General features: G+C 39.2%; 97 protein-coding genes, 1 riboswitch and 1 other annotated feature (2 of these 99 only partly in view). Of the genes, 87 read left to right on the top strand and 10 right to left on the bottom strand.

Features of this window, described 5'->3' with window-relative positions:
• The 22 genes from xylB to EM4838_RS13580 all read left to right on the top strand — a co-directional run.
• A protein-coding gene (gene xylB / locus EM4838_RS13685; protein WP_438745416.1) for a xylulokinase crosses the window boundary here: on the top strand, positions 1 to 652 show its 3' end. Its footprint begins 884 nt before the window's first position; the window shows 652 of its 1,536 coding nt (coding positions 885–1,536); the start codon falls outside the window, past its left edge; the stop codon is at positions 650 to 652.
• 44 nt (positions 653 to 696) lie between these two features.
• On the top strand, positions 697 to 1,311 hold the full coding sequence (locus EM4838_RS13680; protein ID WP_192923828.1) for a ThuA domain-containing protein: 615 nt from the start codon (positions 697 to 699) through the stop codon (positions 1,309 to 1,311).
• A gap of 94 nt (positions 1,312 to 1,405) precedes the next feature.
• Positions 1,406 to 3,055 (top strand): MutS-related protein, encoded by a 1,650-nt coding sequence (locus EM4838_RS13675; protein WP_071866501.1) that lies wholly within the window; start codon positions 1,406 to 1,408, stop codon positions 3,053 to 3,055.
• Positions 3,056 to 3,371: 316 nt separating this feature from the next.
• Positions 3,372 to 4,313 carry an ABC transporter ATP-binding protein gene (locus EM4838_RS13670; protein WP_034688663.1) on the top strand — a complete coding sequence of 314 codons (942 nt, stop codon included), beginning with the start codon at positions 3,372 to 3,374 and terminating at the stop codon, positions 4,311 to 4,313.
• Positions 4,306 to 5,076 carry an ABC transporter permease gene (locus EM4838_RS13665; protein WP_071866502.1) on the top strand — a complete coding sequence of 257 codons (771 nt, stop codon included), beginning with the start codon at positions 4,306 to 4,308 and terminating at the stop codon, positions 5,074 to 5,076. Before EM4838_RS13670 ends, EM4838_RS13665 begins: the two co-directional genes overlap by 8 nt.
• 677 nt (positions 5,077 to 5,753) lie before the next feature.
• On the top strand, positions 5,754 to 6,719 hold the full coding sequence (locus tag EM4838_RS13660) for a tRNA dihydrouridine synthase (RefSeq protein WP_071866503.1): 966 nt from the start codon (positions 5,754 to 5,756) through the stop codon (positions 6,717 to 6,719).
• A gap of 338 nt (positions 6,720 to 7,057) precedes the next feature.
• Complete coding sequence (locus tag EM4838_RS13655; RefSeq protein ID WP_071866504.1) at positions 7,058 to 8,548, top strand: phytoene desaturase family protein; 1,491 nt, start codon at positions 7,058 to 7,060, stop codon at positions 8,546 to 8,548.
• Positions 8,535 to 9,431, top strand: coding sequence for a phytoene/squalene synthase family protein (locus EM4838_RS13650; RefSeq protein WP_071866505.1), 897 nt, complete (start codon positions 8,535 to 8,537; stop codon positions 9,429 to 9,431). Before EM4838_RS13655 ends, EM4838_RS13650 begins: the two co-directional genes overlap by 14 nt.
• A gap of 364 nt (positions 9,432 to 9,795) precedes the next feature.
• Positions 9,796 to 10,686: an Rgg/GadR/MutR family transcriptional regulator gene (locus EM4838_RS13645; RefSeq protein ID WP_071866506.1), complete on the top strand. Its 891-nt coding sequence runs from the start codon at positions 9,796 to 9,798 to the stop codon at positions 10,684 to 10,686.
• Between the two features lie 141 nt (positions 10,687 to 10,827).
• Complete coding sequence (locus EM4838_RS13640; RefSeq protein ID WP_019722716.1) at positions 10,828 to 11,121, top strand: WXG100 family type VII secretion target; 294 nt, start codon at positions 10,828 to 10,830, stop codon at positions 11,119 to 11,121.
• A gap of 247 nt (positions 11,122 to 11,368) precedes the next feature.
• Complete coding sequence (gene esaA, locus EM4838_RS13635) at positions 11,369 to 14,767, top strand: type VII secretion protein EsaA (RefSeq protein WP_071866507.1); 3,399 nt, start codon at positions 11,369 to 11,371, stop codon at positions 14,765 to 14,767.
• A 13-nt stretch (positions 14,768 to 14,780) separates the two neighbouring features.
• A complete protein-coding gene (locus tag EM4838_RS13630; protein ID WP_071866508.1) occupies positions 14,781 to 15,266 on the top strand; it encodes a hypothetical protein in 486 nt (161 codons plus the stop codon).
• Positions 15,267 to 15,279: 13 nt separating this feature from the next.
• Positions 15,280 to 15,555, top strand: a complete 276-nt coding sequence (locus EM4838_RS13625; RefSeq protein ID WP_071866509.1) for a type VII secretion protein, YukD family — start codon at positions 15,280 to 15,282, stop codon at positions 15,553 to 15,555.
• Positions 15,552 to 16,724 (top strand): type VII secretion protein EssB, encoded by a 1,173-nt coding sequence (gene essB / locus EM4838_RS13620; RefSeq protein WP_071866510.1) that lies wholly within the window; start codon positions 15,552 to 15,554, stop codon positions 16,722 to 16,724. Before EM4838_RS13625 ends, essB begins: the two co-directional genes overlap by 4 nt.
• A complete protein-coding gene (gene essC, locus EM4838_RS13615; protein ID WP_071866511.1) occupies positions 16,711 to 21,123 on the top strand; it encodes a type VII secretion protein EssC in 4,413 nt (1,470 codons plus the stop codon). The genes essB and essC overlap by 14 nt, the downstream gene beginning before the upstream one ends.
• Complete coding sequence (locus EM4838_RS13610; protein ID WP_071866512.1) at positions 21,120 to 21,521, top strand: DUF4176 domain-containing protein; 402 nt, start codon at positions 21,120 to 21,122, stop codon at positions 21,519 to 21,521. The genes essC and EM4838_RS13610 overlap by 4 nt, the downstream gene beginning before the upstream one ends.
• Positions 21,522 to 21,532: 11 nt before the next feature.
• Positions 21,533 to 21,787: a hypothetical protein gene (locus EM4838_RS13605; protein ID WP_071866513.1), complete on the top strand. Its 255-nt coding sequence runs from the start codon at positions 21,533 to 21,535 to the stop codon at positions 21,785 to 21,787.
• A gap of 9 nt (positions 21,788 to 21,796) precedes the next feature.
• Entirely contained in the window at positions 21,797 to 22,147 is a 351-nt protein-coding gene (locus tag EM4838_RS13600) for a hypothetical protein (protein ID WP_071866514.1), read from the top strand.
• Positions 22,138 to 23,730 carry a hypothetical protein gene (locus tag EM4838_RS13595; protein WP_071866515.1) on the top strand — a complete coding sequence of 531 codons (1,593 nt, stop codon included), beginning with the start codon at positions 22,138 to 22,140 and terminating at the stop codon, positions 23,728 to 23,730. Before EM4838_RS13600 ends, EM4838_RS13595 begins: the two co-directional genes overlap by 10 nt.
• A 5-nt stretch (positions 23,731 to 23,735) precedes the next feature.
• Positions 23,736 to 24,644, top strand: coding sequence for a hypothetical protein (locus EM4838_RS13590; RefSeq protein ID WP_071866516.1), 909 nt, complete (start codon positions 23,736 to 23,738; stop codon positions 24,642 to 24,644).
• A 35-nt stretch (positions 24,645 to 24,679) separates the two neighbouring features.
• Positions 24,680 to 25,573 carry a hypothetical protein gene (locus EM4838_RS13585; protein ID WP_071866517.1) on the top strand — a complete coding sequence of 298 codons (894 nt, stop codon included), beginning with the start codon at positions 24,680 to 24,682 and terminating at the stop codon, positions 25,571 to 25,573.
• Positions 25,566 to 25,898 carry a DUF4176 domain-containing protein gene (locus tag EM4838_RS13580; protein WP_071866518.1) on the top strand — a complete coding sequence of 111 codons (333 nt, stop codon included), beginning with the start codon at positions 25,566 to 25,568 and terminating at the stop codon, positions 25,896 to 25,898. Before EM4838_RS13585 ends, EM4838_RS13580 begins: the two co-directional genes overlap by 8 nt.
• Before the next feature lie 174 nt (positions 25,899 to 26,072).
• Here the strand turns inward: EM4838_RS13580 and EM4838_RS13575 are convergent, their stop codons facing one another.
• A complete protein-coding gene (locus tag EM4838_RS13575) occupies positions 26,073 to 27,680 on the bottom strand; it encodes an SWIM zinc finger family protein (protein ID WP_071866519.1) in 1,608 nt (535 codons plus the stop codon).
• 172 nt (positions 27,681 to 27,852) lie between these two features.
• A complete protein-coding gene (locus EM4838_RS13570) occupies positions 27,853 to 28,320 on the bottom strand; it encodes an Rrf2 family transcriptional regulator (protein ID WP_066025859.1) in 468 nt (155 codons plus the stop codon).
• A gap of 121 nt (positions 28,321 to 28,441) precedes the next feature.
• Here EM4838_RS13570 and EM4838_RS13565 point away from each other — a divergent pair, with 121 nt between their 5' ends.
• From EM4838_RS13565 to EM4838_RS13550, 4 genes are all read left to right on the top strand, one after another.
• On the top strand, positions 28,442 to 29,287 hold the full coding sequence (locus EM4838_RS13565; RefSeq protein WP_071866520.1) for an SDR family oxidoreductase: 846 nt from the start codon (positions 28,442 to 28,444) through the stop codon (positions 29,285 to 29,287).
• Between the two features lie 449 nt (positions 29,288 to 29,736).
• Complete coding sequence (locus tag EM4838_RS13560) at positions 29,737 to 30,921, top strand: glycoside hydrolase family 73 protein (protein ID WP_071866521.1); 1,185 nt, start codon at positions 29,737 to 29,739, stop codon at positions 30,919 to 30,921.
• Between the two features lie 190 nt (positions 30,922 to 31,111).
• Entirely contained in the window at positions 31,112 to 31,552 is a 441-nt protein-coding gene (locus EM4838_RS13555) for a DUF2798 domain-containing protein (RefSeq protein WP_071866522.1), read from the top strand.
• Between the two features lie 84 nt (positions 31,553 to 31,636).
• Positions 31,637 to 31,945, top strand: coding sequence for a hypothetical protein (locus EM4838_RS13550; protein WP_071866561.1), 309 nt, complete (start codon positions 31,637 to 31,639; stop codon positions 31,943 to 31,945).
• 175 nt (positions 31,946 to 32,120) lie between these two features.
• Here the strand turns inward: EM4838_RS13550 and EM4838_RS13545 are convergent, their stop codons facing one another.
• Positions 32,121 to 33,368 (bottom strand): glutamate-5-semialdehyde dehydrogenase, encoded by a 1,248-nt coding sequence (locus EM4838_RS13545; protein ID WP_071866523.1) that lies wholly within the window; start codon positions 33,366 to 33,368, stop codon positions 32,121 to 32,123.
• The gene (gene proB / locus EM4838_RS13540) at positions 33,368 to 34,171 is read right to left on the bottom strand and encodes a glutamate 5-kinase (protein ID WP_071866524.1); all 804 of its coding nucleotides are present in this window, start codon (positions 34,169 to 34,171) and stop codon (positions 33,368 to 33,370) included. Before proB ends, EM4838_RS13545 begins: the two co-directional genes overlap by 1 nt.
• A 214-nt stretch (positions 34,172 to 34,385) precedes the next feature.
• Between proB and EM4838_RS13535 the strand changes: the two genes are divergently transcribed.
• The 12 genes from EM4838_RS13535 (at position 34,386) to EM4838_RS13480 (ending at position 44,894) form a co-directional block, all read left to right on the top strand.
• Positions 34,386 to 34,913 carry a dCTP deaminase/dUTPase family protein gene (locus tag EM4838_RS13535; protein ID WP_010734058.1) on the top strand — a complete coding sequence of 176 codons (528 nt, stop codon included), beginning with the start codon at positions 34,386 to 34,388 and terminating at the stop codon, positions 34,911 to 34,913.
• Between the two features lie 65 nt (positions 34,914 to 34,978).
• Positions 34,979 to 36,349, top strand: coding sequence for a DNA repair protein RadA (gene radA / locus EM4838_RS13530; protein ID WP_019723034.1), 1,371 nt, complete (start codon positions 34,979 to 34,981; stop codon positions 36,347 to 36,349).
• A 26-nt stretch (positions 36,350 to 36,375) separates the two neighbouring features.
• Complete coding sequence (locus EM4838_RS13525) at positions 36,376 to 37,524, top strand: PIN/TRAM domain-containing protein (protein ID WP_019723035.1); 1,149 nt, start codon at positions 36,376 to 36,378, stop codon at positions 37,522 to 37,524.
• Positions 37,525 to 37,849: 325 nt separating this feature from the next.
• Positions 37,850 to 39,310, top strand: a complete 1,461-nt coding sequence (gene gltX, locus EM4838_RS13520; RefSeq protein ID WP_010734061.1) for a glutamate--tRNA ligase — start codon at positions 37,850 to 37,852, stop codon at positions 39,308 to 39,310.
• Positions 39,307 to 39,539, top strand: a binding site (T-box leader). (Overlaps the previous gene by 4 nt.)
• Positions 39,540 to 39,621: 82 nt before the next feature.
• A complete protein-coding gene (epsC, locus tag EM4838_RS13515) occupies positions 39,622 to 40,170 on the top strand; it encodes a serine O-acetyltransferase EpsC (RefSeq protein WP_010734062.1) in 549 nt (182 codons plus the stop codon).
• Complete coding sequence (gene cysS / locus EM4838_RS13510; RefSeq protein ID WP_071866525.1) at positions 40,154 to 41,566, top strand: cysteine--tRNA ligase; 1,413 nt, start codon at positions 40,154 to 40,156, stop codon at positions 41,564 to 41,566. Before epsC ends, cysS begins: the two co-directional genes overlap by 17 nt.
• The gene (locus EM4838_RS13505) at positions 41,563 to 41,967 is read left to right on the top strand and encodes a Mini-ribonuclease 3 (RefSeq protein WP_010734064.1); all 405 of its coding nucleotides are present in this window, start codon (positions 41,563 to 41,565) and stop codon (positions 41,965 to 41,967) included. Before cysS ends, EM4838_RS13505 begins: the two co-directional genes overlap by 4 nt.
• Positions 41,951 to 42,814, top strand: a complete 864-nt coding sequence (rlmB, locus tag EM4838_RS13500; RefSeq protein WP_071866526.1) for a 23S rRNA (guanosine(2251)-2'-O)-methyltransferase RlmB — start codon at positions 41,951 to 41,953, stop codon at positions 42,812 to 42,814. The genes EM4838_RS13505 and rlmB overlap by 17 nt, the downstream gene beginning before the upstream one ends.
• A 3-nt stretch (positions 42,815 to 42,817) precedes the next feature.
• Positions 42,818 to 43,348: an NYN domain-containing protein gene (locus EM4838_RS13495; RefSeq protein ID WP_010734066.1), complete on the top strand. Its 531-nt coding sequence runs from the start codon at positions 42,818 to 42,820 to the stop codon at positions 43,346 to 43,348.
• Positions 43,349 to 43,425: 77 nt separating this feature from the next.
• Positions 43,426 to 44,001, top strand: a complete 576-nt coding sequence (locus EM4838_RS13490) for a sigma-70 family RNA polymerase sigma factor (protein ID WP_071866527.1) — start codon at positions 43,426 to 43,428, stop codon at positions 43,999 to 44,001.
• A gap of 116 nt (positions 44,002 to 44,117) precedes the next feature.
• Positions 44,118 to 44,363, top strand: coding sequence for a Veg family protein (locus EM4838_RS13485; protein ID WP_010734068.1), 246 nt, complete (start codon positions 44,118 to 44,120; stop codon positions 44,361 to 44,363).
• A gap of 93 nt (positions 44,364 to 44,456) precedes the next feature.
• On the top strand, positions 44,457 to 44,894 hold the full coding sequence (locus tag EM4838_RS13480; protein WP_023520523.1) for a GNAT family N-acetyltransferase: 438 nt from the start codon (positions 44,457 to 44,459) through the stop codon (positions 44,892 to 44,894).
• Positions 44,895 to 44,929: 35 nt separating this feature from the next.
• Here the strand turns inward: EM4838_RS13480 and mscL are convergent, their stop codons facing one another.
• Complete coding sequence (mscL, locus tag EM4838_RS13475; RefSeq protein ID WP_010734070.1) at positions 44,930 to 45,394, bottom strand: large conductance mechanosensitive channel protein MscL; 465 nt, start codon at positions 45,392 to 45,394, stop codon at positions 44,930 to 44,932.
• A gap of 222 nt (positions 45,395 to 45,616) precedes the next feature.
• On the opposite strand from mscL, the gene yfmF reads away from it, so the two are divergent.
• The 10 genes from yfmF (at position 45,617) to EM4838_RS13425 (ending at position 64,146) form a co-directional block, all read left to right on the top strand.
• Complete coding sequence (yfmF, locus tag EM4838_RS13470) at positions 45,617 to 46,885, top strand: EF-P 5-aminopentanol modification-associated protein YfmF (protein WP_071866528.1); 1,269 nt, start codon at positions 45,617 to 45,619, stop codon at positions 46,883 to 46,885.
• Positions 46,878 to 48,167 carry an EF-P 5-aminopentanol modification-associated protein YfmH gene (gene yfmH / locus EM4838_RS13465; RefSeq protein ID WP_071866529.1) on the top strand — a complete coding sequence of 430 codons (1,290 nt, stop codon included), beginning with the start codon at positions 46,878 to 46,880 and terminating at the stop codon, positions 48,165 to 48,167. The genes yfmF and yfmH overlap by 8 nt, the downstream gene beginning before the upstream one ends.
• A 294-nt stretch (positions 48,168 to 48,461) precedes the next feature.
• Positions 48,462 to 49,352 (top strand): helix-turn-helix domain-containing protein, encoded by an 891-nt coding sequence (locus tag EM4838_RS13460; protein ID WP_071866530.1) that lies wholly within the window; start codon positions 48,462 to 48,464, stop codon positions 49,350 to 49,352.
• A gap of 171 nt (positions 49,353 to 49,523) precedes the next feature.
• The gene (pgsA, locus tag EM4838_RS13455; RefSeq protein ID WP_019723896.1) at positions 49,524 to 50,102 is read left to right on the top strand and encodes a CDP-diacylglycerol--glycerol-3-phosphate 3-phosphatidyltransferase; all 579 of its coding nucleotides are present in this window, start codon (positions 49,524 to 49,526) and stop codon (positions 50,100 to 50,102) included.
• A 226-nt stretch (positions 50,103 to 50,328) separates the two neighbouring features.
• Positions 50,329 to 51,573, top strand: coding sequence for a competence/damage-inducible protein A (locus EM4838_RS13450; RefSeq protein ID WP_071866531.1), 1,245 nt, complete (start codon positions 50,329 to 50,331; stop codon positions 51,571 to 51,573).
• 105 nt (positions 51,574 to 51,678) lie between these two features.
• A complete protein-coding gene (recA, locus tag EM4838_RS13445) occupies positions 51,679 to 52,719 on the top strand; it encodes a recombinase RecA (protein ID WP_010734076.1) in 1,041 nt (346 codons plus the stop codon).
• A 288-nt stretch (positions 52,720 to 53,007) separates the two neighbouring features.
• Complete coding sequence (rny, locus tag EM4838_RS13440; RefSeq protein ID WP_071866532.1) at positions 53,008 to 54,564, top strand: ribonuclease Y; 1,557 nt, start codon at positions 53,008 to 53,010, stop codon at positions 54,562 to 54,564.
• A gap of 193 nt (positions 54,565 to 54,757) precedes the next feature.
• A complete protein-coding gene (locus tag EM4838_RS13435) occupies positions 54,758 to 54,952 on the top strand; it encodes a hypothetical protein (RefSeq protein ID WP_130029219.1) in 195 nt (64 codons plus the stop codon).
• A 374-nt stretch (positions 54,953 to 55,326) separates the two neighbouring features.
• Complete coding sequence (locus EM4838_RS13430) at positions 55,327 to 63,225, top strand: QWxxN domain (RefSeq protein ID WP_071866534.1); 7,899 nt, start codon at positions 55,327 to 55,329, stop codon at positions 63,223 to 63,225.
• Between the two features lie 519 nt (positions 63,226 to 63,744).
• Positions 63,745 to 64,146: a hypothetical protein gene (locus EM4838_RS13425; RefSeq protein WP_071866535.1), complete on the top strand. Its 402-nt coding sequence runs from the start codon at positions 63,745 to 63,747 to the stop codon at positions 64,144 to 64,146.
• Positions 64,147 to 64,282: 136 nt separating this feature from the next.
• On the opposite strand, the gene proC is transcribed toward EM4838_RS13425, so the two are convergent.
• On the bottom strand, positions 64,283 to 65,077 hold the full coding sequence (proC, locus tag EM4838_RS13420) for a pyrroline-5-carboxylate reductase (protein ID WP_071866536.1): 795 nt from the start codon (positions 65,075 to 65,077) through the stop codon (positions 64,283 to 64,285).
• Between the two features lie 434 nt (positions 65,078 to 65,511).
• Here proC and mprF point away from each other — a divergent pair, with 434 nt between their 5' ends.
• From mprF to thiT, 9 genes are all read left to right on the top strand, one after another.
• Complete coding sequence (gene mprF / locus EM4838_RS13415; protein ID WP_071866537.1) at positions 65,512 to 68,082, top strand: bifunctional lysylphosphatidylglycerol flippase/synthetase MprF; 2,571 nt, start codon at positions 65,512 to 65,514, stop codon at positions 68,080 to 68,082.
• 112 nt (positions 68,083 to 68,194) lie between these two features.
• On the top strand, positions 68,195 to 69,043 hold the full coding sequence (gene ispE / locus EM4838_RS13410; protein WP_071866538.1) for a 4-(cytidine 5'-diphospho)-2-C-methyl-D-erythritol kinase: 849 nt from the start codon (positions 68,195 to 68,197) through the stop codon (positions 69,041 to 69,043).
• Positions 69,044 to 69,577: 534 nt separating this feature from the next.
• A complete protein-coding gene (locus tag EM4838_RS13400) occupies positions 69,578 to 70,516 on the top strand; it encodes a metal ABC transporter substrate-binding protein (RefSeq protein WP_071866539.1) in 939 nt (312 codons plus the stop codon).
• Positions 70,517 to 70,534: 18 nt separating this feature from the next.
• Positions 70,535 to 71,215 (top strand): metal ABC transporter ATP-binding protein, encoded by a 681-nt coding sequence (locus EM4838_RS13395; protein ID WP_010734086.1) that lies wholly within the window; start codon positions 70,535 to 70,537, stop codon positions 71,213 to 71,215.
• Entirely contained in the window at positions 71,188 to 72,009 is an 822-nt protein-coding gene (locus EM4838_RS13390; RefSeq protein ID WP_019722358.1) for a metal ABC transporter permease, read from the top strand. The genes EM4838_RS13395 and EM4838_RS13390 overlap by 28 nt, the downstream gene beginning before the upstream one ends.
• 175 nt (positions 72,010 to 72,184) lie before the next feature.
• Positions 72,185 to 73,003, top strand: coding sequence for a pur operon repressor (gene purR / locus EM4838_RS13385; protein ID WP_010734088.1), 819 nt, complete (start codon positions 72,185 to 72,187; stop codon positions 73,001 to 73,003).
• Positions 73,004 to 73,158: 155 nt separating this feature from the next.
• On the top strand, positions 73,159 to 74,532 hold the full coding sequence (gene glmU / locus EM4838_RS13380) for a bifunctional UDP-N-acetylglucosamine diphosphorylase/glucosamine-1-phosphate N-acetyltransferase GlmU (RefSeq protein ID WP_071866540.1): 1,374 nt from the start codon (positions 73,159 to 73,161) through the stop codon (positions 74,530 to 74,532).
• 89 nt (positions 74,533 to 74,621) lie between these two features.
• Complete coding sequence (locus EM4838_RS13375; RefSeq protein WP_019722356.1) at positions 74,622 to 75,590, top strand: ribose-phosphate diphosphokinase; 969 nt, start codon at positions 74,622 to 74,624, stop codon at positions 75,588 to 75,590.
• Between the two features lie 23 nt (positions 75,591 to 75,613).
• Positions 75,614 to 75,716: riboswitch (TPP riboswitch) on the top strand.
• An 83-nt stretch (positions 75,717 to 75,799) separates the two neighbouring features.
• Entirely contained in the window at positions 75,800 to 76,384 is a 585-nt protein-coding gene (thiT, locus tag EM4838_RS13370; protein ID WP_071866541.1) for an energy-coupled thiamine transporter ThiT, read from the top strand.
• Between the two features lie 53 nt (positions 76,385 to 76,437).
• On the opposite strand, the gene EM4838_RS13365 is transcribed toward thiT, so the two are convergent.
• Complete coding sequence (locus tag EM4838_RS13365) at positions 76,438 to 77,214, bottom strand: hypothetical protein (protein ID WP_071866542.1); 777 nt, start codon at positions 77,212 to 77,214, stop codon at positions 76,438 to 76,440.
• A gap of 231 nt (positions 77,215 to 77,445) precedes the next feature.
• Here EM4838_RS13365 and EM4838_RS13360 point away from each other — a divergent pair, with 231 nt between their 5' ends.
• From EM4838_RS13360 to EM4838_RS13280, 17 genes are all read left to right on the top strand, one after another.
• A complete protein-coding gene (locus EM4838_RS13360) occupies positions 77,446 to 79,137 on the top strand; it encodes a patatin-like phospholipase family protein (protein ID WP_071866543.1) in 1,692 nt (563 codons plus the stop codon).
• On the top strand, positions 79,107 to 79,325 hold the full coding sequence (locus EM4838_RS13355) for a YdbC family protein (protein WP_019722353.1): 219 nt from the start codon (positions 79,107 to 79,109) through the stop codon (positions 79,323 to 79,325). Before EM4838_RS13360 ends, EM4838_RS13355 begins: the two co-directional genes overlap by 31 nt.
• An 18-nt stretch (positions 79,326 to 79,343) precedes the next feature.
• Positions 79,344 to 80,234 carry a YicC/YloC family endoribonuclease gene (locus tag EM4838_RS13350; RefSeq protein WP_071866544.1) on the top strand — a complete coding sequence of 297 codons (891 nt, stop codon included), beginning with the start codon at positions 79,344 to 79,346 and terminating at the stop codon, positions 80,232 to 80,234.
• A 264-nt stretch (positions 80,235 to 80,498) separates the two neighbouring features.
• Positions 80,499 to 81,113, top strand: a complete 615-nt coding sequence (gene gmk / locus EM4838_RS13345; RefSeq protein WP_034688579.1) for a guanylate kinase — start codon at positions 80,499 to 80,501, stop codon at positions 81,111 to 81,113.
• A gap of 4 nt (positions 81,114 to 81,117) precedes the next feature.
• Positions 81,118 to 81,423 carry a DNA-directed RNA polymerase subunit omega gene (gene rpoZ, locus EM4838_RS13340; RefSeq protein ID WP_010734097.1) on the top strand — a complete coding sequence of 102 codons (306 nt, stop codon included), beginning with the start codon at positions 81,118 to 81,120 and terminating at the stop codon, positions 81,421 to 81,423.
• Positions 81,424 to 81,613: 190 nt separating this feature from the next.
• Positions 81,614 to 84,022, top strand: a complete 2,409-nt coding sequence (gene priA / locus EM4838_RS13335; RefSeq protein WP_071866545.1) for a primosomal protein N' — start codon at positions 81,614 to 81,616, stop codon at positions 84,020 to 84,022.
• Positions 84,023 to 84,035: 13 nt separating this feature from the next.
• Positions 84,036 to 84,527 carry a peptide deformylase gene (gene def / locus EM4838_RS13330; RefSeq protein ID WP_071866546.1) on the top strand — a complete coding sequence of 164 codons (492 nt, stop codon included), beginning with the start codon at positions 84,036 to 84,038 and terminating at the stop codon, positions 84,525 to 84,527.
• The gene (fmt, locus tag EM4838_RS13325; RefSeq protein WP_010734100.1) at positions 84,520 to 85,464 is read left to right on the top strand and encodes a methionyl-tRNA formyltransferase; all 945 of its coding nucleotides are present in this window, start codon (positions 84,520 to 84,522) and stop codon (positions 85,462 to 85,464) included. Before def ends, fmt begins: the two co-directional genes overlap by 8 nt.
• Positions 85,464 to 86,822, top strand: a complete 1,359-nt coding sequence (gene rsmB / locus EM4838_RS13320) for a 16S rRNA (cytosine(967)-C(5))-methyltransferase RsmB (RefSeq protein ID WP_071866547.1) — start codon at positions 85,464 to 85,466, stop codon at positions 86,820 to 86,822. The genes fmt and rsmB overlap by 1 nt, the downstream gene beginning before the upstream one ends.
• A 12-nt stretch (positions 86,823 to 86,834) precedes the next feature.
• Positions 86,835 to 87,575: a Stp1/IreP family PP2C-type Ser/Thr phosphatase gene (locus EM4838_RS13315; protein WP_010734102.1), complete on the top strand. Its 741-nt coding sequence runs from the start codon at positions 86,835 to 86,837 to the stop codon at positions 87,573 to 87,575.
• Positions 87,572 to 89,620 carry a Stk1 family PASTA domain-containing Ser/Thr kinase gene (gene pknB, locus EM4838_RS13310; protein ID WP_071866548.1) on the top strand — a complete coding sequence of 683 codons (2,049 nt, stop codon included), beginning with the start codon at positions 87,572 to 87,574 and terminating at the stop codon, positions 89,618 to 89,620. Before EM4838_RS13315 ends, pknB begins: the two co-directional genes overlap by 4 nt.
• A gap of 151 nt (positions 89,621 to 89,771) precedes the next feature.
• Positions 89,772 to 90,671, top strand: a complete 900-nt coding sequence (rsgA, locus tag EM4838_RS13305) for a ribosome small subunit-dependent GTPase A (protein ID WP_179948063.1) — start codon at positions 89,772 to 89,774, stop codon at positions 90,669 to 90,671.
• 12 nt (positions 90,672 to 90,683) lie between these two features.
• Positions 90,684 to 91,334 (top strand): ribulose-phosphate 3-epimerase, encoded by a 651-nt coding sequence (rpe, locus tag EM4838_RS13300; protein WP_019722345.1) that lies wholly within the window; start codon positions 90,684 to 90,686, stop codon positions 91,332 to 91,334.
• Positions 91,334 to 91,972, top strand: coding sequence for a thiamine diphosphokinase (locus EM4838_RS13295; RefSeq protein WP_071866550.1), 639 nt, complete (start codon positions 91,334 to 91,336; stop codon positions 91,970 to 91,972). Before rpe ends, EM4838_RS13295 begins: the two co-directional genes overlap by 1 nt.
• A 159-nt stretch (positions 91,973 to 92,131) precedes the next feature.
• Complete coding sequence (mreC, locus tag EM4838_RS13290; RefSeq protein ID WP_010734107.1) at positions 92,132 to 92,986, top strand: rod shape-determining protein MreC; 855 nt, start codon at positions 92,132 to 92,134, stop codon at positions 92,984 to 92,986.
• Positions 92,987 to 92,989: 3 nt separating this feature from the next.
• Positions 92,990 to 93,514 carry a rod shape-determining protein MreD gene (gene mreD / locus EM4838_RS13285; RefSeq protein WP_065096081.1) on the top strand — a complete coding sequence of 175 codons (525 nt, stop codon included), beginning with the start codon at positions 92,990 to 92,992 and terminating at the stop codon, positions 93,512 to 93,514.
• A 363-nt stretch (positions 93,515 to 93,877) separates the two neighbouring features.
• Positions 93,878 to 95,371: a C40 family peptidase gene (locus EM4838_RS13280; RefSeq protein WP_071866551.1), complete on the top strand. Its 1,494-nt coding sequence runs from the start codon at positions 93,878 to 93,880 to the stop codon at positions 95,369 to 95,371.
• A 122-nt stretch (positions 95,372 to 95,493) separates the two neighbouring features.
• On the opposite strand, the gene EM4838_RS13275 is transcribed toward EM4838_RS13280, so the two are convergent.
• Positions 95,494 to 97,293 carry a M3 family oligoendopeptidase gene (locus EM4838_RS13275; protein ID WP_071866552.1) on the bottom strand — a complete coding sequence of 600 codons (1,800 nt, stop codon included), beginning with the start codon at positions 97,291 to 97,293 and terminating at the stop codon, positions 95,494 to 95,496.
• Between the two features lie 122 nt (positions 97,294 to 97,415).
• Here EM4838_RS13275 and EM4838_RS13270 point away from each other — a divergent pair, with 122 nt between their 5' ends.
• Complete coding sequence (locus EM4838_RS13270) at positions 97,416 to 97,922, top strand: VanZ family protein (RefSeq protein ID WP_071866553.1); 507 nt, start codon at positions 97,416 to 97,418, stop codon at positions 97,920 to 97,922.
• Positions 97,923 to 97,970: 48 nt separating this feature from the next.
• Here the strand turns inward: EM4838_RS13270 and EM4838_RS13265 are convergent, their stop codons facing one another.
• Both EM4838_RS13265 and EM4838_RS13260 read right to left on the bottom strand, forming a co-directional pair.
• Entirely contained in the window at positions 97,971 to 99,371 is a 1,401-nt protein-coding gene (locus tag EM4838_RS13265; protein WP_071866554.1) for a L,D-transpeptidase family protein, read from the bottom strand.
• A gap of 297 nt (positions 99,372 to 99,668) precedes the next feature.
• Positions 99,669 to 100,643 carry an L-lactate dehydrogenase gene (locus EM4838_RS13260; protein ID WP_019722338.1) on the bottom strand — a complete coding sequence of 325 codons (975 nt, stop codon included), beginning with the start codon at positions 100,641 to 100,643 and terminating at the stop codon, positions 99,669 to 99,671.
• A 346-nt stretch (positions 100,644 to 100,989) separates the two neighbouring features.
• Between EM4838_RS13260 and pth the strand changes: the two genes are divergently transcribed.
• The 12 genes from pth to lysS form a co-directional block, all read left to right on the top strand.
• On the top strand, positions 100,990 to 101,550 hold the full coding sequence (pth, locus tag EM4838_RS13255; protein ID WP_071866555.1) for an aminoacyl-tRNA hydrolase: 561 nt from the start codon (positions 100,990 to 100,992) through the stop codon (positions 101,548 to 101,550).
• Positions 101,551 to 101,567: 17 nt separating this feature from the next.
• Entirely contained in the window at positions 101,568 to 105,089 is a 3,522-nt protein-coding gene (gene mfd / locus EM4838_RS13250; protein ID WP_071866556.1) for a transcription-repair coupling factor, read from the top strand.
• A gap of 15 nt (positions 105,090 to 105,104) precedes the next feature.
• On the top strand, positions 105,105 to 106,703 hold the full coding sequence (locus tag EM4838_RS13245; RefSeq protein ID WP_071866557.1) for a putative polysaccharide biosynthesis protein: 1,599 nt from the start codon (positions 105,105 to 105,107) through the stop codon (positions 106,701 to 106,703).
• 9 nt (positions 106,704 to 106,712) lie between these two features.
• The gene (locus tag EM4838_RS13240) at positions 106,713 to 106,988 is read left to right on the top strand and encodes an RNA-binding S4 domain-containing protein (RefSeq protein WP_019722335.1); all 276 of its coding nucleotides are present in this window, start codon (positions 106,713 to 106,715) and stop codon (positions 106,986 to 106,988) included.
• 63 nt (positions 106,989 to 107,051) lie between these two features.
• On the top strand, positions 107,052 to 107,477 hold the full coding sequence (locus EM4838_RS13235; RefSeq protein WP_010734119.1) for an FtsB family cell division protein: 426 nt from the start codon (positions 107,052 to 107,054) through the stop codon (positions 107,475 to 107,477).
• Between the two features lie 46 nt (positions 107,478 to 107,523).
• Positions 107,524 to 107,994 (top strand): S1 domain-containing RNA-binding protein, encoded by a 471-nt coding sequence (locus tag EM4838_RS13230; RefSeq protein WP_010734120.1) that lies wholly within the window; start codon positions 107,524 to 107,526, stop codon positions 107,992 to 107,994.
• 78 nt (positions 107,995 to 108,072) lie between these two features.
• The gene (tilS, locus tag EM4838_RS13225) at positions 108,073 to 109,503 is read left to right on the top strand and encodes a tRNA lysidine(34) synthetase TilS (protein WP_071866558.1); all 1,431 of its coding nucleotides are present in this window, start codon (positions 108,073 to 108,075) and stop codon (positions 109,501 to 109,503) included.
• Positions 109,503 to 110,048, top strand: a complete 546-nt coding sequence (hpt, locus tag EM4838_RS13220) for a hypoxanthine phosphoribosyltransferase (protein ID WP_010734122.1) — start codon at positions 109,503 to 109,505, stop codon at positions 110,046 to 110,048. Before tilS ends, hpt begins: the two co-directional genes overlap by 1 nt.
• A gap of 90 nt (positions 110,049 to 110,138) precedes the next feature.
• Positions 110,139 to 112,235, top strand: coding sequence for an ATP-dependent zinc metalloprotease FtsH (ftsH, locus tag EM4838_RS13215; RefSeq protein ID WP_019722333.1), 2,097 nt, complete (start codon positions 110,139 to 110,141; stop codon positions 112,233 to 112,235).
• A 152-nt stretch (positions 112,236 to 112,387) separates the two neighbouring features.
• Complete coding sequence (gene hslO / locus EM4838_RS13210; protein ID WP_071866559.1) at positions 112,388 to 113,275, top strand: Hsp33 family molecular chaperone HslO; 888 nt, start codon at positions 112,388 to 112,390, stop codon at positions 113,273 to 113,275.
• Positions 113,276 to 114,274: a tRNA dihydrouridine synthase DusB gene (gene dusB / locus EM4838_RS13205; RefSeq protein WP_071866560.1), complete on the top strand. Its 999-nt coding sequence runs from the start codon at positions 113,276 to 113,278 to the stop codon at positions 114,272 to 114,274.
• A gap of 115 nt (positions 114,275 to 114,389) precedes the next feature.
• Positions 114,390 to 115,343, top strand: the 5' portion of a protein-coding gene (gene lysS, locus EM4838_RS13200) for a lysine--tRNA ligase (RefSeq protein ID WP_010734126.1). It continues 543 nt past the right edge of the window; only the first 954 of its 1,497 coding nucleotides appear in the window; its start codon is at positions 114,390 to 114,392; its stop codon lies off the right edge, out of view.

The following is a 115,343-nucleotide window of genomic DNA, read 5'->3' as shown; positions in this document are numbered from 1 at the left end:
GCTTCATCTCTTCCAACATGCCTCAGGCGCCGCGTATTCCATGGGTGTGACCTTAGCAGCTGGCGACAGCTTGAGTTGGTTCAAACAGCGCTTTGCTCCTAATCGTTCATTCAGCGAGTTGCTATCAGAAATCGGAAGCGTTGATGCAGGCAGTAATGGCTTATTGTTCACTCCTTATATCGTAGGGGAACGGACGCCTTACAGTGATAGCCAAATCAGAGGAAGCTTTATTGGGATAGATACGCAACACGAGTTGAAACATTTTACCCGTAGCGTGCTAGAAGGGATCACCTTCTCTCTAAAGGACTCCCAAGAGATCATGGAAGAGATGACACAACAAAAAATCGAAACAATCGTATCAGTCGGTGGCGGCGCAAAAAATCAGACGTGGCTCCAAATGCAAGCGGACATTTTCAATCGACCAATCGTTACTTTAACCACCGAACAAGGACCTGGGCTTGGTGCCGCTATGTTAGCAGCAGTAGGCTGTGGCTGGTTTACTGATTTGAACGAATGTGCAAGTGTTTTTGTTTCCTACCAATCCCCTGTGCAACCGAACCCGCAACAAGTGGAAGTTTACCAAAAGGTGTATGCGCGTTATCGTAAAGTATACGAATGTACAAAGGAAATTTGTCACATGTATGAAAAATAATAAACGAGTACCTAAGTGAAAGGAGTGTGTTCCTAGTGAAAAAAATGATCGCGTTGTTAGGCGATTCTTACCATCCGCATGATCCGTTAGTCAACTATTTTCAGGGGATCTCTAAGTACTTCCCACAAGAACTAAAGATGACTGATCTGACGATCGAGCAACTAACCAAAGCATTACATGAGCAACCTGATTTATTCCTCCTTTCAAAGGAAAATCGGTTAGCGCCCGAAACAAATGACGCTTTTTGGTTAAATGAAACATATGATCAGTTGATCACCGAGTATGTAGCGAGTGGCGGAAGCCTGATTGCCTATCATTCAGGACTTTCTAGCTACCCGATCCACTCTGCTTTTAGTGAGATGTTGCGGGGGCGCTTCCTTCATCATCCCAAACCTACAGAAGTAACCTATCGAGAACCAAACGGTAAATCTTACAAAATATGGGACGAACACTATTTCACTGAAGTAGCTATAGGAGAAACGGAAGTTCTGATGCACAGCTATTCTCACTATGGTGAATCAATCGCCGCTTGGCGACATCTGTATGGCAAAGGTAAAGTTTTTTGTATGACTCCTACACATTTTTCAGAAGGATTGCAACATGAAGGAAATCAAAAGGTACTTTTCGATGGAATCAGTTGGTGTCTAGAATCAACATGAATACGGCGAAAAAGAAGGATAGTTTTTTTTATAACTCCATTTATGTTTCCAATCAGTGCTATACTTAAAGTATTCAATAGATTGGAGAAAATTTATGAGTCAAACAGAATTTATCATGCTCCTGATCGTCGGCATCATTGGAATCTTAATTGTCTTAGAAATCAATTCGCGAAAGAAATTAAGAGCAGATGTCCGTTACAAATGGGGGAAGCTTCCATATCAAGTACGATTTGATAAGGAAGAGAGCTTAAAAGAAGCTTGGCAGACAGAAAAAAAGTTTCGTACGTGGGACAGTGAAGTCGATGACTTGACTTGGTATGACCTAGATATGTTTGAAGTATTCGAAACGGTCAATCATACGTATTCAAGTGTGGGTTCAGAAGCGCTTTATCAGCGACTGCGTAATTTTGATTTTGGACAAGATCAGCGTCTAGAAAAGTTGATTACTTTCTACCAAGAAAATCCTAAGTTGAGAGAAGAAATCCAATATCAATTTGCACGACTTGGAAAAAAAGACCGGAATTTTGCCAAACAATACTTAGCAGATGGCAAAAGCAAAAGAATTGGTCATATTGGGCTATTTGCCTTTTTAGGCATGTTACCACTCATTGGTTTAGGCTTGTTTTTACTTGGACAAGTGATCGGCATTTATATCGCGATCATTAGTGTGTTATTCAATACGGTTTATTACTTGATAAAAAAGCAAACACTCGAAACAGAACTTAATAGTATGAGCTATCTTGTTTCTACGATTTCTGCGGCGAAAAAAATTGCCACGTTTGCCACACCGTTACAAGCAGAGTTACAAAAAAATGTTCAGCCTTTAAAAGAAATCCCTAAGTTCGGTTTTTCATTTCGAGTGAAAAATGGCTCAGAAGCGGAGTTGTTTTTTGACTACTTCAATATGATGTTCATGTTGCCATTTATTTCGTATCATTTTGTCATTAGTCGATTGGAAAAGAAAACGGAACAAGCGATTCAATTATGGCAATTACTAGGAGAGTTAGAAGTAGCTGCGGCAGTGTTGAATTATCGCACTTACATGCCCTATTCTTGTCAACCAGTCTTTGCAGAAGGCGGGATCATGGCAGAGGATACGTATCATCCTCTGATTGCAGAGGCAGTCGTCAATCCAATCGATTGGCAACAGAACACATTGGTCACTGGCTCGAATGCTTCAGGAAAATCAACGTACGTCAAAAGTATTGCCATCAACTGTATCTTAGCACAAACGATCCAAACTACTTTAGCCGAATCTTTCACGATCCAACCCGGTCATGTCTTGACCTCGATGGCGATCGAAGATAATTTATTTGAAGGCGATAGTTACTTTGTTTCAGAAATCAAATCGATCAAGCGCTTATTACAGCAAGTGGAAACCAAAGAACGTTGCTATTGCTTTGTCGATGAGATCTTGAAAGGGACAAACACCATTGAACGGATCGCGTCTTCGGCAGCTATCGTGAATTGGTTGAGCGACTACCCTTCTTTAGCCTTTGTCGCAACACACGATATCGAACTGACTGAGATCTTGAAAAAAGATTGTGCCAATGTCCATTTTGAAGAGCAAGTAACTCCTGAAAAAGGAATCAGCTTTGACTTTAAATTAAAACAAGGGCCTGCAAAGACAAGAAATGCCATCGCCTTGTTAGATGTGTTGAAGTATCCTACAGCAATCGTGAAAGAGGCTCAAGCAGAAGCTGCCTTTTTTGATCAACATCGTCAATGGCGGGTAGTGGAGTAAGAAATAAGCCCAAACTGAAAGTATTTAGTTAAAAACCATCATTGATAGTGAAAACCACAGAGACGACAGAATTATTTTCTGGAAGGACTTGTGGTTTTTTCATTTTCATCTTATTGCATGGAGCTTAACGGCTTTCTCACAACCTAGATAAACGGTGTTCGAAAGCCAACTCCTTCAATAGTAAGTCAAAAATTGAAAAAATATGAGAAACTATTTTCTCAATTTCCGCCTTACTATTCGGAGCTTAACGGCTTTCTCACAACCTCTTTACATGCTAAAATAGTAAATCAGACAAAATAAGGAGAGTTAGTAAAAAATGACATATGCTCTTGAGATAAATGAGTTAAGAAAAATATATGGGACAGGTGTGGAAGCACTCCGAGGCATCGATCTGACGGTTGAAGAAGGCGATTTTTATGCACTACTGGGACCAAATGGCGCAGGGAAATCAACAACGATCGGGATTATCACTTCATTAGTGAATAAGACATCGGGAAAAGTGAAAGTATTTGGCTATGATCTGGATACAGATTTAGTACGAGCAAAACAACAAATCGGCTTAGTGCCCCAAGAATTCAATTTCAATCCGTTTGAAACGGTGCAACAAATCGTCGTGAATCAGGCGGGTTACTATGGTGTATCCCGTAATGAAGCATTGAAACGTAGTGAAAAATACCTTAAACAATCTAATTTGTGGGAGAAACGCAATGTTCGTGCGCGGATGCTTTCAGGTGGGATGAAACGACGATTGATGATTGCCCGTGCATTGATGCATGAACCCAAATTATTGATTCTAGATGAACCCACAGCGGGTGTCGACATTGAATTAAGACGAGAAATGTGGGAATTTCTACGTGAATTGAATAACGCAGGAACAACGATCATTTTGACGACACATTATTTGGAAGAAGCAGAAATGCTTTGTCGGAATATTGGAATCATCCAATCGGGTGAACTGATTGAGAATACTTCTATGAAAGCCTTGCTTTCCAAATTACAGTTTGAAACGTTTATCTTTGACTTAGCACCTTATGATAAAAAGCCAGAGATCATTGGCTATACAAGTATCTTAGAAGATGAACGCACACTTGCGGTTGAAGTGGAGCGTGATCAAGGAGTGAATGGGATCTTTGAACAGTTAAGTGCGCAAGGGATCAAAGTCTTGTCTATGCGCAATAAATCCAATCGCTTAGAAGAACTTTTCTTGAAAATTACGGAAGAAACTTATCATATGGAGGCAACGAAGAAAAATGTTTAATCTTTATTTTACTGCATTAAAAAGTTTAGCAATCAAAGAAACCAATCGCTATATGCGTATCTGGGTACAAACGCTAGTACCACCAGTGATCACTACGTCTTTGTATTTTATCATCTTTGGGAAAATGATCGGAGGCCGAATCGGTGATATGGGTGGTTTCTCCTACATGGAATTTATTGTTCCAGGATTGATCATGATGTCCGCCATCACAAGCTCTTATTCAAATGTTTCTTCTTCGTTCTTTTCACAAAAATTCCAAAAGAATATCGAAGAGATTTTAGTTGCCCCTGTCCCAACACATGTCATCATCTGGGGATTTGTGATCGGTGGGTTGGGACGGAGTGTCTTGGTCGGTGCATTAGTCACAATGATTTCTCTATTTTTTGTACCATTACATGTCTATTCATGGACGATCGTTGTATTAACACTATTGATGACCGCTATCTTATTCTCGCTTGCTGGTTTGATCAATGGGATTTTCGCCCAATCTTATGATGATGTGTCCATTGTACCAACGTTTGTGTTACAACCTTTGACTTATCTTGGCGGGGTGTTTTATTCAATTTCGATGTTGCCACCGATTTGGCAAGCCATCTCGAAAGTAAATCCAATTGTTTATATGATCTCAAGTTTCCGTTATGGTTTCTTAGGCACCACAGATGTGCCAATCGTCATTTCGATTGCGATCCTTGTACTGTTCATCGTAGTGCTGTATTCAACGTGTTGGTACTTGATCAATAAAGGTAGAGGGTTAAGAAGCTAAACGAACAAGGTAAGCAAACTCCTTCAATAGTAAGGCGAAAATTGAAAAAATATGAGAAGCTATTTCCCAATTTCCGCCTTACTATTCGGAGCTGACCGGCTTTCTCATAACCTATGATAAATGATGTTCAAGAAGCAACACTTCGGGCATAAGCCAGAAAAATCAAAAATGAAACAGCCATTTTCGATTTTCCTGTCTTATGCCTTAGTGCTGATCGCTCCTTTCACAACCTAGATAAACGGTGTTCGAAAGCCAACTCCTTCAATAGTAAGGCGAAAATTGAAAAAATATGAGAAGCTATTTTCCCAATTTCCGCCTTACTATTCGGAGCTGACCGGTTTTCTCACAACCTAAGATAAACGGTGTTCGAAAAGCTGACCTTCAACATTAAGCTAAAAAATTGCAAAATATGAAAAGCTATTTTACAATTTTCTATCTTACTGTTCAGGTCAAAACGCTTTTTTCACAACCTATGATAAACGGTGTTCAAGGAGCAACACTTCGGACATAAGCCAGAAAAATCAAAAATGAAACAACCATTTTCGATTTTCCTGTCTTATGCCTTAGTGCTGATCGCTCCTTTCACAACCTCTACTTTGCTTCTTTTTCTTTTTCCTTGTATAATGGCAACAATGTTTTTGATGGAACTTTGTATATAGCGAAATGGAGTGTACTTGATGAAGAATAATTTTTGGGCTGAACTACCTACGCCCTTTTTTGTATTAGCACCGATGGAAGATGTGACAGATGTGGTTTTTCGCCATGTTGTTCAAAAAGCCGGCGCGCCGGATGTGTATTTCACCGAATTTACTAATTCAGATAGTTTTTGTCATCCGGATGGCAAAGAGAGTGTTAAAGGACGTTTGACATTTACTGAAGATGAACAGCCGATGGTGGCACATATCTGGGGGGATAAACCGGAATTTTTCAGAGAGATGAGTATTCAACTAGCTGAAATGGGTTTTAAAGGAATAGACCTCAATATGGGTTGTCCGGTACCGAATGTGGCAGAGCGTGGAAAAGGTAGTGGCTTGATCCTACGCCCTGAAGTTGCTGCAGAATTGATCGAAGCTGCAAAAGCTGGAGGTTTACCTGTAAGTGTAAAAACACGTATTGGGTACACAGAGCAAGCTGAAATGGTTGATTGGATCAGTCATTTACTAAAGCAAGATATCGCGAATCTTTCTGTTCATTTGCGAACACGCAAAGAAATGAGTAAAGTTGCGGCACATTGGGAACTGATTCCTGAAGTCGTTGCCTTGCGTGATCAAATTGCCCCACAAACGAAGTTGACGATCAATGGTGACATCCCTGACCGCCAAACAGGGCTTGAATTAGCGGAAAAATATGGTGTAGATGGCATCATGATCGGCCGAGGTATTTTTAAAAATCCATTTGCCTTTGAAAAAGAACCAAGAGAGCATTCAGCAGAAGAACTTATTGACTTACTGCGCTTACAACTAGATTTACAAGACCATTATGCACAAGAGATCCCACGTTCGATCACAGGCTTACATCGTTTCTTCAAAATCTACGTCAAAGGATTTCCAGGAGCCAACGATTTGCGTGTGCAATTGATGAACACGAAATCTACGGATGAAGTTCGTGCACGATTAGATGAATTTCAACATAAAACTGAATAAACAGTTGAGGTTGTGATAAAAGTAATCAACCAAAAAAGCTGTGACATCTAAAAATATGAAAATATTTTCGGATGTCATAGCTTTTTTAATGAATTGGCTTTTGAAGGCTGTTTATTCGGGGTTAGCTGACAATAGCTATCTAGATCGTATATTTCACGCGTAAATAATACTGAGTGAAAAATGATAAAAAATAAATTAAAAACAATGAAAAATGAAGAAAATTTAATGTAACGAATGTTATTTGAGCGTTTTATTTTATGACATAACAAATTTAATGATATCCTAAAATTTATCAGATGATAAAAATTTATAGAACAAGAATTGAGTAGGTGGATGTCATGAAAAAAGTCATTGTAACAGGTGCAGGAGTTGCGGGATTAAGTGCAGCTGTACGCTTGCAAAAATTAGGCTATGAAGTAACATTGTACGAAAAAGAAAGTGGTCCTGGTGGTAAGATGAACCAAATCAAAAAAGATGGGTTCACGTTTGATGTGGGGCCAACGATCGTGATGATGCCTGAAATCTATCGCGAAGTATTTGAATTTTGTGGGAAAGATCCGGATGACTACATTCCGATGGAAAAAGTCGATCCTATGTTGAAGCTCTATTTCAATAAAGAAGAACCAATCGAATTTTCAAATGATCTCATTGAATTGACCAAAACGCTCGAAGCGATTTCCCAAGAAGATGCACAAGGCTATTATGCGTTTCTAGCGGATATCTACAAGCGTTATAACATAGCCAAAGAAGCATTTATTACTAAATCCTTTCGTGGTTTTTGGGATTTCTATAACCCTAAATCACTATGGGCAGGGATTCGTCTAAGAACCTTTAGTGATGCGTATTCATCGATTGCTAAATTTGTCAAAGATGAACGGTTGCGAAAATCATTGGCGTTCCAAACCTTATACATCGGTGTTTCCCCATACCAAGGTCCGTCGTTATATACGATCATCCCCATGATCGAACTCTTCTACGGAGTTCATTTTATTAAGGGAGGTATGTATACTTTAGCAACCTCACTAGCTAACTTATTAGAAGAATTAGGTGGAACGATCCATTACAATACACCCGTTGATGAATTGATCATTGAAGATAAAGTGGCAAAAGGTGTTCGAATCGGACAGGAACGAATAGAAGCAGATGCGGTCGTTTGTGGTGCTGATTTCCCTTATGCAATGAAAGAGTTGATTCCTGATGAAAAGAATCGTGGGAAATATACGGATAAGAAAATCGATAAGATGGAATACTCTTGTTCTTGTTTCTTACTATACTTAGGTCTAGATAAAAAATATCCGGGGGACTATCTCCACAGCATCTACTTCGCAGATGACTTCAAACGAAATGTGGATGATTTATTTGAAGATGGTCGTTTACCAGAAGATCCATCCTTTTATTTATACCGACCTACGATCATGGATGAATCATTAGCCCCAGAAAACCATGAAGGCTTATATGTATTAGTACCAGTTCCAGAACTTTCAAAATATGAAGATTGGTCAGAGGCGAAAGTCCAAGAATACCGTCAAAAAGTATTGACGTTATTAAAAGAAAAGACGGACTTTACTGATATTGAAGAGCATATCGTTTCAGAAAGTTTTTATACACCAAAAGACTTTGAAAAACATTTCAATGCCTATAATGGTGCAACATTTGGGTTGAAACCAACCTTAAAACAAAGTAACTATTATCGACCTCACAATAAATTTGCTTCTGCTGAGAATCTTTATTTCTGTGGTAGCAGTACACATCCCGGAGCTGGTGTACCAATCGTGATGCAAAGTGCTAAGCTTGCGGTAGAGGAGTTGGTTAAAGATGACAAAAACTAATCAGGAACTGTTTGAAAAACACGCAGACGATTTTGCCTATTGTGAAACTGTGATAAAAAAATATTCAAAATCGTTTTACGCAGCGTTTTCTCAACTTCCTGAAGAAAAAGCAAAAAGTGTCTATGCCATTTATGCTTTTTGTCGCTTGGCAGATGATACCGTTGACTTAGCGCATAGTGAGGAAGAATTGTTGGCATTAAAACACCAACTAGATGCTTTCTCCATGGGTAAAATTCCTGATCAACCTATTTGGCGTGCCTTGTCGGTTGTTTTTTCCGTTTATCCCATGACCTTGTCTCCGTTCTACGACATGATCGCAGGTCAAAAGCAAGATTTAGTCTTTACACAGCCAAAAACATTTGCTGACTTAGAAGACTATTGTTACTATGTCGCAGGTAGTGTTGGCTTGATGTTGTTACCTTTATTATCTGACCAAGCAGAAAAAATCCAGTTACAGGCAAAACGACTGGGTGAAGCGATGCAACTCACAAACATTTTACGAGATATCGGTGAAGATAATAAAATGGGACGGATTTATTTACCAAAGGAAATGATGCGTGCCCATGGTGTGACTGAAGCCATGTTACAAGCAGATGAACCTGCGAAGCCGTTGATTGATCTATGGGAAGCGGTAGCCAATGAAGCAGAGAAAAAATATGAAACTTCTTTTACGATGCTGCCGTTTATTGATCGGAATTGTCAACTCGCATTAACTGCTGCCGCTATGATCTATAAAGAGCAATTAAGCGTAATCAGAGAAAATAAATATTTCATGTTAGACCGTAAAAACTATGTCAGTCAGATAAGAAAAATCCAGCTACTAAGAAAAGCAAAAAAATATGTAGAAACCCTAATTAATAGCCCACAACAATCAACATTATAATTGGTATGATAGCATTGATAATCTGATGCATCATCAAAAGGAATGAGCACTCGCAGAAGGTACCGTTGCGAGCGCTCATTCTTTTTTATAATATGACATGTTGAACGGAAAATATATTGTTTATTCCCTTATTATCACATTTATAAATAACATCAATATTTTTTTGTTACATTTTTTTTATTTGTTATTAAAGTCTTTATATTTTAAAAACGGTAGTTATTATAAATAAATGTAATATTCAAACAAGAATGATGGTAAGATTATAATAAACGGGGATTTTTAGCTTTATCAAATTTCAATCATAGAAGCTCTTTCTAAGAATCATTGAGTTCAAATTTCAGTGAAAGAGGTCAGGAGTGAAAAAATGGAAGTATGGGAAATCGTTGAATTTGTCAGAAAGCAAAAAGGAATAACGATCGCAGAACTTTGCGGAGAGGAAGCCAGTCGTTCGGTTTATAAACGTTTTATTCAAAATAAAGCAGATACGACAGTCAGTAAGTTAACTTATTTTTTAAAAAAACTAAATTTGGACTACGATGAATTGCAGTTATTTAATTTTCCAAATGATTTATCCGAGGTTAATCGATTGATGCAAGAAGCGGTAGTCGCTTTTGAAAAAAAAGATAGTTTAGAGTTACATAGTATTATCATGTTGTATGAAACAGAAGAACCTAGTACCCAAAGAGAACGCCATCTTATCAGTCTTTGTCGCTTGATGATCGCTCAATTAAAAGAGGAAAAAATCGATGTGCTATCTTCAGAGGTTTATCAGTATTTAATGAAGGCGCAAACATGGACTCGCTACGAAATTTTTTTGTTTACTAACTGTATGTATGCGTTCCATCCTAAATTTATTGATTTGATTTTAGAAAAGTCGTTTCTTAGTTTGGCGGTCTATGAAGAAAACCGGAGTGGACAAAGTGAAACGTTTCGCATGTTGGCGAATGGTCTCATTCTATTTATTAAAAATCAGGATCTCCGCCTGGTTTGGAAATATGGGGCGAAGTTAGAGGAGTATTTCCTTGAAGAAGAACTATACTATGAGCGGAACTTGCAACTGTTTTTGCAAGGCGTCTGGTATATGATCAAAGGAAATGAAAAAGGAAAGTCTCATGTGAAAAACGCATTAGCAGTCAGTTGCTACTTGGATTCAAAGCAACAATATCAAAAGAAATACGAACTATTACGCTTCGTGGAGCAGGCGTACCAAGTTGATTTTGAACTCAAGAATGAGTTTCCCCCCACTAGTAATTGAATGCTGTCTTAAAATAACTGATCTTATACGAAAAGAATTGTGCGTATACGACGAAGATCAACCTTATTCGGCGTATTTTATTTTGACCAGTTGAAAATCAAGTATGATAAACTAGTCAAAAAAATTTTAGGAGGTACAAAAATGGCAGGAGTAATTGCAGTCACACCCGAACAACTGAAGTCACAAGCACAGGTTTATTCACAAGCAGCCTCTCAGATCCAAGAGGCGATCCGTAAAGTAAACTCAATGAACCAACAAATCAGTCAACAGTGGAAAGGACAAGCATTTCAAGCTTATTTGGAACAATACAACCAGTTAGAAGGTAATGTCCGTCAAATGGAAGAACTTCTTGAGAGCATCAATCAGCAGTTGAACAAGTATGCTGATACGGTTGCAGAACGCGATCGTCAAGATGCAGGTTCATTTGGATTTTAACTTGATTTCAAACAGAAGTCAGTTAGGTTTTCTTAAACGAATCACATGTGCAACAACACACAATGTGCAACAGAGCATCTCAGCTATAGCCTAAAAAGAGGATATGACAGAAGTGCACATCGCCATGATATAAGCGTCAAAATCCGAAATCAGCTAGCTATTTTTGGATTTTGACGCTTATTTTTAAAGGTAGAAATACAGGAAAGTCACTTCTGACCCCATGCTCTTTTAGAAGGAGGAGAACAACTTGAAAAACCATTTGAAGCAAAAGCAGCCATTTATCCTTGCGGTCATCGCAAGTTTATCTTTGCTTCTTTTCTTTGCGTATATCGGCTTTAAAGAAAAGAGTATCATCACGAGCACCGCCAGCCCGACGACAAAAATGCAATATGTTTTGGTGAATGAGGATCGAGGAGCAGATTTTGAAGGTCAGCAGTACTTGTTAGGAACCGATTTTGTGACACTGATCAATAAAGATTCCACCAATCGTTGGGAAACGACTACGCGTAATATTGCAACAGCAGGACTAGAGAACGGCCAATTCGATGCAAAAATCATTATTCCCCAAGATTTTTCGGAAAAACTATTATCTTTACAAAGCATCAATCCAGAAAAAGCGGTCATCGAATATCAAGTGCGGGATGGACAAAATGAAATAACCAACCAAATGATCGAAGAACAAGTGAATCAGATTTTAACAAACTTCAATCAGCGTGTTGTGCAAATGTATTTTTCCAGTATTGTAGGAAATCTCTCTGAAGCGCAGCAAAACGTGAATAAAATGACGAATACACATAGCAATTATCAGCAAAATCTAGAAAATAGTATCTATCAGCCATTCCAAAATATTCCAGACAACTATGCGAGTGTATTAGACTCAACTAGTATTTTAGATACAACAAATAGTGCATTCAAGGCACAGCAACAAGCCTTTGTCGATTCGGTACAATCTCTTTTGGAGCGCAATAATTCAAGTTTAGAAGAGACTCACAAAGAGACAGAAAATGTTCAGGAGACAATTGTTGATTATACAAAAGAAGCGAATGAAAAAATCACTGAAGCAATCAATCAATTCAATCAACAAGTCACCTTACAAAAAAATCAATTAACCACTCAGTGGGAGAACGCAACAGTTGACTATAGAAATCAATACGACTTGTTCAATGATGCAATTTCAGCTCAGTTTAGCAATTTTTATACTCAAAATGAACAAAATAGTTTCGGTATCTATTGGGATTTCTTAACCCAGGCAACGGCGTTTCAAACCAATCAACAAACACGCATTGAAGAGATCCAACAACAAATTACTGAGTTGGAGAGTCAGGTAGCACAGCTAGAACGCTTAAAAGGTCAAATTGCCAATGCGTATTATAATGATCCGACAAGTACACCTGTAACTGCGACAGAAGATCAAGTTAAAAATGCGATTATCAAATTGATGACAAATCAAAGTAATGGACCCAAATTAGATGGGGCATATCAATCAGTTATCGAGGAGACTTTGCCCCAGATCTCGGTGGATAGTTTAGCTCAATTATTAACTGAATTACAAAATCAAGCAGTGATCAGTCAGGATCAGGCCGCTATTTTCAATGATGAGCTAGCGATTGTTACACGTTATGCCCACGATTTTGACCGACCAATCGGAAGTGAAGCTTCTTTTGCTTATCTTGAACCGAAAGCGCAACATGATGCAACGATTTCTTTACCCACCACCAATCAACAGATGTCAATTGAGTTAAAACAAGACACGGTCCTCTCGATACAAACAGAAGAAGAGCAGCAAGGGATGCTCTTTTTTGATCCAACATATGATGTTACAGAAATGGAAAATCAATTGAATCAGTTACTGGCACCCTACAACTATGAAACAGCGATCCGAGTAGATACAGATTATTCATTAACAATCGTACAACCTTGGACGATTGAACCGGAGGAGGAAACGGAAGAAGAAACGGAAGAAGAGCACCAGCGTATAGAATATCCTTCGCTACCAGATAAATTGAACTTTGAAGTAAGCATTCCTTTAAAGTGGCAGTTGACTCCAGAACAACAGACTACTTCATACAATCAAGTGTTTTACACATGGATAATCAATGGACACGTACAACAAACGAGGGAATTCTCAGTCTATCTTCCGATGGATCAGCCATTGATCGACGATGTGCCACAAATCTTGGAACAGTTTCAACTATTAAGTACGACTGCGCAACAAATTGTCACGCTATTTGGTGCACCGCACCATTCTATAACGATACCCGCATACCGACAGATGATCGATCAACCAGAAAATACGGGGAGATCCCTTATTGAATTAGCTGATTCTCGTTCAATCTACTGGCTATATAACAATCTTCAGGAAAGTGACAAACCTTCGATGATCAGTGAACAACTGTATCAGGAATACAAAAAAACAGGGGATCAGTTGTATAGCGATACCGAGAATCAAATCATTGCATTACAAGCAGTCATTGGTTCTCCAGGGACTAGAGAACCTGAAAAACTAAAACCAACCTTGTACGGTACCTTGCAACTAATGACATTGCCACAAACATTTATGGAAGAAGCGGACAAATTAAACCACTGGTTCGCCTCTGCGAATCAACAAATCCATGCAGTATACGACAGTTGGCAGCAAACGGCACAAACAGAAGCGGAATCCGTCATCTCAGAAGAAAATCCACATCCCAAAGAAAATGAATACGCCCTGATTGAAGCTCAAACAGCCAGTCTGATCCAAACGATGCAAGGATTGATGGCAAGTTCAAAAGCAGCAGCTGAAGTTACCGGTCAATCTGCGGCAGAAGTAGCTGATATCACACCTACGATCGATCAGCTAAAAGAATCGACCATCGAAGTACAAGAGAATGCTACCACTATTTTAAGTAATCTAAGTACCTCTCTTGATGAATCGGCACAGACTGTTTCTGAAAATCAAACATATGCCGAATCATTTAGTGAAGTCCTTTCGAATACAAGGAATGGAGGGGCAGATAATCCCCAGGTCTTTAATTTTCTAGCAAGTCCGATTTTAGGACAAGGAAGCTTTGGTCAAACAAGACAAAGCTCACTGACTCCTTACTACGTGACATTGATTGGAGGCTTTATGATTCTGTTAGTATCCTTTCAATTATCTAGCGTGATGAAAAAACGTGTAGTGACTTCTGTCGATTTGTTAGTCACACCGAACCGTATATGGAAAAACGTGCCTAATATGGTGGCGGTACTCAGCGTAACGTTAGTTCTGTCACTTATTTACAGCGTTTTAACGACCACAGTATCAGGAGCCGCCCATTCTTTTGTTTGGTTCGTTTATGCATTTTTAGTCTTTGCTAGTGGTCAATTGATTCTTTTAGGGTTCATGCGCCAATTCAAAAAAATCACGTTGTATTTATGTGGTGGGATTTTTGGCTTGTTCTTCATGTTGACTCCTTTGTTGGGCGTAGCAATCAAAAATGGCTCGTTGACAGAATGGCTCTATCGTCTATCACCTTTACAGAATATTCAAAACGGTTTTACTGTGTTGATGAATGAGGGTGTCATCGGTTGGGGAAGTTATCTATTGCTCGTTCTATTCCTGATATTTGGAGTGATATTGAATTTTATTGTCCGGCCAGAAGAGAAGAAAGAACGGTCAAATGAATAAACGGAGGTATAAAATGGTTCAGAAAAAAATAGGGGGGCTTTTCTTTTTGTTGGTAGTTTCACTATTTTTAAGTCACCCGAATGTCACAGTTTTGGCAAGTACACTCACTATCAATAACCATGTGATCTACCAAGAAAGGGAAGGCATCGAAGATCATGAAACAACATTTATAGTACACGATTTATTTTTAGAAGATAAAACAAAATTAGACCAAGAACGTGTCCAACAACAAAGACAACAGATTTCCACTGCTCAGAACCTCGTCTTTGTGTCGGAAGCAACTTCACAGCCACAGGTCTTTGAACAAACAATTACACCCCAATTATTCAAAGAAGGGCAAATGTCTGTAGGACATCAGTCGTCAGCTAACCCCAATCACACAGCTATCCAGGGAAGGATTGTTTTGTGGATCTTACTTCTACTAGGAAGTATTTTACTGACTTTTGGAGGCAATTATCTTGGTAAAAAGTTTTCACAGCAGAAATACAAATATGATTAAAGGACTGTTGTAGTTGGAAAAAAATCAAGCAATTGGGATAAGTTTACAAGTCAAAGAAGAAATCATTGACTTACAGATCCCGATCCATGTAACGATTACACGATTAAAAGAATTATTAAAGGAATCTTTCATACAAAATGGTTCGTCCTTGCCAGATGCGTTCGACTTAGTGGTATTAAATAAACCGATCCGCTTAAAGGAAGAGGCATATGTGGCAGATTATCCATTAAGTGAAGGCGATCATTTACTGATCCATGAATCTCAACAAAAATCGGAGGAACGAACGTGACCCACATAAAAGATATTTCTGAAACGATCATGATTGAGACATCAACTGATGCTGTCAAAGTGACACTGAATGCTAAGCAATACCAACTCGATCGTTTAGAACAGTATCAACTATTCTTAACACAGAAAAAGCACTTACTCTCTGGACAGATCGTAGAATCTTCAGAGGAAAAACTCGTCATTCAATACCAGAAAAGTAAACAAATCTATTCTTTGCAAGAGTACCTTAAACGAACAGAACTTTTTCAACGATTATTACTTGCACAAAAAATCAATTTCTTATCCGAGTTTTTGAGTAGCCCAATCCAGCCTTTCATCCATCCAGCCAATCTATTTCTATTTGGAGAAGAAATCATCATAGCACATAGAGGTTTTGCGCATTCAATTATTCCTTATGAAATAACCGAAGAAGAATTTTTGAAGCAATATCGTGCATTGATCCTGACAATTTTACATCCTAAGTTCGATTATGAGCAACTGATTGAAGGAAATGGCACATTGAAGGACGAGTTTTCTAAACGAATCCAAAGAGCAAACAGTGTCGCAGAAATCGACCGCATGATTGGCGAACAAGTCGTACAGCAGAAAACGAAACGTGCATCAGAAATTCAAATGGTGAACAAAAAAAGCTATTTTATGTTTAAGTGGGGCACGCTTTTATTAAGCATTTCAACAATAGGTTTAGCGCTTACGACAGGCATCTATGCGTTTGATAAACTTCCCGCACAAGAACGGATCAGTTCTGCTGAAACGCAATATATTGCTAATAATTACGCTGGTGTTTTAACCACATTAAAAGATGATAAACCCGAAGATCTCCCTTCTGGCGCTCAATATGTTGCTGCAGTCAGCGCTGTACAGCTGGATAATTTGTCGAATGAGCAAAAGACAGCGATCTTAAATAATATTTCCCAAAAATCAAATGAGAATACGTTGCTTTACTGGATCTATATCGGACGGGGAAATTTTGATCGATCACTAGATATCGCACAAAACCTCGGCGATCATCAATACATTTTACATGCCTATACCAAACTATACGACGCGACGCGAGCAAACAACAAAATGAGTGGTCAGAAGAAGCAAGAGTTATTAACGAGTTATGAGGAAGAAATCAATAATTACTTAGAAATCTTAGAAAGCGAGACGGATAGTAATGAAGCAAACTAAGCCAATTTCAATAACTGATCAAATCCAACATTCCGTTTCAGTTCTTTATGACCTTTTTTACTTTGGTTCGACGTTTATTCATAAACAAATAACAGAAAAAAACAATCAAGTAATACTGGACAATCAAACGCTTTACTTTGAAGACGGACAGCTTTTTTGTGGAGGAGAAGTAGTCAAGGATGAAAAGTTTCTCCTCGTTCATCATGAAAATTTGAAAACGGTGATCGTCAATAAGCCAAGGGAAAGCGTCTATCTATCAAATGCACAAGATTCGGCAATCCGTATTGAGTCGGATGCCTTGATTTTTATTAATCGTAATAGTACTGATGACTATCAAATAAAAATCTATCCTAGTAAGGCCAAGATTTATTACAATCACCAACGTGTAGAAAAAGGTGTATTTCCATTTTCTGTAGGCGATCAATTGATCATTGATTATCTCATGATTGAGATGCGCGAGAAACAATTAAAGATCTCAGATTTAAAAAATCAGCTACAGTTGGACCCTTGGCAGTTGCTCGAAGAACCCTACATTCCCGAGTATCCAGAAAATTTTCCAGCATTTAGGCGTAGTCCAAGAATCCATTTAAAAGAGCCAAAAGAAAAAATTGAGATCCAATCACCTAAGCAGAAATCTAATGAAGGAAAGAATGAGTGGTTGAAAACCATCGTTCCACCGTTAGGTATGGTTGTTTTGAGCGGTGCTACAAGTTTTTTGAGCGGAGGCAATCCAGTTATGTTGATCAGTATGGGAGGCGCTAGTTTACTTACAACCGGTTTTTCTGTATCGAGTTATTTTACAAACAAAAAAGAAATCAACAGAAAAAATCATATGAGAGAAGAGCATTTCCGTCAGTATATGATCAAAAAAAAGTCAGAGCTTACTGTCTTACAGCAAACACAAAAAACAGCATTAGAATATATGAATCCCGCACTGAATGAATTAGCATTGATGGCTAAAGATTATCATGCGAGGATTTATGAACGTATGACAGTGAACGAAGATTTTTTGACTGTCCGCTTAGGAATCGGCGAAATCAATGCTAGTTTTCAAACAAACTTCCAGCCGGTAGAAGAGGATGAACTGAGTAATGAAGCGTTTGAGCACCTTAATAGCCCCTACAAACAACTTGGAGATGCCCCGATCATCGTTTCACTTTTGAAACAGACGGTTGGCTTAGCAGGAACACCTAGTATTTTGCGAACAGCATTACAACTCCTATTATTTCAGTTATGTGTGTTGCATTCTTATCGAGACGTCGAATTCATTACACTGATCCCGTCGGAAGAGTACGAACAACATTGGCGAGAATGGCGTTGGTTACCTCATAATAAAATCCGTTCTTTAAATCTAAGAGGAATGGTGCATACCCCCCAAAGTCGAGACATGATCTTGAATTCTTTTTATCAAATAGTGGCAAAAAGAAAACAACAAGTACGTGAAGCGGGTAATGAAAAGGTACACTTTCAGCCACAGTATGTTTTTTCGATTTTGGATGAAAGTTGGTTGGCAGGTCATGGATTGAACGAGTTTTTAGCCGAAAACTTAGGAGACTATGGCATTACGGTCATTTGGGGAAAAGAAACGTTGAATATGTTGCCAGAAACAACGACTACTTTAATTGAATATCAAAGCAATGAGGCAGCAACGTTGATCAATCAGAACAATGAATATGTGAACCAGCGTTTTATTCCCAATCATTTGCCGACAACCTATCCAATCGAAAAAGCCATTCGGCGTTTGGCGAATCTCCATCATGTGGAAGTAGAGAAAAATGCCGTACCTGACAGCTTGAGTCTATTGGAACAATATGAGGTCAAGACAGTTGAAGAACTAGCGATTTCAAATCGCTGGGCTACTGCTGAACCTAATAAATCGATTCGCTCATTAATCGGTTGGCGTGGGAAAAAAGATTTGGTTTATTGGGATCTACATGAACGAGTCCATGGACCACACGCCTTAGTTGGTGGTACGACTGGTTCAGGGAAATCTGAATTTTTAACGACTTATTTGATCGGCTTAGCAATCAATTTTTCGCCCGAAGATATCGGCATGTTGATTATTGACTGGAAAGGTGGCGGAATAGCCAATACCTTAGATCATTTACCCCATTTTATGGGTGCAATCACTAATTTGGATGGTGCTGGAACTGCGCGAGCCTTAGCAAGCATCAAAGCAGAGCTAGCGAAACGTCAAAGAGAGTTTGCCAAATATGGCGTAAATAATATCAACGGCTACATGACCTTGTATAAACAAAGAAAGACTCCAAAACCAGACGTTGTTTATCCGCAAAAACCTTTGCCTCATTTGATTTTAGTTTCGGATGAATTTGCGGAGCTTAAAGCCAATGTTCCAGAATTCTTAGATGAGCTCACTTCTGTTGCCCGAATCGGACGTTCATTAGGTGTCCATTTGATTTTAGCCACCCAAAAACCTTCTGGGGTAGTCAATGATCAGATCGAAGCCAATAGTACGAGTAAAATTGCCTTGAAAATGGCGAGTGTCCAAGACTCGAATGAGTTACTCAAAACGCCAGATGCCGCACAAATCACGAATCCTGGACGAGGCTATTTGAAAGTTGGCGAAAATGAAGTGTATGAATTATTTCAAAGTGGTTATGCGGGGGTTCCATATGATCCAGAACAATTGATCGAAGAAGTGATCGATGAACGGGTATTCAAAATCAATGAATTGGGCCAGTTAGAATTGCTTTATGATCCAGATATCGAAATCATTCAAGGAAAAGATACACGAGATTTGCCAACACAATTAGAAGCAGTGATTGATAAGATCAAGACAATCTTTGCCGATTCTACCTACAAATTGCCGGATAAGCCGTGGCTACCGAACTTAGATAAGCAGATTATGACGCCAAAAATAAAACAGTCAGAAGTTCGTAATCTAGCTATCCCATTTGGTTGTTTAGATATTCCCTCTGAACAAAAACAAATGAATTATACCTTCAATCTCGAAGAAGCGAGTCACACATTGATCGTAGCTAGTCCAGGCTATGGGAAGTCAACAGTATTGCAAACCCTTGTAATGAACCTTGCCCGTCAAAATACTCCTGCAACGATTCAGTTTCATTTAATCGATTTTGGGAATAATGGTTTATTAGTACTCAAGGAATTACCCCATATTGCGGATATAGCGACTTTGGAAGAAGATGAAAAACTGCAAAAAATGCTTGATCGCATCGAAAAATTATTGGCAGAGCGCAAAAATTTGTTCAAGCAAGCTGGTGTCGCGAATCTAACGCAATACGAAACAAGAACAAGAGAAAAATTGCCGATCTTAGGAATCATTCTCGATAGTTATGATGGCCTGAGCTTGGAAGATAAGCGCAAAGATAGAATCGATGAAGTGCTTCTTCAATTACTAAGAGATGGAGCCAGTTTGGGTGTCTTTCTTGTGATGACCGCGAATCGTGCAGGAAGTATTCGGACGAATATGATGAGCAATATTGCCACTAAGATCACGCTATATTTAAACGATGAAAATGAAATAAACATGGTCATGGGCAGAAATGCTTTGTCACCTGAAGCAATCAATGGGCGCGGACAAGTCTTACTTTCTACGCCAACTACCATTCAGTTTTATCTGCCGATTAATGGGAAAAATGATGCGGAACTACTCCAAAATCTGGAAGAAGAAATTATAGAAATCAATCAAGCATGGCTAGGCGAACGTCCTGAGAAAATTCCAATGGTACCAGAAAATCTAACACAAAAAAGTTTCGCTTCTTATTTTGTACAAGATGCCGAAAACAAACTGTATTTGGGATTAAACAAAGCCACTTCTTCAGTAGAATCATTCGACTTGTTCCAGCGCATGAGATTAGGGATCTTTTTCAAATCCAATAAGCAACTTCGTGCGATGATGCCTTGGTTGCTTCAACAAATTTGTCAAGAAAGACAAGAAGAAGTGGTGTTGATCGATGCAAATGGAACACTCGAACCAGCAAAGCCGAAAGTTTCACTATATTTGGACCGTTCATGTCTTAGTGAAAAAGCAACAGCCCTAAAAGGGGCTTTAGAAGCTCTCTTAAAAAATGAAACTGGCAAGAGAATCATCATTATCAATGGTATCGCAGACTTGGTCGATAAATTAACATTGAACCCTGAGGAAGTTACCGCTCTGCTAAGTGGAGGAAACGAGCATTTACAGTTTGTTTTTCTCGATCATATGACGAAAGTGGGTAATACCTTTGGCGGAATCACTATGTTCGTAAAAGAAAACATCGATCATATTTTATTTGGTGGAAGCTTACAAAATCAATTATTTATTGAAAATCTTTCTTATCAAGAAAAAAACGCAATAGTTGCTAAAAACGTCCTACACAGTTTGAAGGATGAACAATTGGAAGCTTTGGTGTTTCCTACGGAGGAAGAAGCATGAGAGAAGAAATGATCACACCGTTTTTGCCACTAGGTAGTATCTTAAGACTAGTTGGGACAGAGGATGACCAACTGCTCTATTTTGTCGTTGCTCGTGCCATCACTAAAAATGAAGAAGAAAAAGTGATATCGAGATATCGAGTAGCCCCCCATCCGTTTGGCGATGTGCCAAGCCAAGAAGTCTTTTCTATCCATGCGGATCAAATCACAGAAGTGTTATTCGAAGGCTTCCAAAACCAAGCTGATGAAGAATTTTTAGACGATTTATTGAGACAACTTAAGGATGCGCCAACTAGACCACTACTCGTGCAAGAGGAGCAACCTGTACCGATTGTAGAAACCATAAAAATTAATGAAGAAGAGAGATTAAAAGAAGACCCATTCTATCAATTCAGATAAGGAGAAAATAGATGACGAAAATCGCTTCTCAGGAATCAACTGCAACAGCAGCCGTATCAGGAATAAAAAATGTTTCTGTTAGTAGTAGCAAAACAAGTTCTTTAAGCAAGAGCACGATCAGCAGTATGAAAACAGGCGTAGAGGTCAGTAACAACCTACTCACCGATATTTCAAATCTAGTTACTTGTGTCAATGAACAGGCAAACAAATTTCCCCAGCTTGCTCAAGCAATCGCAGTCAGAGACAGTCAATCAAGATTCAAGTAAGGAGTCAGTATGGAAAAGGAAGAGTTGCTCGCTGAATATGATCGTAAAATCAGCAACAATGAACAACGATTGGAGCGTCTGAGTAAAGAAAAACAGCAATTAAAACAATGTATGTATTATTTAGAGATGGATATGCGAAAAAGCTTTCGAGAAATCCAACAATTCACAGAAGAATTAGTATCCCAAGGAAGCCAAGTTGCTCGTTGGGAGCAAAATGAGAATGAAGGGAAATCAACTTACTTCACGCAGTTGGTAGAAACCCAACAGCATCAACTAGATCAAGAATACTTAAAAGGTTTGATAAAACTTGAAGAAGAACGTACGGAACTTCAGAAAGAAAGGAATAAACGATGGGACTAATCTATTCAGCCACAGAGTCTTCTAATTTAATGAGCAATCTGACCACTAATTTATCGCTTGCTCGTACAACGATCACCCAACTACGAACAGGTAGTCAACAAGTTGTTCAAGCGGTTGATGGCAAAAAACTCTCCGGAGCGGCTTATCAAGCCGGTAAAGGATTGTTTTCTGAGTTGATCATACCTACGATCAATCGGGTAAACACTGCGGTACAAGGGATTCAGTCAGACTTGAATCTTTACTCTTCCGCACACCAAATGATTGCCAGTGAAGGATACTTGGACGAAGAGAATTTAAGCGGACAGATTCGTGCCAAAACATTCGCTAAACAATCGATCGATAACCACGCGCAGACGATTAGGCAGATCGCTAATACAAGCATAGTACCAGGTATTACAGAAATGCTCAGTGATTTTCATCGAAACTTGATGCGAATGGCGGACAGCCTGCAAGAAGATATCTACAAGTTGCAACGCAAACAACAAAAACTGCATGCCTTTAACACCCAAACCAGTGGACTGTTCAATAACAGTCTGCTGGAATTGAAACTCGCCATGCAAAGCGTATTAGTCTTGAATCAAACAACCATCAAGACAGACGGTAGTTATGTATTGCCGAAAGGAGTGGATGGGAGTTGGTTTGAGAAGTACAAACCAAACGGACAAGCATTGTTAGAAGAATCTTCAAACAATGCTTACTTAGAACTGTATGCGGAGATCGAAAAATTGGTCCAACCCCTGAAAGATGGGAAAACCGATACAATCAGACGACTTGAAATGTTGCTCAGCAATTATCCTGATGCATTGGTAAACAAGTTGGCATCCAACGATGAATTTTTGATGCTTGCTAATCATCTACCATCAGGTATGAAAAATAAATTATTTAGCGGTCTTGCAAAATATGAAATGTTCGGTAAAGCTGTTGCTCAAGGAAAATGGATTCCTAAAATCGATACGATAGGCAAGGCATATCTACATTTCACTAAATTTACGTCCCCTGTAAAAACCTACGTCAGCGAAGCCTTGAAGAAATCTCAATTTGTGCAAGGAGCTAAAAATTGGGGTGTTGCCAAAGGATTAGGAACGGCAGGACAAGTAGCTACTTACGCGCAATTAGGCGTCACTTTCGCCGCCAATGCGGTGAATGAATATGGAAAAACAGGAAGTGTTGGTAAAGGAATAATAGGTGGTGGAATAGAGATGGTGAAGAGTATTGGACCGTTAGAGGGAATGACGATTGGTAGTGCAATAGGAGGGGCTATTGGTACCGCAATTCCTATTCCGTTTTTGGGAACAGTTTCGGGAGCTGTAGGAGGTGCACTAATTGGTGGAGCTATAGGTGGAATAAACAAGTTAGTGCAATTTGTTAAACCAGATATCTATGATAGTGCAAAAGATGGAGCTTATAGTTTGCACGATAAGGCGTCTGAAGCTATAAGTGATGTCACAAAAAAGATGGGGAAATCAGTGACACAAAATATAAGCACAGTAAAACGTGTGTTCAGTAATATTCAGGTAGTGGGAAAATCAATAGGAAAGGTGCTATCTTCAGTAAAACTATTAGGGGTTAGCGTTAATGGATAAAAATAATGAAGCAGCTATTCAATGCAACATTCGAGGAAAGTTTAAATTTATGTGATGATACATTTGTTACTTTTATGAATAAAGATGTTAATCAATTGCCGGATCCAACAGGCGGTAAGGTAGTTGCTAGAGTGATAGGAGTACTATTGCTTGTCTTTTTAATCGGAATCAATTATTTGATCGCCGTAATATCCACGAAAATTAGTAAAGGAGAACTAGGACCCAGTACAGTTCCTACACCAGAGATCAATTTTTTACCAATGTGGTCGTTTTATTTATTATTTTGTATCTGGCTAATTTTAGTTTTCATTTTTAGGGATAAAGGGGAGTATTACCTTACAAGAATAAGAGGTCAATTCAACTTAAACTTATATATCATTTGGTTAGTGATAGAGATGAATCTTTTATTCATAACTGTATTTTTTAACCCCCTTACCATTTTAGGTATGTTGTTCGTGCTAGGCTCAATCGGGCTAGTAGGCTATGTCGTGTTTAGGAGTAAAAAACGTACGATTGAATATGTGTTATATGAAGTTGAGAGAAAAAAAGACAGGGTAGATATACTGGTAGATAACGTAATGAAATTAGCAATGAAATATGGCTGGATGGTTGTGATTATCGTCATGATATGGAAGTTCATATTTCCAAATAGTGATGAAGTACGAACAGATTTTGTTGGATTCATAGGTATGTTAGGTATGTGGATAGCTATGGATATTGCAATAATTTTTGCAGAAGCCTATCTATATTTCCCCTATCTATTACAGGGGTATTATAAGCAAAAATACACAGAACAATACCGCAATTGGGAAAAGAAGAGTCAGCTAGAATGGTACGGAGAGAAGCATTTTAATAAGCACATCAAAGGAACTGATAGAGAAGAAACAACAAAAACACAAGGAGTAGATATTTAAAAATTAGAAGAGATTAACTCTAATTGGTGAAGAATATGAAAAAATTATTCAATGCGACGTTTGAACAAAGCTTAAACTTGTTGGATGATCGTTTAGTCGATTATATGATAAAAGATACTGAAAAAAGAGGATTATATAATGGGAAAAAGCGTTTTTTATTAATATCTATATCAATAATTTTAATAATGGCACAATATGGTTTTGTTAAATTTACTGAATTAGGGATGAAAGATCCTGATAGAAATAGCCTTGTTCCTGAACCAGATATAAATTTTTTGACAGAAAGTTTTTTTTGGATATTTCTTTTTATGTATTTATTTATCTGGTTATATACAAGATATAAAAATAAGAATAATAGTAGTACAAGAATTTTTATTACAATGAACACCTGTAACAATTACCTTATTTGGTTAATGCTGACAGTAAATTTATTTTTTATTACTATGTTTCTGAAACTATTAACTTCTATTGGGATGATAATCGTTTTGATTTTATTAACCATAGTAGGTTATATCGTTATTAGAAGTAAATGTAATTCCTTAAATATAAAAATGCTTAATATAAAAGATAAAGAAAAAAATAAAGTCGATGATTTTATAGAAAAAATCATTCAAATGGTACTGAATTACGGCTGGATAGTGGTCATAATAGTTATAATTTGGAATTTTATTTTTCCAGATGGAGATACACCTCGAACAGATATGGTAGGTTTTATAAATATTTTAGTGATGTGGTTAGCGTTTGATATAGGATTTATGATCGCCGAAGCCTATCTATTCTTCCCGTATCTATTACACGGTTATTATAAACACAAATACTCAGAAGAATACCGCAATTTTGAAGGGAAAACACAATTAGAATGGTACGGAGAGAAATATTTTAACAAACATATCAAAGGAACTGACAAGGAGGAAATATATAATGAATGAGGGGAAAAAGTTATTACCATTAGGAAGTGTCGTGTTGCTTGAGGAAGGGTTACAAAAATTAGTCATCGTTGGAAGAGGTGCTGTATATACAGATCAACAGTCGAAAAAAGATACGTTTGCAGACTATATGGCAGTGCTTTACCCCTCAGGATTAAATCCTGAAACAACGATTTTTTTTGATCATGGAAATATCGATAAAGTTGTTTTTGAAGGATATAGTGATGAAGAAGAAGTGAGATTTTTAGATATCTATAGCAAGTGGGAGACTGACGTGAAGCAAGCAACCAGTAAACCAGCCCAATCAATTCCGGTTGGATTTGATTGACAGATGAACCGGCATGTTATTTAAAAGTGGTTGAAATGCTTTTTCTTTTTTAGGAAAATATAGGAAATCAACGAATTTATTTATAAGCGTCTATACAAAAAGCCGAATCAACAAGCAATGCTATTGATTCGGCTTTTCGAAATAATGACTGTGAATAGGGTCGCTATCGCTAGATTATTTATATGTTTTTTCTAACTTTTTTAGTTCTTCTAGCATTGCTTTTCTGCGCGGGTACTTTTCTTTTAGTTCTTTGATCAGTAATTGAACAGAGATCGTGCTACTAGGGAGGGTGGCCATTTCGGCGATCAGCAAAGCCATTTTATGATACCGTAAACGTGTAGTCGTCTCAGCAGCCATCCGGCGTAATTCATATTCATATTTTTGAAGGAGTGCTTCTGGGAACTGCTTTCTTAAGAAAGAAAAATAGCGGCTGGCTTCTTCCAGTCCAGGTGACTTGAGAACATAATCCAACAATAGATCGTATCGTCTTTCTTTCGAATAGAACAATCCAACGTCTGTACGATACTTTAATTTTTCAAATAAGTTTTCTCGTACTTCTTCCCACTGATCAATCGAATATGTTTTTTTCAATTGATGAATCAAATTCATATCGACGGTCTCTCCTTCTAATAGGAGATGTAAAATTTGTTCCGCATAAAGCTCTTTTTTTCCTAACTTATGATAGAGGTTTTTTAATGCATAGCGATGCAAGGTGACCATATCAGAAGAGTGTTGATCTAATACAATACTTTCATTCAAAACAGTAATTGCTTCTTCATAAGCTCTCTTTTGCATCAGATAGTCGATATATTGTGAACGTATAGTTGGAGATTGCCAGCTTTCACGTGCACGTTGATGAATTTGGTTGTCTGTATAATTCAAATTTTCCATTTGGCGAATGGATAGAAGTCGTTTGTTTTTATAGTTGAAGTGTCCGCCATTTTCAGATGTTTGATCAAGTTTTTGCTGATCCTGATCAAAGTACTGTTCGGGGAATTCTTCATGTAAAATTTGTTGGATATAAAAGCTAGATTGGCCTGCACTACTTATTTTGGTCGAAAGTTTAGAATATATTCGTTGTTTTTCTGGCTCGGATGCATGTCTCAGTAACTTTTTCCATAGAGAATAACAGTGATGCATGATAAGACTGATATCATTTTCTACATTATGTACTTTTGATAAATCAAAGTGTTCCACTATTCTGTTCATTAATTCGAATGCATGAAGGATTTGCTTTTTTTCGATTGATGTATCAATAAGACTGTTTAAAAATTCAGACAGTTCTTTATTGATGTTTTGAAGTGTACGATCATGAATGTTGCTCCCAGAATAATGTGTATGTTTTTCTAAAATAACAATCATTTTATCGTAATCGTCAATATTTTTGATTGCAGTATGTTCTTGGAATCGTTGAGTTAGTTCTTGATTCTCTTTTAAAACATTTAATAGAAAGTCTTGAATATCTTGTTCATTTGCATAAGAGATCAACTTGACCAGTTCATTTGCTTTTTCCTGCTCTTTTTCTTGTTCATATTTGAACAAGATAGCTACGACATGAGGACAATGACCTGTGTCTTCGTGGGAGCAACTGCAAGACAGACCATAGAATTGGTCGTCATCTGTTAACTGGACAAGTACGTCATACTCCTTGTTGTTTTCTTCTGTGACTTTTGCGATGATTTTTTCTTTTGTAAACAAATATCCATGAACACGTTTTTCAATAAACAATTCATAGCCATGATCTAAATCAGATTCCCAAAAACCGTTTTTCCAATCTTTCATAATATTTCCTCCTTTAGTTATCTTCATAGTTTAATTTTACCGAATAAATAAAAAGAAAACAGCAATTTTTTTCCAGTACGAAGATTATTTAATCTATTATAAAAGTAATAATAATATAAAACTGTTATTTTAATTTTTAGATAACTAAAAGTAACTCCGATTTACTTAAAAACTAAAGGAATTTTTCCACGAGTGGCTGATTTTCTGGACGTTTCTCTTTTTCTGATAATACAATCTGTTTAATGAGTCCATCTAAAGTGATTACTGCCATTTCTTCTTCCACTTTTTTTTGTAATCGAGAATAAGTTGCAGCTAAGACTTCTTGGATATTAGCGCCTACCACGCAATTCGGATTTGTTTTTGGGTCTACTTGGATCAAATTCGTGTTACCTTCAATACTTCGATAAATTTCCAATAAATTGATATTTTCGGGAGCTTTCGCAAGTACGGGTGTTGGTTTCCCACTTGTTGTATGGATAAGGTCTGCTTTTTTTAATTGACTCATGATTTTTCGAACATTTGTTGGATTCGTTTCAATGCTACTTGCAATCATGTCACTTGAAAGTAAATCAGTTCCTTGAAATATGTGGATATAAGCTAGGATATGAATTGCATCGCTTAATTGTAGAGAATATTTCATTAAAATCCATCCTTTCAACTTGATTTCTTGACTTATCTTAGCATACTCTTTATGATAATGGTGTATTTTAAAAATGTACAGCTATGTGAACAAAAATAATTAATCAATAGGGAGTGGGAATATGACTTATTTAGTAACAGGAGCAACTGGAGGATTTGGACGCTACGCTTTAGAAGAATTAAAGAAACTGGTTCCTTTGGAGGAAATCTATGTCCTTGCTCGTAATGAAGAAAAAGCCCAGAAATTAATTGAAGCAGGTCTTCAAGTTCGCATCGGTGATTATGCAGATCGCGAGACAATGGTACAGGCGCTACAAGGAATCGATCGTCTATTATTTGTATCAGGTGTACCGGGAAACCGACAAGCTGAACATCAACATGTTGTAGAAGCAGCAAAAGAAACAGGGGTTTCTTTTATTGCCTATACTAGTTTTGCGGATGCAGATCATTCGACCAGTATCTTGGCTCCAGACCATCAATTTACAGAAAAAATCATCAAAGAATCTGGTATCAAACATACCTTTTTAAGAAATAACTGGTACCTAGAAAATGAGATGCCATTGATTGAAGTAGCATTGAAAACTGGTCAGTTTGTTTATGCAGCTGGCGAAGGCAAGACCGGTTGGGCGTTAAAGAGAGAGTATGCAGAAGTAGCTGCAAAAGTATTAGCAGGAATGGATTATCCTGAGGTCTTAGAATTATCTGGAAAACCAATCACCTATCAAGCCTTGGCAGAACAAGTTGCTAGAGTAAGCGGGAAATCTTTAGAAATCCTTTCGTTGGATGCAGATGAATTCACAGCTAAACTAACAGCGTCGGGATTTTCTCAAGGTGGTGCAGAAATGACGACTGCAATCCAAAATGATATTCGCAACAATCAGTTAGATGTAACTTCTGATGATTTTGAAAAAGTATTAGGTCGCAAATTGACTTCGATAGAAGATGGGTTAAGGGAGTTAGGTATCTAGCAAATTTACGTAAAAAGTAGAGTTTGTAGAAAACATTTTCTTACTCATTATTTGTGTTGTTTTTCTTTTAAAATTCAAATCAAACATAGGTCGAGTAGCTAAGAGTCAGTTGTTGATTTTTAGTTTCTCGACTTATTTTTTGATGGTGCTGTTTAGTTAGTTTTTTAGTTTAAAGGAATTTCATGCTTGCGTTATCTCAGCTATTTATTGTTTTGTTTTAATTTATTTTATAAGGTTTGACATAAACGTTTTCCTGATTTAAATATTTCTACCACTTGTAAATCTTAATAATTTTGTGGCTGAAAAGAGGTATATAGTTGTGTATAATTAAAAATGTGTGGTTTTTATGGAGTAATAAAATTAATTTTTTGAAGATTTGATGATACATATATCTGATCTCTCATAATTGCACATGCTGTTATAAAATTATTGAGAAAAAGGAGAATGAAATGAAAGCAAAAAATATTTTATTTAGTGCAATCGTTCTAAGCAGTTTAGTATCTACGAACCTTGTAGTACTTGCAGAAGAATCAATAACATCGAGTTCTACTGAAACAACAGTTTCAACCCAAATCGAGGGAGTAACGGCAACCACTGAATCAGACGGATCAGAACAGACTAGCGAACCTGTAGAAAAAACAGAAGTAATTACGAATCCTCTAACTAATGGAGATGAATTAACGCATACGCATCAAGCAGATTTATCACAATTTGAAAGTCCAGAGGTATCAGCTTTTTCTGCACGTTCTTCTGTTAATGCACAACAAGCATTTATAGATAGTATTGCAGCAAGTGCCCAAACATTAGCTAACGCAAATGATCTATATGCTTCAGTTATGATTGCACAAGCGATTGTGGAAAGTGGTTGGGGCAGAAGTACGCTATCTGCTGCTCCAAATTATAATTTATTTGGTATCAAAGGTAGCTATAATGGACAATCTGTTACGATGCCAACTTCAGAGTTTATCAATGGGCAATGGATTACTGTAAATGCAGCTTTTCGTAAATATCCATCTTATGCAGAGTCATTACAAGATAATGTGACGGTATTGAAGACTACTTCTTTCCAACCAGGAGTCTTCTTCTATTCAGGTGCATGGAGAAGTAATACTTCTTCTTATCGAGATGCCACAGCATGGTTGACGGGCCGCTATGCTACAGCTCCTAATTATGGTTCTATTCTAAACAACGTGATTGAAACATACAATCTTACTCAGTATGACACACCGAATGTCGATACTTCACCAATGTATCGTTTATATAATCGTAGTACTGGACAGCATTTGTATACTTTGAATGTGGGTGAGAGAAACCACTTATCAACAGTTGGCTGGATCTATGAAGGGATTGCATGGCAAGCACCAAACAGTGGGCAACCGGTTTATCGTCTGTACAATCCAAATAACGGGGATCATCATTATACGATGGCTCAGTCAGAAATCAACTTTTTGACGCCACTTGGTTGGAGATATGAAGGATTAAGTTTCTTTTCAGGTGGTTCAAAACCAATTTATCGTTTGTTTAATCCAAATGAAACAATAGGAACGCACCATTATACGCTAAGCTCAGCTGAGAGAGATTCGTTGACACCATTGGGTTGGAGATATGAAGGTATCGGGTTCTATGCGTATTAAAACAAGAATTTACGTTGTAGTTTATCTATCGAAAAAGAATTGATTGAGATAATAAATATCGCACCTAGGTTGTTCTTAAACCGGGAGCGATATTTTTTTGGAATAAAAAAACTTAACGCAAGCTATGAAAAAAACTTACGAAAAATTTTCATTTATGCTATGCTGTTTTTCATGAAAAGGAGTGATTGAAGTGCCAACAAACAAAAAAGAAGGAATTATTTTTACAACGATGATGTGTTTTCTGATGGTTTTAGGGATGAGTATCTATAATCTCTGGTTACATAATGCGTTGCATGTATCAAACTTATTCGTAGGCCTTATACCAGGATTTATCGTGGCATTTATCTTAGATGTTTTTATCATAGGAGTAATCGCGAAAAAGATTGCTTTCAAATTACCTATAAATAAACAAAATAAAATGCAAATGATCCTCACGATTTCATGCCTCATGGTTTTAGGTATGGTGACATGTATGTCATTATTCGGTATTGTTATTGAACAAGGGATTCCAGAACAATTTCTTTCTGCCTATCTTACAGCTTGGAAAATGAATGTGATCATGGCGTTGCCGTTACAATTATTATTTGTCGGTCCAGTTTCACGTGCAGTTTTGGCGACGATCCAAAAATAAATAAAGAAGTCTCTATGTTGTCGCTAGCAACTTTCTGGGAGATAAGCTAAAATGCAAGCAAGACATAAATGTGAGGCTTAGATGATGATCGAAGAATATTTTAAAGAGGTAGGCTTGACGATGGTTGAACTACCTGTTGAATGGGTAGATGAACAGTTGATTTATCGAGGGTTGATCAAGGAGCTTCCGACGATCAATGCGGAGGCTAATTCAAGGGCAAAAATGCAGCAACAATTAGCAGAGACCTACCGAATCTATCGTGAACAACTTCTTCTTGAATCAGAAGAGGAAAAAGAAACTACCACGAATCTGACGAGTGAACAATTATTGCGCTATTATGATGGAGAAACGTTTGATGGCTTTTCTTTATTTGATCAATTACCGGAAGAATAGTCTATCAAGGGAGAATGTGCTAGTAGTGTTCACTCTTTAGAAACAAGACGACATCCACGAAATTTATTTTAAAATTTTGTGGATGTCGTCTTATTTTTTTAATAAAGAATATTCTGGTTTTTACGTAACTTTATTATGAAAGACACCTCAAACCTCAAATGTTTCACGGGAAACATTATTTACGGATTTGTCCATCTCCATAGATGATGTATTTCGTCGTTGTTAACTCATTCAACCCCATTGGACCTCTAGCGTGGAGTTTTTGTGTAGAAATACCGATTTCTGCACCGAAGCCAAATACTGAACCATCAGTGAAGCGAGTGGAAGCATTGACGTAAACAGCAGCTGCATCAACTTCATTTAAAAAGCGTTGGCTTGCTGTGTAACTGTCCGTCACGATAGCTTCGGAATGTTGTGTATTGTGACGGTTGATATGTTCGATTGCTTCGTCCAAAGAATCAACGATCTTAACCGCTAAAATATAATCCAAATATTCTGTATCCCAATCGGTTTCGTCTGCTAAGGTTGCGGTCTCTAAATAATCCAACGCACGAGCATCTGCATGTAGAGAGACACCATGTTCAACCAGTGCTTGCTCAATAGATGGCAAGAAGAAAGGCGCGATCTCTGAATGGATCAGCAAAGTCTCGGCAGCGTTACAGACAGAAGGGCGAGATGTTTTGGCGTTCACAATGATATCCACTGCCATGGCTAATTGTGCTTCTTTATCGATATAAATATGGTTGTTGCCGGTGCCTGTTTCAATGATTGGGACAGTGGCTTGCTCTTTCACACGTTTGATCAACGAAGCACCACCTCGAGGGATCAATACGTCTAAATAATCTGTTAAACGCATCAATTCCGCAGCGGTCTCATGAGAGGTATCATCCACGAATTGGATTGTATAAGGCGATACTTCAGCATTTTCCAATGTTTCTTGAAGTAATTCAACCAACAATTGATTGGAGTGGAAGGCTTCTTTTCCACCACGTAAAATCACTGCATTTCCTGATTTAAATGCGAGACTGGCCGCATCAGTTGTCACATTCGGACGTGATTCGTAGATCATGCCGATGACCCCTAGAGGGACACGCTTCTTGCCAATCAATAAACCGTCTTCGTTTTGCCACATGTGATCGACTTTTCCGATTGGATCGTCTAGTTGCGCCACTTTAATGATTTCTTCCGCCATTGTATGGATACGTTCTGGTGTTAGCCGTAAACGATCTTGCATTGTTTCGCTAATATTATTTTCTGTCGCTTGATCTAAGTCTTTTTGATTGGCTTCAAGAATGGCTAGTTGATTTCTCTTGATTGTTTGTGCCATTTGCAACAATAAGTCATTTTTTTGTTTAGTCGGCATCAAAGCAAGTTCGCGTGCGCCTTTTTTTGCTTGTTTCCCAAGTTGGATAAGATCAGTCATTATAAAACCTCCTTAAATAATGTTCCGATTTCTTTTCCAGCCAAAATATCAAAAATGATTGCTGGATTTTTTCCATTTGCTAAGATCATTGGGCGATTTGCTTCAAAGATCCTTAAAGCTGCTTTTAGTTTGCTTGCCATCCCACCAGTTCCGTAGGTGCTACCAGCACCACCTGCTTGGGCCATCAGTTCATCATCGATTGCGGTAACTGTTTGATACATTTCAGCGTCAGGATTGATGGTTGGATTATCCGAATAAAAACCGTCGATATCTGAAAGAATGATGAGTAGATCAGCGGCAATCAGTTTGGTAACGATCGCAGATAACTGATCGTTGTCGCCAAATTTGGTGGAGTGATCTAATTCATCAACTGCGACGGTGTCATTTTCATTGACGATCGGAATGGTTCCCATTGCTAGTAGCTGTTCTAACGTATTGACAACATTTTTTCGGCTTTCAGGGTAATCGATAACATCTCGCGTCACTAAGATTTGGGCAGTTTGTTGACCATACGCACTGAACCGTTGATTATAGATATTCATCAATTCAGCTTGTCCAATTGCTGCAATCGCCTGTTGTTCTGGGATCGTATTAGGACGCTTTGCTAAATTCATCTTGTGCATCCCAACACCTACTGCACCGGAAGAGACTAAGACGATTTCTTTGCCTTGATTACGAAGGTCAGAGAGAACAAAAGCGAGTTGATCGATTGCGCCCAAATTGATGTTGCCATTTGGATAGATCAACGTACTTGTTCCTATTTTTATAATGATTCGTTTTGCTTCTATTATTTCTTTTCGCATGGAGCACCTCAACTAATCTTTTTTACACAGAAATGATTTTGCTCTATTCTACTTGTTTTCAATCATAAAGTCATGTTTTAATAAACTTTTTTTCAAAAAATCAATAAATTTGTTTCTTAAATAGAGAAAGGAATTTCATGAAGAATTCGTTAACTTTGGGTATTCAGTCGCTTGGTATGTTAAAATAGAACTAGTTTACTCTGGGAGGGATTCGGTGAATAAAAGAGGTTTTGAAGTAATTACACGTTATCAGGATCAACAGATCCAATTGCCGCAAAGAGCGACTCATCACGCTGCCGGTTATGATTTTGAAGCAGCAGAAGATGTGGTGATTCCAAGTGTTTGGAAAGCCGGGTTCAAGCAAGGACTAACAGCTGTATCAGATGCGCTTATCTCTGAAATGTCAGCAGAGGAAAAGAAAATCAAACCCGTTTTAGTGCCTACAGGAATCAAAGCGTATATGGGTGAGGATGAATTCTTACAATTAGCCAATCGTTCAAGCAATCCATTAAAACGTTTTTTGATTTTGACTAATGGTGTCGGCGTGATCGACAGTGACTATTATAATAACGAAGCAAATGAAGGGCATATCATGTTCCAATTCACGAATTTTGGTTTCAAAGATGTAGTGATCAAAAAAGGGGAAAGAATTGGGCAAGGAATCTTCCTACCGTTCTTAAAAGCGGACCAAGATCAAACCGCTAATGCTCGTCAAGGTGGATTTGGTTCATCCAACCAATAAGCAAAGTAGATTTAAGTTATCTTTAACTCAAGAAAAGTAAAATGAAAGACAGGTGGTACACCGAAATGGCCAAAAAAGCAAAAGTTCAATTTGTTTGTCAAAATTGTGGCTATGTGTCGCCTAAATTTTTAGGACGTTGCCCAAATTGTGGCAAATGGAATACCATGGTTGAAGAAATCGAACAAGATACAACGGACCGCAGAGTACGAACGAGTTTGACCGGAGAAAAAGCCAAGCCAACAAAAATCGCTGAGGTGGTTCCTAAGAAAGAACCACGAGTAAAGACGAAGCTAGAAGAATTGAACCGTGTTTTAGGCGGTGGTGTGGTTCCTGGCTCGATGGTTTTGATCGGTGGCGATCCTGGTATCGGAAAATCCACCCTACTCTTGCAAGTATCACAGCAACTGGCTGCTATTGGTGGAAAAGTCCTTTACGTATCGGGAGAAGAGAGTGCGGACCAAATCAAGTTGCGTGCAGAACGATTAGGTTCGATCGACACAGAGTTTTACTTGTATGCAGAGACAGATATGAATGAAATCAGTCGAGCCATCGAACAAATTTCACCTGATTATGTCATTATCGATTCGATCCAAACAATGACTCAACCTGATATTACGAGTGTCGCTGGTAGTGTTAGTCAAGTGCGAGAAACCACAGCTGAGCTATTGAAAATCGCAAAAACAAACGGTATTGCCATATTTATAGTAGGTCATGTCACGAAAGAAGGCTCGATTGCAGGTCCGCGCATGTTAGAGCACATGGTTGATACGGTCTTGTATTTTGAAGGTGAGCAACATCATAGTTTTCGTATTTTACGTGCCGTCAAAAATCGGTTTGGTTCCACCAATGAGATCGGTATTTTTGAGATGCACGCCCATGGGCTTGAAGAAGTAGCGAATCCTTCACAGATTTTCTTAGAAGAACGATTGGATGGAGCGACAGGTTCAGCGATCGTTGTCGCCATGGAAGGAACACGCCCGATCTTAGTAGAGATCCAAGCTTTAGTCACACCCACGATGTTCGGAAATGCCAAACGAACAACGACTGGTTTAGACTTTAATCGGGTGTCATTGATCATGGCAGTCTTAGAAAAACGGGCAGGATTATTGTTGCAAAATCAAGATGCTTACTTAAAAGCAGCTGGTGGGGTAAAATTAAATGAACCTGCGATCGATTTAGCAATTGCAGTCAGTATTGCGTCTAGTTACAAAGAAAAAGGAACACAACCAACGGAGTGTTTTATTGGAGAAATCGGTCTGACTGGTGAAATCAGAAGAGTCAACCAAATTGAACAACGAGTAAAAGAAGTACAAAAATTAGGTTTTACAAAAGTATATTTACCTAAAAATAATTTAGGTGGTTGGAATATTCCAGAGGGTATCGAAGTCGTAGGTGTTGCTACACTTGATGAAACTCTTAGACGAGTATTTCGTTAAAATCAAAATGAAATGGAGGAAACAGGATGCAAAAACGTGTCATCACCTTACTGATGATCATCGTTGGTGCCAGCTTAGGGATTTCTTTTTTACCTACAGCTTGGCAGGCGATCGGTCAACAGACGAATGGATGGCTGAATAACACCTTTACCAATAGCTTGTTAGGTGCACTTATTTTCTTTCTATTATCTTTGCTATTGGCAAAACATATAACAGCAGTCATCAAGCAAATTGAAGAAAAATTAAGTGAGGTCAGCTTGACGTATCTCTTATTTGGCGCAATCGGAGCAATTATTGGCCTAACGTTGGGGGTTGTGATTTCAACACCGCTTTACAATATTGAAATACCTTTTGTAAACAGTGTTTTACCCATCTTATTGATGGTGATCCTTGGCTATTTGGGCTTGCGAATGGGAACGACTCGCATCGAAGAATGGAAGAAAATATTTGGACCAAGAAGTAAAAAGGTCGAACAAGAAACACCTAGTCAGGTGGAAAGCCAGTTATTAGAACGCAAACTAGATGATCATTTTCATAAATATAAAATTTTAGATACAAGCGTCATTATTGATGGACGTATTTACGACATCACAAAAACGGGATTTCTAGAAGGAACGTTGATGATCCCAAATTTCGTTCTATATGAATTACAATATATCGCTGATTCTGGCGATAGCTTGAAACGGGTACGTGGGCGTCGCGGACTAGATATTTTGAACGCGTTACAAAAAGAAGAAGGTATTTCAGTTGAGATGTATGATGGCGATTTTGAAGACATCAGTGAAGTAGATAGTAAGCTGATCAAATTGGCAAAACTATTAGATGGTGTCATCGTGACCAATGATTATAATCTTAACAAAGTTTCTGAATTTCAAAATGTACCAGTTCTCAACATCAATGCACTTGCTAACGCAGTGAAGCCAGTCGTTATCCCCGGTGAGAATATGAATGTACTAGTGGTCAAAGCAGGTACAGAACGTCAACAAGGGGTTGCTTATCTAGATGACGGCACAATGGTGGTTGTTGAAGATGGACAACATTACATGAATGAACGGATCGAAGTTGTAGTAACGAGTGCACTACAAACAGCTGCCGGCCGAATGATCTTTGCAAAACCTGCTCATGCGGGTAGAGGAATCGATAACAAGCGTGAAAATGAGAAAAAAGCGAAATAAAAACGTAATATGGTAAATATGAGGCAGTTAGACATCGTAAGATTTTTTTGAGAGATGGTTTTTGCTTCCTCAGTTTAGCTAGAGCAGGCGAGGATTGAAAAGTAGGGCAAACTATTTTTTCGATTCCCGCCTTCTTACGTAGATTTGAATGACTTTTTCATAATCTCTTTACTATTTAACGTATAAAAGGTAAAATTTGTGCTGAGTAGCTTTAAATTTCAACATTTATCGCTAAAGGAGATCCAACCCAAAATAATCTGATCAGATGTTGTATTGTCAGTTGTTTTGGACGTCTCAAAGTCTAGTTTGAAAGAAGAGGAAGAAAATGACGAAAGTACGCGTACGTTATGCACCAAGTCCAACAGGGCATTTGCATATTGGGAATGCACGAACTGCATTATTCAATTATTTATTTGCCCGTCACAATGATGGAGATTTCATTATCCGCATTGAGGACACTGACCAAAAACGAAACATTGAAGATGGCGAAAAAAGCCAATTAGAGAATCTTGCATGGTTAGGGATGGAATGGGATGAATCACCTGAAAATCCAGGTGAATACGGTCCTTACCGTCAATCTGAAAGAAAAGAAATCTACCAACCATGGATCGATCAGTTATTAGCAAGTAATCGTGCTTACAAATGCTATTGTTCAGAAGAAGAATTAGAAGCAGAACGTGAAGCGCAACGTGCCCGTGGCGAAATGCCTCACTACGCTGGGACTTGTGCGAACTTGTCACCTGAAGAACAAGCGAAAAAAGAAGCAGAAGGCATTGTACCGGTGATTCGTTTCCGTGTGCCTCGCAATACAGAATATGCGTTTACCGACATGGTCAAAGGAGACATCACCTTTGAATCAGACAATATCGGTGGGGATTATGTCATCCAAAAACGTGATGGTATGCCAACCTATAACTTTGCGGTAGCTGTTGACGATCATTTAATGAAGATCACTCACGTGTTACGTGGGGATGACCATATTGCGAATACGCCAAAACAATTAATGATCTATGAAGCGTTTGGTTGGACTGCGCCAACATTTGGGCATATGACCTTGATCATCAATTCTGAAACGGGCAAAAAATTAAGTAAACGTGATGAATCGATTTTACAATTTATCGAACAATACCGTGAATTAGGCTACCTACCAGAAGCGATGTTCAATTTTATTGCTTTACTAGGCTGGTCTCCTGTCGGTGAAGATGAATTGTTCAGTCAAGAAGAATTGATCAAAATGTTTGATCCACAGCGCTTGAGCAAATCACCAGCTGCATTTGACGCGAAAAAATTACAATGGGTGAACAACCATTACATCAAAGAAATGGATCTAGATGCATTGACAGAAATGTGTTTACCTTATTTGATCGCTGATGGTCGTGTGCAAGAAAATCCAGATGCACAAACAATCGAATGGGTGAAAAAAATCGTTCGTCTGTATCAACCACAAATGAGTTATGCAGCGGAAATCGTTGAGGTATCAACATTATTCTTTAACGAACATCCTGTATTAGATGAAGCAGCCAAAGAAGTATTAGCGGGTGAAACGGTTCCGACTGTGTTGAAAGCTTTCAAAGAACAACTTACTCAAATGGAAGTTGTAGATGCACCCACAGTCAAAGCAGCAATCAAAGCAGTACAAAAAGAAACAGGGGTAAAAGGAAAGAACCTATTTATGCCGATCCGTGTCGCTGTTTCAGGACAAATGCATGGACCTGAATTACCAGAAACAATCGAATTGTTAGGGAAAGAAAAATCTTTAGCACATTTAAATCAAGTATTGAACTAAACACGATGAACAGAAAGAAGTAAAAAAAGAATGGTTTCAAGAGAGTCAACGGGTGGTGTAAGTTGTCAATTGTTCTTTTTTGAAATGCCTCTGGGAGTGGTCTTTGCGAAGAGGGGTTGATCAATATCAATCCTTGAAAGTAGCGAAGAACGAATAGCAGACGTTACCTGTTAGAGATAATCATTTGATTATGAAAAAAAGTGGAACCACGCCTCATAGCGTCTTTTAATAAGGAAACTTATTAAAAGACGTTTTTTAGTTGTCTTTCGTTGTTCATACATACAGTCGGAAAAAGAAAGGAGAGGAAGTTGATGGAATGGTTCAAACGAGCTGTCATTGCCGTAAAGAAAAATGATCCAGCAGCGCGTACTACAGCAGAGGTCATTTTGACCTATCCTGGGCTACATGCGTTATTTTGGCATCGTTTCTCCCATTATTTATATCGCCATCGTCTCTATTTGATTGCCAAAATGAATGCCCAATTTTGGCGATTCATTACGGGAATAGAGATACATCCAGGAGCGACGATCGGAACGGGTGTGTTTATCGATCATGGTATGGGGATCGTCATTGGAGAAACAGCAGAAATCGAAGATGATGTGGTCTTGTTTCATGGTGTCACTTTAGGTGGTACGGGAAAAGAAACGGGGAAAAGACATCCAACAGTCAAAAAAGGTGCAATGTTGTCCGCCAATGCCCAAATCCTAGGACCGATCACCATAGGAAAAGATGCGAAAATCGGTGCAGGCGCAGTCGTCTTAAAAGATATACCTGATGGGGCAACAGCAGTAGGGATACCAGCAAAAGTTGTCCGAATCAATGGAGAGAAAGTAGGGGATGAGAATGATAAAAATCTATAATACGCTATCAAGAGAAAAAGAGACTTTTATTCCTTTAAAAGAAGGACAAGTTTCAATGTATGTTTGCGGACCAACTGTTTATAATTATATCCACATTGGCAATGCACGAAGTACGATTGCGTTTGACACGATTCGACGTTATTTGGAATACCGTGGATACCAAGTGAACTACGTATCGAACTTTACAGATGTGGACGATAAAATCATCAAGGCTGCCAATGAGCTTGGGATCACAGCGCCTGAAGTTGCTGATCGTTTTATCAAAGCTTTTGAAGAAGATACGAAAGCATTGAATGTGCAGCCAGCAACGAGCCATCCAAGAGTAATGGACCATATGGAAGATATTCGCGTATTCATCCAAACATTGATCGACAAAGGTTTTGCTTATGAATCGAATGGCGATGTTTATTATCGTACGCGAAAATTTACTGATTATGGTCAATTGAGTGATCAATCGATCGACGAGTTAGAGATTGGTGCAAGTCAACGTACTGGCGCAGAACAGCAACAAAAAGAAGATCCTTTAGACTTTGCCTTGTGGAAAAAAGCAAAACCAGGAGAGATTTCATGGGAATCGCCATGGGGAGAAGGACGTCCAGGGTGGCATATCGAATGTTCCGTGATGGCAACGAAACATTTAGGTGAGACTATTGATATCCACGGCGGTGGCCAAGATTTGGAGTTTCCTCATCATGAGAACGAGATTGCCCAAAGTGAAGCGAAAACAGGCAAAAAATTTGCGAACTATTGGATGCACAATGGCTATGTGACGATTGGTGAAGACGATCAAAAAATGAGTAAATCTTTAGGGAACTTTATCACTGTCCACGAAATGATCCAAGAGGTAGACCCACAAGTGTTACGCTTCTTTATGGCAACCACACAATATCGTCGACCGATCCGCTATAGTGAAGCAACGATGAAAGAAGCAGCGACAAATTTACAACGCTTGAAAAATACGTTTGATAATCTAAACTTCCGTTTTGAAAATGCGGTAGAAGCCCAGTCGGAAGATGAGAGACAGGTAACAGAACTGGAACAATTAGAAACACGATTCATCAAAGAAATGGACGATGATTTCAATGTGGCTAACGGCATCACAGTTGTCTATGAATTAGCAAAATGGATCAATACGTATTTGGAACAACCGACTGTCTCCAAAACGATCCTATCCAAAAGTGAGGCACTATTTACCCAATGGTTGTCGATCTTTGGTATCTTATTTACGACAGCAGAAATGTTGGATGAAGAAATCGAGCAACTGATCGAAGAACGAACACAAGCCAGAAAAAACCGAGATTTCTCTCGTAGTGATGAAATTCGGGACCAATTAAAAGAAAAAGGTATCTTGTTAGATGACACCCCACAAGGTACTCGTTGGAGAAGAGAAGCATGAGAGATCATACACAATTAAATGGTTTAGCGCTTGCTTATGTTGGAGATGCTATCTACGAAATCTATATTCGAGATTACTTGATTGAAAAAGGTGAAACAAAGCCGAATAAACTGCACCGAGCAGCGACACACTATGTTTCGGCAAAGGCACAAGCTTTTTTGATCCAACAAATGTTGCAAGAAAACCTCTTAACAGAAAATGAAGAGCTTTACTATCGCAGGGGTAGAAATGCCAAAAGTCATACGAGTGCAAAAAATGCGGATATTACAACTTATCGTGTTGCAACAGGGTTTGAAGCCTTGATGGGCTACTTACATCTAACAAAACAAACCGAACGTATGGAAGAATTGATTAATTGGTGTATTGAGAAAGTAGGTGAAACCCATGAGGAAAGAAAATAAAGAACGTAACTATCAAAAACGAAACAAAAAAGATTCTCAACGTTTTACAAAAGGCAATGAGAAACGTAGTGCAAAGAAGGAAACAGTTTATGTTGGTCAAGAGGACACAACAAGTGAAGACAATTTTGTATTTGGTCATCATGCGACAGTCGAAGCTTTGCAACAAGGTCGTGGAAATAAATTGTTCCTTCAAGAAGATTCACGGGGAGACAAGGTTGAAGAGTTGAAAAATATTGCTCGAGAACAATCGGTGCCAGTCAAGTGGGTCCCTAAGCAGAAATTAGACCTACTCAGTGATCGTGGCGTTCATCAAGGGGTAGTATTGGCCATCACGCCTTATGAATATCTGACGTTGGATCAACTATTGGAACAGGCGAAGAGCAAAACGGAAACACCCTTTTTCTTGATCTTGGACAGTATCGAAGATCCTCACAATTTTGGCTCGATTTTACGAACGGCAGATGCCAGTGGGGTAGATGGTATCATCATTCCTAAACATCGTGCAGTCGGAATCACACCAATCGTGACGAAAACATCGACAGGCGCCGTTGAATACGTGCCAGTGGCTCGTGTGACAAACTTAGTTCAAACTGTCCAGCAGCTAAAAGAGCAGCAATTTTGGGTATTCGGAACAGATATGGAAGGAACGAATTTCCAATCATGGAATGCAAAAGGCTCGATAGCGTTAGTGATAGGTAATGAAGGTCGTGGCATGAGTGCAGGCTTGAAGAAAGAAATGGATGAGTTGTTAACGATCCCTATGGTCGGTCATGTTCAAAGCTTGAATGCAAGTGTTGCGGCTGGACTACTGATGTATCAGGCTTTTTCTCAGCGTCAGGGGGGATAAGGCATGAAGAAGCAGCTGTTGATCGTCGATGGCTATAATATGATCGGTTCTTGGCCAGAGTTAGTGGCACTGAAAAAGCAAGATAAAATGGCGGATGCCAGAGAAGCCTTGTTGCATCGTTTATCGAATTATGCAAAATATGAAGGCCTAGAAGTAATCGTTGTCTTTGATGCGCAATTAGTGCCGGGTATCCAACAAAATTATCGAAAATACCAATTAGAAGTTGTTTTCACAAAAGAGGATGAAACGGCAGATACGTATATCGAGCGCATCGCGGGAGAGTTGAATACTCGCTTGACGCAAGTGACTGTCGCAACGAGTGACTTAGCAGAACAATGGGTGATTTTTTCACAAGGTGCTTTACGAACTTCCGCGTACGAATTATATAAAACAATCAAAAAAACAGAAAAAAATATTACCCAAGATAATATAAATATGCGTTTTATTGATTTTCGACGAAATTCTCCGTGGAATGAAGAACAATTAGAAAAATTGTCCCAAAAATTGGACGATTTAATGAGAAAAGAAAAATAACAGCCAGATATGATTAGTTATTCAATGAATTGATGGTAAGATTCCTCCATAATCGAAAGTTATGGAGGAATTATTTTATGTCCGAGGAGTTATTGTGCGCCGCCCGTAATGGAGATGAAGAAGCATTTTCTATGCTGTATCAAAAATATTTCCCGTTATTATTACGGTTGAAAAATATTTATTATCTAAGGAATTATGTAAGTGAAGATTGGGAACAAGAAGCAAGGATTGCTCTATATCAAGCACTTAAAACGTACGAAAATAATAAAGGTGTCAGTTTTGGGAGTTATTACAAAAGTATTATCAGTAACCAAATCTACTCTTTATTGCGTAAGCAAAACGCGCTAAAACGTCGAGACCAAAAAAATGAAATTTCTATTGAACAAAAAATAGCTACAGAAGGACCAGATTTTTTAGCCGAGATCACCATCCAAGAACCTGTTGCGATGCAACAATTACTATTAAAAGAAGCTTTCGAGGACTCCGATATCAAATTCTCAACAAAAGAGGCAAAAATCTTTCAACATTACATGCAAGGCAATGATTTTAGCGAGATGGAGAGAGAATTATCAATGGATCTGAAGCAAATAAAAAGCGCTTACGGCCGAGTGAAATATAAGATAAAAAAACATCTGAAAGATTATAATGAGTGATTTTTTATAGCATTACTAATGTTTTTCTTACTTATTTCTATTGCATTTCTTTTTTTGATATGGTAAACTTGAAAAATTTTACTATATATGGTATGATAGTAATTGAGGTGAATTGTATGCCACTAACTTTAGCTACAATCAAAAAAGATTTAGAAGGTCGTATCGGCAGCCAAATCATGTTGGTTGCACAGACCGGAAGAAAGCGTCAAACGGAACGCCGAGGCGTTTTAACAGAAACCTATCCTTCAGTATTTGTCGTAGACTTAGATCCTGAAGAAAATTCATTTGAACGAGTGTCTTACAGTTATTCAGATGTACTTACTCGAACAGTTGAGATCGAATTTTTAACTGAAGCAGTTTAAAAAGCAAGCGGACCTAGATTATATATGAGGTTCGTTTGCTTTTTTGTATCTAACTCGTTATGCTATTAGCAAGAAAGAATGGAGGTCCTGATGATGAAGCATTATGTAAAAAAATTTGCAGAACTAACAACAGCAGAATTTTATGCAATCGTGAAAGAGCGAATCGCCGTATTTGTTGTTGAACAAAATTGTCCTTACCAAGAAGTCGATGAGATCGATGAAATCGCATGGCATACTTATTTTAAAGATGAAGATGGTACGATTTTGGCATATACACGTATTTATGCAGAAGAAGACACGGTTCATTTTGGACGAGTCTTGGTCAATCAGGCGCATCGCAAATCAGGTTTAGGACAAAAAATCGTGGCACAAACATTAGCGGCGATCGAAGCCAATGCACCTGGACGTCCGATCGTGATCGGGGCACAAGAGTATCTACAATCATTTTATGAATCCTTTGGTTTTCAGGCAATCTCAGAAGTATATTTAGAAGATGGAATCCCCCACTTAGACATGAGAAAACAAGCATAAAAAAAACAGAAGAATTTCCTTCTGTTTTTTTTATCTCACGCTTTAGGATCTGTGCTCTCAGAAGTTGCTTGGGCAGTGGGGCGTGCATTATTTTCAGCTGTTTGTTGTGCCAATAGATCGCGAATATCACTAAGATAATCTTCCGCAGTGGGTTTGTCTTCCACCACTTCTTCTTCTTTTGGTCGTAAGTTTTTCGCATGATTGGCTGCTTTGACCACTAGGAATAAAACAAAACCAGTAATGACAAATGTAATAATTGCACTAATAACATTCCCAAAAGAAAAGGTGACCCCTTTCGCAGGTGACCAATCAAGGACAGACAATGCACCATCCAAATCAGAGGTACCTGTGATCATTGCAACGACCCAACCAATTAAGGGAGTAATCAGACCTTGCACGATTTGATTCACAATGCCCGTAAAAGCACTACCGATCACTACACCGACAGCTAGATCTAGCACATCGCCTCGCATGATAAATTCTTTAAATTCTTTGATCATTGTTTTTCTCCTTTCTTGTTAATCCTAGTATATCGAAGAATAAAAAAATGTAAAAACAACACGCTTAATAATATCCCCACACGTTCGTTCAATCACTTGTATGCTATACTAGAAAGTGACTTTTAAAAAAATTGGACAAAAAAAGAGAACTTTTATGTCGTTGAAACAACAACGATCATCGCTAAGAGATCCAAGGATCATGACAAAAAGGAGTAGTTATTTATGGCCTATCAATTGACAGAAGGTGTCAACCTTCATGTGCTACCAACCAAACAATTTAAAACGATCCGTATTTTTGTACGGTTCACCACAGCCTTAGAAAAAGACATCGTCACCAAACGTTCATTACTGAGTAGTTTATTAGAGACGAATAGCTTGAACTATCCGGATCAGACACAATTAAGTGCAAAATTAGCTGATTTGTATGGAGCTGGTTTCGGTTTTTCTGTCCGGAAAAAAGGCAATCTACATTGGATGAATGCCGGAATCAGTTTCGTCAATGGTGCGTATGTCAATGACAGCACGATTTTGACAAATGCCGTTTCCTTTTTAAAAGAGGTATTATTCTTCCCTAACATCAAAAATCAAACATTTGATCAAGCCACATTTGATTTAGAGAAAAATAACTTAAAGCAATATTTGGAAAGCTTAAATGAAGATAAGCAAACAATGGCTTCATTAGCATTACAAGAATTATATTTTGAACAGTCAGATGCACAAAAAATCCCAAGTATGGGGTCCGTTGAAGAACTCGAAAATATCACATCAAGTGCCTTAGCAGAATATTATGCACGTATGATCAAAGAAGACCAAGTGGATATTTTTGTAGTGGGTGATATCGAAGAAACAATGGCAATCGAAGCGTTAAAAGAGCTTCCTTTCACTGAGCGAAAAGTGGTACGACCAGAAATCTTTTATCAACAAACACAAAACAACGTGATCAAGGAACGACAAATCCAAGAACCAGTGGTGCAAGCCAAACTGAACCTAGCCTATCAAACCAATGTTTATTACGATCAGCCAGAACGTTTTTCATTGATGGTCTTTAATGGCTTATTCGGAGGCTTCCCTCACTCCAAACTTTTCATGAATGTACGTGAAAAAGAAAGCTTAGCTTATTATGCGTCTAGTAACGTTGATACTTTTCGTGGGTTATTGACTGTACAAACAGGTATTGAGACAAAAAATCGTAATCAAGTCTTGCACTTGATCCATCAACAACTGGCAAGTTTACAAAATGGCGAAGTCACTGAATTGGAGCTCGAACAAACCAAGGCAATGTTACGTAATCACTATTTGTTGTCTTTGGATTCACCACAAGCTGCCATCGAATCCGCTTATTTAGCACACTGGCTTCCTGATACTGAACTATCGGACGAGGAATGGTTAGCTCGCATGGAACGTGTAACGATCGAAGATATTCAAGAAGTAGCAAACCAAATCGAATTACAAGCAATTTTCTTTTTAGCTGGGGGTGAAGAAAATGAATAAAGCAGAGTATAGTCAAATCAACGAAACACTGTATCACGAAGTCTTACCGAATGGTTTGACGGTCTATCTGTTACCAAAAAACGATTATCACAAAACATACGGTTTATTCAGTACGAACTATGGGTCGATCGACAATGAATTTATTCCCTATGGTGCAACGGAAAAAGTGAAAGTTCCTGACGGTATCGCACATTTCTTGGAGCACAAGTTATTTGAAAAAGAAGAAGGCGATGTTTTCCAGTTGTTCGGTCAACAAGGAGCATCAGCGAATGCGTTCACGAGCTTTACAAAAACCAGCTATTTGTTTTCAACGACAGATCAAGTAGAAAAAAATCTTTTGACGCTTCTTGATTTTGTTCAAGCACCTTATTTTACTGAAGAAACAGTAAATAAAGAAAAAGGAATCATTGGCCAAGAAATCCAGATGTATGAAGATGATCCGAATTGGCGCTTATTCTTTGGTATCCTAAACAATCTATATCCCAATCATCCATTACACATCGATATTGCAGGAACGGTGGAAAGTATTGCTGACATCACAGCAGAGGATCTATATACTTGCTATCGCACTTTTTATCAACCAAGCAATATGGTGTTATTTGTAGTTGGCAATTTGGAACCAGAACAGTTGATGGAGCAAATTCGCCACAATCAAGCTACCAAAGAATTTCCACCCGCTCAAAAAATCGAACGATTCTTTCCCGAAAATCAAGCGGATGTTCTGCCGATAAGCACCTTAGAAGCAGCGATCACACGAGAAAAATTTGTATTAGGGATCAAAGGAATCGATGTGTTACCTGAAAATGGGAGAGAATTACTCAGATATAAAACAGCGATTCGTTTGTTACTACAATTACTTTTAGGCCCAACTGCACAAAACTATTTAGCCCTTTACAACGAAGGAATTATTGATGATAGTTTTGGCTTTGAGTTTAGTTTAGATCGTGAATTTCATTTTGCTGACTTCAGTGGCGATTCGGACCAACCAAAACTAGCAGTACAAAAAATAAAAGAGATTCTTTTGAACTTTGAACATGACGAAGGAATCACAGAAGAAAACTTGAACTTATTGAAAAAGAAAATGTTAGGGCAATATTTCCAATCATTGAACTCCATCGAATACATCGCCAATCAATTTACACAAAGTCTATTTGGTGACCAAACATTATTTGATCTGCCAGAAATCATTGAATCAATCCAGATGACGGATCTTCTTCAAGTAGGACGCTCTTTTATCAATGCTGACGTGTTTAGTGAATTTTATATGCAGCCAAAAAAATGAAACAGTAAAAAATTCTGATTTTTTTGGACATACTCGCTGATTCGTCATACTTTTTGTAAGAATAAAAGAAAGTCTTAAATTTCAGTTTAAAACAGATGAAATGTTATCCAAAGTAAGTTCGCTTTGTGGTATTCTTAAGTAGATTGAGTGCAAGATTGATCAATATAGAGGAAACACTATACATTGAGCATGAATAAAGCAAAAATTCAATGAGAAGCAGTCAGAATAAATGGTCGATCCTCAGTAGAGAAAACACCTTCTGACTAGAATACACAGACTGGAGAAGATGAACGAGTGGCTTTTGAAACCATCGGGGAAAAATTACGGCAAGCCCGTTTAAACAAAAAAATATCATTAGATGAATTACAACAAATGACGAAGATCCAAAAACGTTACTTGGAATCAATCGATCAAAACGAATTTGATCAATTGCCAGGTAAATTTTATGTTCGTGCATTTATTCGTCAATATGCAGAAGCTGTTGGTGAAGATGGTGATTATTTAGTGGATGTTTTTGATGGAAAAAAATCTTTCGCAGATGAAACCATCAAAAAACGACCAGAACCAGAAACAGTGAGTGGTTCAAGAAAAGCTATGCACGAAGAAGAAAAGAATCTAACAAAATTCTGGACAAGTCTGCCAGTGATTTTATTAGGATTAGTCGCTGTAGCAATCATCACAGTAGTGGCATATATGTCATGGCAAGACCGTCAATCTGAGCCGATCATTGGTGGAACAGCTTCAACGGTATCTGTCGATGGTTCGATCACGGAAGAAGAACCGGAGACAAGTGAATCGACGGTTGAATCGACCGTGGAATCGACAACAAAATCAACAGAAGAAGAGAAAAAAATGACCATCACACCGGGGCAAGACACAGGAAGTGCGCTTTCGATCGAGGTGAAAGATGCGAAAAAACCGATCACATTGGAATTCACAGCAAGTGAACGTGTCTGGATCGGTGTCCAATTGAACAATACGTTTGACTATCATTATCAAGAAACCTTGGTTGCCAATGATACAAAAACAACAGAGCTTCCAGAAAATACGACAAATGCGATGATCACACTTGGGGCAGCGAGTAATGCAACGGTCAAATTAAATGGCGAAGAACTGCCTATCAACGCAGGACCAAACAATACAAGTCTGAAGAATATTTCGCTTTCCTTGCAGTATGCAGAATAATTAGTTTAAAAAACAACCGTGTAAAAGAGAGCCGGAATCTCGTCTTGGGCTCTCTTTTCTTGTTTGGATAGTAGGTTATAAAGTAGTGAAAGATTTGTTGAGCAATTGAGAGACTATTGGTGGAAACTTTTGCTGGACTGACGTAAAATAGGAAAGAAAGGAGTCGTTCTTGTGAATTTACCAAATCAATTAACTGTACTTAGAATCTGTATGATTCCGGTGTTTATTTTAGTAGTCGGTCTCCCGTTAGATTGGGGGCAATTAACGGTAGGAACAACGTCATTAGCGATCACGCAACTAGTAGGAGCCATCATTTTTGCTTTAGCAAGTGTGACGGATTGGCTAGATGGGAAAATTGCTCGGTCCAGAGGATTAGTGACGAACTTCGGAAAATTTGCTGATCCATTAGCAGACAAAATGTTAGTTATGACAGCTTTTATCATGTTGGTAGGTCAAGGGAAAGCGCCAGCATGGGTGATTGCGATCATCGTTTGTCGTGAGTTGGCTGTAACAGGGTTACGATTATTGCTTGTCGAGGATGGGGAAGTCATGGCAGCTGCTTGGCCTGGAAAAGTAAAAACAGCTACGCAAATGATTGCGATTATTTTATTATTTATCAATAATATCCCATTCAACTTGATCAATGTACCCCTCGATCAAATCATGTTATACGCTTGTCTGATTTTTACCATCTATTCAGGTGTCGATTACTTCATCAAAAATCGTGGCGTATTCAAAGGATCCATGTAAAATCATAGAGTCACTTAATTACCCTTGCAATCAGATCGGTCATTCCCGGTCTGATTTTTATTTTTTTGACATAGACGCAATCACAAGAACAAATTGAGCAAGGAGAAATGATTCTATCAGCAAATAGCGTATACTATTTGGTAGAGACAATTAGTCGAACAAAGACTGATTTACAGATAAATAGAGATGTTGCAAAAGCAACCTCAACTAAAGGAAGCGATCAAATATGAAATCTGAAATCATAGCAGTAGGAACAGAATTATTACTTGGACAAGTCGTGAATACGAATGCGACATTTTTATCAGAACAGTTAGCAGATCTAGGAATCGATGTCTATTATCACACAGTTGTCGGGGATAATCCGACTCGTTTGGAGGAGTTACTCCAGTTAGCTGAATCGAGAAGTGAACTAATCATTTTATGTGGTGGACTAGGACCAACAGAAGATGACTTAACAAAAGAAGTTGTCGCTCAACACCTCGGCAAAGAGCTGATCCAAAACACAGAAGGGTACAAGAAACTGCTGGCATTTTTCGAAACGACAAAAAGAAAAATGACGGAGAACAATTTACAACAATCTCAGATCATTGAAGGGGGCACACCATTACCTAATCGAACTGGCTTAGCGTTAGGCACGTTTTATCAAACGAAAAGCAATGCTTATCTTTTACTTCCTGGGCCACCAAGTGAGTTGAAGCCGATGTTTGTAGAACAAGTGCGACCACTGTTAGAACAACAATTCCCTTCAGAAGAAAAACTGATTTCAAAAGTGTTGCGCTTCTATGGCATCGGTGAATCACAATTAGTAACCGATCTAAAAGACTTGATTGCTACCCAAATCAATCCCACGATTGCTCCTTATGCCAAACCAAATGAAGTCACACTGAGATTGACAGTCAAAACGTCAGATATCCATGCAGGGAATCAAGCATTGCACGCACTAGAAGAAAAAATCCAAGCCCGTGTCGGTGCATATTTTTATGGCTATGGGGATGACTATTCGTTGCCACAAGCCGTCGTGGATCTGCTAAAAGAACAGGGGAAGACAGTCACAGCAGCTGAAAGTTTGACAGCGGGAGGCTTTCAATCCGCGTTAGGAGCAATTCCTGGCGTCTCTCAAGTCTTTTCTGGGGGCTTTGTGACTTATTCAGCAGAGACCAAAGCAAAGCTCTTAGGCATCGATCCAGAACTATTAGAGCAGTTTGGCACAGTCAGTAAAGAATGTGCCGAACAAATGGCGATTCGAGCACGCCAACTCGTTGGTACAGATTATGCCGTAGCGTTTACCGGTGTGGCGGGACCCGACACATTAGAAGGACATCCTGCGGGTACAGTTTGGCTTGCCGTTGCATCAAAAGAAGGCGTAGAAACAAAAGAATGTCACTTTACGAGAGACCGTTCGGCAATCAGAAATAGTGCGATTATGCAAGGATTTGATCTGCTAAGAAAGCAACTATTAAGAAAAAAATAAATGCGAATATTTGTTCGGTTTTTGCTTGCTTTTTATAAATAAAAAAGATATTATAAACGTAATGAAATGTTACTTTGAGTCGTAAAAATAAGGAGGATTATCGTATTGGCAGATGATCGTAAAGCAGCCTTAGATGCTGCATTGAAAAAAATTGAAAAGAACTATGGGAAAGGTTCGATCATGAAACTGGGCGAAAAAATCGACCAACAAATCTCGACAATTCCAAGTGGTTCTCTTGCACTAGATGTTGCTTTAGGGATAGGTGGCTATCCTCGTGGACGGATCATTGAAGTCTACGGTCCAGAAAGTTCAGGTAAAACAACGGTTGCACTCCATGCAATCGCAGAAGTCCAAAAAAATGGTGGGACTGCCGCCTTTATTGATGCGGAACATGCCTTAGATCCACAATATGCCCAAAAATTAGGGGTAAATATCGATGAATTACTCCTTTCTCAACCAGATACCGGAGAACAAGGATTAGAGATCGCTGATGCTTTAGTATCAAGTGGTGCAGTAGATATTGTCGTTATCGACTCAGTAGCAGCTTTAGTACCACGTGCAGAGATTGACGGGGAGATGGGTGACTCACACGTAGGGTTACAAGCTCGTTTGATGTCTCAAGCCTTACGTAAACTCTCAGGATCGATCAACAAAACAAAAACGATCGCGATTTTCATCAACCAAATTCGTGAAAAAGTTGGCGTGATGTTCGGTAATCCAGAAATCACACCAGGAGGACGTGCGTTGAAGTTCTACGCAACGATCCGTTTGGAAGTACGTCGTGCGGAACAATTGAAACAAGGAACGGACATTGTCGGTAACCGTACAAAGATCAAAGTCGTAAAAAATAAAGTAGCACCACCATTCAAAATCGCTGAAGTCGATGTGATGTATGGCTTAGGTATCTCTCAAGAAGGCGAGCTATTGGATATGGCAGTTGAAAAAGATATCGTTGATAAGAGTGGTGCATGGTATTCTTACAAAGAAGATCGCATCGGTCAAGGTCGTGAAAACGCGAAAATCTATATGTCAAATCATCCAGAGATGATGGCTGAAGTATCTACATTAGTGCGTGCAGCTTATGGCATCGGTGAACCAGTTGATGTACCAGAAGAAGCACAAGAAGAATTACCACTAGATGAATAAAGAAATAAGCGGGTATCCGGTAGTCTAATAACTACCGGATGTTTTTTTATTTTTCACTAGAATAAGAACCAAAAAATAAGTCATCACTCGCTCAAAACCTCCCTTTTTTGAAAATCGAGGAAGCCGTTTCTTTTCGTATTTAAAGTTGACACTACTGGAAACAAACATTAGAATAAACTTGTGCAGGTTTTTATGCACATATGCAACAGCATATTTATAGTTTAGAATAATTTATCATAGAAATTGGTAGATGATAAAAATGGAAAAGATAGTATGGAGGTGGATTTAATGGGACTCAACATTCTCCTCGCTATCATCGGTTTAATTGTCGGTCTTGGTTTAGGGTTTATGGTTGCGAAGTCACGTCATGAGAAAGAAATTGCTGGTGCAAAAACATCAGCTGCAAGTATTCTTGAAGGTGCAAAAAAAGAAGCAGAAACTCTAAAAAAAGAAGCATTGTTGGAAGCTAAGGAAGAAAATCAGAAATATCGTTCTGAAGTTGAAAGTGAGCTGAGAGAAAGTAAATTAGAGCTAAAATCTCAAGAAAATCGATTGATCCAACGTGAACAAACGTTAGATCGTAAAGATGACTCGTTAGAAAAACGAGAAAACTCACTTGAAAGTAAAGAAGAGGCACTTAGTTCAAAACAGCAATTAATTGAAGAGCGAGAAAAAGACGTTGAAAGATTGATTGAAGATCAACAAAAAGAATTAGAAAAAATTGCTGGTTTATCGAAAGAAGATGCAAGAGAAGTAATCATGAAATCAACCGAAGAAGAGTTGAATCATGAACTGACCTTGATGGTAAAAGAATCAGAACAACGTGCAAAAGAAGAAGCAGATCGCAAAGCGAAGAACTTGCTCTCATTGGCTATCCAACGTTGTGCAGCAGATCAAGTTTCTGAAACGACAGTGTCCGTCGTGACATTACCAAATGACGAAATGAAAGGTCGTATCATCGGACGTGAAGGACGAAATATTCGAACCCTTGAAACACTTACAGGAATCGATTTGATCATTGATGATACACCAGAAGCAGTCGTTCTTTCAGGATTTGATCCAATTCGTCGAGAAATCGCACGAATGACATTAGAAAAACTGATTCAAGATGGACGGATCCATCCAGCGCGTATCGAAGAAATGGTTGAAAAATCACGTAAAGAAATGGACGAACGGATTCGTGAATATGGAGAAGAAGCAGCCTTTGAAGTCGGCGCACATACGCTTCATCCAGATTTGATCAAGATCATGGGTCGTCTACATTTCCGAACAAGTTATGGCCAAAACGTGTTGAAACATTCGGTCGAAGTAGCGAAATTATCAGGAATCTTAGCAGCGGAGTTAGGCGAAGATATCCAATTGGCAAAACGTGCGGGCTTGCTTCATGATATTGGAAAAGCGTTAGACCATGAAATCGAAGGATCTCACGTTGAGATCGGTGCAGAACTAGCAACGAAATACAAAGAGAATCCAGTTGTGATCAACGCGATTGCCTCTCACCATGGCGATGTCGAAGCGACTTCTGTTATTTCCGTCCTAGTAGCCGCTGCAGACGCATTATCAGCAGCTCGCCCAGGTGCAAGAAGTGAATCATTGGAAAACTATATCCGTCGTTTGAGAAGCCTAGAAACAATCTCAAACAGCTTTGCCGGTGTTGAATCAAGTTTTGCTGTCCAAGCCGGACGTGAAGTACGCGTCATGGTCAAACCAGAAGAAATCTCTGATTTAGATGCGGTACGCTTAGTACGCGATATCCGTAAACGTATCGAAGATGATCTGGATTACCCAGGACACATCAAAGTAATCGTGATCCGAGAGACTCGTGCAACCGATTATGCGAAATAAAAAATAGTTAAAATATAGGATGACCCAACAGATTAGATTAGTCTGTTGGGTCATTTTTTTTGATTCTAGGGCATAACAGATCGTGACAACGCTTATGACTTTAAAATGATCTTTTATGACAGATAAGATATCCATAGTTTTTTAACGGTATAGTAATACTTGAAATAACTATAGTATAAGGAGGCGAAGCATATTGCTGATAAAAATAATGAAATTTGCTGACGATCATCCCTATCTAATCGTCATTTATTCTGGATTGTTTGGGAGTGCTTTTGGGATCACGATTGAATATATCGTGAATCGTGATTTCCTGCCGAGTGGCATTTATAGTCTGATGTTTTACTATGTCATAGAATTGTCGATCGTTAAACTCAAATCTAAAAAATAAACAAATGAAAACAAGACAATAAGAAAAGATATGATTACATATATCCATAAAAAACGGCTGAAATGCCAGGAAGTGTTCATTTCAGTCGTTTTAGGTGTGTAAAAACACTTAAATGAATTCCTTTTTACCTAGCAAAAAAATGCACACCTTCTTGAGTAATAAATTGAAAATCAGGCATTTCATCTTGGAACGTTCAAGCTAATTTATTTGACCATTTTTTTCTAAAATACTTGAATAAAAGGCACATAAATGTTTACCACCCTTGTATGATGAAAGTGAAGGGGAGAAGAGATATGTAGAAAAGCAAATAAAACTAGTGATTTTTAACACTTTATTCAGTTGATGTGCATCTTTTAATGAAGGAGTGAGACGAAATGCCAGGAGAAGATTTTAATAGAAGAATCGGTGAATTCTACAACGAATTTAATATGAAGGATGACCCAAAAGAACGGCAAAATACGATGTATGACATTGCAAGTAGATTAGGTCAGACGCCGACAGACCTCCTGACCCCTGCAGGCTTCCTCTTTATATGGAGCGTTCTAGCAGGTCTACGGATGCCAGAGGATCGCCCTGATCAGCAACGAGCTGTCCAAGATTCAGGTGCGGTGTTAGAAGTAGATACGCATGTCGAAATTCAACAGATCGGAAATCAAGTACGAATGCCTGCGCTCAAGTCTAGCTCGACTTTTAACCCCCAAAAAATAACCCCGCCTTTACCAACGAATACTACTCAAATAAAACAAAACAAACTAGAAGTTGTCTCGCCGCTTTCGGATTTAGCAGACGCTGCTCACCAATTCAGTATAGATGTGCACAAATTAGCCTATGGTATTTCAGAACTTATTGACTGTTCAACGTCCGAACAAGCATTCCACAAAAAAGAATACGGCTTATGGGAAAATAAAAATCATACACAAATCCACTTTAAGACAGTTTGCCAAAATGCTATCGCCGCCTCACAAACATTGAATGAAACACGAAGTAATACAACGCGCTCTCTCCAGCAATTTTCATTCAAGAAAAGTACGGATGCAAATGATCCACAGCAATTTAATGCAAGTAATGCGGCTGAAAAGTTGAAAAATTTCTTTCAAAAGACTTTTGAGGAAAAGTATCAGAAGAATGGGACGACAACAGACGTTCCAGTACCAGAAAATGTAACTCTTAGTGTGACTTCTTTTTGGAATGGTCTAAATGAAGTGTTCAGCTCATTCTTTTATCAGCAAGAGCAGATCATTGATTCATTGAATCACACAGATGAAAAATACAATATGTTAGGGCATTTTACAGAGTTATTGATCCAAACTTTTTCTAGCGATCCTAAAACACAAGAGAAATCTTCTGATCCGTTAGGCAAAGATAATAGAAAATATGAGCGACAGCATATTTTAAAACAGCAGCTTCTGGCAAGTGATTCGAAAAGACAAGCCGCTCACGGAACAGAAGTGAGCATCACCGCAAAACTTGTTGCTTTGGCCAAAGATTTTTCAGAAGTGTTCGATCGTTTCGTTAAACGTTATGATTACTTACAAACAAGAATTGGCGCGGAAGCAGCAACCATCCCTACGCAGTCAATGGATGCGCCACCTTTAATTGAAACAACAAACCCAACGCTTATTGGACTGAAATCGTCGGAAGCACTCTCTGAAGCAACACATGAGAAAATCAACAAAATCATGTTAGCTTATATGGAAAATAAACCTTCACCTGTACCAGTCAATGAACCATTTACACCGTTCTGGTATGATCAAGAAGTCTTTGGGCAGCGCAGTGAAACAGACAAAGCAAATGAAAGAATCAGACAAGCTGTTTGTGAACAACGCAGTGAGTTATGTGCCATTAAAGATAAGCCATATAATGAGTTTTTTCTCGCTCTTCAAAGCTGGGCGAATAGAGGTGCATCAAACCATGAACTTCTTGAGAAGAGACAACAGCTTGCTAAAATTATTCTTAGTGCTTATGGTCTTTCCGTCGTGCAGTTATCTGCCATTAGAGCAATCAATATTTTCTTTCAATGGGAAACAAATAACGTGTTTAAACCATATACTTTTACTGAAACTAAGAATATTGAGATCAATCCGATACAAAAACATAATGAAACAGTCACAGAAAATGATCTAACCAATAATTTATTCATCCCTGTTAGTGCTTCTGACTATAGTATGGTCCTTCAAATCACCGAAGCCATCTCTCAAGATATACAACCCTTTGATCAGTCAGAATTATTGCCAGTTTTTCATTTTGATGAACCGCTTTTTCAGCAGAAAAATCAGACAACTGATGTGAATCAGATACTTAAATCTTTTTTCATCGGTACAGGAGTTGTTAGCCAGATAGATACCGACTTGGAGTTGATTAAGGTTGTTCAAAATTGGGCAGGTAGGAATTGGAAAAATGACCAAACCATACAGTCAGAGCGGGCACAATATTTAGCTTATCTCATCCACAAAGGGTACGGGATTGAAAATAGTAGACTAGGAGATTTCTTATCCGATATACAATTACAAGCAATTTATAAACAATGGAAAACTAACACGTTGCTAGCGGGGTATCTTTATAAAGAGAAGACGAAACAAACCATTCAATATGATTTATCACCAGCAGAGACTGCCTCAATTCTTCAAGTTCAAAAATATTTAAAAGAAAACAATCAGATCTATGAGGACTTTATCCTTGATCGACCAGATAGTATTCCTAAGCAAACACTAATCGTACCAATTTATTATCATAAACAGATTTTTGATATGCGAGAGAATACCCAAAAAGCGAATGGCGAAGTCGGCAAGTTCCTATATAAAGAACAAATGTATTTTACAACGGCAACACCACGTCAACTGGTTTTGTTGTTACAAAAATGGATCTTTGCAGGTTTACAGTACGAAGAAATCTGCAAAAGACAGAACATAGCAGCGAATATGATTGTGAGGGCTTATGGTGGGGCAGCTGTTCCCTTGACGGATGCTGAGTCACGAGCGATTGTGTTGCAGTGGGAAAACAATAACGCACAGATTGGCTATACGTATAAGAAGGGGCAAGACAATCGTTTGGGTATCGATATTGAAGAAATCAAAAAGAATCAAGAACAGGAGCATGAAGAAGAAGTTAAGAAAAAGATTGAACGTTTTTTTTTAGAAAATGATTTTAAGCCTACGACACAAACGAATAGCCAGCCAAAAGAAGTGTTACATACTACCGTAGATCGTATAAAGTTAGAGAAAGAAAAACAAAGAGTAGCTAAATTTTTAACTGAAAAAGGCGTAGATTGTGAAACTACGGATGCTGATGCTTTTGCGAAAATAGTCTCAAGTTGGGTACTGCTGGAAGGAGCAAATCAAGAGGTTATAGACATGGTAAAAATGAAACAAATTGCTCAAGTCATCCTTGGTGAGGAAGTAGATGGCGTCATTTCAAATAAAGGCGCAGAAATCACGTTCACGAATTGGTTGTGGGACATGATCGAAAGCAATCATTTAGTTTTGCCTACCACCACTCCCTCTGCGATTGTAGATGAAAAAGCAGAATCTATACCAGCAGTAACAATCAATAAGTGGTTGGATAAGAAAATCATGACACAAGTTGAGACATTTTTTCGTCAAAAAGGCATGTTGTCTACTACCCAAGTAAGCAAAGAAGATGTTTTGTCCGCTATGGGGGAATGGTTTGGACAAACAGGGATGGATGGCAGAGTCTCATCTGAGAAAGTCCAAGCGATAGCAAAAGTTATCCTGAAAGAGTTAAAATTATATGGTGGAAAGCCAGAGGAAATGATCTCAGATAGGGACGCTGAATTGACCGTAATGAAATGGACAGTTGAAAATGTCCTGGGTACCACAATAGAAGGGTATGCAGCAAAAAAAATCATTGATTCATCTGACCCATCTACATTTACGATCGGCCAGCTTAGGAAGTCATTTTCCGTAGAAGAATTGATAAAAGCAGATCTAATCAACATCCCACCGAAATCTGCCACTCAACAAGTCGATCAAAAAACAGGAAGACAAAATAATATCACTAAACTATGGATTATGTTCATGAATCGAGCACTACCTAATTATTTTCTTAAATCAAGTGAGGTTGGTGACGATGTATTGATCGCTGATTATGATTCTTTAATGCAGATGACTGGCTCTAGAATATTAAAGGATTTAGGGTATCTTGAGAAATTCAATCAGACAGAAATCAAATCAGTAGGCGAACTTTTTTTTGAGAGCTTTAGAGATAAAGGGATTGATACTGTCGAAGAAATTTCTCATCTTTTAGTTCCAGCGACATTGGCTATCGCTCAGTTGGACCCAGATATTCTCAGAGGTCCAATAGCAAAAGGGGACTATCAACAAGTCGCGTTAAGCACCTTTGTCAATTATTTGCAACGTGGCTATTTTGAACTAATAAAAAAGCAAGAAATGGTCAATGACCTTGTCTTATCTTATCAAACAGCAGTAATAAACTGGCGTCAACAATCAGCGCTTGTGGATGAAGTACTGGAAGAGTGCAAAAAACTCGGTATCACGGTTAGTCTTGCGGGTGGGCAAGTTTATCTCGCTGGCGGAAATCCCTGTCCTGGTCCATGGATTCCACCAGATATCAATGAATGGTATATGCGGTTAACGAAAGCTGTATCTGAATCATTTTATTCATTGGATCAGTTTCTGATACGACTTGCGGTGGATTCATTTCACAAAGATGAGTTGAATTTTATATTTTCATCGGAAAGTCGTATATATGAGGCACAGGCAGTGTTGAGTCATAAAGCAAGGCATTCGGCAAGTGGACCAGGAACGTCAGGTTTTCCACCAGTCTTTTTGGCAAAAGAAGTGGAAGTAGAGACGCTTCTTACCTTAGATGAGACAGATTTATTTGTAGTTATTCTTGGTGGAGAAGAAAGATGCTATGCGTTGAAAAGGCTTGAAAAAGATGGAGGATACAAGCTTTATCGCGTTGATAAAGATCCTATGTCATATCTCCGATATGGACTTTTTAATCGACAAGATCTTTGGAAAAATGAATTTCGAAAATATGGTGATAAAGTTCTGATCAGAGATAAGCCTTATATTTTTAAACTAGAATCGAATCAGAACAAACTTTTATTGAAAGGAAATGCACAGGAGGCGTTTATCAACCATATCAGCGGTAAACACAGGGATAAAGTCTATCGACAACTCTATGATTCAGGAAGAGAGACAACAATGGTTACAAAAATTTGGGATGTTTTCAAGCATCTCATTCCTTTTTACGATTGCGTGGTCGGTAGTATGAATAAAGATATTGGTGAGGCGGTTCCCAGTTGTATGCTCGATGCAGTGTCCTTGATTCCTGTATTGGGTCAAGTCACAGCCCTCAATACGAGATTTGTATTTGGTATGGCAAGAACGATCATGAAACAAGGTGTAGCAGGTATAGTACGTCATAGTACGCGCTTCCTCCCAAGAACATCAGAACTCCGATCAATTGTTGTTAGTGCTATACGTTACGCTGATCCAGGAATAGAATTTCTAAATGATAGTTCACAAGCCCTATTTAAGGGGTTGATACGTTTAAAAAACCAAGCATTTATTAGAAAAGAACTCAAGGAAGTAGTGGCAAAACTTGAAAAATTTGGAATAGAAACCCACGATTGGGCGAAAAGTTATACGCAAGCTACTTTACCAAATAATGGTCCAGAAATACGCGTGAAACGTGTGCAAGATCATTTGTACGTCCCAGTATCAGATTTAAAAAAAGGGACTGTTTATGGAAATCATTTTACATTGCGTGGAACAAAGCTAAGGCTGTTTGAGGGACCGGCAGTTTTTTTTCGCAGACACAAATATTTGGTTAACCGAATTTCAAGGAAGATTCCTAACAGAGATGTAGCTGTAAAAGAACTAAATTTAAATCCTAAAGCTTATGGGGAGGCAACTACATTAACTGTTACTGGAGAAAGAGATTTTCGGCAAACGTTTATTGAAATGAATAAGAAATTAGTGCCTGTCAGAATCAGTACAATTGAGAATCATGGTGTCCGCTATGATATACATGATAGAGGAGCGATATATCCGGTAAACTTTAACGGGATAGAGTGGTATTTTGAAGCAGAAACTAGCCCAACAGTTTCGCTAGCAGTACGTGAGAAGGTAGGAAAGGAATTAAGTCAGTATGAGTCATTACTGACTCCGACTACGCTATCCCCACCGGATGAAAATGGGTTGATGTGGAATTCTGCTGGGCGATCTTATATCAGAATCCAAGAGCAATACCTTCCATTAGTTTTGTTGGACAAGGAAACGAATCGTTACCATTTGGTGAAAAAAAATATTCTTGCACCGATGACCGTATTACGATTGGACACGAATAATGGTGCTTTTCGGTTTGAAACGCCTTTAGAGAAAGCCAATGAAAAATATCCAGGGACTGTCCAATATAATAGCCCTAATTCTCCGCAAGAAGGTATGTCAAAAAAAGAGGATGTAGGGTCAGCTCGCGGAAAGACAGTTGCGCAGAGGAATGAGAATTCATTGTATCCGCCGTATAATACCCTTCCAGAATCCCCAAATAGATGGTGGGGATGGTACGGTATGCTTAATGCAATCGAGTATTCGCCAATGCAAGGCATTTCAAGGTTGGAAGATGAATTAGTTCCGATCAAACCATTGGATCATTTTGTCCCAGAGCCACAAAGAATTGTCTATATCGACGAGGAGAAAGCACAAAAATCGATTTCTGATGAGATTGCCAAAGTATTGTCTTTGAAACCAGATGACCAGTTTCGTGTTTTTTCCGGTTTAGACATAAGTATGGTGCCGGAATCACTTAGACCGTTTATAGAGAAACTTCCTCAAGAATTCAAGAATGCCATAGAAAATTTCAGAATCGTCAAAGATGTGTGTTTAGAATTGTTAAAAGTAGATAAAATCGCAGAAACAGCCGAAGGTCAATACTTAATAAATTTCCTTGACGTGCCACCTTCTGTTCAGCAAGAGAAGATTTTAAAGGAATCGGTAAAGAGACTCCTTTCAATCGCAACCAAGGGTGAACAATTTCTGAGACAATCAGCAGACTGGGGATTTGAAAATATTTGGATCGTTTCGACTGATTTTGTTCTAGATGAGAAGACACATGCCTATTACTCTGTTAGTAATGATAATCCGAAAGCCTATGCCTTTGTATTGAAAGAAGATGCCGAGTGTCGCATCATTATTGTAGCTGATGCTTTCCATAAAAGACCAGAAATTTTACCAGGAATTCAAATAGCAGCACCTCCAGAGATAACGATCACGCATGAAACCACACATATTGTTTCAGGAACATATGATGTTGTTAAATATGGGCTAACGCTTACTGGATTTTTGCCGAGTGGACAAAATGTGAAAGATGATTTTCTTACAAGATACTCGGGTTTTTTTGAACATCCGAATTTTGATCAATTTGTTACAGGGGTAGCAAAACAACAAAATGCCCCTCGTTTATCTAAAAAAACGGTCGTCAAAGCATTTCAAACAGATGCTATGTTATTTACTAACTTTAAACTGACGGATGCTCAATTACTCGCAACGATTATGAGAGATTTCGCCAATCAAAATGAGTTCTATAACCAACCGCGTGTCAAAAGAGAAACAAAGGAAGAGGGATTGGGAGACGGCAAGCTATTCACTGTGTTAGCAATGATGCAAACAGGTAATTTCTTTGTGTTAGAGCAAACTAAAGATTTAGAAAAGAAGCAAGACTTGTCTGAAATGATGCCGACAGGATCTACTCAAATAAGGGATGAAGTAGCGGATTTTGCAAGGATCATAAGTCATGGTAAAAAGATTAATAAAGAGACCAATGCGACAGCAACTTACCAGAAGTCTAACGATGATTTTTCAGTTATACCACCAGATAAAAATGTAGAAAGGAAACAAGTAGTACCAAAAATGCCGACAGAAGCATCTGCTCAAAAAAGAGATAAAGCGGCAGATTTTGCAAGGATCATGAGAGGGGATGAGGATAAAAATGAGTCCCACGATCACCCCCGCGTCAAAAGAGAGACAAAAGAAGAATCGGGAGATGGTAAGCTGTTTCCTGTTGCAACGACAATGAAAACAGGTGATTTTTTAGTGATAGAACAAGATAAACGTTTAGAAAAGAAACAAGTAGTACCAAAAATGTCGACAGAAGTATCTGCTCAAACAAGAGATGGAGCGGTAGATTTTGCAAAGATCATAAGTCATGGCAAAAAGGTTAGTAAAGAGACCAACGCGACAATCACTTACCAGCAGTCTATCGTGAAGGGAAAACAGGTCAGTCTGTAAAACGAACAGTAAAGGACACTAGCCAAAAAAAGATAGAACAGAGATAAGGTATAATTTTACTACTGTAAGTATCAGCTAAAATATGAAGAACAAACTCTTCGATCACTAAGACAGTAAGCATAAAAATGTGCAGTCTTATTTTCGAAGAGGTTACGGATGTTCTCGGCGTTTATTCAGTTCTAAGGTGACAGAAAAAAGTGAATTTACAAGGATTTTTATGTATTATTGTTATTATTTAATTTGAAAATCAACGGATAAAGGACGTATTAACAATAGGTTATCGTATGTCGAATAGTAACAATAAAAAAAACAAATTATTGAATACAGTACTCTAAATAAGTGGTTTAATGTTTAGCGAGCACTCTCACTAAATGTTAAAGGAGGAGTATAAATGATTAAATCTGAAATTTTTACCTTGTCTGTCACAATGAGTATGTTATCTAGTGGAGAAGCAAGTGCATTCTCTTTAGCTACTGGTGATATGACTGGATGATATGTTCGAGAAGTATGGGATGACTCATGGAGGGTACATCATGGAAAGCATCACAGAACGAGATGACTAATCGTATGAAGAAATACATCATTCAATTACTAGTTATATTTTCACTTGTATTAGCCTTTATCGGCTTGGTTGAGTTTTTATTGAAAGGAAATAAATCTATACTAACATCAACCAGTGGTTTAGGCTATGTTTTTGGCGTTCCATTTTTATCCGTTAAACCGTTTAAGAATGAAACTAGGATAAGAAAAATCCAATATGTGGTTCTTCTATTCTTGTGTTTTTACTTACCACCTAAAATAGTAAGCTCATTTGAAGTTGAAAGATTTGAGATTACACGTTTTTTGTACGCTATATTAATGCTTGTAGGAATACTAATTTTATGTGGAGTAACTTTTACTTCGCATAAAAACAAGAAATAAATAATAGCAAATGTTCACTATAAACAAGCCGAAGAATCCGGAAGTAGGCACAGGTGTTTTCGGATTCTTCGGCTTGTTTTGTTTTAATCATATTAAATTTTATTATTTCCAGTCTATCCTTGCATCGCTTCTTCGTTTACAACATTTCTTTGTCTTTTTCGATCGTTTTCGTGATCCCTGTAATGATTGCGGGGATAAACCCAGCCTCTTCTAATGCGACGACACCAGCAACTGTCGTTCCGCCTGGAGAAGATACTTGGTCAACTAATTCCCAAGGATTTTCATCGCTTGCTAGGAACTTTTGACAGGAACCTAAAATCGCTTTGGCTGCAATTTCTGTTGCTGTTTTTTTAGGTAGTCCATGTAAAACACCTGCACGTCCCATTGCATCGATCAACATATAAATAAAAGCAGGGGAGCTTCCAGCTAATCCGATAAATGTACTGAAATCATCTTCTGCTAAAGGATAAACACTGCCAATCGCTTCAAAGATTTGTGTCGCTTGTGTCAACTGTTCATTTGTTGCTGCTTGGTTTTTGCAGATTGCAGAAACACCCACGCCAACACTCACGTTGACATTGGGCATCACACGAACGATAGCAGCTTCTGGATCAAGTGCTTGTTCTAGTGTTGCAAGCGATTTTCCTGAAGCAATTGAGATAAACAACTGTTGTTTACGATAGTCGCGTAATTCATTTAACACCTGTTCGATGATTTTTGGTTTTACTGCCAAAACAACGATTTCTGCTTTTTCAGCAATCTCTTGATTGGTTTGACAAGCATTGATCCCAACTTTACCAGCAAAGCGTTGAGCATTTTCATAATGACCGCTTGAAACAAAAATATCTTCTTTAGCCACTAGATTATTTGCTAAGATACCGTGAATAATTGCTTGTGCCATATTTCCTGTACCGATAAATCCGATTTTCATGTAATCCTCTCCTTTGATTTTTAGCATAGCTTTCTTTCTCATAATCTGCAAGTCGAGAGACGAACTGTTTTTCCAACTTACTGCTCAGGTCAAAGCGCTTCTTTCACAACCTTGATAAACGGTGTTCAAAAGCCAGCTCCTTCAATAGTAAGTCAAAACGTGAAAAAATATGAGGAGCTATTTTCCCACGTTCTGCCTTACTACTTGGAGCTTAACGGCTTTTTCACGACCTCGATAAACGGTGTTCAAGAAGCTGACCTTCAACACTAAGCTGAAAAATCAAAAAATATGAGAAGCTATTTTCCGATTTTCCAGCTTATTGCTCAGATCAAAGCGCTTCTTTCACAACCTAATGCCCAAAGTGGAAAAATCAATGTAAATAAGATAACATGAATGTATATGTTTAGAAAGTCTACAGGTGAGGAAGGGTGCCGGTGAAAAATAAATTACAGATCATGATCCAGTGGGTGAAAGCACATCAGTTGATTTTGAAGCTGATTTTCTTTGGATCGATCCTTGTTTTTGTGGCGAATCAAGTCGCAAACATTGCCCATGGGATGAGTTGGCAAGATGTCTGGCACACGATGGAACAACAAAGTCATGTCACGTTAGCATGGATGATATTAGCAGGTTTGATTGGTGTGATGCCGATGTTACTTTATGATTGGGTAACGATTCGAGTATTGGAAAAACAAGGCAAGCCCAAAATGAGTCGTAAAGACTTTTTGTTATCTGCATGGATCACGAATACGATCAATAACTTGGCAGGATTCGGAGGGATTGTCGGAGCAAGCTTGCGCGCCAGTTTTTATGGCAAGCACACGAATCGAAAAATGGTGTTGGCAACAGTCTCTAAGGTTGCTTTGTTTCTATTGACGGGTCTTTCTATTTGGTCATTAGTGACGTTCATCAATGTCTTCTTTCTTCAAACAGATAGTGTGTTTCGTAGTTATTGGATTTGGTTATTTGGTGGTAGCTTTCTAGCACCGCTTATCTTTTTGTTTGCCTATTTGAAACGTAAAACGCTATTTGCAGAATTTTATCCTAAAGGTTTACTGGGCTTGTTACTGGCTTCCTTTGGACAATGGACTGGTGCCTTAGTGGTTTTCTTGTTGATTGGGCGCTTGATGGCTGTAGATATTTCTGTATGGTCCTTGTACCCTATGTTTATCATTGCCACATTGATTGGGATGTTGACAATGGTACCAGGTGGTGTAGGCACATTTGATGTGCTGATGATCTTAGGAATGAGTCAACTTGGCGTGCGGCAAGATGTTGCACTTGTTTGGTTGCTTTATTATCGTTTGTTCTACTATGTTCTACCATTTCTTTCAGGGATCGTTTTATTTTTGACACACACAGGCGTCAAAATCAATCGATTTTTAGATAATATTCCCCGACTATTTTTTCAAAAAATTGCTCATTTAGTGTTAGTATGTGCCGTTTATTTTGCGGGAATCATGATGGTCTTACTTTCAACGATCACGAATCTTTCGACTGTCAGTCGGTTGTTTCAAATACTCTTACCCTTTTCGTTTGATTTTTTAGATCAGTCATTGAACCTGCTGGTTGGGTTCTTATTGTTAGGGCTAGCTAGAGCTTTAGCGATGAAAGTCAAAAAAGCGTTTATTCCTACTATTGCTTTACTCGCTTTTGGAATCATCAATACTGTAATGCGCACCTTATCATGGGAACTGATTGTTGTATACCTTTTGATTTTATTAGCGGTGTGGTTATCCCGAAAAGAGTTTTATCGTGAAAAGTTCGTCTATTCATGGGGAGCAATCATATTTGATGCGTGTTTGTTTGGCTTTTTATTTATTGTTTATGCAATCGCAGGCTATCACCGTGGAAGTTTTTGGGTAGGAGATTTAACTGCGAATCGCTTTATTCTCTTTCCATCTGAGGATGTTTGGTTTTCAGGACTGATTGGTTTAGGAATCTCATTACTTGCGTTAGTTGCATTGTACCAATATTTAGCTTCAGAAACAGGGTTTGGTGAACCTCTGGATCAAATGCGTTTAAATCGCCTCTTGACAGCCTATGGTGGAACCGCGGCTAGTCATTATCTGCACTTACCTGGATATACTTATTTTTATTATCAGGAAAATGGTCAAGATAAAGTAGTGTTTGGTTACCAAATCAAAGGAAATAAATGTTTTGTTCTTGGTGATCCGATTGGTGATCCAACGAAGATACGTACAGCTACGCATGAGTTTTTGAAAAAAGCCGATTGTTTTGGCTATGAATTAGCTTTTTATAAAGTATCCGAAAGTTATGTCGTCATGCTTCACGAAGCGGGTTTTCACTTTGCAAAAGTTGGAGAAGCAGCGATTACTAATCTTTCTTCAGACGCGCTTCACTGGCGTACAAAGCAGATCGAATTGCAACGTTTGACGAATGAGGGATACCATTTTACTTGGTATGACCAATTACCTGAAGAGTTGCTCGAACCGATTCAGGAAGTTTCTCAAAAATGGTTGGATGGTTCTCGTGAGAAGCATTTCTCTGTTGGTTATTTTGAGAAAGATTATCTCTTGATGAGTGGTATTGGTATTGTTAGGAAAGAGCAGAAAATCGTTGGGTTCATTACATCTCAACCAATCAATGACCGCCAAGCGGGGTATGATTTATTGCGGTATCTACCGAACCAGCCGAATAGTCTAGGTGATTACTTACTTGCAAATCTACTGGATGTCTATCGCAAAAATGGGTATGCAGAAGCGAATCTAGGGCTGGCTCCCCTTGCAAATGTCGGAGAAACTGATTTCTCGTTCTTGCAAGAAAAAGTGATGAGGATCATCTTCAATTACGGGAATTTCTTTTACTCATTCCAATTAACTTACGAAGAAAAACAACGGTATGTTACTCATTGGGAAGGCCGTTATTTTGCGTATATGAAAGGAAGTAGTTTTACTTTAGCCACATGGCAGCTTTTCTTATTGATTGGTAAAGGGAAAGAAAAAGGAACAAGTCTAGCAGAAGAAGTTCTGACAGAATTGTAAAAATGATTGTAAAGCTGTGAGGAAAGTGTTTACGCATGTTGGTGGAAGCTATACTTTTATTTTCCCCTATGATAGAATACTTTCGACTTAGACTTTTCGAATGGGTGAGAGGATGGAATTGATTGAAAAAGCACCAGCGAAGATAAACTTAGGGTTGGATGTGTTATATAAAAGACCAGATGGGTATCATGAGTTGGAAATGGTGATGTCAAGTGTAGATTTAGCTGATCACTTGTTCTTTGAAGAGCTATCGGAAGATCGGATCATTGTTGAGACGAATAAAGCATTTTTACCGGTAGATCAGCGTAACAATGTGTATCAAGCAGCTTTGTTGCTGAAAAAGAAATACCAGATAAAAAAAGGCGTAAAAATCGCTGTGAAGAAAAATATCCCTGTTGCCGCTGGACTAGGTGGTGGAAGTACAGATTGTGCTGCAGCATTAAGAGGGATCAACCGGTTATGGGATTTAGGCTGTAGCTTAGAAGAACTAGCTGAGATTGGTTTGGAAGTGGGGACAGATGTACCTTACTGTGTTTACGGACAAACAGCTTACGTAGGCGGAAAGGGAGAAATCGTCCAATTGTTGCCAGCGATGCCCTCTTGCTGGATCATCTTGGTAAAACCTAAAATGAGTGTTTCGACACGAACTGTTTTTCGAGAAATCGATACGCAAAAAATCCAACATCAAGATATTCCTGGTTTGGCTGATGCGCTTCGACAACAAGATTATCAAAAAATGTTGACGAAAATGGGGAACAGTCTTGAAGATGTGACAGGAAAACGCCATCCGGTCATTTATCAAATCAAAGAGCGAATGATCAAATATGGCGCAGATGCGGCCCTGATGAGCGGTAGTGGTCCAACTGTTTTTGCCCTTTGTCAACACTATTCCAGAGCCCAACGCGTCTACAACGGATTAAAAGGTTTTTGTGAGGAAGTTTATCTTGTCAGAACGCTATAAACGCATGAAAGAGACACGATGTCATGACGGAAGTAGTCAGCTTCGAGAAATAAGCGGTAAAAGAGGTCGGAACAGAAGTGTTTAGCCTCAAGAAATAAGGCGCCATCCACGAAAATTGTTTTTCAAATTTTTGTGGATGGCGCCTTATTTTCGAAGAGGTTACTTCTGTTTCTGCCGTTTATTCAGTTTTAGGAGATATAAGAGGACTAATATCCCAGACATCTTTCCCGCTGATTTCGTTTTAGAAGATGAAGGATCGTTACCTTCTTTTTTGTTATCAATCTCAACCAATCGTTCAGTGTTATCGGAACAAAAAATAATAGTGTGGAACAGACACTTTTTAACCAAAGTTGAAAGAAAACGATTACGTTCGTTGTTGATATGACGGGCAATTCATTTGTTTTCCGATTTACAGGATAAGTTTGCATTTAAATCAGAAAATCAGATTAAACTATTGACTGTTTTTTTTTAATTTGGTACATTAATCCTCGTTGATAAATCGTAATATTACGATTTGTTTTGAAAGGAGCATATATGAAGAAATATTTATTAGCCGCATCTTTAGCAATAGGAGCTTTCCTATTTACAGCGTGTGGACAGACAACCCAAGAATCGGCACAAGATGAGTTGAACGTTGTCGCAACGTTTTACCCGATGTATGAATTTACGAAAGAAGTCGTTGGTGATACTGGGAAGGTCGAATTATTGATCCCCGCAGGAACGGAACCCCATGATTTTGAGCCAAGTGCAAAACAAAGTGCAACCATTGCGGATGCAGATGTTTTTGTTTATAACAGTCCAGATATGGAATTTTTTGTTGACTCATTGAAAGACACGGTCGATACCGATCGAACGTTGATGATCGAAGCTGCTAAGGGAATTGAACGTTTAGAGTCACAAGAAGAGCATGAAGAAGAACACGAAGAATCAGAAGGACATCAGCATGACCATGCCTATGACCCTCATGTTTGGTTAGATCCAACATTAGCGATCCAAGAAGTACAGACGATTGCTACAGAGCTCGGCAAGAAATATCCAGAGAAGAAAGACACATTTGACCAAAATGCCGCAGCTTATATCAAAAAATTAGAAGCATTGGATCAGAACTATACAGATGCATTAAAAGGTGCAACCAATCGAACATTTGTGACGCAACATGCTGCCTTTGCTTATTTAGCAAATCGCTACGACCTAAAACAAGTAGCCATCTCAGGAGTTTCACCGGATCAAGAGCCTACGCCTAGTCGATTGGCTGAATTGAAAGATTTTGTCGATCAAAATAAAATCGAAGTTATCTATTTTGAAGAAAATGCGTCATCTAAAGTAGCAGAGACATTATCAAAGGAAACAGGTGTAAAACTTGAAGTACTTAATCCTCTTGAGAGTTTGACGAATGAACAAATCAAAGCGGGTGAAACCTACATTTCTACCATGGAGAAAAACCTAGAGGCATTAAAAGAAAGCATAAAGTAAAGGAAGGGAGTCCTCTATGTGCGTTATATCGAAATAGCTGATCTTACTTTCTATTATGATGAAGAACCTGTGTTAGAAGGTGTTTCTTATCATGTAGATGCCGGTGAATTTGTGATTTTGACTGGTGAAAACGGGGCGGCAAAATCTACATTGATCAAAGCTTCTTTGGGGTTATTGAAACCCTCTAAAGGGACCATCAAAATTGCAGGAAAAAATCAGGACGGAGACAAATTAAGTATCGGGTACATTCCCCAACAAGTTTCTTCCTTTAATGCGGGTTTTCCTAGTACAGTCTTAGAATTAGTACGTTCTGGCAGATATCCGAGAGGTCGTTGGTTCAAACGGTTAAGCGAAAAAGACCATGAGCATGTCAAGCGTGCCTTAGAATCTGTTGGTATGTGGGATATGCGTCATCGCCGGATCGGTGAGCTGTCTGGTGGTCAAAAGCAACGAATCAGTTTAGCACGTATTTTTGCGACTGATCCAGATTTATTTGTACTTGATGAACCCACTACTGGAATGGATGAAGAATCACGAAATGAATTTTATCGTTTGTTGCGCCATAGCGCACACGACCACGGGAAAGCTGTATTGATGATCACTCATGATCACGAAGACATCAAACAATATGCGGATCGACAAATCCGTTTAGTGAGAAAGGAGGATTCTCAATGGCGTTGCTTTCATATGAATTCATGAGGCGGGCATTTCTTGCTGCGATCTTTATTGCAGGAATCGCACCGATGTTAGGAGTATTCTTAGTGATACGTCGGCAATCGTTGATGGCAGATACACTGTCTCATGTTTCTTTAGCAGGGGTAGCCTTAGGATTTTTCCTCAATCTCAATCCAACGATGACCACAATGGTGGTAGTCGTTATCGCTGCAATCATTTTAGAATACCTACGTTCGATGTATCGTACGTATTCAGAGATTTCCATTGCGATCTTAATGGCAGGAGGACTTGCGCTTGCATTAGTTTTGATGAATTTGAGTGGGGGTAATTCTGCCACGAGCATCCAATCTTATTTATTTGGATCGATTGTGACGATCACTTGGCCACAAGTTCTATTCCTAGGTATTTTGTTTGCAGTGATCGGTCTTTTGTTTTTCTTATTCAAACGTCCGATGTACGTGTTGACCTTTGATGAAGACACCGCTCATGTCGATGGACTGCCGGTTCGTTGGATGTCAATGATGTTCAATATCATTACTGGGGTAGCAATCGCTGTTATGATCCCGATAGCAGGCGCGTTGCTGATTTCTGCTATTATGGTTTTACCAGCAGCAATCGGGATGCGTTTAGGGAAAAGCTTCAATATTGTCATATTGATTAGTATCATCGTTGGTTTTATTGGTATGCTTTCTGGGTTGACTAGTTCGTTTTACTTGGATACACCTCCAGGGGCAACTATCACGTTAGTATTTATCTTTTTATTCTTATTAGTCAACTTGAGTAAACGTATTTTATTAGGAATTAGAAGGAAAAAATAGATTACTATTTGAAAAACAGGCAGTTATTTGGGACAAACAAATGTCTTAAATAGCTACCTGTTTTTTTATAAATACCGAACTATTTTCTTAATTTTGGATAAAATGCTCGAATTTTCCCGAAAAAACTTATATAATGAAACACGATAAAATTTGTTGGAAAAAGGAGCTGGAATTTTTGAAAGTACGTCGCAGTGAGCGTCTTGTCGATATGACACAGTATTTATTAGATCATCCGCATGAATTGATTTCATTAACAAGCTTTGCCGAACGTTATGAATCTGCTAAATCTTCGATCAGTGAAGATTTGGGGATCATCAAAAAAACATTTAAAGAAAGAGGTTACGGAACGCTTGAAACAATCCCTGGTGCAGCCGGAGGTGTTCTATTCATTCCGGAGATTTCCTACGAAGAAGCAAAGAAATATGTTGAATCGCTAGCTGAGCGCTTGTCTGAACAAGACCGTTTACTCCCTGGAGGCTATGTTTACTTATCTGATCTATTAGGAGAACCTGAGCTATTACGTCAAGTAGGGAAAATCATTGCCTCAAAATATTTAGGAGAAAAAATCGATGCTGTAATGACTGTAGCCACAAAAGGGGTGCCAATCGCTCAAGCCGTTTCCTATTACTTGAACGCACCGTTTGTCATCGTTCGTCGTGACTCTAAGATCACAGAAGGTTCTACAGTGAGTGTGAACTATGTTTCAGGTTCATCGGAACGGATCGAAAAAATGGAACTATCAAAAAGAAGTTTGAAACGTGGTTCTCGCGTGCTTGTCGTCGATGACTTTATGAAAGGCGGCGGAACAGTGAACGGAATGAAGAGCTTGATTGAAGAATTTGAATCTGAGCTTGTCGGTATCACTGTGTTTGCGGAATCAAAATTCAACGGACATCGCGCAATCAATGACTACACGTCACTACTTTACGTCAAAGATGTGGATACAAAAACGAAAAATATCACTGTAGTACCAGGTAACTATTTCGAAGAATAAAACAACGAACATAGCGGTGCTATGGAAAAAGAAGAGGCGATGGATGATGTCTCTTCTTTTTTTGCGTCCTGGTTGCTAAAATGAACGTTTAGTTGAAAAAAAAGAGCGACTGGGCTAAACTAAAAATAATAAATCGTAATTTAGGAGTGACATATTTGGATGCACGTTATGCAATCATATTAGCCGCGGGTAAAGGTACTCGCATGAAATCAAAACTATACAAGGTCCTACACCCTGTTTCTGGAAAACCGATGGTCGAACATATCATCAACCGTGTAAGTGAGACAAACCCTGATCAAATCGTGACGATCGTTGGTCACGGTGCAGAGAAAGTCAAAGCTCAGTTAGGCGAGCGCAGCGAGTATGCGTTACAAGCTGAACAACTTGGGACGGGTCATGCGGTACTACAAGCAGCCTCATTTTTAGCAGGCAAGGAAGGCACAACGTTAGTCATTAGTGGTGACACCCCTTTGTTGACAACTGAGACGTTGAACAACTTGTTTGAATACCATCAAGGGAAAAATGCAAGTGCCACGATTTTGACTGCACAAGCAGAAGATCCGACAGGTTATGGCAGAATCATTCGTGACCATGTAGGAATCGTTGAAAAAATCGTTGAGCAAAAAGATGCTTCTCCAGAAGAAGCGTTAGTTCAAGAAATCAATACAGGAACTTACTGTTTCGATAACAAAGCGTTATTTGAAGCATTGGATAAAGTAGGAACCGACAATGCACAAGGCGAGTATTATTTAACAGACATCGTTGAGATCCTGAAAGATGCTGGAAATCCAGTTGCTGCGTATCAGACGGAAGATTTCGATGAGTGTATGGGTGTCAATGATCGTATGGCACTAGCAAAAGCAAACGAGTTGATGCGCCAAAGAATCAACAAAAAACATATGGTCAATGGCGTTAGCTTTGTTGATCCTGCAACTACGTATATTGATGCAGATGTTGTGATTGGTTCAGATACAGTGATCGAAGCGGGCGTTCAGATCCAAGGGGAAACAGAAATTGGCGAAGATTGTTTTATCGGTGCACATTCACGTATTGTTGACAGCAAGATCGGTGACCAAGTAGTCATTGAAAACTCAGTGATCGAACACAGTGTGGTCAAAAGTAAAGCAGATGTAGGACCGTATGCCCATTTGCGTCCAAAAGCAGAAATTGCAGAAGGCGTCCATATCGGCAACTTTGTAGAAGTGAAAAATGCGAAAATAGGCAAAAATACAAAAGTTGGACACTTGACGTATGTCGGGGATGCCACACTAGGTGAAGAAATCAATGTGGGGTGTGGTGTCGTCTTTGTCAATTATGATGGAAAAGCAAAACATCATACAACAGTCGGTGACCATAGTTTTATTGGGTCAAATGCGAATCTTGTGGCGCCAGTGGAAGTGGCAGAGAATACATGTATCGCTGCTGGTTCGACGATCACTAACGATGTTCCTGAACATGCGATGGCAATCGCACGCGCTAGACAAGTCAATAAAGAAGGATACGCGAAGAAACTCCCATATTCAAAATGATACTTTTTGCAAAATCACTTGATTTATTCGGCAAATATGACTAGTATTTATTAGGTAGTAGAGTTGTGAAAAAGAAAGCGGAGGTCCTCATGTCCAAACATTACTTTGATCCAAGATTAAAAATATTTGCATTAAACTCAAATCGTCCATTGGCAGAAAAAATTGCTGCAGCTGTTGGGGTTGAATTAGGAAAATCATCCGTCACTCAATTTAGTGATGGTGAGATCCAAGTCAATATCGAAGAAAGTATCCGTGGTTCACACGTATATGTTATTCAATCAACAAGTAGTCCGGTAAATGATAACCTGATGGAACTGTTGATCATGATCGATGCATTGAAGCGTGCAAGTGCCAAAACGATCAACGTTGTAATGCCGTATTACGGCTACGCACGTCAAGACCGTAAAGCGCGCGCGCGTGAACCAATCACTGCAAAATTAGTGGCAAATATGATCCAAAAAGCTGGAGCAACAAGAATGTTGACACTTGACTTGCACGCAGTCCAAATCCAAGGTTTCTTTGATATTCCGGTCGACCATTTGATGGGCGCACCACTGATTGCGAATTACTTCTTAGAAAAAGGGATTCAAGGCGATGATGTTGTCGTTGTTTCACCTGACCATGGTGGTGTTACTCGTGCACGCAAATTGGCTGAATTTTTAAAAGCACCAATTGCAATCATTGATAAACGCCGTCCAAAAGCAAACGTGGCAGAAGTGATGAATATTATTGGTCAAGTAGAAGGCAAAACGTGTGTCTTGATCGATGACATGATCGATACAGCTGGAACGATCACATTGGCTGCCAATGCGTTGAAAGAAGCTGGAGCAGTGAGCGTTTATGCTTCATGTACACATCCTGTACTGTCAGGACCTGCTTTACAAAGAATCGAAGACTCTGCAATCGAGCGCTTAGTCGTAACGGATTCAATCTATTTGCCAGAAGATCGCAAAATTGATAAGATTGACGAAGTAAGCGTTGGTGGTTTGATGGGTGACGCAATCAAACGTATCCATGAAAACAAACCAGTTAGTCCTTTATTTGAAACAAAAAGATAAAGGAAAACAAAAACTAAATAATTACAATCACAAAGGGGAGTCCATTTTGGGCTGAGACTGAATATATTCTAAACCCTTCGTACCTGTTTCGGTTATGCGAGCGTAGGAATTGTGAATGAATAGCTAGTGTGAAAGCACGAAGCTGTTTGTAAAAAAACAAACTTGCTTCCTCCTTTGTGATGTCCAATTATAAAGGAGGAAGCTTTTTTATGAATAAGAATCATCGTGTCTGGATCGAGGGAACGATCGTCGCAGCATTATCTTTAGTATTGTCGATGATTCCTCTACAAATCGGTAGTAGTTTTGCAATCTCGCTCGGACAAATCCCTTTAACTTTATTTGCCTTGAGAAGGGGTTGGAAAGCTGGTATGGGATCGGCCTTTCTGTGGGGAATCCTTCATTTTCCCATGGGAACTGTCTATTATTTGAGTGTCATCCAAGTATTGATCGAGTATCCGATCGCGTTCACGTTTGCTGGCGTTGCAGGGATTTTTTCGCAAAGAATGCAGCAGAGTTATCTGCAAGGCAATCGTAAGAAAATGGCCTCAACGATCATTTTAGCGACATTCGTTGGTGTGACTGCCAGATATTTCTGGCATTTTGTCGCTGGGGTTGCTTTTTGGGGAAGTTTCGCACTATGGGGGATGAATCCATGGTTGTTCTCCTTAGTCATGAATGGCGCTAGTGGGTTAGCTACTGGGATTGTAACAACTATTGTCCTACTAGGTATTGAACAGACCGTTCCTTCTTTATTTGAAGGAGAAGGATTGCAAGTACGTAAAAGCAAAAATTAAAAAAAGGCGTAAAGGTAGCTACCTTTACGCTTTTTTAGTGGAGTTGAATGTCATTATACAAATGTGTTGTAGACAAAATCAGAAACGTTGCCGTCTAGTTGCCAACGTTGTTGAGTGGCATGATAGACGAGAACAGCTACCGGTTTTTCTTCCAAGTAACGTGTCCCTTTTAATTTCCAAACGTAATCTTCAATGACATAAATCGGGATCTCATACTTGTCATCGACCAAACCTGCTTGATCAAACGAAAAAATGATTCCTTCTTGCATCAAATTACGCATCTTTTTCAGTATCTCCACACTGATTTTTTCAACGGGGATCTCTTTTCGAAAGAATGATTTTTTTTCGTTGATTTTCCCCGCCAAGATCGTGCTTAATTTGTTGGCAAAAATCCGATAAAATTCATCTAAATAACGATAATAGGTTCTACCTAGATGATCGCTCAAATCAAAATAAACAAAGTTATTTTGTAATTTATAGAAAAAAGGTGAATGGAGATGTGTTTTCATATGACCAAAATAAAGCAACTCTGAGATTTCTAAAGGACTTAATTCTTTTAACATCGTCAAATCAGTAAAATCGATCCATTTAAGATCCGTATTATTGTTACGGCTACGAACGGTTTGGAAAAATCTTTGGATATTCTCAGTTCCACGAATGACCTTCAAGCCTGTGTGTGATTCATATTCTCCAGCAGATGCGGAAGGGTCCAACAAAAGTAGATTTTGAGGGAAATGCACGATGCTATTTGAAAAATCATTGATAGTCAGCCCTTTGGTCAAAACGGCGTTACTAGTTGTATCGATATGTACATATACTGAATCACTCATCATGCTCCTCCTCCCCTGTATCTCATCCCTTTCATTTTACAACATTTACTGAAAAAAAGCTTGTTTCTTTTATTTTAAAATTCGATTACAAAGCAACTTTTTTTTATGAATAAAAGATGAACATAGAGTAAAAATTTATATATATATAACACTGGAATCGGATAACTATTCACCCCGCCCTTTTTTTCTGATTACTGATATAATAAAAGAAAAAGAGAATACGAGGTGTCTATGAAAGTTCAAAAAGTCTATTGGTCGGAACGTTATCAGCAGAATCGAGTGCAGCAAGCAAAACAAGTTTTTAGTTTTTTTACTACACATCAAGAAAGCCGGCAACATTTTTGGCAACAGGCAAAAAAACAACAGGCATGGAAGATCGTATCGAAAAGGCTGAACATTTACTTTACTGCAGAAATAACGAATGAAAAAATGATCTATACCAACGTGTTGATTGAAGAAGAATATTGGCAGTGGTCCGATATTTTCCTATTGTTAGAAAGTACGGGTCGTTATTTTTTCAAAAAATACGGACTCGTCCGCTTTGATCATTCGATCTCACCCAACATGGTCGACCTTTTCCACCGAAGTGGTTATTCGGGAACGCAATCGTTTGAGAAGGAACTTTCCTATCATACAGGGCTTGTCTTAGGTGGGGGCGGGGCGCATGGAGCTTATCAAATAGGTGTTTGGAAAGCATTGAAAGAAGAAAATCTAGAGATTTCACTCGTTACTGGCACTTCTGTAGGTGCGCTAAATGGGGCTTTAGTCGTTCAGGATCAACTAGCACAAGCCATTGAGTTATGGCAGGAACTATCAACCAATCAAGTATTGGCTTTACCAGAGGTTGCCTTATCAGAAGATTTGAGGCAACGTTATATCCAAGAAGCCAGCTTGATGACACGTCGTGCAGTAGTCGAAGGAGGAACCTCGATTGCACCGTTGGAAGCGTTACTAGAGCAATACCTAGATGCAGAAAAAATCAAATGTACAGAAAAACCGCAACTCTATACAATCGCAACTAAAATCCCAGAATTTCAAGAAACAGTTACAAAGATGCAAGCATTAGAACCAACAGAGATCGCCGATTGGATCCTCGCCTCTGCTTCTTTTTATCCTGCCATGGCTTATCGCCAGATCGATGGATCAAAATATGTTGATGGTGGCTATCGAAATAACGTGCCAGTAGATGTTGCTATCCAACAAGGTGCAACCGAAGTCTTGATTGTCGATGTCCAAGGACCTGGTGTAGCCAAAAAATACAAGGAACCTGATGCTTTGGTGACCTGGAAATGTTGTTCAAACTGGTCTTTAGGTGGTTTCTTAGTTTTTGAGCGACAAAGAAACCAATTGAATATCCAATTAGGTTATTTAGAGGCTAAAAAATGTTTAGGGATCTATCAAGGAAACTGGTATACGTTTGAAACCGCAAAGCCAGCTGAACGTTATTGGCGACGTTTCTTACGTTTCTTAGTCGAAACACTTGATTTAGACGTATCCTTTTTTTACAAAGAAAAATTCTGGCGGGACTTGCGTAATGTATATAAAGACAGGGTCACAAGTGAAACATGCGGATTGGCGATGCTTGAGCTACTAGCGAAACAAAAATTGATCTTACCGAATAAAGTGTATACCGTCGAAGAAATGTTACCAATCATTTGCCAAGAAAGTAAAATCGATGAAGCATTTTTAAAAAAGGTCGGTCAATTAAACGCCAGCGAATGGTTGAAGTTTCGAAAACTGGAGCGAAATGCTAAAATACACGTAATGAAGGAACACGCGATCTACCAATACGTGAAAGAAAAAAAGCGTGATCGCTTACAACGACAACTCAATGCAGATACAGTAGAAACTCTGATGTATCTCTATCTTTATCATCTAAAGGAGGAACAAAAATGGCACAAGAATTCTCATATGAGATCGTAGAAGAAATTGCAGTATTATCTGAAAACAATAAAGGATGGCGCAAAGAATTGAACTTAGTGAGTTGGAATGGTAGACCACCGAAATTTGACTTGCGGGATTGGGCACCGGACCATGAAAAAATGGGTAAGGGACTAACATTAACGAACGAAGAGTTTGAAGAGTTACAAAAAGCAATTAAAAATATGTAAAAGAAAGGACTCTGTCGCATGAAGAGCATGACTGGCTTTGGCAATGCCATCCGCGAAAAAAAGAACTATCAACTTGAAATCGAGATCAAAAGCGTCAATCAACGGTTTTTAGATATCCAGATACGTAGCCCTAAAGTATTAGGCTTTGTTGAGAATGAACTGAGACAATTGATCAAAACGAAGTTAAGTCGAGGGCGTGTCGATGTCTTTATCAACCTAACATATTTAGGTGAACAAGATAAAAAAGTGACGATCAATTGGCAACTGATCGATACGCTCTATACACAGATGACTACCGGTATTAAAGAAAGGTATGGCGAAGCGAACGCATTGTCGATCGGTAAACTGATCGAACGTTTTGCACTAAACGAAGAGTTTGTGACAATTGCTGAAGCAACGGAAGAGGATCAAGAATTACTTGCACAATTAGCGAAAGAAACGATGCAAACGGCACTTCGTTCAATCGAAGAAAGTCGGAGTATAGAAGGCCAAGCCTTGGCGAACGTTTTACTTCAACAAGCCGCAGAATTAAAACAAAATATTGCTGGATTAGCTAGCTTTGTCGAGATTTACGAGCAAGAATTTCAGACGAGATACCAAGAAAAATTAGAAGCTTTTCTTGGTGCAGAAGTTGAGCGAGATCGTTTATTGACCGAAATAGCGATTCTTTTAGAGCGTGGCGATATCCATGAAGAAATCGACCGTTTAATCATCCATACGCAGAAATTGGAAGAGCTACTTGAAGCAGATTATCCCATCGGTAGAGAACTAGATTTCCTTTTACAAGAGATGAATCGCGAAATCAATACGATCGGCTCAAAATCAAGCGCGATCGAAATCAAAAACCATGTCGTTCAGTCTAAAACGATTTTAGAAAAAATCCGTGAGCAAATCCAAAATATTGAATAAGTGTCCAGCCTGTCTGATCGATGACCTATCCGTTAGGCAGGATTCCGTCTTATTTCCAAAGAGGTTATTCCTGTTCCCGCCGTTTATTCGTTTTTTAGGTATACAACAAAAGTAAATTTTACTTTTGTCTCGGACTCTTTAGTGGGAAGTAGACTAGCTTTTTCTAGGTTTTCTAGCTATAATAAAAAAATAGCCTTGAAAGTTGCAAGAAAAAAGTGCAAAATAAGCAATAGTATAAAAAAGACTAGTTGAAAGGACGTCGTCATGTCAGAGCGTGGATTATTAATCGTGTTGTCTGGTCCATCGGGTGTGGGAAAAGGCACAGTGCGAAAAGCAATTTTTGAGAGTGAGGATAATGATTTCCAATATTCGATTTCGATGACGACACGCAAGATGCGTGAAGGAGAAGTTGAAGGAGTCGACTACTATTTCCGAAGCCGCGAAGAATTTGAACAAATGATCGCTGAAGGCGAAATGTTGGAATATGCAGAATATGTCGGGAATTATTATGGTACACCACTATCGTATGTCAACAAAACCTTAGACGAAGGAAAAGACGTTTTTCTTGAAATTGAAGTCCAAGGTGCACAACAAGTAAAAGAAAAAGTACCTGACGGCGTATTTATTTTCCTGACGCCCCCAGATTTAGCTGAATTGAAATCACGAATCGTTGGGCGTGGGACAGATGCAGATGAAGTAATCGAAGAACGAATGAAAGTCGCTAAGGAAGAAATCGAGATGATGGCACTGTATGACTATGCTGTTGTTAATGATGAAGTTCCATTAGCGGTCAACCGAATCAAAGATATTATTGCAAGTGAACATTTCCGTGTCGATCGTGTCATCGGAAAATATATCAAAATGTTAAAGGAGATGTAGTCTTATGATGTTAAAGCCTTCAATCGACTCATTATTAGATCGCGTGAATTCAAAATATTCTCTAGTGATCTTAGCAAGTAAACGTGCACATGAATTAGACGCAAAAGCACAACCAACAATGGATTCATTTGATTCTGTCAAAAGTGTTGGACAAGCTTTAGAAGAAATCGAAGCAGGAAATGTGATCAGTGATCCACATCCTGAATTAAAACGTGAACGTCTACGTATGGAAGACGAAGAACGTCGTGCGCAAAAAGACCGTGCACAACAAGAATTAGAGTCGCGTATTCGTGACGAGCAAAAACTATAAGATCAACTCACTATTCAGCTTATGGATAGCGAAAGATTTGAGCTTGGGAAATGTTCCTAGGCTCTTTTTTTTCCTGCGTTAATTTTTTGTTAGGATTTGGCAGAAAGTAAGACAAAACAAGGAATCTCTAGTAAAATAGGCAAGAGCCATTTTGTGTTTAAAACCAAGATGAAGAAAGGAGAAGGAGTCCATGACTGTTATTGCGGATGTGATTGTCGATGTACCAACTATGCAAACCGATCAAGCATTCACCTACTTGGTTCCTTCTGAAATGGAAGCGGCTATCCAAGTCGGTATGCGTGTAGCGATACCATTTGGAAACGGCAATCGCCAAGTCCAAGGCTTTGTGATGGCGTTGACAGCCAACGAGCAACCTCTTAAAAAAGAATTAAAGCCGATCCTTCAATTACTTGACTTGGCACCTGTTGTCAATCAAGAGTTGATGAGGTTAGCAGACTATATGAAAACCATTACTTATGCTTTTAAGATCACCTGTTTACAAACGATGCTCCCAAGTGTCATGAAAGCAGAATACGATAAGCTCATTTACCCAGTGACCGATGAACCAGAAGTCGTTGCATTTTTCGCAGGTAGACAAGAGATTTCTTGGAAGGAAGCGGAAGAAACTGGGATCTTACCGCAATTGATCCGTTGGCGTAAAAACAAGCTAGTTGATATCCGTTACGAAGTCCATACAAAAAACAAAGTGAAAACGATCCGTGTCGTTCACTCTCTTTTGTCAAAAGCACAACTCGATGAAGCTTGGGGCACCCTGAGACAAAATGCGAAAAAACAAAAAGAATTACTTCTTTATTTGTCAGAAATGGAAAACCCGATGCCTATTGCTTATTTCAAAGAAAAAGGAGTCAGTTCTGCCGTATTGAATCAAGGTAGAGATAAAGGTTGGTTGCGTATCGAAGAAGTCGAAAGTTATCGCGACCCTTATAAAGATCGGATATTTGAACGAACGACTGCCTTACAATTGAATGAAGAACAACAATCGGCGGTTCAGCAGATCATTGAAGCCTGTCATCAGGAAAAGAATGACACCTTTTTACTTGAAGGAATTACTGGTAGTGGGAAAACGGAAGTCTACCTTCAAGCCATTGCGGATGTCTTGGCAGAGAAGAAGACAGCGATCATGTTGGTCCCTGAAATTGCATTGACCCCTCAGATGGTCGAACGATTTAAAGGGCGCTTTGGAGAATCCGTCGCAGTTTTACATAGTGGCTTGTCTCAAGGTGAGAAATATGATGAATGGCGTAAAATCGAGCGCAATGAAGCGCAAGTCGTCGTCGGTGCACGTTCAGCGATCTTTGCCCCACTAGACAACATTGGTTTGATCATCATTGATGAAGAGCATGAATCAAGCTATAAGCAAGATGAAACCCCGCGTTACCATGCCAGAGATTTAGCTATATGGCGTGGGAATTACCATCATTGCCCGATCGTTTTGGGGAGCGCGACACCTTCCCTCGAATCAAGAGCCCGTGCACAAAAAGGTGTCTATCGCATGTTGCACTTGAGTCAGCGTGCGAAAATGAGTGCGCAATTACCTGAGATCGAAGTCGTCGATATGCGTGAAGAATTCGAAAAGAATCAAGCATCGACGTTCTCTCAATTATTACAAGAAAAAATCCAAGATCGATTAGAAAAAAAAGAACAAACAGTTCTTCTATTGAATCGACGAGGGTATTCTTCCTTTGTGATGTGCCGAGATTGCGGCTTTGTCTTGCCTTGCCCAAATTGCGATATCTCTTTGACTCTCCATATGGATTCTCGCTCGATGCGTTGCCATTATTGTGGACATGAAGAAGCGATCCCGCATCGTTGTCCAAATTGTGGAGAAAACAAAATCCGGTATTATGGAACGGGAACACAAAAAGTGGAAGAAGAGCTAAAAGCACTTTATCCTCAAGCAAGAATCTTGCGGATGGATGTGGATACCACAAGAAAAAAAGGCGCGCATGAACGAATCTTACAAAAATTTGGGGACAAACAAGCGGATATTCTATTAGGAACGCAGATGATCGCAAAAGGGTTAGATTTTCCTGATGTGACCTTAGTCGGCGTTCTAAATGCAGACACATCGTTGAACCTGCCAGATTTTCGTTCTAGTGAACATACCTTCCAACTATTGACACAAGTCTCCGGAAGGGCAGGAAGAGCCGAAAAAGCTGGGGAAGTTGTGATCCAAACATTTAATCCGAATCACTATGCGGTAACTTTAGCAAAGGAACAAAATTATGAACGCTTTTATCAACAAGAAATGAATGTACGCCATCGTGGAGGCTATCCGCCTTATTACTTCACTGTGAAAATCACGACGAGTCATCCAGAAGAACAAGTCGCAGCCAAAAAAATCTTTCAGATCGCCAGTCAATTAAAGCAAGTATTAGGAACGAACAGCCTTCTGTTAGGTCCGGTACCTAGCACCGTTTTACGTGTGAAAAATCGCTATTACTATCAGCTGATCATCAAATATAAACATGAACCAGAACTGCCTAATGTCCTGAAAGAAATTTTGGATCAAAGTCAAAAAGAACAGCGACAAAATCTATTTGTTGCGATCGACAATGAGCCGCTACATTTTATTTAAGAAAGGAAACACTATGAGTTATCCAATAATGATCCACCCAAATAAAAAATTGAATCGAAAAGCCCAACCAATCGATATGATCACTGATGAGACAATCGTCTTGTTAGATAACTTGTATGAAACAATGGTGGCAAATGACGGAGTCGGCATCGCCGCGCCGCAAGTCGGCAAAAATCAGCGAATCGCTATTGTTGAAGTCGATGAAGGGGATAAGTTTGAACTCATCAATCCTGAGATTATCGAGGCAAAAGGAGAAAGTATCGATGTGGAAGGTTGCTTAAGTATTCCGCATGTCTACGGTACAGTCAAACGTGCAGATGAAGTAACGGTTCGATATTATGATCGTGACGGAGAGGAAATCGAAGTCACTGCGTTTGGTTATCTTGCACGCGCCTTTCAACATGAGATCGATCACTTAGATGGGATTTTATTTATCGATAAAATGATCGAACAAATCCCCGAAGAAAAACTCGAAGAATACATGGAGGAACATTTAGATGACTAAAATCGTATTTATGGGAACCCCAGCATTTTCAGTTCCTGTACTAGAAGGGCTGATCGACCAAGGGTATGAGATCGTCGCTGTCGTGACACAACCTGATCGACCAGTGGGAAGAAAAAAAATCATTACCCCGACACCTGTGAAAGTAGCGGCTTTGAAGCACGATCTTCTTGTGCTACAGCCAGAAAAAATCACGGGTTCTCCAGAAATGCAAACAATCATTGATTTGCAACCAGATGTGCTGGTAACAGCTGCGTTTGGTCAATTCTTGCCGGAGAAACTATTGCAAGTTCCAACACATGGAGCAATCAATGTTCATGCCTCTTTGTTGCCAAAATATCGTGGTGGTGCACCAGTCCATTATTCCATTATCAACGGGGAAAAAGAGACAGGTGTAACGATCATGGAGATGATCAAAAAAATGGATGCGGGTGGTATTTTCTCACAAGCAAGCCTACCAATCACTAAACAAGATGATGTCGGTACGATGTTTGAAAAACTTAGTCTATTAGGCAAAGAGTTATTGCTAGAAACACTACCAAAGATCATTTCTGGCGAATTGACGCCTACGCCTCAAAATGAGGACCAAGCAACGTTTTCACCGAATATCACACGTGAACAAGAAGCAATCAATTGGGAAAAAACAGCAGAAGAAATCGACTGCCAAGTTCGTGGCATGCGTCCATGGCCCATTGCTTTTACAACCTATGAAGGAACACGCTGGAAGCTTTGGGCAGTAGATGTGTTGGCAGATGAGACGACATCTGAAACACCAGGAACTATCATCCATAAAGATAAAAAACAATTATGGGTAGCTTGTGGGGAACAGACGGTATTATCGATCAAAGAACTACAACCTGCCGGTAAAGCAAAACAACTAATACAAGAATTCCTAAATGGCAGTGGACAACAAGTCGCTGTAGGACAGCAGGTGAAATAATGGCGAAAATACCCAAAAAAATGAAACGTTCGGTTCGCTTTATGGCGTTGATGACATTAGAGCGTGTCAACAAAGGTGGAGCATACTCCAATCTATTATTGAATGAGATGATCAACCAAGGCGACCTTAACCAAAAAGATATCGGTCTGTTTACAGAACTAGTGTATGGAACAATCAGTCGCCATCGTTTGATTGCATTTTATGTTGCGCCATTGATTGCAAATGCAAAAAAAGTGGATGACTGGGTCAAAACTTTGCTGTATTTGTCTGTCTATCAACTCGAATTTTTAGATAAAGTACCTGATCATGCAATTTTGAATGAAGCAGTAGAAATTGCAAAAATCAAAGGCAACCCCGGCACAGGGAAATTTGTGAATGGCGTATTAAGAAATTATTTACGTCAAGGAAAACCTGATCTGGAAACTATCACAGATGAAGTCGAACGTTTAGCCGTTAAATTAAGTCTGCCGAATTGGCTGACACAGCGCTTGATTAACCAAATCGGCTACGAGGAAACAGAAAAGTTAGGTCTTTCATTGTATCAACCAAGTCATGTGAGTGGCCGTATTGATACCCGTAAACTTTCGCGTGAACAAGCACTGGATCAATTGAAAGAAGAAGGACTAGATGTAAAAGCAAGTCCAATAAGCCCATATGGTGTGATTGCTGAAAAAGGCAGACTCGCCTCTACGACACTTTTTCACGATGGCTTGATGACGATCCAAGATGAAAGCTCGATGCTTGTTGCACCAGCGATGCAGATTGAGCCAGAACATCATGTATTAGATGCCTGCGCTGCCCCTGGTGGCAAAACGACCCATATCGCCACGTTCCTTGATCCAACTTGTGGAGGAGAAGTCGTGGCTCTAGATGTCCATGACCACAAAGTAAAACTAGTGGAAGAGAACGCTCGTCGTTTAGGAGTTGCCAACGCAGTGTTCGCACAAAAAATGGATGCACGTGAAGTCAAAGAACAGTTTGAAGCAGAACAATTTGACCGTATTTTAGTAGATGCTCCATGTTCCGGTTTTGGCTTGTTACGCCGAAAACCAGATATTCGTTATAAAAATAATGAAAAAGAATTAGCCAATTTACCGGCTATCCAACTAGCTATTTTGGAAAGTGTAGCTACGGCTCTTAAACCTTCAGGAATATTGACCTACAGTACTTGTACGATTTTGAAAGAAGAGAATCAAGAAGTTGTTTCAGCGTTTTTACAACGACATCCTGATTTTGAGAAGATTGATGTTTTAGTTGATCCTGTGCTACAATCATCAATCAAGGAGAAGATGTTGACGTTGTATCCACATCAATCTTATACAGATGGCTTTTTCATTTGTTGTTTGCGCAAAAAGTAATGAGGTGAAAGTATGCAGATTGAATATCAATCAGATGTAGGAAGAAGACGTAATACGAATCAAGATTATGTCAGTGTATTTGAAAACCAAGTCGGTCTCACGCTGGCGGTTTTAGCAGATGGCATGGGTGGGCACCGCGCAGGCGATATTGCTAGTCAAATGGCCGTCACAAACTTAGGGAAAGCCTGGGAAGAGCAAGCGTTACTTGATGACGAAAAAATCGCGCAGTGGTTTATCCAAGCGATCCAAGAAGAAAACCGCGCGATTCATCAATTAGGACAAGAACAGCTTGAATATAACGGAATGGGAACAACGATCGTAGCAGCTGCCCTATCAGAGGAACGTTTCACGATTGCCAATGTTGGGGATAGTCGTGCGTATTTGCTTCGCGACAATCGGATCATTCGCTTGACGGAAGACCATTCTTTAGTAAATGAATTAGTCAAATCTGGTGAAATCAGCGAAGAAATGGCCGTCAATCATCCACGTAAGAACATCTTGACTCGATCTGTCGGCATGCCAGGATCATTAGAAGTCGATGTTGCAACGTATCTTTGGCAACTCCAAGATCGTTTACTTCTATGTTCGGATGGTTTGACGAATATGCTGTCAGAAGAAACGATCGGTACGATCATCAATCAAGAAGGATCATTATCAGAAAAAGTAACGCAATTAGTGGATCAAGCAAATGAAGCCGGCGGAGCAGATAATATCAGCGTTCTTCTTATTGAATACAAGGAGGATGTTGCATGATTGAGCCAGGAAGAAAATTAAATGGTCGTTACCAAATTACCGGTAACATCGGTAGTGGGGGTATGGCAAATGTCTTTTTAGCCCATGACTTGATTTTAGATCGAGATGTTGCAATCAAAGTCCTACGCTTTGATTTCCAAAATGACCAAACGGCGATCCGTCGTTTTCAACGAGAAGCATTAGCGGCAACCGAATTAGTTCATCCAAATATCGTCAGTGTTTATGATGTCGGTGAAGAAGATAATATGCAGTACTTAGTTATGGAATATGTAAAGGGAATGGATTTAAAACGTTATATCCAAACGCACTATCCGATTCCTTATGAAACAGCAGTAAACATCATGCAACAAATCTTGTCTGCGATTTCTTTAGCACATAGCCATCAAATCATCCACCGAGATCTAAAACCACAAAATGTCTTGATCGATAATGAAGGTGTTGTGAAAATCACCGATTTTGGTATTGCGATTGCTTTATCGGAAACATCGATCACCCAAACGAATACGATGCTTGGTTCGGTTCACTACCTTTCACCAGAACAAGCAAGAGGTAGTATGGCGACAAAACAATCAGATATCTATGCGTTAGGGATCATTTTATATGAAATGCTGACAGGGAGCGTTCCTTTTGATGGGGAATCAGCTGTCACCATTGCACTGAAACATTTTCAGGATGACTTGCCTTCAATCAAAGAGTTAGATCCAGGGGCACCTCAGTCATTGGAGAATGTGGTCTTGAAAGCAACAGCCAAAGAACCTGTCGACCGGTATAAAACGGCAGAAGAAATGGCAGATGACCTAGCAACGGTGTTGTCGTTAGAACGAGCAAACGAAGAAAAATGGCAACCCCAGGCGATGGACAACGAAACAAGAGTATTGACACCACTGACGGCAGAAACACCGATGCCAGATTCCTTTAAGTCAATGCCTCTTCCCGAAGAGAAACCAGCGGAAGAATTACCAGATCCCGAAGAAACAATGCCAGATGTAAAGACTAAAAAAAGAAAAAAATGGTGGATCATTTTGCTGGTCTTGCTTGCTTTGTTAGGAATTGGGACAGCGATTTTATTTGCTTCAGGTGGACGAGGAGAAGTAACGGTTCCCGATGTTTCGGGTCAATCCGAAGCTTCAGCAAGAGAAGCTTTGACACAAGCAAAATTAAAGGTAGCAACGAACACTGAAGAAATTGCTGACGATACGATTGAGAAAGGAAATGTGGTCAAAACAGATCCAGCCTCAGGAACAACAGTGAAACAAAATCGTGAAGTCACGCTTTATATCAGTACAGGTAAGAAGAAAATCCAACTCGATGATTTTACGGGTATGTCTTACGATGAAGCGCGCAAGCAGCTACTGGATTTAGGTTTCTCTTCAAGTAGAATCAAAAAAGAAGAAGAATTTAGTGATGAGGTCACTAGTGGAAATATCATCTCACAATCAGAAGATGAAGGAACAGAAGTCGATCCCACATCAGATACGATTACTTTTACTGTTAGTAAAGGAAGTCAGCCGACGATGAGCGATTACACCGGACAAAACTATGAAACAGTTCTTAGTATTTTGAGAACGAATGGCTATACGAATATCAGTGCAACGAATGATTATAGTGATACGGTCCCAGCCGGTGCAATCATCAGTCAGTCACCAAGTTTTGGGGAACCATTGACGGATGCGACATTTATTAGTTTCGTGGTGAGTAAAGGACCAGATGCGAAGACACTGAATGACATTTCTGGTTATACGAAAAGTGATGCGCAAAGTTACTTATCTGGTATCGGTGCCGACTACATTGGTCATGAAACGTATGAGTTTTCAGATACAGTAGAAAAAGACAAAGTGATCCGTACAGATCCAGGAGTAGGTGCATCGATCACATCAGGAACGATCGTCAATGTGATTTACTCAAAAGGACCAGACCCAGCGAAAGCATCATCAAGTTCTGAAAAAGATTCTTCCAGCAGTTCTTCTAGCAGTTCAAGCAGTAGTTCAAGTTCCGAAACAACTAGTAGTAGTACCACCACTCCATCCTCGACGGATAGTGACTAGTAACCAGAATCAATCGAACTGAAACGATAATGATAAAAAATAGATCTGAGAATTCAAAATGTCGTCGGCATTTGAGGAAATTCTTAGGTCTATTTTTTGGTGATTTCTCCTAACTTCTGCTGTCCTATGGTAAAATATACTAAAAATGGAGGTGGGTTTCATTAAAGGGCAAATCAGAAAAGCAATAAGTGGATTTTATTACGTATATAAAGATGGAGAGACCTATCAGACACGAGGTCGAGGGAATTTTCGTAATCGAAAGATCACGCCCCTTGTTGGCGATCAAGTCATATTTGAAAGTGAAAACAAGACCGATGGCTATCTACTAGAAGTTTTACCACGTAAAAATCAATTAGTACGACCACCAGTAGCAAATGTTGATTTAGGAGTTGTTGTGACGAGTTTGATCGAACCAACATTCTCTTATAATCTACTCGACCGTTTTTTAGTCATGTTGGAATATGAATCGATCGAGCCAGTGATCTATTTGACGAAAACGGATTTAGCTGTCGTTTCTACACAAATAAAAGAAATTAAAGAGACTTACGAAAAAATTGGCTATCCAGTGATCGTCCCTCGCACACAGGGTGATACGGATGAATTAGTTCGCTATTTTCCAGAAAGACTGACTGTTTTCATGGGACAGTCAGGTGCAGGTAAATCGACGTTGCTCAACCAAATCTCACCAGAGCTTGAGTTAGAAACAGGTGAAATATCTGATTCTTTGGGACGGGGACGTCACACGACAAGACATGTCGAGTTATTACCACTTTATGATGGATTGGTTGCCGATACACCAGGTTTCAGTTCTATTGATTTCTTAGTCATCGAACCTGTCGAGTTATCCAAACAATTCCCTGAATTTGTCGATGCTTCTGTAGACTGTCGCTTTAGAGAGTGTATGCACGTAAAAGAGCCAGATTGTGAAGTCAAACGAAGAGTAGCGGCAAAAGAAATTGCACAGACTCGCTATGACAATTACTTGCAATTTTTGCAAGAAGTTGAAAACCGTAAACCGATGTACAACAAAAAAGAAACTAGAAGAAAGTAGGAGGGTATTTTTATGAAAATAGCACCATCGATTTTAAGCGCAGATTTCGCCAATCTCCAAACAGACATTGAACGAGTAGAAAAAGGTGGAGCAGACTATATCCATGTGGACGTAATGGACGGCCAATTCGTTCCCAACATTACATTCGGATCGAATGTAGTGCAAGCAATTCGTCCGGTCACAAAACTACCGTTAGACGTTCATTTGATGATCATCAATCCTGAAAATTATATTGCTGATTTTGCAAAAGCAGGTTCAGATATCATTACGGTCCATGTGGAATCGACACCACATATCCATCGTGCGATCCAGATGATCAAAGATTTAGATGTCAAAGCAGGGGTCGTTATCAATCCTGGTACACCGATCGAAATGATCAAGCATGTTTTGCCTTTAGTTGATCAAGTGTTAGTGATGACAGTCAATCCAGGCTTTGGCGGACAAAGCTTTATTACAGAAACAGTGGATAAAATCGCAGAGTTAGCGGAATTACGCAAGGTGAACGATTGGACCTATCAAATCGAAGTGGATGGTGGAATCGTTCCAGAAACTGCAAAAATTTGTCATGAAGCAGGTGCAGACGTATTTGTGGCAGGCTCCTATGTCTATAGTGCAGAAGATCCAGCAGCTCAAATCGATCAATTGAAAAAGGCATTAGGCTAATGGAAGTATTACTTGTTGCAGGCGGATCACCAGAAAATTGGCCAGACTTGTCACAGCAATCATTTGATCGATACGTGGGCATCGACCGTGGGGCACTCTATTTGCTTGAAAAAGGCTATTCGTTAGATCTAGCAATCGGTGATTTTGATTCATTGTCTTCCTCAGAATATCAACGAGTATCCGATAAAGCTGTCGAAGTACACCAAGCGCCAGCAGAGAAAGACGATACGGACACTCAGCTAGGTTTAGCAAAGACATTCGAACACTTTCCAGAAGCAAGCGTGACACTGATCGGTGCAACTGGTGGAAGATTAGATCATTTATTAGCTAATCTATGGTTAGCATTAGAACCACGGTTTCAACCCTTTATACGACAGATCCAAATACAAGACAAACAAAACGTGATCACTTACTATCTACCAGGAGCTTACGAGATAAAAAAAAATCCTGAAATGAAGTATTTGGCTTACTGTTGTTTGACACCTGTTAGTCAATTGACATTATCTGACAGCAAATATCAACTATCAAACGAGGAAGTATCTCGTCCAACTTCTTATGCAAGCAATGAATTTGTCACTGACAAAGCATCCTTCAGCTTCTCTGAAGGAATCATTTCAGTCATCCAAAGTAAAGATTGATGGATCGGTTCAGGACAAAGTAGCAAAAGAAATGAAGCGGAAAAATGACAGTTTAAATTATTTGCTAAAAAAAGCTTAAAAGAAGGGTCGAGCCTTTTGTTTCCCCTTATTTAATGATAAAATTACAGGTAAGAGTCTAATTTAATTCGAGGTGTCTTTGTGAAGAAGTTCAATCCTAATAAAAATATCATTATTACCTTAGTCATCGTTATTATTGTAGTAACGGTCCTAAGTGTGACAGCTGCCCAGCGAGCGAATGAAGGAAAGCCCAATTTCTTCCAATCTATTGTGAACGACAGTGTCTCTTTTGTCGATCGGACGATTTCTGCTCCGGTCAAATGGGTCCAAAATGGCGTGGATTCAGTACATCATCTTTTCACCACCTATTCAGAAAATGAACGGTTAAAAGAAAAAATCGACAGCTATGATGAGATAGCTCAAAAAAACAAGAACATGCAAAAAGAAATCGATGCACTAAAAAGCGAACTCGATTTAAGCCAAACGTTGACGAGTTATGAAAGAGTCACAGCAAATGTGATCACTCGTTCACCTGACTCATGGCAAGATCTATTAGTCGTCGATAAAGGATCAAATGATGGAATCGAAGTCAATATGGCAGTCATGGCGCAAAAAGGTTTAGTCGGACGTGTCATTGAAGTCAATGCCACTTCTTCTAAAGTAGAATTGCTGACTTCATCAAACGTAAGTTCCAACCATTTCCCTGTCCGCGTATCTTCTGGAAACGGAGAATCTTTCGGTTTACTCAAGAATTATGACGAAAAGTTACAAGCGCTAGTTGTGACACAGCTAACAGGTGACAGTGAAATCAAAGAGGGCGACGTAGTACAAACATCAGGTCTTGGAGGCAACTCGCCAGCAGATCTGCAAATCGGTACAGTCATCAAAACAAAACCAGATAGTTATGGGCTAGATCGCGAAGTCTATGTCAAACCTTATGCGGATATGTATGATCTCCCAGTAGTAACGATCATCAAACGTCTTGTGGAGGAGTAGTCCATGCTGAAAAAAGAGAAAATGACCATTTATTTGCCGATCCTCTTGTTCTTACTCATGTTGATCGATGGGCACTTTACCCGAATGATGATCAGGTGGTCGAGCGGTGACTACATGGCAAGTGCGCATCTTTTGATATTGGTTTTACTATTTTGCAGTTTGAGTTTCTCCAAACGCTACTTACTGATCACGACATTAGTTTTAGGTATTATCTTTGATTCTTACTATATTGGTGTGATTGGCATTTATGCAGTTGCTTTACCTTTATTAGTATTTATCATGTATGGGATGAAATCGGTCATCCATGTAAATATTTTTACTGAGTTTTTTAGCCTCATCATTTTCATCACAGGCTATGAGTTGTTTACATTGATCGTACAAATGGTATTCAAACTTGCGAGTGTAGATAGTACGTACTTTATCACTAAATATTTAGGTCCAACATTATTATTGAATATGGTATTGTTCGCTCTACTTGTATTCCCATTAAAGAAGCTATTTAAAGAAGGTCGGGACAGAAGTGTCTAGCCTCGCAGAATAAGGCGCCATCCACGAAAATTGTTTTTCAAATTTTTGTGGATGGCGCCTTATTTTCCGAAGAGATTACTTCTGTTCCCACCGTTTATTCGGTTTTAGGTGGTGCGAAAGGACGAATGTTTCAGCCTTTTTTTATTTAATTTAAAACGGGCATTATTTAATTATTGAAAAATGTATTATGAAAATAACCATGTCATCTTACATTTCTGTCATTATAATCAGTTGTTTTGAAATGTTTTTGTAACATAACTATTATCTCATTGACATACAGCTATGGTACAATTTTGTTATCGTTAAGAAAGACTTAAATATTTTTAGATATTTATTAAATTAAGCCAGTCGGAGGAATGAAGAGTGAAAAAGAGTTTAATATCAGCAGTAATGGTAAGTTCAATGGCCTTGACTGCCGTAGCATCACCGATCGCAGCCGCGGCGGAAGATTTTGATTCTCAAATACAACAACAAGATCAAAAAATTGCGGAATTACAAAACCAACAAGCAAGTGCCCAATCTCAAATCGAGGCATTAGAAGGTCAAGTCGCTGACATCAATACAAAAGCTGAAACTTTATTAGCTAATCAAGCAACATTACGTCAAGAGTCTTCTCAATTGACACAAGAAATTGCAGATCTACAAGAACGTATCGAAAAACGTGAAGCAACAATCCAAGAGCAAGCACGTGAAACACAAGTTAGCAGCAAAAGCTCTAACTACATCGATGCAGTATTGAATGCTGAGTCATTCTCAGATGCAATCGGACGCGTTCAAGCAATGTCATCGATTGTACGTGCGAACCAAGACTTAGTGAAACAACAAAAAGAAGACAAACAGGCAGTTGAAGATAAAAAAGCTGAAAATGAAGCGAAGCTAAAAGAGTTAGCAGAAAATCAAGCGGCTTTAGAATCACAAAAAGGCGACTTACTATCAAAACAAGCTGATTTAAATGTTCTAAAAACTACTTTAGCGGCTGAACAAGCAACAGCAGAAGATAAAAAAGAAGACTTGAACCGCCAAAAAGCAGAAGCTGAAGCAGAGCAAGCACGTATTCGTGAACAAGCTCGTTTAGCAGAGCAAGCGCGTCAACAAGCAGCACAAGAACAAGCTGAAAGAGAAGCACGTGAACAAGCAGCAGCAGTTGCCGCTGCAGCAGCACAAGAGCAAGAACAAGAACAAGCTTCTTCATCAGTACAAGAATCAACAGAAGTTTCTGAATCAGCTACTTCAGAATCATCATCAAGTGCTGAATCTTCAACAGAACAATCTTCAGTTCCTGAATCATCTACATCAACAGAAGATTCAACAACTGAAAGTAGTGTACCAGAATCTTCAACAGAAGAATCTACTACTACACCATCTGTTCCAGAAACAACAACACCATCAACGCCGGAGCCAACAACACCATCAACACCGGAGCCATCAACACCTGCAACACCAGCTCCAACACCTGAACCATCAACGCCGGCACCATCAATTCCAGCGCCAACGACTCCATCTACTAATGGAGCAGCGATTGTAGCTGAAGCGATGAAATACATTGGGACTCCTTATGTATGGGGTGGAAAAGATCCAAGTGGATTTGACTGTTCTGGATTTACACGCTATGTGTACCTACAAGTAACTGGCCGTGACATCGGTGGTTGGACTGTACCTCAAGAATCAGCAGGAGCTAGAATCTCAGTTTCTCAAGCAAAAGCTGGAGACTTATTGTTCTGGGGAGCAGCTGGTGGCACTTACCACGTAGCAATTTCTTTAGGTGGCGGACAATACATCCATGCACCACAACCGGGCGAAAGTGTTAAAATTGGCTCAGTTCAATGGTATGCACCTGACTTCGCTGTAAGTATGTAATTTATGAAGAACTAACTCTTAAGTGAGTTAGTTCTTTTTTTACGAAACTAAAAAGGATCGAACAAACAGTTTTGATAACTGTCTGTCCGATCCTTTAAAATTTTCTTGCTTAGAAAGCATGATCAAATAAATTCTTCCGTCAATTCCATGAAGTTTTGGATATCTTCTAAGACCATGTTGATGCCTGCTTGCCAAAAATCTGGTTTCGTTAAGTCTACACCTAAGTGTTTTTGAGCCAATTCTTCCGTTGTCATTGAAGCAGTATCGCGTAGTAAGTCGATATACTCTTGTTCAAAACTTGAACCTTGCTCGTTAGCATAGGCGTAAATACCTAAACTGAACAAGTAACCAAAAGTATAAGGGAAATTATAAAACGGTACATCATCAATAAAGAAATGTAGTTTTGCTGCCCAGAAATAAGGATGATAAGTAGATAATGCATTTGCATATCCTTCTTTTTGCGCTTCGATCATCATATCAGTGATCTCTTGTTCTGCCACTAGTCCTTTTTGACGAGCAGTATAGAATTGATTTTCGAAGATAAAACGAGAGTGGATATTCATGAACATAGCCAGAGCATTTTGTAATTTTGTATCCAACAAATTGATTTTTTCTTCTTTTGTTGATGCCGCTTTAAGTGTTGCATCAGCTACGATCAATTCTGCAAAGGTACTTGCTGTTTCAGCAACATTCATTGCGTATTCACGATTCAACGCTGGAAGATCCCACATCGTACTACTATGGAAAGCATGACCTAACTCATGGGCTAAAGTAGCGACTTCGTTGACTGAATTGCTATAAGTCATGAAGATTCTGGATTCTTGTGTTTCAGGCAATTCCGTGCAGTAACCACCAGGTCGTTTGCCAGGACGATCCTCTGCTTCAATCCAACTTTTGTTAAAAGCGTCTTGAGCAAATTCAGCCATTTTAGGACTGAATTTATTGAAATTCTCAATGATAAATGCTGCTGCTTCATCAAAGGTAAAGGTTTTTTCTTTCATATCACCTAGAATGATCGGTGCATCTTGATCTTGCCATTCCATTTTTTCTTTACCAAAAAGATTGGCTTTTCTTGTTAAGTAATCGACAAGGGGTTGTTTATTTTTTTGGATCGTCTCCCACATTACATCTAATGTTTCTTTTTTCAAGCGATTATATTCTAAAGGCTTTTGTAAGAAATCTGTTGTACCGTGTAGTTTATAGGTAGATAGACGGAACCCATCTAAATGATTCAAGGTGTCTGTAAATAAAGGTGCTTTTTCTTGCCAAGCAGTTTCCCAAGCTGTAAATAATTGTTTGCGGACTTCTGGATCAGGATCACCCATCATTTTATTGAATGCTTGACCAGCAGATAATTCAATGATTTCTCCCTCTTGTTCAAATGGTACAGTCACGCTAGCGACAATCGTATCATAATGACTACTCCAGGCATTCAAACCATCCAAAGATAATGTATTGATAATGTGCTCCTCGTTTTCAGATAACAAGCGTGCGCCATCGCGACGAATTTCGTTCATACGAAAAGCAATCGGAGCTAATTGATCTTGGGCAATCAAGTTTGTCCATTCATTGTCAGATATTTCTGCAAATTTTTTCGATAAGATCGTATCTGCTGCTTGCCAACGTGGTAACGAAGCATAGAGTTTACCAGACAAAATCTTTGCATCGGAATCTTTGACATTAGCAGATAATAAAGCAGTAATATAACTATTACATTGGCTGAAGCCATTGGTTACTTTTTCTTGAAGTGCCAAAATCGTCACAAGAGAATCGATATCTTCGGATGAAAATGACCATTGATTGATTTGTTCGTAATATGTTTCTATTTGTCGTTCTAATTGAGCCAAACGTTCATTTAATTCAGTTGAAGCACTTCCTCCAGGAAAGATAGAATCTAAATCCCAGTTAAGCGAATAAGTCATCAAAAAACCCCTCTCATATTTATGGTACTATCTCTAGTATAGCATTTAAAGAAGGAATAAGTCTTGGAGAAATTATTGTCGTTTTATGAAAAAAAAGCTATCATAGAAAGAAGAGGTGACTTATGGAGTTTTTAAAAAAACAAAGAAAAAATGGAAATTTCTATTTAGTGTTTGCATTAATGATCATGGCTATTTTATTTTATAGCTCCTCGCAAACCTATGGACAACAATCGCAACTTTCAAGAATTGATGCCTGGTTCCCAAACCAACCCTTTAAAGAAGCATTATCAGGTATCCAGTTTACTTATGGAGAAAGTGTTATCAGTATCGACCATTCTGGATACAGCAAATTCATTGAATTCTTTTTAAGAAAAGGCGCCCATTTTGGCACCTATTTTCTATTAGGAGGTAGTCTGTATCTAGGTGTATTCCCGAAAATGAAAATCTGGTGGTTAACGGGGGTTCTTGCTTGGTTATCTGCGACAGGATACGCCGGTCTAGATGAGTTCCATCAAATGTTGACAGGTGATCGTTCGCCAATGTTCCAAGATGTCATGCTTGATTCGATGGGGGCATTGACTGCAGTTATTATATGTATTTTATTTACTTTTATAAAGAAGAGAAAGTAAAAAAGAGAGCACAGTTGCGTGTCTGCAACTGTGCTCTAGTAGTTACGATTAAAAAATCAAAACAGGCGTACCTTTTTCAACCATTCCAAATAATTCTTTCATGACACCTGGTGGCGTATTGACACAACCATGAGAACCACGAGTTCGCCATAAGTCGCCGCCATATTCTGGTTGCCAATCCGAATCGTGGATACCGATACCTGTCCAATCGACTGGCATCCAATAGTTCACTGGACTTTCATATGGTGTACCATCATCGTTCGTTCCTCTTAATACAGCATTTTCTTCTTTATTCCAGACATAAAAGACACCAGGAGGAGTAGGGGTAGAAGGTTTTCCTGAAACGATATCTGTTTCAAGTGCTACTTTCCCATCTTTGTAGAACCACATATGTTGATTCTCTAAATCGACTTCGATATACGTATCCTCAATCAATGGGTGGTCGGCAGTTGTACTACCTTGAACAATGGGTGAACGTGTGAAATCTTGTCCTGCTAAAATTGCTTCTGTTAAAGCTGTTACTTCGCTATCTGTTTGGATCGTCCAACTGAACGTGCCAGCAGGAACAGTTACTTCGCCACGTTTGGTACTTTTGAATTTAGTATCATTCGTACTTGTATTGTATTTTTCGCCAAGTTCACTAACATATTGACGAACTTTTTCTGAATCAAGTGCTGGTTTTCCATCTTCATAGGTTAACCATTCAACGATGAGTGAAGAAGGGATCGTCACTGTTTCACCATTGATACTGTAAGTTCCTTTTACTTTAGCGATATTATTCATTGTCGTTAACTGCTCAGTCAACTTTTTATCTGTAGATGTGACGGCAGGTTCTTTTTGGAACTCAGTCAGATCAATCGTATCTTTTCCATCATTTACGACAGTCGTCAATTCCTTCGTAACGGCCTCGACATCGACCGTGTTCCCTTTCACTTCAGGCTTGATTTTAAATGAGTCACCAGACTTTTCAATCGTTGCATCGGCAGTAGGTGTACGATCTTTATTCAATTCAGTCAATTCCGTAGACAATGTCTCGATCGTTTGATCCAGTTGTTCCCGTTCCGCACTTAATGGATCGATTTCTTGTTTTTCGGCCGCAGCTACATAGTTCATTCCCCAAGTCCAAGCATTTTGGTTTTTCAGGATGGAAGCTAGATCAGTTGAAAAATCCTTTTTATAACCAAGATCGGACTTTGCAATCTCTTTCCAAACCGTTCCGTTTTCTTTGATTGAAATCGTCTTATTGGAATAAGCTTCTTTTAGCTTGTCATTTGCTTGGTCGATAGTCAGGTTACTTACATTGATCGAATTGACTTCCGTTTTAGGAAGAAAACGATTCGTGTAATATGTACTACGGTAGGTGTAAAAGCCGATTAATACTAGAATCACACCGAGAACAGAAAGCAAACCAATACGCATTGATTTTTTTCGATGAGAAGATCTTGTCATATCTGCAACTCCTTAATAATAATAGTTATAGGGTGTAACGACTCTATCATAGCATAATTTACAGTAAAAGACGAAATGATGTTCCTCTTTATATAAAAATTAACATACTGCATAGAAAAATAACGATAGTTAGACAATAATTTTATATGCAGAAGTGTATAAAAAAACAGGAAATCCTAGAAAATGGAAGGTCGATTTTCAGGATTTCCTGTGAAGATGAGGTTGTTTTCGAAGACATTACTTCTGGAACAACGTGTATTCTTTTTTAGTGAGAACGATAGCGTCTCAAGTAATTAATTATTCAGCATCCAATTTAGCAAAAGCTTCATCTAAGATATCTTTTAATTGTTTTGCTGAAGCGGCCATACGATCTTGTTCGCTGTCGCTTAATGGAATTTCAATGACTTTTTGGATACCTTGACGGTTGATGACAGCAGGTGCACCGATATAGATATCGTTTAGTCCATATTCACCATTCATATAAACAGATAATGGAAGAACTGCATTTTCATCGTCTAAGATCGCGCGAGTGATACGTGCTAAAGCTACAGCAATACCGTAGAATGTTGCGCCTTTTTTCTCGATGATCGTATAAGCAGCGTCACGTACACCGAAGAATAAGTTGACCATTGCTTCTTCATCAACGTCTGGATTATTTTTCACCCATTCATAGATTTGTAAACCAGCAACATTGGCATGTGACCAAACTGGGAACTCAGAATCTCCATGTTCACCTAAAATATACGCATGGACGTTACGTGCATCAACGTCAACTAATTCAGCAAGTGCTTGACGGAAACGAGCAGAGTCAAGTGAAGTTCCTGAACCGATTACGCGCTCTTTAGGGAAACCTGAGAATTTCCAAGTAGAGTAAGTTAAAATATCAACTGGGTTAGCAGCAACTAAGAAAATACCATTGAAACCTGAGTCAACGATTTGTGTAACAACTTCGCGGTTGATTTTTAAGTTTTTATTTACTAGATCTAAACGTGTTTCACCTGGTTTTTGTGGTGCACCAGCTGTGATAACGACTAAGTCTGCATCATGTGCATCTGCATAAGAAGCTGAGTAGATTTTTTTAGGTGAAGTAAATGCTAGAGCGTGTGATAAGTCGATCGCATCTCCTTCAGTTTTTGCTGTATTGATATCGATGATACCAACTTCTTGAGCGATATTTTGTGTAACTAAAGCGAAGGCATAGCTAGAACCTACAGCACCGTCTCCAACAAGTATTACTTTTTGATGATCTTTTTTTTCTGCGTTTGCAGTCATTTATATCAATCCTTCCATTGATTTGTTTTTCCCATGCCTATGCTAACATGGAAAAAGCCTGCTGTCACGCTATTTGGTTACAAAATATAACAGATAACAAGGTTGTACCATATGTAAAAGCTTACATGTGCGTTATTTCACTATTTAGCAAAACCAATGATTTCATTAGTTTTGAATTATAATTTTAATCATTTTTTCATTTATTAAGTTTCTCTTTTTAGCTGTAACAAAGGATTGTGTGTTATACTAATAGGAGCTAAAATAATAAAAAAATCGAGTCAAAGACTGGACCGCCGATGAGCAGTCCAGCCTTTTGTGCTGTTTATAAGATTGGATGAGCGCAGAAATGAAAATGATCGTAGGGCTTGGAAACCCAGGAACGAAATATGAACATACAAAGCATAACGTTGGATTTATGGTGGTGGATCGTTTGGCTGAAAAACACCAAGCGACCTTTAAGAAAAACACATTTGAAGCAGAAGTAGCTGAATTTTTCCACAAAGGTGAGAAAATTTTATTAGTCAAACCCCAAACATTTATGAATGAATCTGGCCGAGCGGTTGGTCCATTGATGACTTACTTTGGGATTTATCCAGAAGAGTTGGTGGTTGTTTATGATGACCTAGATTTAGCAATCGGTAAAATCCGTTTACGACAAAAAGGAAGTGCAGGCGGACATAATGGGATCAAGAGTATTATCTCTCATTTGGATAGTACGATCTTTGATCGAATAAAAGTTGGTATTGGTCGACCAGAAGGTAAAAAAACAGTCGTCCAACATGTTCTCAGTCCCTTTAGTAAAGAGACGCAACCCTTGATCGAACAAAGCATCGATCAATCTGTAGCTGCTATTGAATTTCTATTGGATGGCCATTCCTTTATAGATACAATGAATCAATTTAATTAAGAAAGGAGAATGAAACGATGGATATGATCCAATTGATTGGCAAAGATGCTCAAGTGGCTGAATGGTCCATGAATCTTGAACAACGGATGTCTAGACAGTTGATTACAGGTTTAGCTGGATCTGCTAAGACGTTGTTGTTTGCCCATGCGTTTAAAAAACTGGATAAAAATCTGATTATCCTGATGCCGAATTTATATTACGTCAACCAATTGGCAGAGGATCTGCAACACGTTCTGCCGGCTGAAAGTATTCACTTATTTCCAGTAGATGAAGTGCTTTCCGCAGAAATGGCTTTTTCTTCTCCTGAAGCTCGGGCTGAACGTGTAGCGACGTTGAATCGTTTGCAACAAGATGAGCCAGGAATCTATCTTCTTCCAGTGGCAGCATTGCACAAACGTCTTCCTGATAAAGAAACATGGAACAACGCCCAATTACATTGGCAGATTGGCGACGAGATCGCCGTGGACTCATTACCAAAACAACTCGTCTTGATGGGCTATGAGCGGACAGAGATGGTCGCAAAACCTGGGGAATTTAGTATGCGAGGGAGTATTGTCGATATCTATCCTTTGACATTTGAATACCCTATTCGTGTGGAATTATTTGATGTCGAAATTGATTCTATGAGATACTTCGAAGCCGATACGCAACGATCGATCGAAAAGATTGAAGAAGTGTGGTTGCCACCAACAAGTGAACAAATTTATTCTCAAGAGAATCTGCTTGACGGTATCAACAAAATAGAAAACCTCTTAGAAAAGAAATTAGCAACGACCTCAGAACCTACTGAACGACAATTTTTGCATGACTATTTCGGTCAGTTGATCTCGGAGTGGCAACGAAATGTCCCGACAGACGAAGCGAAGTTCTATGCGGATCTTTTGTATCCTGAACATTTATCGATTTTGGATTATTTTCCCCAAGATAGCTTGCTGATCGTGGATGATTACCAAAGAATCATGGAAACGAATCGTGAAATGGAAAGAGAAGCAGCGGAATGGCACACACAAAAAATCAGTGAGTTGCGCGTATTCTCTGAACAACAATTTGTGGCAGATGTACATGGGATCATCCAAAAAGAAAAATTTGCGACCACTTTTTTCTCTTTATTCCAAAAAGGAATGGGAAATCTCAGGTTCCAAGCACTGTACCAGTTCCAGTATCGCACGATGCAACAGTTCTTTGGGCAAATGCCATTGCTGAAAACGGAAATGGATCGTTGGCGCAAACAAGAGCAAACGGTCGTCATCTTCATTCCAACGAAAGAACGTATCCGTAAGGCGGAGCAAATGTTACGTGATGAAGATATATTAGTGGTAGAAACAGAAGCAGACCAATTGATCAAAGGCCAAGTCCAATTAGTCGAAGGCGCATTGATGACAGGTTTTGAGTTGCCGCAAGAAAAAATCGTAACGATCACGGAAAAAGAGATTTTTCAAAAGACAACAAAAAAACAGACACGTCGTCAAACGGTAACGAATGCAGAACGACTAAAAAGCTACAACGAATTAAAAGCTGGAGACTATGTTGTTCATGCGAATCACGGGATCGGGAAATATATCGGCATGGAAACCTTAGAAGTCGATGGGGTCCACCAAGATTATATGACGATCATTTATCAAAACGATGATAAGCTATTTATTCCTGTCACGCAGTTGAATTTGATCCAAAAATATGTAGCTTCGGAATCCAAAACACCACGAATCAACAAACTCGGTGGTAGTGAATGGACGAAAACGAAACGTAAAATCTCCTCAAAAATCGAAGACATTGCGGATGACTTGATCCAATTGTATGCGGTCAGAGAAGCAGAAAAGGGATACGCATTTGGTCCAGATGACTCTTATCAAAAAGAATTTGAGAATGCTTTTCCATATTCGGAAACAGATGACCAACTCCGAAGTGCGGCGGAAATCAAACGAGATATGGAAAAAGAAAAACCAATGGATCGTTTACTCGTGGGGGACGTCGGCTATGGGAAAACAGAAGTTGCGCTACGTGCCGCTTTTAAAGCAGTCAAAGAAAGTAAACAAGTGGCATTTCTTGTGCCGACAACAATCTTGGCGCAACAACATTACGAAACGATGTTGGAACGCTTTGAGGGATTCCCAGTGAATGTTGGTTTGCTGAGTCGTTTCCGAACAAAGAAACAACAAAAAGAAACGATCGAAGAATTACGCACAGGACAACTAGATATTGTTGTGGGTACCCATCGAGTATTATCAAAAGATATTGAATTTAGCGATTTAGGACTATTGATCGTGGATGAAGAACAACGTTTTGGTGTAAAACACAAAGAACGTTTGAAACAATTGCGTGCGCAAGTGGATGTGCTGACTTTGACAGCGACACCTATTCCGCGAACACTGCATATGTCGATGCTGGGCGTACGGGATCTATCGGTGATCGAAACGCCACCGGCGAATCGGTATCCGATCCAAACGTATGTGATGGAAAAAAATCCAGGTGCGATCCGAGAAGCGATCCAACGAGAGATGGGACGTGGTGGACAAGTTTTCTACTTATATAATCGTGTAGAAACGATTGAGCGTAAAGTAGAAGAAATCCAAGCATTAGTTCCCGAAGCGAGGATCGCCTATGCACATGGACAGATGACGGAAGTCCAACTGGAAAACACATTATTCGACTTTATCGAGGGACAGTATGATGTCTTAGTGACGACGACGATCATCGAAACAGGGGTGGATATTCCAAATGCAAACACACTCTTCGTAGAAAATGCCGATTATATGGGACTCTCTACGCTTTACCAATTACGAGGACGTGTCGGACGAAGCAATCGCGTCGCTTATGCTTATTTTATGTACGAACAGCAAAAAATCCTTAATGAAGTCAGCGAAAAGCGTCTTCAAGCAATCAAAGACTTTACGGAATTGGGTTCAGGATTTAAAATCGCGATGCGAGATTTATCGATCCGTGGTGCTGGTAACTTGCTAGGGGCGCAACAACATGGATTTATCGATGCTGTTGGTTTCGATATGTACTCTCAAATGTTGAGTGAAGCAGTCGCTCGTAAACAAGGTAAAAATCAACAAACAGAAAAAACTTCTGTGGAGATTGATCTAGGCGTCGATGCCTATCTACCAGAAAGTTATGTGTCAGATCAACGCCAAAAAATCGAAATATATAAACGGATTCGCGAATTGGATTCACAAGAGATGTTGGATGAATTAGAAGCAGATCTCCTGGATCGTTTTGGTGAATATCCTGAAGAAGTCGCACATTTGTTGACGATTGGACAAATCAAAATGGATGGCGATCGTGCATTGCTAGAGATGATCCGTAAGCAACAACAAACCATTGTGTTCAAGTTGAGCAAAGTGGGAACAAAACGCTACACGGTTGAACAATTATTTGAAGCGCTGACTGCTACAAAATTAAAAGCAGGACTTGGTGTGGAAAAAGAACAAATGATGATTCGTTTGACCTTGCCACCTCAAACAACGACTGCTGTTTGGTTGCAAGAAATCCAACAATTTGTCAAAGCATTGCGCGAACAGAAATATGCGACTGCATAGGAAGGGGCTGAACCTTTGGATCATAAAGAAATGCGTCAAGTGATGCACGGTGCCTTTGTGTTGACGCTTGCCTCCTTTATAGCAAAAGTCCTCAGCGCACTATATCGGATTCCATTGCAAAACTTAGTGGGCGATGAAGGTTTTTATGTTTATCAACAAGTTTATCCTATTTATGGTATTGCGATGACACTCGCTTTGTCGGGGCTACCCCAGTTTATCTCTAAATATGTAGCAGAAAAAAAAGACCCTTTCGAACAAAGACAAGCATTGAAAAATCTTTATCCCCTTGTTTTTTGGTCAGGCTTTTTACTCTGGCTCTTCGTATTTTCATTTAGTCACTGGATCGCTCTCATGATGGGGGATCAACAATTGATGCCGTTGATTCGGATCGTCTCCTTCACGTTTTTGTTGATGCCAGGACTATCTTATTATCGTGGGAATTTTCAAGGTCGGTTTTTAATGGAGCCCACAGCGGTTTCGCAAGTCGTTGAACAAATTGTTCGTGTAGCGATCATTGTTTTTAGCGCGATTGCCTTTAAGCGATTAGGCTGGACAGTCTATCAAACAGGCACAGCGGCAATGAGTGGCGCAGTATTTGGTGGCGTATGTGCATATGGTGTACTGTACTATTATGAACAAAAAATCCATGGTGGTGCATTGAGCTTCCGCCACTTTCCGATTTTAAGAAGGCCAGCGAAATCACTCGTGCGCCGGTTCTTGATTGAAGGGGGATTAGTATCCATTTATAGTGGTCTATTGATCTTCTTCCAATTGATTGATTCTTTTTTTGTTAAGAATGCGTTACAAATCTATGGTTTATCCGAGCAAGCATCTAAAATAGCTAAAGGAGTATATGATCGTGGGCAACCGTTAGTTCAATTAGGATTAGTTATTGCTACAGCTTTAAGTGCTACGTTCTTACCCGCGTTGACACGCTACCTAACGAGTGCAGTCAAAGGACAATTTTATTCCACAGCAAAAATTTACTTGCGTCTGACGACTGCATTGGCGTTGGCAGCTTCAGTAGGATTAGCTGTATTGTTGCCTTATATCAATTACGCATTGTTTAAAGATTATGCTGGAAATATGACACTAGTTCTGTTTGTTTTTTCCATTGGACTAACTGCAATTATTCAAGCGTACCAAAGCATTGCTCAAAGTAAAAACTCTTTTCGCCCCTCATTAAAGGGTGCTGGTTGGGGCTTGCTTGCTAAAGCTTTAGCTACCCCCCTTCTCACGAGTTATTTAGGAACAGTCGGTGCTAGTTTATCGACATTACTTGGACTATCAGTGACTTTATGGTATTTTGTCCGTACTGAAACTCCAGCAATCAATAGTTTTTGGCACGAACGAAAATTTGGTAAGAAATTAATCCAATGTTTAGGTTGTATGGTCTTAGCGTTGTTTGTGTATTATGGCTTCTTAAACTTATTGTTTGGTCCAGTGAGCCATCGCTCGACTGCTCTTTTTGCCAGCCTAGGCGGTGTCATTATAGGCGTAGTCACATTTGTATATGCAGTGATCTGGACAAAATTATTTACGATCCGTGAATGGCTGTTACTGCCATTTGGTAAGAAAATCTTACGTTTGAAAAAAATAAAAAAAGAAAAGTGAGGACATGAGATGCGATTAGATAAATTTTTAAAAATCTCGCGAATCATCAAGCGCCGATCTGTCGCTAAAGAAGTGGCGGATAAAGGACGAATCAAAATCAATGGCAAACTCGCGAAATCTTCCAGTGATGTCAAGGTTGGAGACCAATTGGACATCCAATTTGGCAACAAAACGATGGAAATCAAGGTAGCAGAGTTGCATGAGTCAACAAAAAAAGAAGATGCACAAAAAATGTATGAAGTCTTGTCAGAAACACGAGTACAAAACACAAGCGAAATAGATTAGACAAGCATTCAGGATGTTGGTATAATAAAGAATGACAATCAAAAAAGATTGGAGCGAATACAGGTGGCAAACAAAAGCAATAAAATCGCTGCACTAGACACAGAGTATGCAAAGAAAAAATATGTCGAATTTCAACAACAACAACGCCAATTGATTTTTCGTAGACGCAGGTTAGCAGCCATCTTTTTAGGTGCTTTGGTCATTTTCGCTGTAATAGGTTTCCAAATTTTTAATGATATGCAACGAATGAATCATTTAAATGAATTAAAAGTCGAAGCAGATACAGAGTTACAACAAATCAATAAAGATGTAGACCAACTCACAGAAGACGTGAAATTGCTTAAAGATGAAGATTACGTAGCAAAACTTGCTAGAAGCAAATTTTTCTATTCAAAAGAAGGGGAGCAAGTCTACCCGATACTTGAATCTACGACAGATAATTCAGCAGACACCGATGAACAAACAACGAGTTCAACAACTGCCCAATAAGCAGTAATATAAAAAAAGGGAAATAATTAGGAGGAACATTTTTTTTATGTCAATCGAGGTAGGAGCAAAACTGCAAGGAAAAGTTTCAGGAATCACAAATTTTGGCGCGTTTATTGATTTAGGAGCTGGCAAAACAGGGTTAGTTCATATCAGTGAAGTATCAAACGGTTATATCAAGGATATTCATGATGTATTGAGCGTTGGTGATGAGGTAACAGTCAAAGTCATTACAGTCAATGATGATGGGAAAATCGGTTTATCTATCCGCAAAGCACAAGAGCAACCAGTAGAAACTAATGATGAAAATCGTCAAAAGAGATATCCACAAAAAGAAACTCGAGATAATCGAGGACGCGCACCGCAGAAAAAATCTTTTTCTCGCAGCCAACCTTCCAATACAAAAGAAGACTTCGATTCATTGATGAGCTCATTTTTAAAAGATAGCGATGATCGATTGACTTCCTTAAAACGCAACACAGAAGGAAAACGCGGAGGCCGTGGCGGTCGCCGTAGCTAAGCTAAGCGAAATTGAAGGGCAGGCAATTGTCACAGACTTTTGTCCGCTCTTTTTATTTTGTAAAAGGATGTGACACCAATGGATAGAAGAGCAAGTCAGTTTAAACAAGCATTTATAAAAAGAGGCTTACGCCGTGGCTATCTGTCTGAACATGCGAAAATACTAGTTGCTGTTTCCGGTGGTGTAGACTCGATGGTTTTACTCGATTGCTTAATGACCGCCCAAAAACAAATTGGCTTTCGGTTAGGGGTTGTCCATATCGATCATCGCTTACGGAGCGTTTCTGCGGATGAAGCAGCCTATCTTGCTGACTTTTGCGATAAAAACAATCTTACTTTCCACTTGAAAGTATGGGAGAATCCAGCGGAACAAGGAATTGAAACGGCTGCTCGAGCTTTTCGGTATGAGAAATTTGATGAGATCGTACGACATGATCATTATGATACATTGATGACAGCGCACCATGGGGATGATCAAATGGAAACGATTTTGATGAAAATCATTCGTGGTGGGCAGCTAGGTACGTATGCGGGAATCAAGGAAACGCAACCTTTTGCTGGTGGGCGACTGATTCGACCGTTGTTGTCATTTAGTAAAGAACAATTGTATGCGTATGCGGAAGCAGAAGATTTACCTTTTTTTGAGGACCATACCAATCAGGAACTAACTGTCCAACGTAATCGACTGCGTCATTTAGTCGTACCACAATTGAAAAAAGAAAATACCCAGGCGATGGCTCATTTCCAAAAATTCTCGCAACAAATCCAATGGGCAGAGCAATTTATCCGAAAAAATACTCATCAGATGATCACGGAACATCTTACGTATGGAGAAGAGCGCTTATCTATTCCGTGGACGGTGATCGAAAGTTTGGAATCATTTGAACGTTACTTCTTCTTTTACACGTTCTTTGATTACGTTTTTCCAGTTACGAAAGTGACGATCAAAGAAAAACAGATTGATACGTTGTTACAACAATGTGAACAAGCCGCAGGACAATGGCAGATTGATCTGGGCAAACGCTGGGTGATCGAACGTTCCTATGAAGTACTTTATCTTTATAAAAGAAAAAAGGAACGATCAACTAATCACCAAGATACTCCGTTAGAAATCATACCGAATCAATCCATTCAGTTAGGAGAGTCGGAATGGTTAGGGATCTACACCCCCGACCAACTTCCAGATTGGAAACTGGATGAAACAGGTGAAATCTTCACTCATGATCTATGGTTATCAGCCGAACAATCGCTTTGGGTCGATCGGCGAAAACCGGGAGATCGCATCCAATTGACGGAGACATTGAACAAAAAAGTGTCAAGATATTTTATCGATAAAAAAATATCTGTTGCACAACGAAAAAATTCATGGGTTATTATAGATGAAGGGAGAAATCTATGGAGTCTAGTCCCTTTTGTCCATTCTTATTTGAGTATTGGTGTAGAAACTGATAAAATACACTACATACTTCTTTACAAATATCAAAAAGAAGCAATTGGAAGGAGAACCTGATGTTAGAAAAAGATATCGAGAGAGTATTGATCACGCAAGAAGAGATACAAGTTCGTTGTAAAGAACTAGGAAAAGAGTTAACTGAAAATTATCAAGATAAAAATCCGTTGGTTGTTGGTGTATTGAAAGGTGCTGTCCCATTTATGGCAGACATTATCCGTTCGATCGATGCTTACCTAGAATTGGATTTTATGGATGTTTCAAGTTACGGTAACGCAACTGTTTCATCAGGTGAAGTGAAAATCGTAAAAGACTTGGATACGAATGTGGAAGGCCGTGATTTATTGATCGTCGAAGACATCATTGATAGCGGAAGAACACTTGCTTATTTAGTCGATCTATTTAAATACCGTAAAGCAAACTCAGTTAAAATCGTGACACTTCTTGATAAGCCCGAAGGCAGAGTCGTAGATATCGAAGCGGATTACATTGGTTTCAATGTGCCAAACGAGTTTGTGGTAGGTTACGGATTAGATTATGCAGAAGCCTATCGAAATCTTCCATACATCGGTGTACTAAAACCGAGCGTTTATCAATCAAATTAATCATCTATCTCTCATAAATTATGTTACAATAGTATGGTCAGGATTGATAAAAGATTTATCAAGTAAAAATAACGCATAGGGAGGACAACTATGAACAAAAAAAACAATGGCATGATGAAAAATGCCTTGTATTATGTCCTCGTAATCTTAGCGATGGTAATGGTCGTCTACTTTATTTTTGGTAACAATGGCCAACGGTCGTCAGATATCGAGTACTCAAAATTCACTGAACAATTACAAGAAGGCAAAATCAAAAACTTTGAGGTGCAACCTGCTAATGGTGTGTATAAGATCTCAGGTGAATACAAAGAACAACAGACAGTTGCAAATAGTGGCGGTCTATCGATTCTAGGTACTACTGAGACATCAACTACGCACTTCACTACGATTATTTTGCCAAACGATACAACATTGAGCCAAGTCACAGAGTTGGCAAAAGACAACAACGTAGCAACTACGATCAGAGAAGAATCAAGTAGCGGCGTATGGGTATCACTCCTATTAAGCTTCTTGCCAATCGTGATCATCGTCTTCTTCTTCTATATGATGATGGGACAACAAGGTGGCGGCGGAGGCGGCGGAGGCCGTGTGATGAACTTTGGGAAATCCAAAGCAAAAGAAGCCGACAAAAAAGCAAATCGCGTTCGTTTCTCTGATGTAGCGGGTGCGGAAGAAGAAAAACAAGAACTTGTCGAAGTCGTTGAGTTCCTAAAAGATCCAAGACGCTTCATTGAACTGGGTGCACGTATCCCAGCCGGAGTTCTCTTAGAAGGACCTCCAGGAACAGGTAAAACATTGCTTGCCAAAGCAGTTGCTGGTGAAGCTGGCGTACCATTCTACTCTATTTCGGGTTCAGACTTTGTTGAAATGTTTGTTGGGGTCGGTGCAAGCCGAGTTCGTGACTTATTTGAAACTGCAAAAAAGAATGCTCCAGCAATCATCTTTATTGATGAAATCGATGCTGTCGGTCGTCAACGTGGCGCTGGTATGGGTGGCGGACACGATGAACGTGAACAAACACTGAACCAATTGCTTGTTGAAATGGATGGATTCGATGGAAATGAAGGCGTGATCGTGATTGCAGCGACAAACCGTTCAGACGTATTAGATCCAGCCTTGCTTCGTCCAGGACGTTTTGACCGTCAAATTTTAGTTGGTCGTCCAGATGTCAAAGGCCGTGAAGCGATTTTACGAGTTCACGCAAGAAACAAACCAATTGCTGACGATGTTGATTTGAAAGTCGTAGCACAACAAACACCAGGTTTTGCTGGTGCTGATTTAGAAAACGTCTTAAACGAAGCAGCATTAGTAGCTGCTCGTCGAAACAAGAAAAAAATCGATGCTTCTGATATCGATGAAGCAGAAGACCGCGTGATTGCTGGACCAGCCAAGAAAGACCGTGTCATCAGCAAACGCGAACGCGAAATGGTCGCTTACCATGAAGCAGGTCATACGATCGTTGGACTTGTCTTGAGTCGTGCCCGTGTCGTTCACAAAGTAACGATCATCCCGCGTGGACGTGCTGGTGGATATATGATCGCTTTACCAAAAGAAGATCAATTCTTAATGACAAAAGAAGATATGTTTGAACAAATCGTTGGTTTACTAGGTGGACGTACCGCAGAAGAAATCATCTTCAACGTTCAATCTACTGGTGCATCAAATGACTTTGAACAAGCAACAGCACTAGCAAGAAGCATGGTTACAGAGTATGGGATGAGTGATCGCTTAGGTCCTGTCCAATATGAAGGAAACCACCAAGTATTCGTAGGCCGTGACTATGGTCAAACGAAAGCATACTCAGAACAAGTTGCTTTTGAAATCGACCAAGAAGTACGCAAGATCTTGATGGAAGCACATCAAAAAGCACATGAAATCATCGAAGCACACCGTGCACAACACAAACTGATCGCAGAAAAACTGCTTGAATTTGAAACATTGGATGCCAAAGCAATCAAATCTCTCTTTGAAAAAGGTGTAATGCCTGAAGGAGCAGAATCGGCAGACTTCCCTAGTGAAAAAGAAGCGCAAACGTTTGAAGAAGCAAAACGTGCACTAGAAGAAAAAGATGCGGAAAAACAAGCAGAAGAAAAGCATGAGTTTGATGAAGCGAAAAAAGAGTTGAATGATGACAATCAATCGACTTCAACGGATGAACAAAATCATTCAGATGATCAAAATAGATAAAGAAAGAAGCTGTGACGAAAGTCGCAGCTCTTTTTTTGTGTCTGATATTTAAAAAAGAAACGCAGAATTTACAAATTCAAAAGTTGAAAAATTTGGAAGTTACTAGTATGATTCACTATGAGTTTTAAAATCGGGAAATGAGGTACATACAAATGGAAGATTATTTAGTAAAGGCATTAGCCAATGACGGATTTGTTCGAGCATATGCTGTTCGTGCAACCAATACTGTCGCAGAAGCGCAGCAACGCCATGATACTTGGCATACATCATCAGCAGCATTAGGCCGTGCATTAGTTGGTAGTCTGCTTCTAGGTGCGACAGTTAAAGGAGAAGATAAATTAACAGTACGCATCCAAGGAGATGGCCCTGCAGGTGGGATCGTTGTTGATGCGAATGGTAAAGGTGATGTCAAAGGGTATATCAAAAATCCACACCTAAGTTTACCGCTGAACGCAGAAGGAAAAATCGATGTACGTGGAGCAGTAGGGACACAAGGGATGTTCAGTGTGACAAAAGATCTAGGGTTAAAAGAACCTTTTTCAGGACAAACACCGATTGTATCTGGTGAACTAGCTGAAGATTTCACGTACTATTTAGCGATTTCAGAACAAATCCCTTCAGCTGTAGGGCTAAGCGTCTTAGTCAATACGGATGATACCATCAAGACAGCGGGTGGTTTTATGATCCAGATCATGCCAGGGGCAGACGAAGAAACGATTGCGAAAATCGAAGAGCAACTGAAAACAACACCACGTATTTCTACACTCTTAGATGAAGGGTTGACACCTGAAGAAATCTTGCAAGGATTGTTAGGAACAGACGAATTGCAAGTACTAGAAAAAATGCCTGTGCAGTTCAAATGTGATTGTTCGAAAGAAAAGTTTGGTGAAGCAATCATTGCTTTAGGCGCAGCAGAAATCCAAGCAATGATCGATGAAGACCATGGCGCAGAAGCAGTTTGCTCATTTTGTAATAATAAGTATACCTACACAGAAGATGACCTAGCAGCATTGAAGACAGAAGCCTTGGGAGGATTATAAGTGGATCACACATGGAAAATCGGGAACGTTGAAATACCGAATCGCGTGGTTGTAGCACCAATGGCAGGGATCACGAACGCCGCATTTCGTGTAACCGTCAAAGAATTTGGTGCAGGAATGGTCGTTTGTGAGATGATCAGTGACCAAGGTATTCATTTCCGCAACAAAAAAACATTGGAAATGCTGCATATCGACGAAACGGAGCATCCATTAAGTTTGCAAATATTTGGTGGGAACAAAGACACACTAGTAGAAGCAGCACAGTTTGTTGAGAAGCATACTACAGCAGATATCATTGATATCAATATGGGATGCCCAGTCAATAAAATCATCAAAGCTGAAGCAGGTGCAAAATGGTTATTAGACCCTGATAAAGTCTATGAAATGGTTCATGCAGTTGCATCGGCAGTTGATGTGCCAGTTACTGTGAAAATGCGTATTGGTTGGGACGAAGAACATGTTTTTGCTGTCGAAAACGCATTAGCTGCTCAAGCAGCCGGTGCCGGTGCAGTAGCCATGCACGGACGAACACGTGTGCAAATGTATGAAGGAAAAGCCGATTGGGAAGTGTTAAAGGAAGTCAAAAAACATCTAACGATTCCTTTTATGGGTAATGGAGACGTCAAAACGCCAGAAGATGCAAAACGCATGTTGGAATACGTGGGTGCCGATGGCGTCATGATCGGACGTGCTGCTTTAGGGAATCCTTGGATGATCCATCGGACGCAACATTATTTAGAAACTGGAGAGCTGATTCCGGAACCAACCGCACGCGAAAAAATTGCTACTGCAAAATTACATCTAGAACGTTTAGTTGATTTAAAAGGAGAAACCATCGCCTGTCGTGAGTTTCGGACACACGCTTCCTACTATCTAAAAGGTGTCTCCCGGGCAGCCAAGATCAAATTAGCGATCAATAAGACTGAGAAACAGCATGAAATCAATGAACTGCTTGACCAATTGGTTGAAAAAAGTGAAAAATTATCACTTCAATCTTAGGAAGTTATTCTAAGTTTTTTGCGAAATTCAAGCCGAAACACTAAGTTCGGCTTGCTTTTTTTGCGTTTCATTGGCATTATAAGGAAGAGAATAAGATGAGAATGGAGGAACTTTTGTGACTGAGGAACAACAAAATCAATTAGAAGATTTAAACGATCAAATGATTGTTCGTCGTGAAAAAATGGAGCAATTGAGAGAAAATGGGATCGATCCATTTGGTAAGCGATTTGAGCGTACACATAATTCCCAAGAATTGCACGAATTATTTGATCCACGTACAAAAGAAGAATTGGCGGAGATGGCATTGACAGCGAGTGTTGCTGGCCGTATGATGACACGCCGTGGAAAAGGTAAAGCTGGATTTGCTCATCTGCAAGACAGAGAAGGCCAAATCCAAATCTACGTACGCAAAGACCGAGTAGGTGAAGAAGCTTATGAAGTATTCAAACATGCTGACTTAGGAGATTTCTTTGGCGTAACTGGAGAAATCATGAAAACTGATACAGGTGAGGTATCGATTAAAGCCTCTGAAATCGTCATCTTATCAAAAGCACTTCGTCCATTACCAGATAAATATCATGGATTAACGAACATCGAACAACGATACAGACAGCGTTACCTTGATTTAGTAAGTAATAGAGATAGTTTTGACCGCTTCATGAAACGCAGTCAAATCATTAGTGAGATCCGTCGCTATTTAGATGGGAACGGCTATATCGAAGTTGAAACACCAGTCTTGCATAATGAAGCCGGTGGAGCAGCAGCACGTCCGTTTATCACACATCACAATGCGTTAGATATGGATCTATATCTACGTATTGCGTTAGAACTTCATTTGAAACGTCTGATCGTTGGTGGTATGGAAAAAGTTTATGAGATCGGCCGTGTATTCCGTAATGAAGGAATCGATACGACCCACAACCCTGAGTTCACGATGCTTGAAGCATACACTGCATATACTGATTTTCAAGATGTGATGAACTTGACAGAAGGTATCATCCGTAATGCAGCTGAAAAAGTATTAGGAACAGCTAAAATCACTTATGCAGGTCAAGCAGTTGATTTAGAG

The organism is Enterococcus mundtii (assembly GCF_002813755.1).
GTDB lineage: Bacteria > Bacillota > Bacilli > Lactobacillales > Enterococcaceae > Enterococcus_B > Enterococcus_B mundtii.
Note: the sequence above shows the minus strand (reverse complement) of the source record. Positions and strands in the feature narration are given on the sequence as shown.

Bases quoted from the DNA above. Each gene is read 5' to 3' on its own strand.
- priA (WP_071866545.1), top strand. From the start codon at position 81,614: ATGACTGTTATTGCGGATGTGATTGTCGATGTACCAACTATGCAAACC.
- EM4838_RS13505 (WP_010734064.1), top strand. From the start codon at position 41,563: ATGAGAGATCATACACAATTAAATGGTTTAGCGCTTGCTTATGTTGGA.
- EM4838_RS13650 (WP_071866505.1), top strand. From the start codon at position 8,535: ATGACAAAAACTAATCAGGAACTGTTTGAAAAACACGCAGACGATTTT.
- rny (WP_071866532.1), top strand. From the start codon at position 53,008: ATGGGACTCAACATTCTCCTCGCTATCATCGGTTTAATTGTCGGTCTT.
- ispE (WP_071866538.1), top strand. From the start codon at position 68,195: ATGGAATTGATTGAAAAAGCACCAGCGAAGATAAACTTAGGGTTGGAT.
- pth (WP_071866555.1), top strand. From the start codon at position 100,990: ATGAAAATGATCGTAGGGCTTGGAAACCCAGGAACGAAATATGAACAT.
- rpoZ (WP_010734097.1), top strand. From the start codon at position 81,118: ATGATGTTAAAGCCTTCAATCGACTCATTATTAGATCGCGTGAATTCA.
- EM4838_RS13350 (WP_071866544.1), top strand. From the start codon at position 79,344: ATGAAGAGCATGACTGGCTTTGGCAATGCCATCCGCGAAAAAAAGAAC.
- EM4838_RS13560 (WP_071866521.1), top strand. From the start codon at position 29,737: ATGAAAGCAAAAAATATTTTATTTAGTGCAATCGTTCTAAGCAGTTTA.
- hpt (WP_010734122.1), top strand. From the start codon at position 109,503: ATGTTAGAAAAAGATATCGAGAGAGTATTGATCACGCAAGAAGAGATA.
- EM4838_RS13570 (WP_066025859.1), bottom strand. From the start codon at position 28,320: ATGAAATATTCTCTACAATTAAGCGATGCAATTCATATCCTAGCTTAT.
- EM4838_RS13565 (WP_071866520.1), top strand. From the start codon at position 28,442: ATGACTTATTTAGTAACAGGAGCAACTGGAGGATTTGGACGCTACGCT.
- EM4838_RS13655 (WP_071866504.1), top strand. From the start codon at position 7,058: ATGAAAAAAGTCATTGTAACAGGTGCAGGAGTTGCGGGATTAAGTGCA.
- EM4838_RS13450 (WP_071866531.1), top strand. From the start codon at position 50,329: ATGAAATCTGAAATCATAGCAGTAGGAACAGAATTATTACTTGGACAA.
- EM4838_RS13480 (WP_023520523.1), top strand. From the start codon at position 44,457: ATGAAGCATTATGTAAAAAAATTTGCAGAACTAACAACAGCAGAATTT.
- hslO (WP_071866559.1), top strand. From the start codon at position 112,388: ATGGAAGATTATTTAGTAAAGGCATTAGCCAATGACGGATTTGTTCGA.
- EM4838_RS13400 (WP_071866539.1), top strand. From the start codon at position 69,578: ATGAAGAAATATTTATTAGCCGCATCTTTAGCAATAGGAGCTTTCCTA.
- mscL (WP_010734070.1), bottom strand. From the start codon at position 45,394: ATGATCAAAGAATTTAAAGAATTTATCATGCGAGGCGATGTGCTAGAT.
- epsC (WP_010734062.1), top strand. From the start codon at position 39,622: ATGGAATGGTTCAAACGAGCTGTCATTGCCGTAAAGAAAAATGATCCA.
- gltX (WP_010734061.1), top strand. From the start codon at position 37,850: ATGACGAAAGTACGCGTACGTTATGCACCAAGTCCAACAGGGCATTTG.
- EM4838_RS13645 (WP_071866506.1), top strand. From the start codon at position 9,796: ATGGAAGTATGGGAAATCGTTGAATTTGTCAGAAAGCAAAAAGGAATA.
- EM4838_RS13265 (WP_071866554.1), bottom strand. From the start codon at position 99,371: ATGACAAGATCTTCTCATCGAAAAAAATCAATGCGTATTGGTTTGCTT.
- yfmF (WP_071866528.1), top strand. From the start codon at position 45,617: ATGGCCTATCAATTGACAGAAGGTGTCAACCTTCATGTGCTACCAACC.
- pknB (WP_071866548.1), top strand. From the start codon at position 87,572: ATGATTGAGCCAGGAAGAAAATTAAATGGTCGTTACCAAATTACCGGT.
- EM4838_RS13425 (WP_071866535.1), top strand. From the start codon at position 63,745: ATGGAGGGTACATCATGGAAAGCATCACAGAACGAGATGACTAATCGT.
- rpe (WP_019722345.1), top strand. From the start codon at position 90,684: ATGAAAATAGCACCATCGATTTTAAGCGCAGATTTCGCCAATCTCCAA.
- EM4838_RS13275 (WP_071866552.1), bottom strand. From the start codon at position 97,293: ATGACTTATTCGCTTAACTGGGATTTAGATTCTATCTTTCCTGGAGGA.
- EM4838_RS13315 (WP_010734102.1), top strand. From the start codon at position 86,835: ATGCAGATTGAATATCAATCAGATGTAGGAAGAAGACGTAATACGAAT.
- fmt (WP_010734100.1), top strand. From the start codon at position 84,520: ATGACTAAAATCGTATTTATGGGAACCCCAGCATTTTCAGTTCCTGTA.
- EM4838_RS13355 (WP_019722353.1), top strand. From the start codon at position 79,107: ATGGCACAAGAATTCTCATATGAGATCGTAGAAGAAATTGCAGTATTA.
- EM4838_RS13240 (WP_019722335.1), top strand. From the start codon at position 106,713: ATGCGATTAGATAAATTTTTAAAAATCTCGCGAATCATCAAGCGCCGA.
- EM4838_RS13640 (WP_019722716.1), top strand. From the start codon at position 10,828: ATGGCAGGAGTAATTGCAGTCACACCCGAACAACTGAAGTCACAAGCA.
- radA (WP_019723034.1), top strand. From the start codon at position 34,979: ATGGCCAAAAAAGCAAAAGTTCAATTTGTTTGTCAAAATTGTGGCTAT.
- EM4838_RS13230 (WP_010734120.1), top strand. From the start codon at position 107,524: ATGTCAATCGAGGTAGGAGCAAAACTGCAAGGAAAAGTTTCAGGAATC.
- EM4838_RS13675 (WP_071866501.1), top strand. From the start codon at position 1,406: ATGAGTCAAACAGAATTTATCATGCTCCTGATCGTCGGCATCATTGGA.
- EM4838_RS13610 (WP_071866512.1), top strand. From the start codon at position 21,120: ATGAGAGAAGAAATGATCACACCGTTTTTGCCACTAGGTAGTATCTTA.
- EM4838_RS13680 (WP_192923828.1), top strand. From the start codon at position 697: ATGATCGCGTTGTTAGGCGATTCTTACCATCCGCATGATCCGTTAGTC.
- EM4838_RS13665 (WP_071866502.1), top strand. From the start codon at position 4,306: ATGTTTAATCTTTATTTTACTGCATTAAAAAGTTTAGCAATCAAAGAA.
- ftsH (WP_019722333.1), top strand. From the start codon at position 110,139: ATGAACAAAAAAAACAATGGCATGATGAAAAATGCCTTGTATTATGTC.
- proC (WP_071866536.1), bottom strand. From the start codon at position 65,077: ATGAAAATCGGATTTATCGGTACAGGAAATATGGCACAAGCAATTATT.
- EM4838_RS13595 (WP_071866515.1), top strand. From the start codon at position 22,138: ATGGGACTAATCTATTCAGCCACAGAGTCTTCTAATTTAATGAGCAAT.
- EM4838_RS13590 (WP_071866516.1), top strand. From the start codon at position 23,736: ATGAAGCAGCTATTCAATGCAACATTCGAGGAAAGTTTAAATTTATGT.
- EM4838_RS13630 (WP_071866508.1), top strand. From the start codon at position 14,781: ATGGTTCAGAAAAAAATAGGGGGGCTTTTCTTTTTGTTGGTAGTTTCA.
- EM4838_RS13430 (WP_071866534.1), top strand. From the start codon at position 55,327: ATGCCAGGAGAAGATTTTAATAGAAGAATCGGTGAATTCTACAACGAA.
- EM4838_RS13260 (WP_019722338.1), bottom strand. From the start codon at position 100,643: ATGACTGCAAACGCAGAAAAAAAAGATCATCAAAAAGTAATACTTGTT.
- EM4838_RS13525 (WP_019723035.1), top strand. From the start codon at position 36,376: ATGCAAAAACGTGTCATCACCTTACTGATGATCATCGTTGGTGCCAGC.
- proB (WP_071866524.1), bottom strand. From the start codon at position 34,171: ATGCGAAAAGAAATAATAGAAGCAAAACGAATCATTATAAAAATAGGA.
- EM4838_RS13575 (WP_071866519.1), bottom strand. From the start codon at position 27,680: ATGAAAGATTGGAAAAACGGTTTTTGGGAATCTGATTTAGATCATGGC.
- EM4838_RS13660 (WP_071866503.1), top strand. From the start codon at position 5,754: ATGAAGAATAATTTTTGGGCTGAACTACCTACGCCCTTTTTTGTATTA.
- EM4838_RS13600 (WP_071866514.1), top strand. From the start codon at position 21,797: ATGGAAAAGGAAGAGTTGCTCGCTGAATATGATCGTAAAATCAGCAAC.
- rlmB (WP_071866526.1), top strand. From the start codon at position 41,951: ATGAGGAAAGAAAATAAAGAACGTAACTATCAAAAACGAAACAAAAAA.
- tilS (WP_071866558.1), top strand. From the start codon at position 108,073: ATGGATAGAAGAGCAAGTCAGTTTAAACAAGCATTTATAAAAAGAGGC.
- thiT (WP_071866541.1), top strand. From the start codon at position 75,800: ATGAATAAGAATCATCGTGTCTGGATCGAGGGAACGATCGTCGCAGCA.
- EM4838_RS13495 (WP_010734066.1), top strand. From the start codon at position 42,818: ATGAAGAAGCAGCTGTTGATCGTCGATGGCTATAATATGATCGGTTCT.
- mfd (WP_071866556.1), top strand. From the start codon at position 101,568: ATGGATATGATCCAATTGATTGGCAAAGATGCTCAAGTGGCTGAATGG.
- EM4838_RS13295 (WP_071866550.1), top strand. From the start codon at position 91,334: ATGGAAGTATTACTTGTTGCAGGCGGATCACCAGAAAATTGGCCAGAC.
- EM4838_RS13490 (WP_071866527.1), top strand. From the start codon at position 43,426: ATGTCCGAGGAGTTATTGTGCGCCGCCCGTAATGGAGATGAAGAAGCA.
- EM4838_RS13605 (WP_071866513.1), top strand. From the start codon at position 21,533: ATGACGAAAATCGCTTCTCAGGAATCAACTGCAACAGCAGCCGTATCA.
- EM4838_RS13390 (WP_019722358.1), top strand. From the start codon at position 71,188: ATGGCGTTGCTTTCATATGAATTCATGAGGCGGGCATTTCTTGCTGCG.
- EM4838_RS13360 (WP_071866543.1), top strand. From the start codon at position 77,446: ATGAAAGTTCAAAAAGTCTATTGGTCGGAACGTTATCAGCAGAATCGA.
- yfmH (WP_071866529.1), top strand. From the start codon at position 46,878: ATGAATAAAGCAGAGTATAGTCAAATCAACGAAACACTGTATCACGAA.
- def (WP_071866546.1), top strand. From the start codon at position 84,036: ATGAGTTATCCAATAATGATCCACCCAAATAAAAAATTGAATCGAAAA.
- EM4838_RS13550 (WP_071866561.1), top strand. From the start codon at position 31,637: ATGATCGAAGAATATTTTAAAGAGGTAGGCTTGACGATGGTTGAACTA.
- EM4838_RS13270 (WP_071866553.1), top strand. From the start codon at position 97,416: ATGGAGTTTTTAAAAAAACAAAGAAAAAATGGAAATTTCTATTTAGTG.
- EM4838_RS13375 (WP_019722356.1), top strand. From the start codon at position 74,622: ATGTCCAAACATTACTTTGATCCAAGATTAAAAATATTTGCATTAAAC.
- EM4838_RS13485 (WP_010734068.1), top strand. From the start codon at position 44,118: ATGCCACTAACTTTAGCTACAATCAAAAAAGATTTAGAAGGTCGTATC.
- EM4838_RS13670 (WP_034688663.1), top strand. From the start codon at position 3,372: ATGACATATGCTCTTGAGATAAATGAGTTAAGAAAAATATATGGGACA.
- rsmB (WP_071866547.1), top strand. From the start codon at position 85,464: ATGGCGAAAATACCCAAAAAAATGAAACGTTCGGTTCGCTTTATGGCG.
- mreD (WP_065096081.1), top strand. From the start codon at position 92,990: ATGCTGAAAAAAGAGAAAATGACCATTTATTTGCCGATCCTCTTGTTC.
- EM4838_RS13545 (WP_071866523.1), bottom strand. From the start codon at position 33,368: ATGACTGATCTTATCCAACTTGGGAAACAAGCAAAAAAAGGCGCACGC.
- EM4838_RS13585 (WP_071866517.1), top strand. From the start codon at position 24,680: ATGAAAAAATTATTCAATGCGACGTTTGAACAAAGCTTAAACTTGTTG.
- cysS (WP_071866525.1), top strand. From the start codon at position 40,154: ATGATAAAAATCTATAATACGCTATCAAGAGAAAAAGAGACTTTTATT.
- essC (WP_071866511.1), top strand. From the start codon at position 16,711: ATGAAGCAAACTAAGCCAATTTCAATAACTGATCAAATCCAACATTCC.
- EM4838_RS13580 (WP_071866518.1), top strand. From the start codon at position 25,566: ATGAATGAGGGGAAAAAGTTATTACCATTAGGAAGTGTCGTGTTGCTT.
- EM4838_RS13365 (WP_071866542.1), bottom strand. From the start codon at position 77,214: ATGAGTGATTCAGTATATGTACATATCGATACAACTAGTAACGCCGTT.
- gmk (WP_034688579.1), top strand. From the start codon at position 80,499: ATGTCAGAGCGTGGATTATTAATCGTGTTGTCTGGTCCATCGGGTGTG.